The following is a 115,343-nucleotide window of genomic DNA, read 5'->3' as shown; positions in this document are numbered from 1 at the left end:
CTCGCGATGATGCTGATGGAAGCCCAGGATGACAATATCTTGGAATTAGATATGGTGATCCGCCACTTCCAACAGGCGATGATGAAAATCAAATACAGTGCGAAGCCCGTTGTAGCAGCTCCGTTCAACATGGCACTAGGCGGCGGTGCTGAGGTTTGCCTCCCTGCAGCACATATCCAGGCCTCAAGTGAAACTTATATGGGCCTTGTGGAGGTCGGCGTTGGTCTGATTCCTGGCGGCGGCGGGAACAAAGAGCTTTATATCAAGCACTTAAAGAGCCTGCCTAAAGGCGTTGACTTCGACCTGCAAAAGGTTGCCAACAAAGTGTTCGAATCAATTGCGATGGCCAAGGTATCCACATCAGGGGAAGAAGCCAGCGAAAATAATTTCTTGAATTTTGCCGATGGGATCTCAGTGAATCCGGATCACCTTTTATATGATGCAAAACAAGCAGCACTTGCCTTGTATGAACAAGGTTATACAGCCCCGGCGAGAACGAAGGTTCCGGTTGTAGGTGAGCCAGGTTACGCAGCCCTTCTATTAGGTGCAGAATCGATGAGGCTTACAGGCTTTATTTCCGATCATGATATGAAAATTGCCAAGAAATTAGCCTATGTTCTTGCGGGCGGTAAAGTACCGTATGGTACCGAAGTAGATGAGCAATACTTGCTGGATTTAGAAAGGGAGGCTTTCTTAAGCTTAGTCGCTCAGCCAAGGTCACAGCAAAGAATGCAGCATATGCTTGTTAAAGGCAAGCCGCTGCGTAATTAATATCCTTGCAAAGGCGCTTGCGCTTTTCTTGACAAAAAATAGGTAAGGGGGATCTTCATGAGAGAAGCGGTAATTGTTGCCGGGGCACGTACTCCGGTAGGGAAAGCGAAAAAAGGTTCTCTTGCTGCCACACGTCCAGATGATTTAGGAGCTCTTGTAGTTAAAGAAACAGTAAAGCGTGCGGGAAATTATGAAGGAAATATCGATGATTTGATTATTGGCTGTGCAATGCCTGAGGCAGAGCAGGGGTTGAATATGGCCCGGAACATTGGTGCGCTCGCAGGCCTGTCGTACGAAGTTCCAGCCATCACAATCAATCGATACTGCTCAAGCGGTCTGCAAGCAATCGCGTATGGCGCTGAGAGAATCATGCTTGGCCAGAGCGATACAGTCATCGCAGGCGGAGCAGAATCGATGAGCCTTGTACCAATGATGGGCCATACAACCCGTCCGAATGCAAAACTTGCTGAAACAGCTCCTGAATATTACATGGGAATGGGACATACAGCAGAAGAGGTTGCCAAGAAATTCGGAATTTCACGTGAAGATCAGGATGCTTTTGCTGTCCGCAGCCACCAAAAAGCAGCGAAGGCGATTGCAGAAGGAAAATTTGCAGATGAAATTGTACCTGTAGACGTAACCCAACGTTTCGTAGGCGCGGACAATAAGCTTAAAGAAAAAACATTCCAGTTCACTCAGGACGAAGGAGTCCGGGAAGGAACCACCTCCCAAATATTAGGTAAATTGCGACCTGCTTTCTCGATGACAGGATCTGTTACTGCAGGGAATGCTTCGCAAACTAGCGATGGGGCAGCTGCGGTCATGGTAATGGACGGAGAAAAAGCTTCATCCTTTGGCCTTGCGCCGATGGGGAAATTCCGTTCCTTTGCTGTAGCGGGCGTTCCGCCGGAAATCATGGGAATCGGCCCGGTTGCGGCAATTCCTAAAGCGCTTAAACTCGCCGGTCTTGAACTTTCCGACATCGGGTTATTTGAATTAAATGAGGCATTCGCTTCACAATCGATCCAAATCATCCGCGAGCTTGGCCTTGATGAAGAAATAGTGAACGTAAATGGCGGTGCGATTGCACTTGGGCATCCGCTTGGATGTACCGGTGCTAAATTGACGTTATCATTGCTGCATGAAATGAAGCGCAGAAACCAGCAATTCGGTGTTGTTACCATGTGTATTGGCGGCGGAATGGGTGCTGCTGGCGTGTTCGAATTGCTAGCTTAATACGTTTTTGCATTTTTGAAATAGGAGGAAATAATCAATGTCAAATCAAACTGAGTCCTTAATAAAAGGCGGCGGCTTTTTAGTCGAAGACGTCACTCATGATAGAATATTTACACCGGAAGACTATACGGATGAACAAAAAATGATTGCCAAAACAACAGAGGATTACGTAACAAATGAAGTCCTCCCTCAAGTTGAGCATCTTGAAAATCATGAATTTGACCGTTCCGTTAAATTGCTTAAACAAGCTGGAGACCTTGGATTATTAGGGGCAGACGTTCCTGAAGAATATGGCGGCCTAGGTCTTGATAAAGTAAGTTCAGCGCTAATCTCAGAAAAAATGGCCCGAGCAGGCGGCTTCTCGATCACTCACGGCGCACACGTTGGGATTGGTTCGCTTCCAATCGTCCTATTCGGCAACGACGAGCAAAAGAAAAAGTACCTGCCATTGCTTGCAACTGGTGAAAAACTCGCTGCGTACGCGTTGACTGAGCCGGGCTCTGGTTCCGATGCTCTTGGAGCTAAAACGACAGCAAAATTGAACGCTGAAGGAACTCATTATGTATTGAACGGTGAAAAACAGTGGATTACAAACGCCGGTTTTGCCGATGTATTCGTTGTATATGCAAAGATTGACGGCGATAAGTTCTCTGCTTTCATCGTTGAACGTGAATACCCCGGTGTATCTACAGGTGCAGAAGAAAAGAAAATGGGGATCAAGAGCTCATCGACTCGTACACTAATCCTTGAAGATGCCCAGGTTCCTGCCGAAAATCTTCTTGGCGAAGCTGGAAGAGGACACGTAATTGCATTCAACATCTTGAATATTGGACGTTATAAGTTAGGAGTAGGTGCTGTCGGCGCTTCCAAGCATGCACTTGCTATAACTGCTTCTTATACAAACCAGCGCCAGCAATTCAAAACAAAGCTTTCTTCTTTTAATCTGACAAAGGAAAAACTTGCGACAATGGCATCAAAATTATATGCGGCTGAAAGCTCTGTTTACCGCACTGTAGGCCTGTTCGAGGACCGTATGAGCAAGCTTACTGACGAAGAAGTCAGGGATGGAAAAGAGGTTGCAAACTCGATTGCTGAATATGCAATTGAATGCTCACTTAACAAATTCTTCGCTTCCGAAGTTTTAGACTATATCGTTGATGAAGGTGTTCAGCTACATGGCGGTTACGGCTTCATGCAGGAATATGAAATCGAAAGAGCATACCGTGATTCCCGTATTAACCGTATTTTTGAAGGAACAAATGAAATCAACCGCCTTTTAGTTCCTGGAACATTCATCAAGAAAGCAATCAAAGGTGAGCTTCCGCTTTTCCAAAAAGCACAGGCGCTGCAAGAAGAATTGATGATGATGATGCCTGAAGAGCCTGGTGATGAACCGTTGGCACAAGAAAAATTATTAGTGCAAAACGCCAAGAAAATCGGCTTATTGGCTGCCGGCCTCGCTGCGCAAAAATATGGCAATGAATTGGAGCAGGAACAAGAAGTCCTTGTGAACATTGCCGATATTGCTTCCTTCGCTTATGCAATGGAATCTGTCGTCTTGCGCACCGAAAAAGCAATCGCAGCAACAGGACTTGAAAAGAACCAACAAAAAGTTCTTTACACAGAGATTTTCTGCCAGGAAGCTTTCAACCTGATTGAACAACATGCAAAAGAATCGCTTATCGCTGTTGAAAGCGGCGACACTTTGCGCATCATGTTGTCTGCACTTCGTAAATTGACAAGACACAACCCTGTAAATGTTATCGCTAAGAAACGCGAAGCATCCGTTAAACTGATTGAAGCTGAGAAATACGTACTGTAATTTGGCTTTTACAAAGCCTATCGGGAATATCCTTACGAGGGTATTTCCGTTTTTTTCTTACTTTAAAAGTCTTTTTTTAGTCGACGTTCCTTATTTTAAGGCGCTTCCGCTTTTTTTAAATAAATGTCGAAGAAAAATACAGCAAATATTTTGTATTGGGAAGGGAAAACGGGTATTCTATCAGTAGGTGGTGAAGCAATGGCCTTAACATTTTACTGGTACCCAAAATGCGGAACGTGCCGGAAAGCAAAAAAGTGGCTTGACAGTCATGATATTGAATATGATGAAGTTCATATCGCGGAAAAGCCGCCTTCTAGGGATGAAATGGAAGAATTATACCAAAAAAGCGGATTGGAACTGAAGAAATTCTTTAATACAAGCGGACAGAAGTACAGAGAACTTGGTTTGAAGGACAAGCTAAAGAATGCGACGGAAGATGAAATGCTTGACATATTGTCGAGTGACGGCATGCTGATTAAAAGACCCATTGCTTCTGATGGCAATAAGGTAACTATCGGTTTTAAAGAGGAAGAGTATGAGCAAACCTGGCAATCATGATCGTTGCAAAAAATTCAAAATCTATTGAAACCATAATAGATCTAATTTATTACATAGGTATGGAGGGAATTTGACATGACAACACCAAAGGAATTTCATTATTCTGAGGAACATGAGTGGGTAAAAGCAGAAGGGGAAAATGTTCGTGTCGGCATTACACAGTTCGCACAATCCGAACTAGGAGACATCGTTTTCGTTGAACTTCCAGAAGTGGGTGCGAGCGTCACTGCTGACGAGCCATTTGGCAGCGTTGAATCGGTAAAAACTGTTTCTGAGCTTTACGCGCCAGTCAGCGGCAAGGTTGTGGAGGTAAATGAAGACCTCAATGACAACCCTGAATATGTGAACGAATCCCCTTACGAAAAAGCATGGATGATTGTTATCGAGCCTTCCGATAAAGGCGAGCTTGACAACTTGATGACTGCTGAGCAGTATGATGAAATGACGAACGAAGGCTAAGATGTTGGAGGAGGCTGCTTAAGTCTTCTCCGTTTTTATAACACTAACTTCCAAATAAGGCTTGTTCTTACGAAGCCGATCTAACAGGTGATGACAATGGAAAGCAGGCAACTGGATAAAGTTATCATTGTTGAAGGAACTTCTGATAGAAGGAAAGTAAAAAGTGTGCTAAAGGAAGATATTGAAATTATCTGTACAAATGGTACGATTTCGTTAGCCAGATTGGACGAACTTGTTGATGAGTTAGTCAACAGGGATGTCTATATCCTGGTGGACGCTGATGAGTCAGGGGAAAAGCTAAGAAAGCAATTCAAGAAGGAAATCCCTGAGGCCATGCATCTATACATCGACAAAATGTACCGCGAAGTTGCCGCGGCGCCTGCCTATCACATTGCGACGGTACTTTTAAGTGCAAATATTGATGTAAATATGGAATTTGTAGAACAAAGGATGAGTTAGCAGATTATGCAAGAATGGACAGAACAGGAACTGAATACGGCAATACAATGGAAAAGAACATTTTGCTTATATCTATATACGCCAATGTGCGGAACCTGCCAGGTCGCGTCGAGAATGCTGTCAGTCTCACTTGAACTGTTACCCGATGTTACTTGCGGCAAAATGAATATGAACTTTTCAAAAAAGTTGGCGATGCAGTACGAAATAGAAAGCGTTCCCTGCCTGATGATATTCAAAGAAGGCAAACTAAACAGAAAGATATATGCTTTCCAGTCAGTCCCTTATCTGTATGAGGTGCTGAAGGATCTGGCATAAAACTAAATTGGATAGTAAAGTCATTAGTTTGGCTAGTAAACTGGTAGTTTTGGATAGTAAATCTCTAATTTTGGATATAGAAATCTTATACATTGACACTCTATTTGCCAGCGTGATAAAATCACTAACGTACTAATTAATGAATTTACATGTAATGCGTCAATTTCATATAGTTACTGCTCTTATCGAGAGAGGTGGAGGGATGTGCCCGATGAAGCCCGGCAACCGGCAAGGTTCTTCCTTGAAAAGGTGCCAATTCACAAAAAGCCTTGTGCTTTGGGAGATGAGAGAAAGGTCTCGTTTCATCTGCCTTTCTGCTCACGCGGAAGGGCTTTTTTGTTGAATAGGAGTTCATAGTTTTATTGGATAGAGGTGAGTACAGATGATAACACTTTCAAAAGTGAGTAAAATATTCCGCGCATCAGGTGAAGCCATTCAAGCGGTCGATGACGTCAACTTGTCGATCAACCAGGGCGAAATTTTTGGGGTCATAGGATACAGCGGTGCCGGGAAAAGTACGCTTATCCGAATGCTTAACGGCTTGGAAACCCCAACGGAAGGTTCTGTAGTTGTAGCTGAACATAATATTTCCAAAATAAAAGGGGCAATGCTTCGAAAAGCACGCCAGGAAATTTCGATGATTTTCCAGCATTTCAATTTGCTCTGGTCCCGGACGGTACATGAAAATATTTCATTTCCGTTAGAAATTGCCGGAATGCCTAAAAACGAACGTGATGCCCGCGTAAAAGAGCTTATTAATCTCGTCGGCCTTGAAGGAAGAGGCAATGCGTATCCTTCCCAGCTGAGCGGCGGCCAAAAGCAAAGAGTAGGCATAGCGAGAGCCCTTGCAAATGACCCTAAAGTACTACTCTGCGATGAAGCGACATCGGCTTTGGACCCGCAAACTACCGATTCCATATTGGAGCTGCTTGTCGATATAAACAAACGGCTTGGGCTTACGATTGTCCTGATCACTCATGAAATGCATGTCATCCGGAAAATCTGCCATCGTGTCGCAGTAATGGAGAGCGGCCGCATTGTAGAACTCGGGCCAGTATTGGATGTATTCAGAAATCCTGCCCAACAAATTACGAAACGATTTGTAAGGCAGGTCACCGAGCCGGAAGCAACGAAGGAAGCGATCGTCCATTTAGCTGAGCGCTATCCGGAAGGGAAAGTCATTCAATTAACATTTGTTGGGGAAAGTACTGAAAATCCGCTGATAGCCAATTTGATTCGTAACTTTGACCTGGATGTTAACATTGTCCAGGGGAAAATATCACAAACGCAAAATGGATCATACGGGACATTATACATTCATATAGACGGAAAGAATGACGAAATCACCCGCGCGCTGGAATATATCGAGAAACAGCAGGTAGGCGTGGAGGTGATTGACAATGAATGAGGGATTGTTTCCAAACATCGATTGGCAAGATATTATCGAAGCGACCAATGAAACGCTTTATATGACGGGGATTTCAGTTGTAGCTACATTTGTCCTCGGGATTTTGCTAGGATTGGTCTTGTTTTTGACCTCAAAGGATAATGTCTGGGAAAACCGTACTATTAACTTCATCATTAGTGCCTTCGTGAATATTTTCAGATCGATTCCTTTCATTATATTAATCGTGCTGCTCATTCCCTTTACGAAAGCGATCGTCCATACAATGATTGGGGAGAATGCGGCATTGCCCGCGCTCATCATCGGGGCTGCACCATTTTACGCACGTCTAGTGGAAATTGGCCTTCGTGAAATCGACAAGGGAGTAATCGAGGCTGCAAAGTCGATGGGTGCCCGGACAGGGACGATCATCTGGAAAGTACTGTTGCCTGAATCGATGCCGGCACTCGTATCTGGAATTACCGTAACAGCGATAGCCCTCGTAGGTTATACAGCGATGGCTGGTGTAATCGGCGCAGGCGGCCTTGGCAACCTTGCCTACCTTGATGGCTACCAGCGAAACCATAATGATGTGACCTTAGTTGCAACCATTATCATTTTAATTATCGTCTTTATCCTTCAATTTATTGGAGACTTTGTTACTTCTAAGCTGGACAAAAGATAAAAAATCAGGAGATGAAAAAAATGAAGAAACTTGTAAGCTTTGCATTACTTTTAGTAGTATCGATTGTGCTTGCTGCATGCGGCACAGACAACTCCAATTCCAATGGCGCTGGAGACAAAGAGGAACCAAAGAAATTGGTCATCGGTGCCTCTAACGTGCCGCACGCTGAAATTCTTGAAGAAGCCCTTCCTTTGCTTGAGAAAAAAGGGATTGAACTCGAAATCAAGCCGTTCCAGGACTATGTATTGCCAAATAAGGCTTTGGATGAAAAAGAACTGGACGCTAACTACTTCCAGCACATCCCTTATCTAGAATCCCAAAAGAAAGAACATGGCTATGACTTTGTAAATGCTGGCGGCATTCATATCGAACCAATCGGAATCTACTCTAAAAAGCACAAAAAGTTAGAAGAACTTCCAAAAGGTGCTACCATCATCATGAGCAGCTCCGTGGCTGACCATGGCCGTGCTCTATCCATGCTCGAAGCTAATGGATTGATTACGCTAAAAGAAGGCATTGATAAAACAACTGCGACTGTAAAGGATGTTGCAGAAAATAAAAAAAATCTCAAGTTCAAGACAGATATCGAGGCTTCTTTATTAACTCAGGTATATGAAAACAATGAAGGCGATGCAGTCCTGATCAACTCCAATTATGCAATCGATGCTGGCTTAAATCCGGTTAAAGATTCGATTGCTATTGAAGATTCAAACTCACCATACGTCAACGTGATTGCAGTCAGAAAAGGTGATGAAAATAAAGAAGAAATCAAAGCACTTGTAGAAACTTTGCGCTCTAAAGAAATCCAAGATTTCATCAAAAAAGAATATAAAGGTGCGGTAGTGCCTGTAAGTGAATAATAAAAAAACAAATCAAAAAAGGCCTGCGTTATTAGTTAAGCAGTTCCGTTTTTGCGGAGTAACATCGTAAATACCATTCTAATTATCAGACCAAATCGCTTATTGATTTGGTCTTTTCTAATCCCTGTTATATCAAAGATTATTTCACTTTTGGCATTTAAAACAGCATAGTAAATAGCGCACCAAATAATTGTGTGACAATAACTATTGTCATCTTGCTCTTTAGGGTTGATTGTTAATTGCTTTGTTAATTAGACCTTCAATTCAAAAGGATAAAAGGAAAATTGTAATTATATGTAGAAAAGGTATAGATTGTGAAGAGCTGTGCTTAAACTAATACGAACGGTTAGTTTAGTTTAATGAGAAATTTGATTTTTATGGTAAAATAGTTAAAAAGGAGAAGAGAATTAAAGAAACCTTTTATATCAAACTAAATGTTTATTTACTACTTACAATCATACCGTCATCCGCTCTTGGATATTATTTTGCCGTACAGAACGAATCATTGTTTATCTTGGAAATATTTTTATGTCTTATAACTTTATTGATTTTAACACCATATTCTGGCGTATCAGTCAAAGTGAAATTGATTTTATCATATGGGCCATCATGATGCCCTGCATAGTTTAAAGCACTTGCATGAACTATATGCCTTTGCGTATCGCCCTCTATACTTTCGATTTTATCTATCCTTGGACACAGGATGAAATCTGAGTAGGTTTTATCCAGATAGGAAAAATAACGTTTATATAAAGTTTCTTCAAGCAACTCTTTGATATGCGATTTTCACTATGAATTAAAGTGAAATTTGATATGTCTTTTAATGTTTTCTCCACATTATCGGAACTACTTAGTTATTAATGCAGGACTTTTTTTGTGGAATTAGAAAATAACTTTTCAATTCTTTTTCAAAAAAGGAACCTGCTATAATTCGGTATAGAACTTATCCAGCAGCTTATACTACTGAGGAATAAAATCGGAGGAGTTGAATGGAATGGAAAATGAACCGAGAAATGCAACGGAAGCCGCTATCCAGGATTATAAACAGGGGCTTGGAGTCTTTATGCAGAAAATGCCCGATCTGGCCCAGCATTATAATGCCTTTACAGAAGCCTGCTTTAGAGAAGGTGCGTTAGGGCAAAAAGAAAAACAGCTTATCGCACTGGGCATCAGCCTCTACACTCAGGATGAATACTGTATTCTTTATCACGTGAAGGGCTGTCTTGATAACGGGGCGAGCGAGGAAGAAGTCATGGAAGCGATGGGGGTATCTGCAGCTTTTGGCGGGGGAGCCGTCATTAGCCAGGCTGTCACGCTCGTCCAGGATGCCATGCAGGAACTAAAAGAGTTTCATTAAGAAGAAAACCTGAACTGAACGGTTGTAGTCGGCCTTCCTTGTGAGTTTCCTAAAAACCGGACAAAAAAGGTATTGGCAGTTATCTGGAGGAATTGTAAACCTTTATCCATTGAGAGCTGCTTTAAGAGAGTATATCAGGTTTATTCACTAATTATCAGGGTAAATGAGTTTTGAACGTTAAAGTAGTTCAGTGCTAGAATAGAAAAGAAAAGAAAAGAAACTGAAAGGATTGATTCATTATCAACTCTCTAGATTTAAACGTTACAAGCGAAATGGAAAAGGCAATGCAACAGTCACATGGTATTGGCTATAGTGAGTACAGCAGAAAGTTAGATGTCCGGATCCAGGTGGAAAAACGAAGACAAAGAGAGTATGAACAATGCAATCAGATCGTTAATGATCTTCAGCGCAAACTGCATTTATAGGATCACCTAATGAAAGAACTCAGGGGGGCGGGCTTATACAGCTCCATGTAAATGGTAAAGTGAGAGAAGTTTCTGAAGTGCAATCTGCTTGAAAACTTTTTACACTTTACCGTTGATCATGGGTCTATAGGCAGGCTCTTTTTTGTTTTTTAGATTATTTGATATATGATAGGAAAAAGGGATTTTTCAGAATGAGGATACGTGTAATTACAAAACCTAATTACCACTATGCTCAGGAGGGTCGATCCAGTTTTTATTAGTTGCTTACACTTTCTATTTGTTATAAGATTGTAATGAGAATAAAGTGAGAATACATGTAAACAGGAGAGATTGACGGAAAACAATATGGTTTTCCATGCTATAAATTAGGATTTATTCCACGGAGGTATTAATATGGCAGGTTCTACACTAACAATCAAAGATCTTCATGTATCAATTGAAGGAAAAGAAATCTTAAAAGGAGTGAATCTTGAAGTTAAGGGCGGAGAAATCCACGCACTCATGGGACCGAATGGAACAGGTAAATCTACTTTATCTTCGGCGATTATGGGTCATCCAAAATATAAAGTGACTAGCGGAACCATCACATTTGATGGTGAGGACGTTCTTGAAATGGAAGTTGATGAGCGGGCGCGTGTCGGTCTTTTCCTTGCTATGCAGTATCCTAGTGAAATCAACGGTGTGACAAATGCCGATTTTCTTCGTTCAGCTATTAATAGCCGGCGTGAAGAAGGCGAGGAGATTTCTTTAATGAAATTTATCCGCCAAATGGATAAAAAGATGGAGTTACTTGAAATGGACGAAGACATGGCGCAACGCTATCTTAATGAAGGGTTCTCAGGCGGGGAAAAGAAGCGCAATGAGATTCTCCAGCTTATGATGATTGAGCCGAAAATCGCCATTCTTGATGAAATCGATTCCGGATTGGATATCGACGCACTTAAAGTCGTTTCAAAAGGCATCAATGAAATGAGGAGTGAAGAGTTTGGATGCTTAATCATCACTCACTATCAGCGCCTTTTAAATTACATTTCTCCTGACTACGTTCACGTTATGATGCAAGGCCGCGTCGTAAAATCCGGCGGACCTGAGCTTGCACAGCGTCTGGAAGCAGAAGGATACGATTGGATTAAACAAGAATTAGGGATTGAAGACGAAACAGTTGGCCAAGAAGCGTAAGTAGGAGGATTTGCAATGACTACAGAAACAAAACTACCTGTTGAAAAGGAGAATATCCGCTCCTATTCACAACAAAATAATGAACCATCCTGGCTTTCGGAGCTTCGGGTTGAAGCGTTAGCTGAATTTGAAAACCTGCCGATGCCGAAGCCAGATAAAACAAAGATTGATAAGTGGAACTTTACTTCTTTTAAATCTCATACTGTCGAAAGTGAAGCATTCACTTCTTTAGAAGAGCTTCCTGAAGAAGTAAAAACGCTCATCCATATAGAAGAAGCCAATAATCTGTACATCCAACGTAATAATACGGCTGCTTTCGCGATCCTGGATGAAGAATTGAAAAACCAGGGCGTTATCTTCACTGATATTGTAACGGCAGCCCGTGAACATGGTGATTTGGTTCAAAAGTATTTCATGAAGGACGGTGTGAAGGTAAATGAACATCGCCTCACAGCACTTCATGCTGCTTTACTGAATGGCGGAGCATTCCTTTATGTACCAAAAAATGTAGAAATTAAAGAGCCAGTCCAAGCTGTCTTTATTGTAGATAATGCGGATACTGCGCTGTTTAACCATGTTCTTGTTGTTGCCGAAGCGAATAGTTCTGTGACATACGTAGAGAATTACATTTCCACTGTAGAAGCAGAAAATGGTGTCGCAAATATCATCACGGAAGTATTTGCAGGTGACAATGCAAAGGTTGAATACGGTGCGGTTGATACCTTATCCAAAGGCATTACCACTTATGTGAACCGCCGCGGTGTTGCAGGGCGTGACGCCCGGATTGAATGGGCGCTTGGCCTGATGAATGACGGCAATACCATCTCAGATAATACAACATATCTTATGGGAGATGGTTCTTACGGTGACACCAAAACGGTAGTCGTCGGCCGCGGGGAGCAAAAGCAAAACTTCACGACACAGATTATTCACCATGGCAAACGTTCAGAAGGATTTATCCTGAAGCATGGAGTCATGAAAGATAGCGCCTCTTCTATTTTTAACGGTATCGGCAAAATCGAGCATGGCGCTACGAAAGCAAATGCTGAGCAGGAATCCCGTGTTCTTATGTTGAGTGAAAAAGCCCGCGGAGATGCCAACCCAGCCCTGCTTATCGATGAGGATGATGTTACTGCAGGACATGCTGCCTCTGTTGGACGGGTCGATCCGGTTCAGCTTTATTATTTAATGAGCCGCGGGATTACAAAACAAGAGGCAGAAAGACTTGTCATTCACGGTTTCCTTGCGCCGGTTGTTAATCAGCTTCCTATCGAGGGAGTAAGAAAACAGCTGACTGAGGTAATTGAAAGGAAAGTTAAATAATGAACCCATACGGAATTCGTAAGCTTTTCCCAATACTAGATCAGGAAGTGAACGGTCAGCCACTGGTTTATCTGGATAGTGCTGCAACATCGCAAAAGCCCGTTTCAGTTATTAAAGCAGTTGAGGAATATTACAGAGGTTATAACTCAAATGTGCACCGCGGCGTGCATACACTTGGAACGAAAGCAACGGATGCGTATGAAGGGGCACGCGAAAAGGTTCGGAAATTCATTAATGCAGGCTCTGCAGAAGAGATTATTTTTACAAGAGGAACGACAACATCCCTTAATACTGTAGCGAGAAGCTATGGGGGTGCTAATTTATCAGAAGGAGATGAAATCGTTATCTCCTACATGGAGCACCACAGTAACATTATTCCATGGCAGCAGATTGCCAGGGAAACAGGTGCCTCCTTGAAGTATGTACCGCTTCAGAAGGATGGAACCATCTCGCTTGATGATATGCGGGAAACGGTAACTGAACGTACAAGAATTGTTTCGATCATGCAAGTTTCTAATGTCCTTGGTGTAATTAACCCAGTTAAGGAAATTGCCGGAATAGCCCATGAAAATGGAGCAGTGATGGTGGTAGACGGGGCACAAAGTGCACCTCACCTCAAAGTCGATGTTCGTGAATTGGATTGTGATTTCTTTGCTTTTTCCGGCCATAAAATGGTCGGGCCGACAGGTATCGGCGTACTTTATGGAAAGAAAGAACACCTGGAGAAGATGGAGCCGATTGAATTCGGCGGCGAGATGATCGATTTTGTAGGCTTGTATGAATCGACCTGGAAGGAACTTCCATGGAAATTCGAGGGTGGTACCCCGATTATTGCAGGAGCAATTGGACTAGGAGCCGCAATTGACTTTTTGGAAGAAGTGGGGCTGGATAATATTGAAGCCCATGAGCATAAACTAGCAGCATACGCACTGGAAAAAATGTCTGCGGTCGAAGGCATCACGATTTATGGAACGAAGGATGCCAGCAAGCGTGCCGGTGTTGTCACTTTCAATATTGAGGATGTCCATCCTCATGATGTTGCTACTGTATTGGATGCAGAGGGCATTGCAGTCCGTGCGGGCCACCACTGTGCACAGCCGCTCATGAAATGGCTTGATGTTTCGGCCACTGCCAGAGCGAGCTTCTACCTCTATAACACGGAAGAAGACATTGATAAGCTTGTAGCAGGGCTTGTCAAAACAAAGGAGTATTTCAGCAATGTCTTTTAATAACCTAGATGCACTATACCGTCAAGTCATCATGGACCATTATAAGAATCCCCGCAACAAGGGTGCACTGGAAAATGGAAACCTTGTAGTCGATATGAACAATCCGACGTGCGGTGATAGGATCCGGTTAACGATGCAAGTAGAAGACGGGAAAGTGACCGACACCAAATTTGATGGCGAAGGATGTTCTATCTCCATGAGTTCAGCGTCGATGATGACCCAGGCCATCAAAGGAAAAGATGTTGAAACAGCCATGAAGCTTTCCACAACTTTTTCTGATATGATTCAAGGTAAAGAATATGATGACAACGGTTTGGACCTTGGTGATATTGAAGCTCTTCAAGGGGTTTCAAAGTTCCCTGCCCGCATTAAATGTGCGACCCTGTCCTGGAAGGCAATGGAAAAGGGCTTGCAGGAACAATAAAAACAGCAGCTCAGCAGTTTTTCGATTACCTGCGGCTGCCTGAAATGGAGGAAAAGAGCTATGGCAAAGAAAATGCCTGAAATCGGTGATTATAAATATGGCTTTGCAGATAGAGACGTATCCATTTTTCGGTCAAAACGAGGTTTAACAAAAGAAATCGTCGAAGAAATCTCGCGTATGAAAGACGAGCCGCAATGGATGCTTGATTTCCGCTTGAAATCATTGGCGCATTTCTACAAGATGCCAATGCCTCAATGGGGCGGAGATTTGGCCAGCTTAAACTTTGACGAAATCACATATTATGTGAAGCCTTCTGAGAAGTCGGAAAAGTCATGGGATGAAGTTCCAGAAGAAATTAAACAAACATTTGATAAGCTTGGGATTCCAGAGGCTGAGCAAAAGTACCTTGCCGGGGTATCGGCCCAGTATGAATCCGAAGTTGTTTATCATAATATGAAGGAAGACCTTGAAGAAATGGGTATCGTTTTTAAGGATACCGATTCAGCGCTTAAGGAAAATGAAGATCTTTTCCGTGAACATTTCGGGAAAACGATTCCTCCTACAGATAATAAATTTGCTGCATTGAACTCGGCGGTGTGGTCCGGTGGATCTTTCATTTACGTACCAAAAGGCATAAAGGTTGATACACCGCTGCAAGCTTACTTCCGTATCAACTCAGAAAATATGGGCCAGTTTGAGCGTACGCTGATTATTGTCGATGAAGGTGCTCACGTTCATTATGTCGAGGGTTGTACTGCACCGGTATATACAACAAATTCACTTCACAGTGCAGTTGTTGAAATCATCGTCAAAAAAGACGCTTACTGCCGTTACACAACGATTCAAAACTGGGCTAACAATGTATTCAATCTTGTAACAAAGCGTGCCGTTTGTGATGCAAACGCTACAATGGAATGGATTGATGGAAATATCGGCTCCAAGCTGACTATGAAATATCCAGCTGTTATTCTGAAGGGCGAGGGCGCGCGCGGTATGACATTATCGATCGCAATTGCCGGAAAAGGACAGCATCAGGACGCAGGAGCGAAAATGACACACCTTGCACCGAACACATCTTCAACGATCGTGTCTAAATCCATTTCTAAGCACGGCGGTAAAGTAACATATCGCGGTATTGTTCACTTCGGCCGCAAAGCAGATGGTGCACGGTCTAATATTGAGTGCGACACATTAATCATGGATAATCAGTCAACTTCTGATACCATCCCTTACAATGAAATCTTGAACGATAACATTTCACTGGAGCATGAAGCAAAGGTATCCAAGGTATCCGAGGAGCAGCTATTCTACCTCATGAGCCGTGGTATTTCTGAGCAAGAAGCCACTGAAATGATCGTAATGGGCTTCATTGAGCCATTTACTAAAGAACTTCCAATGGAATATGCGGTGGAAATGAACCGTTTGATCAAATTCGAAATGGAAGGCTCTATCGGTTAATATGAAATCACTAAACTACCCGCTGAGGGCTATTCAGCGGGTTTTTACGTTGGAACGCGCTCTTAATCAAACGTTTGATTAAGAAGACTTTTAAGCGGGTAAATGTATACCAACAGTATGTAAAAGCAGATTGTTGTTTTCCTTATGCTAGAATGGTTATATATTTTTCGAAAGTAGATGTGATAAAAGATGATATATATTGGGGTTACAGGATGGGGTGACCATGATCGTTTGTATCCAGGGAAAATCTCACCACGGGATAAATTAAAGGAATACGCTGCCCATTTTCCGACAGTGGAGGTGGATGCTTCGTTCTATGCGGTGCAGTCAAAACGGAATACAGAAAAATGGGTTTCTGAGACACCATCCTCGTTTCAGTTTATCGTCAAGGCCTATCAAGGAATGACAGGGCATCAACGGGGCGAATCCCCTTATGAAAGTAAAAAGGAAATGTTTGCGGCGTTTGATGATTCTCTCCAAGCTTTTAGAGAAACCAACAAGCTATCCATGGTGCTCTTTCAATTTCCACCATGGTTTAATTGCAAAAAGGAAAATGTTGATTACTTACGCTGGTGTAAGCAGGAAATGGGCGATACACCTGTTGCGCTTGAATTCAGGAACCAGACCTGGTATGAATCCAGATATTATGATCAAACGCTGGCATTTATCGAAGAGGAGGGATGGATCCATACAGTCTGTGACGAACCGCAGGCAGGGGAGGGATCTATCCCGATTGTCCTTAAAGCTACTGATCTTGATAAAGCATTAGTCCGCTTTCATGGACGAAACGTGCATGGATGGAAAAAGCAGTCTGGGGGAAATTGGCGGGAAGTTCGCTATTTGTACCGTTATAATCAGCAGGAACTGGAGGAATGGGCTGAAAAGCTGCATATACTTGAAAAGCAATCAAAAAATATATATGTCCTCTTCAACAATAATTCCGGAGGGGATGCTGCTGATAATGCTAAACAAATGATTGATCTTCTTAGTATAAAATACGAAGGGCTTGCTCCAAGGCAGCTCGATTTATTTTAATTCGAAAAGGTCGGATAGAAGGAGTTAAGATGTCAGAAATTATTCATTTATATCATACGAATGACCTTCACAGCCATTTTGAAAATTGGCCGCGGATAAAGGATTTTCTTAACCAGAGATGCGAGTTGCATAAAGAAGTAGGAGAAGAGGCTATAACTCTTGATATTGGCGACCATGTCGACCGCTGGCATCCCTATACGGAAGGAACTCTCGGTAAAGGGAATGTTACACTCCTTAATGAGGCCGGGTTTCAATATGTGACGATCGGAAATAATGAAGGGATTACCCTGCCTCATGAAGCGTTGGATTCTTTATATAAAGAAGCTGATTTTAAAGTTCTTGCCGCGAATATTTTCCAAAGTGACCGACAAAGGCCGGCATGGGCGCTGCCTTATGCGATACATACCACAGAAAAAGGCACCAGGATAGGCATGATTGGCTTAACAGCATACTTTCAGAGCTTTTACACTGCCCTTGGCTGGAAGCTTTCAGATCCATTTCAGGAGTTGTACAAACAGTTGGATATATTGAAGGAACAGAGTGATATCATTGTCATCCTCTCTCATCTCGGTCTATATGAGGATGAAAGAATGGCTGGTGAGTTCCCGGAAATTGACATTATCCTTGGGGCCCATACTCATCATATTTTGCATCAGGGAAAAGTCGTGAATAACACGCTGCTTTGTGCAGGTGGGAAATTTGGCATGTATGTCGGCCATGTAGAAATCGACTTAGATGACACAAGGAAAGTAGTCCGAAAAGAGGCTGCCTTGTACGATACAAATGACTTAAAGGAGCTTCCGAATGAAAGTGAATGGATTGACAGTATTTATAATAAAGGCAGGGAGTATCTGCAGCAAAAATGTGTTGTGCTTCCGAAGGATCTCGATTGTGAATGGTTTGAAGCTTCGGAGCTTCCAAGAATTTTATGCGAGGCGTTAAGGGAATGGAGTAATGCAGATTGCGCCTTTTTGAATGCTGGTCTCCTTTTGCAAGGACTGCAAGCCGGGGAAGTCACAATCGGGGACATCCATCGTATCCTTCCCCACCCCATCAATCCCTGCGTGGTTGAGCTAAACGGCAGTGAATTAAAAGAGATCCTGATACAATCCCTTAATCAGGAATGGCCGCATATTCAGATGAAGGGTTTTGGATTCCGGGGCAAGATTATGGGGATCATCGTCCATGACCGTGTTGATTTTATCAAGGGAAAGAATGATGTTATCCAAAAAGTACTGGTGGACGGCAGAGAGCTGATTGCTGAAAACCGTTATAAACTTGCGCTTCCTGATATGTTTACTTTCGGGCACTTTTTCCCGCAAATTCAGCGTTCTAAAGATAAGCAATATCTGATGCCGGAATTTTTACGAGATGTGATGGTTTGGAAACTAAGAGGAATGTTTTCTTAAAAAGAATAACACGCTTCCCTGCTTTGATTCATAAAGTATGAATAAACAGGGAAGGAGCGGTTGAAATGATAAACGTCACCCCCATCATATTAGACGGTAAGACATTTTTGGGCATTTCCGTTGCATTGCCAAAAACAAACTTGCTGGCAATCACGTCTGAAAAGGGATATATCATGTGCGGTGCATTGGATGTCGGCCTTCTGAATGAGAGACTAAAGGACCGCAACATTATTGCCGGCAGAGCAGTTGGTGTTAAAACGATTGACGAATTGCTGAATGCTCCATTGGAATCGGTCACACTGGCAGCGGAACAAGCAGGAGTTGCCAAAGGGATGATTGGGAAGGATGCCTTATTAAAAATGTACTAAGATTAGATTAGAAATGGAACATCATGGTTTGTAAGTAATAGGATCGGATTTGAAGTACAAACTAACAATCAGCAGTGAATTTAGCGTTTAATATTAGTACCCAATTCACAGGCTAATCATCAAACAATATTAATATAGAAAATGCTGGGAGCTTTTAGTGCTTTGAGCATCTCATTATAGCTTGATTTATACAATAGTAGTTTATGAAGGACTTATCCCCCCTTTATTTCATGGGATTTGTCTTTCATAACTCCTATGAAGGACTTTACATCCTCCTAAATCGTGGATTTTGTCCTTCATAACCCCTATGAAGGACGTTACACTCCCTTAAATCGTGGATTTTGTCCTTCATAACTCCTATGAAGGACTTTGCATCCTCCTAAATCGTGGATTTTGTCCTTCATAACCCCTATGAAGAACGTTACACTCCCTTAAATCGTGGATTTTGTCCTTCATAACTCCTATGAAGGACTTTACATCCTCCTAAATCGTGGATTTTGTCCTTCATAACCCCTATGAAGGACGTTACACTCCCTTAAATCGTGGATTTTGTCCTTCATAACCCCTATGAAGGACGTTACACTCCCTTAAATCGTGGATTTTTTCCTTCATAACTCCTATGAAGGACGTTACACTCCCTTAAATCGTGGATTTTGTCCTTCATAACCCCTATGAAGGACGTTACACTCCCTTGAATCGTGGATTTTGTCCTTCATAACCCCTATGAAGGACGTTACACTCCCCTAAACCGTGGAGTTTTGTCCTTCATAACCCTATCGTCAAATTAGTTAAACAGTTTCATTCCCCAGCTCTTATTTCTGGTTTTCAAAACATAAAGTGACATTTTATTCAGTGTAGATTTTAACATCCTTTTTAATTGTGTGACACCAGTTAAGCCGGTGTTAAATGATTGGCTTGATTATAAGGATAATTTCCTTTCTAAAAGAAACCCTTGATATTCCTGGAAATCATCCGATAAAGGTAATAAAGGTTTTTATTGCTTGCGGGCAAATTATAATAATTTTTATTAAAAAACCCAGAGAAGTTCATTAAAGGCAAATAGGAGAATGATCATGAGATTATTACCTACAGATTCCCTGATTCCTGGTGTGAGGCTTGGAAAAAGCATAAAAAATGAACGAGGGCACATCCTTTTATATGAAGGGGTTAAATTAAGCGAGAGAATGATTCTACGCTTGAAAGAGCTTAATATCCCGTTTGTTTATATACATGACCCAAAAACCAAACACATTAACCCGGGGAAAAGTATATCGGAACGTTTAAGGAAAGAAGCCATCAAGACGATTGAAGATACGTTCAGTGACCTGCAAAACAAGGATTTCTTATCCAATTCGTTGGTCATTGAAAAAGCATCAAGGCGTTTTACAGGATTAATTCGAGATATTTTGATTGAAATACGTGGAAACCAGGAACTGTTGACTTTGCTCGCAGACATTTATACATATGATAATTACATTTTTACCCATTCATTCAATGTTACGCTTTATTCTCTTGCGATTGGCACAGAACTAAAGCTGAAACCCAAGCAGATGGAGACACTAGGACTGGGGGCGATTCTGCATGATGTCGGAAAAATACTTGTTCCCGTTGACATCTTAATGAAACCAGGGAAACTGACCGAAGAAGAGTTTACGGAAATTAAAAAGCATTCAGAGACCGGTTTTCAAATCATTAGAAACGTGCATACAGTACCGCTCCTCGTTGCACACTGTGCTTATCAGCACCATGAAAGGTTGGATGGTTCGGGCTATCCACGCGGCCTTGCCGGGGATGATATCCATTACTTTGGTAAAATCATTGCCGTGGCCGATGTCTTTGATGCCGTTACATCGAATCGGGTATACAGATCTGCGCTGCTTCCTCATGAAGGGCTTGAAATCCTGTACGCTGGCTCAGGGATACAGTTTGACCGAAAAGTAGTGGAAGCTTTCAGACGGGCTGTAGCCATTTACCCAAATGGACTGGGCGTGAAGTTAAACGACGGCCGCAAAGGAATCGTATCGCGCCAGAACCGCGGGTGCAGTGATAGGCCGGTTATTGAGATACTTGAAGAAAATGGGCAGCCAATTGCCGATACATATGAGGTAGATTTAGAAATATATACTCATTTGCTGATTGCCGACTGTGACACTGCCAACAGCAAAATTAACCAGTAAGGCTGTCAAAATTAATGAATGATATCCTCCCATACAAGCATAGATATAGCATGTAAGGGGGGATTTTCTTTGGCTTTCAAACGCAGGCAGAAAGGTCCTTTGCCGCTGCGATATGTATTTTTGCTGACATTCGTTTTCTTTGTTTTTTCAACAGCCGGCGGATTATTCTTTATTAATAAAGGAATCGAGCCGGCGTTAATGAGCTTTGCCGAGGCCCAATCAAGAAAGCTGGCGATTTATGTTATAAATAAAGCAATTAATCAGAAAATCGTGGAAGAAACGGATACAAACGCAATCATTCAAGAAATTCCAACTCAAAATAAAAATGCAGCACCATCATATAGTTGGAACACAGCACTAATCAATCGTATCCAGGGAGAGACACAAAATCTGATCTTAATGAATCTAAAAGAAGCGGAAAAAGGAAACTTTACTGGAATGGAGTCATTGACTGGTATAGACGTCGAGATGGATGAGAAGGCTGAGTCATCCGGGTTAGTCTTTAATGTTCCGCTCGGTCAGGCCACCAATATGGCCTTATTGGGAAATCTTGGACCAAAAATACCGGTCAAATTCGAGGCGCTAGGTGATGCCAAGGCAACGATCAAATGGAATTCCGTTCCATCTGGAATCAACAATACCGTGGTTGACTTCTATATTCATGTTAAAGTAAATGTCCAGATAATCATCCCATTTGCCACAGAGGTGACAACAGTTGAGCATGATATCCCTTTAGGATGGGCACTAATACCTGGGGAGGTTCCACAGTACTTTAATAACGGTGGAACTTCGAATCCGGCCGTGGAACTACCGAAAACAAAAAAGTAAATATAATGAAGGACCCTGCAGTAATCAGCTGTAGGGTCTTTGGTTCCTTCATTTAATCTTTCGACTGTATGATTCATTTAAATCCTTAGCTTCGCCTTTTCGCTAAGTCCTTCCGTTCCCACACGCGTAAATGTGGTGTTGGATCAAAGCTCCACTCAATGAAGCCGTTATCTCTATACATACCATAGTGCAAATGCGGCGGAAACTTTCCTGAGGTTCCCGGAGGTCCATATCCCGAGCTGCCTACACCGCCGATTACGGTGCCTGGCTCTATGACCTGGCCAATCCGAAGATCCTTAGCAAAACCGCTTAAGTGTGCAAAATAATGGTATGTGTTATTGATATCGCGGATGCCGATTCGCCAGCCTCCATACTTATTCCAGCCTTTCATTTCGATAATCCCGTAGCAGGTTGACCTGACAGGCAATCCATAGTCGGCAAAAATATCTGTTCCTTCATGTGAACGCCTTCCGCCCCAGCCTCGGGCAAAGCCCCATGTGCTGCGGTAGCTGTAATGAGTCCTGACTGGAACTGGAAAGGCATTTTCCTGGAGGTCAATACGGCCGAACTTTTTAAAAATACTTGCGTTTCCCATGATAATTCCGACTGCCTTGTCGCGTTTATAATAATTCCATAAGGCGATTCGGAAGTTATCTTCATCTGTTCCAAAGAATAGAATATGGTTGGCAATCGTAAATAAAATATCTTCATCATTGTTCACATCTGCCTTATGATCGCCGTTTCCGTCCATGCCGAGTCCATCAAAAAAACTAATGGTTAAGGGATTGTGGTCATTTTTGTTAGGATTTAACATTCCGCTCCATCTTTCCGGTTCAATATGAATCCCTACAGCACCCTTTGCTTTTTCTAAATCTCTCCGTGAGTTTCTTAGGCTATGTTCATATTGATCAATTGCTGCCATGTAATACCACGGGATCTGCATAGCGGCCTCTATATTTTTATATAACATCATTCTTTCAGCAAGTCGATCCGAAGCAGGCTTTCCCGATTGGTCTGTGCTTGCACCCGCCTGTGTTTGAAACGACCCGCATAGGAAAAAAAACAATATGAATGAAAGGACCTTTTTAGATAACAAACTGATTCTCCTTTCTTAAAAAAAAATGACATAGCGTCTAGCGCAAGCAGCCTAGCCCCTCGAGGTCATAAGCCAATCATCTGATAGGGAGAAAATCGCTCCCCATACAGCTGCTTGTCTTACGCTTGTCGGGGCTGAACAAGGCGCTTGCGCTTTTCTCTTATAAATTTAGTTTGCTGAGTTATAATAAAAATAATGAAATCAAATAATGGTAATAAGCCATGAAACTTGTTTGTATGTATTTTATTATGATAAAGTGACTAAAGAAGAAAAATCACGCTTTCACTTGAAAATACAGAAATGGAGTGACATCTTCATGAGTACAAAAGAAGAGCATTTGCGTAAACCGGAATGGTTGAAAATAAAACTAAATACGAATGAAAATTATACAGGCTTGAAGAAAATGATGCGTGAGAAGAATTTACATACAGTGTGCGAAGAAGCAAAGTGTCCGAATATTCATGAATGCTGGGCGGTAAGGCGCACAGCTACTTTTATGATTCTCGGTGATGTCTGTACGAGAGCGTGCCGCTTCTGTGCCGTAAAAACAGGCCTTCCTACTGAATTGGATTTGGCAGAGCCGGAACGCGTGGCTGATTCTGTATTTACGATGAACCTGAAGCATGCCGTGATTACAGCTGTTGCACGTGACGACTTGAAGGACGGCGGGTCTGCTGTATTTGCTGAAACTGTTAGGGCAATCCGGAGGAAAAATCCGTTTACTTCGATTGAAGTCTTGCCTTCCGATATGGGCGGCGTCTATGAAAACCTGAAAACGCTGATGGACGCAAAGCCGGACATCCTTAACCATAATATCGAAACAGTAAGACGGTTGTCTGATCGTGTACGCGCAAGAGCAAAATACAACCGTTCCCTGGAATTACTATTGAGAGCAAAGGAAATGTATCCTGAAATCCCGACTAAATCCAGTCTGATGATCGGTCTAGGTGAAACGAAAGAAGAAATCATTGAAACAATGGTTGATCTTCGCGCAAACAAGGTAGATATCATGACAATCGGACAGTACTTGCAGCCGACCAAGAAGCACTTGAAGGTTCAGAAATATTACAGCCCTGAGGAATTTGCCGAGCTAAAGGAAATTGCCCTTTCAAAAGGCTTCAGCCACTGTGAGGCGGGCCCGATGGTTCGTTCCTCTTACCATGCAGATGAGCAGGTAAATGCTGCGGCGAAACAAATGCACCAGCAAGGGGAGAAAGTATCGGAAGCAAATTAAATTAGGCTTGATGACCAAATAAAAGAAAGTGCCGCATTCACGGCACTTTCTTTGTCTATTTCTTAACTATCGTCAAAAATTATTATATGTTGTCTAGTTCCAGCGCCTAGCCCCGACGCACATGACGTACTAGTGCTGAAGTGGCGATCTTAGTCGGCCTCGAGGTCATAAGCCATCTCCCTTCAGAAGGCAAACAGCGCCTTATGCAGGGATCTATCTACTTGCACAGGATATGCTGACGTCGACGTTCCTTTTACAAGGCGCTTGCACTTTTCTTAATGTCGGCTGATATCGTCTTTGTCCAGCTGACCATTGCGTTCGCCTATGCTTTCTCCATTGGCGTTTTCGCCATTGCTGACTTTATTACCCTGCGGAGATTTAAGCATTTGTTTTATAGTTTGATCAATCGAGTTTTCGATGCCGCGGCTGTCTGTATCCTGCGTCGCATAATTTTCAACGTTTTGTCTAAGCGACTCATTGTCACTTACATAAACGTGATAGAAACGAGGCACAACAGATAAAGCAGTCCTTTTTACCTGGTCGGCAGTCGCATTGCGGTTCTTAGAATCGGAACCGCCGTATACGATCAAGACCTCTTCATCTGTAACGAGTGTAGACACATCATCCACGTTCGGGATTTGATTGCCTAGCCGTGAAATCATATGGGCAAGTTGCTCCCTGTCAATCGTTGGCGTATCGCCGCTGTTATCATTTCTGGCGTTGGTATTATTGTTTACGCGGGTGTAACCGAAGTCCTCTGACCTATTATTCGTTCCGCGAAAATCTTCATCATAATATTGGGCTGGTGTATTGACTCTAGTTGGATTTGTCGTATCGAGCATACCCGTGCGCTGGTCATCATTGCCGTTATCTGCATTACAGCCAGTAAGAGCTATTAATGAGCCCAATCCTATTGTCATTATTGTTTTTTTCAAGTAAAGCACCCCCTCAAACACTTAGGGTGAACAATTTATCTAATTTTAGCTTAGAAATTCATGGGGAATCAGTTATAATTTAAAATAGCCGGTTTTATGTGAGGTGAAAAGATGATCAGTATCAATAACATGACATATGAAGTAGCAGAGAATTACAGGGAAGGCTTTAACGAAGAGGCTTTTCGTTCACGTTATAGCGAGATTTTAACGAAATATGACTATATAGTCGGCGATTGGGGCTACGGACAGTTAAGGCTTCGCGGTTTTTTTGACGACCAGAACCAAAAGGCTACCTTTGATACAAAAATCAGCATCCTTAGTGAATATTTATATGAATACTGCAATTTTGGCTGTCCATATTTTGTAGTCAAAAAAATAAAAAAATAACTGAAAAGGCCGGGATTCCCCGGCCTTTCGTTTTAGCTTTCATTATCTGTATTCGTGTAAGGAGGCTGCTCTTCGGAATCAGGATCGTCATGCATCGGATGGGCTCCATCATACTGACGGGGCAAGTTTTCATGCAGCGATTTATTTTCATAAGTAAAAGCGCTGTAATATCTTTGCCCTTCTTCCCATGGTGTGCTTTTATTTTCCACAGGGTCACTTTTCCCTCTTGCAGCACCGTATGATCCTTCCGGAAACTCTTCAGCCGTTAAATAATCTCTTTGCTTTTCTACATTCGCAAAGTCATGGTGTGCTTCTTCTTTATCCACAGTTACCACCCCTTATAGAATCAAACGTGAGTACTCCAAGTGTTTTTGGATGAACTCCGTTTATTAAGGGTTCCCTACTGCAAATTAAATCATGAGTTTTTAGACGACCTCGTATAAAAAGTCCCGAAGTTCCGAGGCTTCGTCCTCTGCGATTTGAAAAGCGTGTTCGATGTACCCTTCCTCCTCGAGATCATCCTGTCCGATTATCGCAAAACGGGTGCTTTGCATGTCAAGCACTAGCTTTTTACCATAAAAGCGGTCAGTGGTAATCACAGCCAGATCGAATCTTGACTGATCTCCCATAAAGCTGACAAAGCGTGTTTTCGAATCCACGATGTCGTTATATAAGAAAAAACGTTCTCCCATAGTACTATCCCCCCTTTAACAAACTGTCTATTTTTAATGATAACAAATAAAGGATTGGCACAGTAAAAGAAAATGGAATTTGAAAAGGATATTGAATATTTTTCGATTTTGCTATGGCAGCCGAAGGAATTGAGCGAGTGGGGAAAGCTATGGTATGATCAAGAAATAAGGTTGATTAGAAAGGATCTGGGAACAATGTATTTTGTGGACAGACAAAAGATTGAACAAATTTTGAATTACCTGGAGCAGCAGATCAAACGTTTTGAAAACAATTCCGCATGGGAAACTGATATTGCCGGACTTGCCCTGGAGAGAATCATCCAGACTTCGCTTGATTCCGTGCTTGATGCAGGGAACGCCGTGATTGATGGCTTTATTATGCGTGATCCCGGGAGCTTTGAAGATATTATCGATATTCTGCTTGATGAAAAAGTCATTGATGAGAATATTGCCGATCAGTTTAAACAAGTTTTGCCGCTTCGGAAAATGCTTGTTCAGGAATACATCAGCATACCCCATGACAAATTGCTGAAAATATTTACTGAAAATATCGGAGCGTTTAAAGCTTTTCCGAACCTGGTACGTGACTACTTAACAAATGCCTTAGGGCCGGTTTCGGCATTCAAGAACTAACAATCGGTGCCTGTCATCCAATTAATGCAGGATGACACGATCGATACAATATTTGCAAGTCGCAATTGCCTTAGGAGTGAGAAAGTGAAGCAATATAAAGGATATTTAATCGATTTAGATGGAACGATGTATCGTGGAACAGAAAAGATAGAAGAAGCCGGTGACTTTATTCATGAATTGATGGATAGAGGAATTCCCTATTTGTTCGTTACAAACAATTCTTCAAGAACACCCGCACAGGTTGCTGATAAGCTTCGTGGCTTTGATATCCCAGCCGAGGAAAGCCAGGTGTTTACAACAAGCATGGCTACTGCCAATTATATTGCAGAGCAAAAGAAGAATGCTTCGGTTTATGTGATTGGAGAAGAAGGGATCATCACCGCATTAGAGGAAAAAGGCATGACCTTTAATGATGAAAATCCAGAATTTGTCGTCATGGGAATTGATCGTGACATAAATTATGAAAAACTCGCGAAAGCAGCCCTTGCCGTCCGAAAAGGGGCAGCCTTTATTTCAACAAACGGGGATATTGCCCTCCCAACCGAGAGAGGATTGCTTCCGGGAAATGGTTCGTTAACTTCGGTGGTGGCTGTTTCTACACAAGTGCAGCCGATCTTTATCGGTAAACCGGAATCAATTATCGTGAAACAGGCCTTAAAAGTTCTGGGCGTGCCGAAAGAAGATACAATTATGGTCGGCGATAATTATGATACCGATATTCTTGCAGGCATCAATGCTGGAATGGATACACTGCTAGTCCATACAGGTGTTACCACGAGCGTACTGTTGCGGAATTATAAGGAACAGCCTACATATACGATTGACTCCTTAGAATTATGGAGATTTGAATAAGAAGAGAAAAGGACTGTTTTCCTGTGGAAAATGGTCATTTCTTAAAAGATAAGAAAGGATAACTTTTTGAACTTAGGCTGGTGTCTAACCTTACATCGGTCCTTGGCTAATCAATGCTCTAACTGGAGAACTATTGCTTTGTAAGCCAAGGACCGGTGACGGTTTTTTTTATTATTCCGTATGCTCTGCACGATGGGCAAGCCTGCTTGAAGCAGCTGCAGCAATCGCACCCACGATATCGTCCAAAAATGTATGAACCATTCCGGTACTTTTGTCATTTAAATATTTTAATATTCCCGGTTTCAACTTATCGATGTAGCCGTAATTTGTAAAACCGATGGAACCATATACATTCACAATGGAAAATGCCAGTATTTCATCGACTCCGTATAATCCTTCATCGACTTCGATAATCGACTGCAGCGGCTGTTCAAGCATCTTCTTTTCCGTTAGCATATCAAGCTGAATGCCTGTGAGGATTGCATTCTGGACTTCGCGCTTTGATAAGACCTTTTCAACATTTTCAATACAAGCTTCCATTTGCAAATTTTTATGGTAGCTTTTTTGAAGGTACATGACCAAATCTGCAATGTCCTGTATGGTTACCCCTCTTTCCGCTAACCATTTTCTTGCTGTCTGTTCGGTCAGATTCACGCCTTTTTCTGCCATTTTATCACCCGTTCCTGAATATTTCGATTGGTTTTAAGCTATATCCGCAAATAGTATCGTTGTGAAACTTGGTAATGAAATTTATTCAAAGAAGCATTATTCATTCAGAAATCTGTAATTTCCTCATATATATAAGAGATAGAGTGTCCTATTGTACTGACTTTAGACTGTGAAAGGCAGGTGTTTCCCCTATGATAGAAGAAATCATATACAAAAATTACGGAATCCATGTCGAGAAGGAGGAATCTCTTGGACAGTTTCCTTCTTTTCGCTCAGAGAATGTATTATATAGTATTATTCCACTTGAAAAATTGGAACAGGAAGAATTAGTGGAAAGGCAAAAAATGTCTGAGCATCTGTCGCAGCAGGGGGATCGTTATGTATCCTCCTTTGTCATGGCTAACCATCAAAGCTATATTTCTGAAGCTGACGGCCACATGTTCCTGCTGCTTGCAAACAATGTTCTGGCAGAAGGCCGGGATTTGCGGCTGGGCAGGAAGTTAGCATTATTTCATGCGCGGGCCCGTTCGATCACCTACCCAATAAAAAAATGTTCACGGCTTGGAAATTGGAAGATCCTTTGGGAGCAAAGGATCGATCAACTCGAAAAAATGTGGAAGGATAAACTCCATGCACACCCCAATAACCAATTTGAAAAACTATTTGTAGAAACTTTTCCGTATTATATGGCTCTTGGAGAAAATGCGATTCAGTATTTAGCTGATACCGAAATCGATGATAACCCAAGCGCTATGGACGCAGGAACGATATGTTATGATCGATTTGCGAACGATACATGGAGTGGGAAATACTGCATTAAAAATCCATTTGATTGGATATTTGACAATGGAAGCAGGGATATTTCCGAGTGGATTAGACAGCATTATTTTAAAAACCAACAAACGTACCAGCCAGGCCTGCAACAGTTTCTACATGACTATCAAAGCGTCCAGCCGCTTACCTCCTTTTCCTCCAGGCTGCTATATGCCCGGCTGATTTTCCCGATTCACTATTTTGAAACAATTGAAGGATATTACAGCAATCCAGCGGAAGCGAGATCCTTGCAGCTGGAGGATGAAATAACCGTTTATACCGAAAAATCGGTTTATTATGAAGAGTTTTTGCGGAGCTTTTATGATATGGCCGGCATACCGGTAAAGCAGATGAACATACCTTTATTGAGCTGGCTCTAAGGAAAGCGGCCAGTAAGTGTCTCTTCAGTGTATTCAGAATTGTTTCATCCTCAATATTACTATGTTATGATAACAAAAACAATAAGTGATATATAGGGAGGAATAATACAAGTAACAGCTTCAGAAAAAAATTAGTAAAGAAAAAATATTCTCAATCGTCATAAGCAGTTAAACGCTTCCATAAGCTTCTTTCCCTGTTCGGACTATTGAAAAAAACCAAAGTTAACATTATAATGTCTACTATGAAAAAACAAATGTTTTTACTAGGAAAACAGTAAAGAGGGGGAGCCATATGAAAGCTATCTCAATCGGATTATTGGGATTAGGTACAGTCGGATCGGGAGTAGTGAAGATCGTTGAAAGCCATCAAGACTAGCTGATGCACCAGATCGGATGTCCAGTATCCATAAAGAAAATACTTGTAAAAAATATGTCGAAAGAACGTCAAGTGCCAGTAGACGACCGTTTGCTTACAACTAACCCGAACGATATTTTTGATGACCCGGACATTGATGTGGTGATCGAAGTGATGGGCGGCATCGAAGAAACCCGAAGCTTGCTTGTAAAAGCACTAAGAAATAAGAAACACATCGTCACAGCAAATAAGGACCTGATGGCACTGCACGGTCCGGAATTATTATTAGAAGCAACAGCCAATCAATGCGATTTGTTTTACGAAGCAAGTGTGGCAGGCGGGATTCCGATTTTAAGAGGTCTGGTGGATGGTCTTGCCTCAGACCGGATTACAAAAATGATGGGAATCGTAAATGGCACAACTAACTTCATTCTAACGAAAATGAGCAAAAACGGGAGTGCCTATGAGGACGTGTTGAAGGAGGCGCAGGAACTGGGCTATGCAGAAGCTGATCCTACTTCTGACGTCAGCGGATTGGATGCGGCCCGCAAGATGGCAATATTGTCGACTTTAGGTTTTTCAATGACGATTGATTTGGATGATGTTAAGGTTCAGGGAATCACAGAAATCAGCAAGGATGATTTAGAGTATAGCCAGAAGCTTGGCTATACGATGAAATTGATTGGAATTGCATCACGCTATGGCGAGAAGGTCGAGGTAAGCGTCCAGCCAACTCTGCTTCCGGAAACCCATCCGCTTGCTTCTGTTAATGATGAATACAATGCAGTCTATGTGTACGGGGAAGCGGTGGGTGAGACGATGTTCTACGGGCCCGGAGCCGGGAGCCTGCCTACCGCTACAGCGGTCGTTTCCGATTTAGTCAACGTGTTAAAGAATATGAGACTGGGAGTGAACGGCAGGAGTGCCGTGTCACCGCAGTATCCAAAAGCGTTGAAGGGTCCCGAGGACGTGTATGCCAAGTTCTTTATCAGGCTCCATGTCAGCGATGAAGTTGGGGTACTGGCGAACATTACATCTATTTTCTCAGAGTATGGGGTAAGCTTTGATAAAATCCTTCAGCTTCCTTTGAAGCAGAAGGAATCGTCTGAAATTGTCCTTATAACGCACCGTGCTTCTCTATTTAACCTTGACCGGATTAAGCAGGAATTAAGTAATTATGAAATGATTAAAGAAATAAAAAGTGCATACCGTGTGGAAGGAGAAGAATTACTATGAGCTGGAAAGGACTTTTACAAGAATACGCATCATTCCTGCCTGTGACGGAAAAAACACCGGCACTGTCGCTGTTGGAAGGCAATACACCGCTGCTTCCATGTCGGCGTCTTTCGGAGGAATGGGAGGTCGACCTTTACGTAAAATACGAAGGAGCCAATCCGACAGGCTCTTTCAAGGACCGCGGGATGGTGATGGCTGTAGCCAAAGCGGTAGAAGAGGGAAGCGACGCCATCATTTGTGCCTCAACGGGCAACACATCAGCTGCGGCGGCAGCTTATGCTGCACGGGCCGGGTTGCGTTGTATCGTTGTCATTCCGGAAGGGAAAATTGCCATGGGCAAGCTAGCACAGGCTGTCATGTATGGTGCTGAAATCATCTCGATTGAGGGGAATTTTGATAATGCCCTGCAAATTGTCCGGAATATCAGTGAAGAAGCGCCTTTTACGCTTGTAAACTCTGTAAATCCGTATCGGATCGAAGGACAAAAAACGGCCGCGTTCGAAATCTGCGACATACTTGGCGGTGCACCGGATGTGCTTGCACTGCCGGTAGGGAATGCTGGCAATATTACAGCCTATTGGAAAGGCTTTAAAGAGTATCATGAACAAAGAAATACTGGGCTGCCGCAGATGAGGGGCTTTGAAGCGGAAGGTGCAGCGGCAATTGTTCATGATCGCATTTTCGAAAACCCGGAAACCATCGCTACTGCCATCCGGATTGGAAACCCAGCGAGCTGGAGGTTTGCAGTCGAAGCAGCATCGGAATCACAGGGCAAAATTGACGAAGTGTCAGATGAAGAGATTTTACATGCCTACCGTTTATTGGCCAGCAAAGAAGGGATCTTTGCCGAGCCGGCTTCCTGTGCATCTATTGCGGGAATTCAAAAGCAGCTAAACAGCGGTGAAATAAAAAAGGGCAGCAAGATTGTTGCCGTCCTGACAGGCAATGGATTAAAGGATCCGACAACTGCGGTGGAAACAAGCCTGATCCAGCCCGTTTTGCTGCCGATGGATGAAAGAATCATCGTGGAACACTTACAGGTCCTGGTTCAGTCATGATAAAGGAAGGTGAGATGTATTCGATCACCGTACCGGCCAGCACGGCCAATTTAGGGCCAGGCTTTGACTCGATCGGTCTGGCACTTGGACTTTATCTGAATTTGCAGGTTCAACTTGCAAAAGAGTGGGAGATCATTCCGCTTTCAAAAGAACTGGCCGTGTTTCCTTCCAATGAGGACAACTATATTATTTCAATAGCCAATAAAGTTGCAGCCTATTACGGAAAAGCACTTCAACCATGCCGCGTTTATATATCGAGTGATATTCCGCTGACGAGAGGGCTTGGCAGCAGTGCCTCGGCTATTGTGGCCGGAATAGAGCTAGCAGATGCAGCCGGGGGATTGAAATTATCGAAGGAAGAAAAAAACCGTCATGCTTCTTCTCTGGAAGGCCATCCTGACAATGCCGGTGCGTCCGTGTATGGAGGACTTGTGGTTGGCAGACATTTTGCGGATAAAACCGATGTCCTGTCTTTCCCGCTTGATGAAGTGAAGGTGGTTGCGGTCATCCCGGATTACGAACTACCGACCGAGGGTTCAAGGAATGTCCTGCCCGACCATCTTTCATTTAGCCGCGCTGTGCAGGCAGGCGCTGTCGGTAATGTAATGGTTGCAGCCTTGCTGTCAAAACAGTGGCAGCTAGCCGGTGAAATGATGAAGAATGATGAATTTCATCAGCCGTATCGGTCTCATCTCGTCCCGCATTCAGCCAAGGTTGAAGAAGTTGCCTTGAAAGCTGGCGCATTCGGGACTGCATTGAGCGGGGCAGGCCCGACGGTGGTATCCTTTGTCTTAAGGGATAAGGCAGATAGAGTAAAGAATAGCCTGGCTGAAGCATTCCCTGAATTTCTTGTTAAGGAGCTCGAAATTGATAATCAGGGAAGCAGGGTGGAACTGCTTGAAGAGAGCAATCGTAAGTCGAAAGAAATCAGTATGGGACATGAATAATAACAAAAAAGCTGACTCTTATGGTGACAGAGTCAGCTTTATTTATAAGATTAGAACACTTGTTCAACTTCTTCTATACCTGGAACTTCCTCAAGAAGAGCGCGTTCAATTCCTGCTTTTAGCGTGATCGTAGAACTCGGGCAGCTGCCGCATGCGCCAAGCAAACGAAGCTTTACAATTCCGTCATCTACATCTACAAGTTCGCAGTCACCGCCGTCACGAAGAAGAAACGGACGAAGTTTATCCAGAACTTCTTGAACTTGATCTAACATTGCCTGATCATTCATTGCAATCGACTCCTTTCCTAGTTATATTATAATGCGATAACTGAAAAAAATCCAATTCAAAATTCGTATTATACTAGATATTCCTTTAACCAATAGATAAAAGTCAGTTACAATGAAAGCAAAAGAACCGGGGGAGAAACCATGGTACAAAAAGAAATTGAAATACAAGTTTATGGAGCTGAACAAATTTGTGCAAGCTGTGTAAATCTGCCTTCATCAAAGGAAACATATGAGTGGCTTGAGGCAGCGCTTTCCAGGAAGTTCCCAGACCAACAGTTTACCGTTGCCTATATTGATATATTCAATCCCCAGGATGAGCAAAAGAAAAAGGACTTTTCCAAAAAAGTTATAGAAGAAGACCTATTCTATCCAGTAGTCGTGATTGAGGATGAAATCGTCGGGGAAGGAAACCCGCAGTTGAAGAAAATCGTAAAGGAAATGGAGAAACTGGGGTATAAAAGTGGAAGGTAAAAAAAGTTTTGAAGAGCAGGGCTCTTCAAAACTTTTTTACCCCCTGTGATACTTGTACATCCACAGTATTCCCGATTTTAATAATCGGGCCACTCTTCCGGTAATGGCGTGGTCCGCGACTAGACCGAACCCATGTTTTTTGCCGAGCGACCCTAATACACCTTTAAGCTTAATCGTTGGAAAGCTTTCTGGAAGCGGTTCATTGGCCCATTTTTTCAAAAGGACGGTCACAATCTGCTCAGCTTGGCCTTCAGCGAGCTGGGCACTTGGAGCATGGGGAAGGCTGGCGCAGTCTCCTACGACAAAGACGCTGTCGTCGGTCGGAAGAAAATGCTGCGGCGTTAAAACAGCACGGCCTTGCTTATCTTTCTCGATATCTAAATCTCTGATCACTTTATTGGGCCGGATGCCGGCAGTCCAAACAATGACGTCACTTGACACTGATTCGTCATGGTTATATAGCAGGTTTTCTTCAACTCGGGTAATGTCTGACTTGGAGACGATATCCACGTCATGCTTATGGAACCATGATTCGACATAAGTGCTTAATCGCTTCGGAAAGGCCGATAGTATATGCTCGCCGCGGTCGAATAATTTAATTTTTAAATCAGGGCGGCTTTCAATCAGTTCACTTGCCAGTTCAACACCGCTCAAGCCTGCACCGACAATCGAGACGGTTGCTCCTCCGCCAAGATTGTTCAAAGCCTGATAGGTGCGTCTTGATTTATCAATCGTCTGGATGCTATACGTAAACGTATCAGCGCCGGGAACGTTATGATACTTATCTTCACAGCCGAGGCCGATGACTAAATCATCATAGGGGACAGGCTCCTTCCCCGTTAGGATGATTTTTTTCTCCTCTAAATCGACGGTGCTGATTTCCCCGTAAACGATTTTCAAGCGCGGGTGCTCTGGAAAAGTGACCCGGATATGCTGGTCAGATATGGTTCCAGCTGCCAGAGCATAGTATTCAGTTTTTAAACAATGGTATGGGTTACGATCGACTAGTGTGATGGAAACATCGTCAGGAAGCTGTCCAGGCAGTAATTCCTCAAGGATTCTCATTCCCCCGTAACCGCCGCCAAGTATGACTAAATTCTTCATTATGAATTTCCCCTTTGTATGTTTTGCTAAAATGACTTGTTACTTCTTTCACTTACCCCATTACTAAGACACAACCGCATAAGATTAGATTCGCAAAGATCTTCAGGTGATGCCGAATTGGCTAATTGGATACAAATAATTATCTATAATGGCCCACTTTTTTAATCCATAAAAAGTATAACGAAATTGTGATCAAACCACAATAATATTATCAAAATTAAGCATTCGCAGGGGATGGAATCATTGACTGTTTCTAAGAAAAGGGGTAGGATAATCTGTTAGTGATAGAGAGGTGAGACCATGAACCCGATCATAGAGTTTTGTATTAGCAATCTTGCCAGTGGAGCCCAAAAGGCTTTGGAGCAATTAGAGCGGGATCCTAATTTCGATATTGTCGAATATGGCTGTCTTGGTTATTGTGGAAAATGCGCGGCAAGCTTATACGCCCTTGTTAACGGTGAACCGGTTACAGGGGATACTCCTGAAGAACTTGTCGAAAATATATATCAATATCTCGAAGAAAACCCAATGTTTTAGCATAGTTAATATGGTAAACTATAACCCATTATAGTGAGCATACAGAATAATTTGTACAAAAAGTATGTAAGCACGAGTGTTGGAAAGTTGAGCGCGGTAATTTTTTTGGTATATAATAATAGTCGTAAGCACCTTAAGCCGAATAACATGCTCGGTCGGGGTATAAACAAGTTTCTCGGGTCATGTGTGATCCTGTTCCTGCCAGCTCAGGGTCGGTTTGATATTTTCTCAAACACAATCAAGGGAGGTTTTTATATGAGTGAAGTGGTAAATATAACGGAAGCAGCAGCTTTTCAAATAAAAGAAATGATGAAACATAATGATGAAGAAGGATCTTTTTTAAGGGTTGCCATAAAAGGCGGGGGCTGCAGCGGCCTTTCGTATGGAATGGGTTTTGAAAAGGAATCCGGTGAACAAGATCAACTGCTTGAACAGTTTGGGATCGGGATCCTGGTAAATAAACAGGATGCCCCGATTTTAAACGGGATTAATATTGATTATAAGCAATCGATGATGGGCGGCGGATTCACCATTGACAATCCGAACGCGATTGCTTCATGTGGCTGCGGCTCGTCTTTCCGTACCGCAGTGAATGCAGGTACACCGGAGAATTGCTAAGAATTTTAATAAATGTTAAGGGTTATGAATTACAGGGTGATTTTGAGTGTACTCAAGTCTGAAAATGTATAATAACAACCCTAAAAGAGTCAAATAAAGGTTGTGAATTACATGCCTTCTCGGTAGTTAATGTTCAAAAACATAACTATTTGAGGAGGCTTTTTTATGTCTTTAAACAAGAGAGTAAAACGTTATTTAATACAAGTAAACCTTTATTGATTCTAATTGGCGTTGACATGTTCCTTACATTTAAAAACCGACCATTTTAATGAAGAAAGGTCGGTTTGTAAATGAAGTTCAATTATGATGTTTAAGAGATACCTTTAACGATTTGAGTTAACCCCTCACTACTTGGTGTAGCTGGACGCCCAAGTAGTTTTTCGAAATCATTGCTCTCGATTTCCAGTGTGCCTTCTCGAATGCCTTTCTGGATATCAACAAGCATAGGAATGAGGAAATCTGGTACGCCAGCACCTTTCATAATACCAGCATAAGTAGTGTCATCAACCTGCTGTACAGGTACTACTTTACCCAATACAGTGCCAAGAGCAGAGGCAAGTTCTTCCTGAGTCAATAACTTGCCAGAAAGCTCGTAGATTGTGTTTTCGTGCCCGTTACCAGATAGTACCGCTGCTGCAGCTTCTGCATAATCTTGTTGTAATGCCCAGCCTATCTTGCCATTTCCTGCTGATGTCACCCAAGGAGCTCCCGCTATGACTCCTTGAATACTTGAGCTTTCATTTTCCAAGTACCAATTGTTGCGTAAAAAAGAATAAGGAATGCCTGTTTTTACGATAGCGTCTTCTGTTGCCTTATGCGTGGGAGCAAGGAAGTTTTTACTTTCCTTTGCTTTCGTTATGCTAGTGTAAGCAATAAATGTAACTCCAGCACGCTCTGCCGCAGCTACCGCATTAGTATGCTGTCTAATTCTTGTTTCATTGTCTCCATCCGCAGAAATAATTAAAAGCCTGTTAATACCTGCAAAAGCAGAATCCAATGTTTCTGGACGGTCAAAATCTCCTTGGCGAACTTCTACTCCGCGAGTCCGTAATCCTTCTGCTTTCTCTGGGTTACGAACACTTACAGCCAGCTGATTTGCTGGTACAGTTTTCAATAAGGTTTCTACAACTTTCGTTCCCAATTTTCCTGTTGCTCCGGTTACTAACATTTTCATTTGTCTATTCCTCCAATTATATTTTTTTATATCTTTGAATAAAACATTCATATTTGTCCTGTATTCAAATTAAATACCTGTATTAATAATAGATACTTCCTTTTGTTTTGTCAATTAAACCTTTTTTATTTTTTGCGAATTTTAGGGTATAATACGTTGTATTCAAATTAAATACATGATTATACTGTGTAATAAATTTTATAATTAAATATAAGGTAGGTGAATGATATGTCCATCAGCAGCCGATTTACAGTTGGTATTCATATATTAGTTCTTATTGAATTAAATAAAAAAGGGATAAGCTCATCGGAATTTTTAGCAGGGAGCGTAAACACGAACCCAACCTTGATAAGAAAAATTATGGGTATGCTAAAAAAAGCAGGGTTAATCGAAGTACAACCAGGTATTGCAGGGGCAAAACTAGCCAAGGAACCATTCTTTATAACATTACTTGACGTTTATAAGGCGGTCGATGTTGTGAAGGAAAAAGAATTGTTTAGTGTGCATGAAAATCCGCATCCTGATTGCCTTGTGGGCAGGAACATTCAAGATTCTATCACTCCCGTATTGTCAGCAGCTCAATTAGCTTTGGAAAAGGTACTAGGAAATGTAACTATTAAAGATATTGTTAAGGATATTGTTGAAAAAGAGAAATGTAAAATAAAAATAAATTAATAAAATACATCCTTGATAACAGAATGTCTTTTTTCGTCGATGATGGACATTGGATTCACCATGACAACCCGAACGCAATCGCTTCATGCGGCTGTGGTTCATCATTCCGTACTGCAGTAAATGCAGGTACACCGGTGAATTGCTAAGATAAACAAAAAAGCACCTTGCGACAGGTGCTTTTTTGTTATTGATCATAAATGATTTAAAGCTTCGTCAATTGGAACATTCCCGTTCAGAATTTCAAAGATTTGATTTTGCGTCGATTCCCGGGAAAGGGATTCAGCAAGGACCACGGCGACGTCTCCTCTGGTGATTGCGCCTTTTCTATTTTCCAGTTTTGTCTGGGCGATGATTTCACCCGTCGGCTCATCATCTGTCAAAAGTCCGGGGCGGACGATGGTATAAGATAGGCCGCTGTTCAGTAAATGCTCATCTGCGTCATGCTTTGCCCGGTAATAGTGCTGCATTTCCTTAACTCCCTGTTCGGGATGGTCGGCACCCATTGAACTAAGCATGACAAAATGATTGATTCCGTGCTTTTTCGCAGTGTCAATCAGTGCGATGGCCCCGTTTCTGTCAACATCCGTTGTCTTATCCGGACCAGTCTTGGAACCGGAACCGGCAGCGAAAATGACTGCATCTATATCATTGAAAGCATGGTCAGTGTTTTTTTCGAGATCGGCTACTATCGGTTCTGCTCCAAGTTCTTTCATTGTTGCGGTTTGCTCTTCTTTTCGGATCATTGCTTTTGCGTTGTGCCCTTTTTGTGTAAGGTGCCTGATAAGAATTCTTCCCGTTTTTCCGTTTGCTCCTGCTATTAAAATGTTCAAGCTTGATCATCCTTTCACGTTACTTTACATTGCCAAAAACAGTATCAAGTTTCCTATAGTGTTTGTACCCTGTGGAATTTTTACTAAACAAAAGGCAGAAAAAAAAGACCAAAGTAAAAGCTTCTTTATAAGAGCTGACACTTTGGTCTTTTACCTTTTTCAATATGCAATTGCAGCTTCAGATGTACAGGGAACAGCGGCCAACGAGGCTGCTGCTTCTTAAAACATAGAGGTACTGTGCAATGGTTGAACACGCGCTTTCGGATCGATATACTGTTTTGCGTTATTGACAGCAGTAGGTGCTTCGCCGAAACCGGTTGCGATCAGCTTGGCTTTTCCATCGTAGGTACAAATATCGCCCGCAGCATAAATGCCTGGAATATTTGTTTCCATTTTAGAGTTAACGACAATAGAGTTCTTTTGGATGTCAAGATCCCATTCTTTAATAGGTCCAAGGGAGGAGACAAACCCATAGTTACAAATTACAGCATCGATATCAAGTACTTCTTTGTCTTCGCCATTGGTACCTTCCAGAACAACCTCTTTCACTTTATCTTCATCTCCAATAAGTTCAACAGGAACAAAAGGAGTTATAATGTCCACTTTGGAATTCTTGAGGTTTTCGACACTATGTTCATGTGCACGGAATTTATCACGGCGATGTACTATCGATACTTTCTCAGCAATTGGTTCAAGCATCAAAGCCCAGTCAACCGCCGAGTCCCCGCCGCCAAAGACGACGATCTTTTGGTTTGCGAATCGGTTTAAATCATCAATGAAGTAGTGCAGGTTCTTCCCTTCATATTGTCTTGCATTTTCCAGTTCCATGCGTCGCGGCTGGAACGCACCGTTGCCGGCAGTAATGATGATCGTTTTAGAGTAATGGATTTCTTTATCGGTAGTCAGCTTAAAAACACCATCAGCCTGTTTTTCTAATTTATCAACCGCTTGTTCAAGCGCTACGGTTGGTTCAAATTTTGCCATTTGTTCTACAAGGTTGTTCACGAGTTCCTGCGCCCTCACTTTCGGGAATCCGGCTACATCATAGATATATTTTTCCGGATAGAGTGCAGTCAATTGTCCGCCAAGTTGAGGAAGGCTTTCAATGATCTTGACCGATGCCTGTCTCATCCCGCCGTAAAAGGCTGTAAACAAACCAGTAGGGCCTCCGCCAATGATTGTTATATCATACACCTGTTCATTTTCCTTCAAATCTGATCCCCCCAATGGAATAGTAAAATCCAATAATTTATATTTTAGCATAAATTGCTTTAATCAAAAGTGAAAAGGTGAACAAAAAGTTATCAAGTTAAAAGAATCTTATGAAATATTTCCCTTATTAGGATACCTTTCAAGCCTAAACTGTGCCATAATCGAGTTACTGGTAAGATTGTTAATACAAGTTAGCAAGCACCGATTTCTACAGAATGCTGTTTCCAGCTATTTTTGTTGAAAAAAATCGATTTATTGTTGAAAAAAAAGATAAAAAGGCATACTATTTATTTAGACATTATTTTATTAAGATTTTATGACAATTTTCTAAACATTTTTTTGCATTTATACGTGAACTAATTCACAAATGGACTTTTAGCTTTTTATAATGAAGGTAGTCTAGTTGTGAAAACCTACTGTTATGGAAAGCATACTCAAGAAAACATTGTAAAGGTGGAAGTGATACCGTGAGGAAGCCGAAAATTGTAATTTTAGGAGCAGGTTACGGTGGTCTTATGACTACAGTACGTCTTCAAAAGTCTTTAGGAGTAAACGAGGCTGACGTCGTGTTAGTGAACAAGAATGGCTACCATTATGAAACAACCTGGCTGCACGAAGCCTCTGCAGGCACTTTGCAACCAGACCGGGTACGTTATGAAATCAGCAGTGTAGTTGACAAAAATAAAGTGGATTTCATTCAAGATACAGCCGTTGAGATTAAAACAGCTGAAAAGGTAGTAAAGCTTGAAAATGGTGAAGTATCCTATGACTACCTGGTTGTAGCTCTAGGGGCTGAATCTGAAACATTTGGAATTCAAGGTTTAAAAGAGCATGCATTCTCCATTTCCAATTTAAACTCCGCACGCCAAATCCGTGAGCATATTGAATATCAATTTGCCACTTATAATACGGAAGAAGAAAAGAAGGATGAACGATTATCAATTGTAGTCGGCGGAGCTGGCTTCACTGGAATTGAATTCCTTGGAGAATTAGCAAATCGCATTCCTGAGCTTTGCAAAGAATATGATGTTGATTTTCATAAAGTACGGGTCATGTGTGTGGAAGCAGCTCCAACTGTACTGCCTGGCTTCGATCCTGAGCTTGTTAATTATGCGGTTTCCTATCTTGAGAAAAAAGGCGTTGAATTCAAAATCGGTACTGCTATCAAAGGCTGCACACCTGAAGGAATCATCGTAGCAAAAGGTGAAAATGAAGTCGAAGAGATCAAGGCTGCAACGGTAATATGGGCGGCAGGTGTCCGTGGAAGCTCGATCATTGAAGCTTCAGGCATTGAAGCAATGCGCGGCCGTGTGAAAGTAAACCCTGACCTTCGTGCTCCGGACCATGATGATATTTTCATACTTGGTGACTGCTGCTTAATCATTAATGAAGAAATCAACCGTCCATATCCGCCAACTGCACAAATTGCGATGCAGGAAGGCGAAGTTTGTGCGAAGAACCTTACCGCTCTAATCCGTAATGAAGAAAAGCTGGAAGCATTCACCCCCGATATCAAAGGAACCGTATGTTCTCTTGGCGAAGATGATGCAATCGGTGTAGCATTCGGCCGGAAAATGGTCGGGAAGAAAGCTTCCTTCATGAAGAAAATGATCGATAACCGCGCTCTGTATATGATTGGCGGACCATCAATGGTTGTGAAAAAAGGGAAGTTCAATATCTTATAATAAATAATGATTGTTGCTGCCAGGGGATATTCTCTGGCGGTTTTTTACTTTAACTATTTTTACGCCATTTATTGCTTAATGAATCACATGTTACCTGTTTTTAAAACTTTCAGTATCTTTAACGTAAGGAAAGATAAAAAGAGGAAAACCGAGGTGTATGCGCTTACATAAACCATTTTCGACTATTTTGAGATTTAACATTTTCAATTATCTTTGATATATTATCAGAAAATTGAAACTTTAATAGGGAGGGTGATTTTATGCAAGTAAAACATAATGAATGCGAATATTGTTCTGGAAAAGGATATTTTCAGTTACTTCTCGGAGGGTCAGAAACTTGTTCTTGCTGTGGAGGGAGCGGGGAAAAAAAGGATAACTGACTTAACGGTATCTTGTTAATAAGTTATGGAAAGGTCTACAATATTGACGAGTCCCCCCTCATTAAGTAAACTAGAAATGACGCTTCTTGGGAGGGGCTTGTTAGAAATGCAGATGTCTATACCTATTCTAATCATATCAGTATTTTTATTTTTTATTTTGTTCTTCGGGATCGGCTTTTTGTTGAATATGCTTTTCCGATCTTCCTGGGTTATGGTCATATTTTTCCCTTTAATTGCTATTTCAATTGTTAATGAAGTGAAATTAATTGAGTATTTCAGAAATCCAGGAAACTCCTTTGGGCAGCTTGGCGGAAGGTTTGCCGCTTTGCATACTGCCGATATTACCATTTTGTTAAGCGGGCTTGCCGGTGCAATCTTAGCCGGGGTTATCATAAAAACGCTTCGGAAAAAAGGATACAGGATGTTTTGAAAAAACAGGCTGGCACACTATGTGTAGCCTGTTTTTTTGGTTTTTTATCGTTATCATGAATAAATAATCTGCTCTTCAAGGAATACTTACCTGTTTTTTGGGAAAATAATATTCAAGTGAGAGGAGTGGGAAATTTTTCAGATGAAAACAATAAAAGGCATATGTAAAAAGGTGACTATTATTTTTTTATTTATATTGGCACTCTATACTACTTTCGTTCACATTACCGGAGTAGAGGCCAGTATGCCAACATTGGAAAGTGAGTATTCTTTTAAGCAGAAAGCTAGTGAAAGTGAATTTCGTTCCACTAGTCTCGGGCTTAAGGCGTTGAATGTTGCCGATAATAATGAAATGATTTCAGCGGTCGTTGCACCAAAGACAGTAGAGGAAGCCGCTAACATTACCCAATATCCAAAGCAAAAGGTTGTCGCGACCGGTTATACGGCCGGGTATGAATCAACGGGCAAAAATCCTAATAGCCCCGCATACGGAATTACCTACTCGGGCGTAAAAGTGAAGCGGGATTTGTATTCAACTGTAGCTGCCGATTTAAGCGTATTTCCAGTTGGAACCATTCTGTTCATTCCCGAATACGGATATGGAGTCGTGGCCGATAAAGGCGGGGCCATAACAGGAAACGAATTGGACCTTTATTTTGATACCGTGGATGAGGTATATAATCTTTGGGGAAAAAAGACAGTGGAAGTATACATAGTGAAAAAAGGAAACGGTACATTATCTGAGGAAAAATTAACTGCCTTAAATGAAAAGGAAGACATGCAGGTTTTCCGCCAGCAATTTACCGGGAAAGAGAAAAAGTAATCCAGATTCATAACATAGTTCGTCAAAAATCCTTGCTCCAGTTTGGGGCAAGGATTTTTGTGCTATTTCTAGATCTTCAATGACAGATATTCCTCTGGATGAAGAATCCGGGCCAGTTTTGTTAAGCCCTCGATCAGGCGAGGGGATGGCCGGCAATACAAAGGTTCCTCCAGGATAAGGATGTTGTCGTTTTTAACGGCATCCATCGCACTCCAACCCTCGCGTTTTTTTACAAGAGCGGGCCTGACTTTTTCCTCGGGCACACCAACCCATGCCAGACAGATGAAATCAGGGTTGCGTTTAATCACCTCTTCAGGGGCGACCTGGACGCTTGCAAGCTCTATATCTTCTAAAAGATTATAAGCTCCTGCAAGGCGGCTAATTTCCGATAGCCAGTTAACGCCCCCCGGGCTGAATAGAGGTTTGGGCCACCATTCCCAATAGAGAGACGGCTTATTTGCAATCGTAGCGGAGACTTTATTAAACTGTTCGATGATGTGCAAAAACTCTTCAGCCTTTTCTGCAGCCAGTTGTGTTTCCCCGACTGCTGCTCCCACAATCCTTAAATCATCGGCTATATCCTCTAGAGACTGCGGATTCAGCACGATATGGGGAATGCTTCTTTCTTCAAGCCCCCGGACATTTTTCTCCATTCCCGGTACGCTTAAAGAGGCTAACACCAGGTCAGGCTGCAGCTCTTCAACCCGGTCTATGTCAATCGATAAATCAGGGCCGAGTCTTGGCAGTCCTGCGATCGACTCTGGCCAATCAGAATAATCATCCACCGCAATCAGCTGGTTTTCAATGCCCAGATAGGCACAAAGCTCGGTATTGCTGGGACATATAGAGATGATCTTCACATACATTCACCTAACCTTTAAAAATAAAAAAATGAAGAAAAAGTGCAATGAAAATTCCGGTCAGCCCGCCGAAGAAAACTTCAATTGGCTTATGGCCGAGCAGTTCCTTTAGTTTTCTTTGCTTTTGACTGTTTTCTTTATTTTGCCACTGTTTCGCTTCAGAAACAAATATATTGAAGTCTGCGACAAGTTTATTCAAAACCGCAGCCTGCTCTCCAGCCTGCCTTCTTACCCCTGTGGCATCGAACATCGTGATAATGGCAAAAACCAAAGCAACCGCAAATACGGGCGAGGTCATCCCTGCTTCGATGCCTACTCCCGTTGCCAGTGCGGTAACTGCTGCTGAATGGGAGCTCGGCATTCCTCCTGTTGAAGTGAGCAGTGACCAATCCAGCTTTTTCAGGGCAATATATTGAATCGGCACCTTAACAAATTGAGCGAAAAAAATCGCCGTCAAGGATGCAACTAATGAAAAGTTAAAAACCATTTCCATGCAACAAACCTTCTTTCTCTTCCGGGTTATTTTTCTATAAAAGCGGGCAGGTTTATTCCAATAGTTTTTCCAATATTGTCCCACATACGCTCCTGTAATATAGATATATGTCTTTAAACTATTTAGAAGCCGGTTAAACTTATATACGGGAAATTCTTTTTTCTTGCATGACTTTTTGGATAAAATTCGAAAAGCATTGGTAACTTCGATATAATGTATGAATGAAAAATTTGGAGGTAGAACCATGTTTACTGTTTTGAAAAACATCAACCTGGACGAAAAACATGAATGCCTGCTAATGGGCGTTTTTGAAAAGCCGGTAAAGTTAGAAGGAGCTTCAAAGGCAGCCGATGACAAGTTAGCGGGCCAGTTAACGGAATTGGTAAAGGAAGGAGAGATTTCTTCCAAAAGAAAAACGATATCGAAAGTACATACACTTGGACGCCTTGGTGTGAAAAGACTCATTTTCGTGGGACTCGGGAAGGAAAAAGAACTAACATTTGAAACGCTTAGAGAAGCTTTTGGCAAGGCATTTAAATCCTTGAAGGATTCCAAATTGACAGCCGTCGCTCTAGGACTGGATACATTCACAACCGAGAAGATGGATGTTTTTGATGCAGCCCATGCTTTCAGCGAAGCCTTTGCCCTTTCGACCTATGAATTTTCGGGTTATAAGCAAAAGTCAAATCAGGTAGACAAGACGATTGAAACGATCACGGTCTACAGTGAAACAGATAAAGAGGAGGTTTCTGCTTCCCTAAAGGTAGGCCATGTATTTGGGAAAGCTGTAAATTCAGCAAGAGATCTTGTCAATACCCCGGCGAATCTGCTTACTGCAACTGATCTCGCTCACTATGCAACGCAATTAGCGGACCGCTTTGGCTTTGAAGCGGAAATCCTTGAGAAGGAAGAGATGCTTAAGCTCGGCATGGGCGCGATGCTTGCGGTTAACCAGGGATCAACCGAAGCGCCGAGAATGATTGTCTTGAAGTATCAGGGCAAAGAAGAGTGGAAAGATGTAATCGGTCTTGTCGGCAAAGGGGTAACCTTTGATACGGGCGGCTATTCGATTAAAACCAAATCAGGCATCGTCGGCATGAAAACGGATATGGGAGGTGCAGCAGCCGTGTTAGGGGCAATGGAAATCATCGGTGAATTACGGCCGGAGCAGAATGTCGTCGCCGTTATCTCTTCCACAGATAATATGATTAGCGGGAGTGCGTTCAAACCGGATGATGTGTTTACCTCGATGAGCGGCAAAACGATTGAAGTGCTGAATACTGATGCAGAAGGACACCTTGTGCTTGCAGATGCGGTTACGTACGCCAAACAACATGGAGCTGACTACTTAGTGGACGTTGCCACATTGACAGGCGGTGTCATCACAGCGTTGGGAAATGATATGACAGGCGCAATGACAAACAATGAGGAGTTTTTTGAGAGTGTACTGGAAGCTTCCTATGAAGCCGGAGAGCCAATGTGGCGCCTGCCGATTACAGAGAAAGACAAAGAACAGGTACGTGGCTCTAAGATAGCCGATTTGAACAACTCACCGGGAAGCGCCGGCCATGCCATCATGGGAGGAGCCTTCATCGGCGAATTTGCCGAAAATACGCCATGGGTCCACCTGGACATTGCCGGCACCGCGACAACAAGCAGCGCTTCCGAACTAGGTACAGCAGGGGGCACAGGTGTCATGACAAGAACCCTCGCGCTTTTGGTGGAACGATTCGGAGTGGAGAAGGAGTAATTTCAGCGATAGCCGAGGCTTTTTATGCTTCGGTTATTTACTATTAATAATGTGAGAGGAAATTGGAAAATAGAAACCAAATCAAGGAAAAAAACTTAATATCGAAGTGGGAATTTGGAAACTAAAAACCAATTCAAACGAAAAAACCGTGATTCGAGCGAAAATTCCTATGATTCAAGCGAAAAAAGCGATAATTAAGCGAAAACACCTTTTAATTAAGCGAAACCTCTGATGCTTGGCCTAAGCCAGTGCTAATCCTATTTATAGTATAGGGAAATTCCATAGAAAAGAAGGATTTTTGCTGAAGTGTGGAGAAAAATACTTTAAACAGAAGATAGGAGAATTGCTATGGACTTGGAAAAGACATTGTTGAATTCATTGGGAATCGAAATTACCGAGCTTGGAAAAGGCAGGGTTATTGCAACAATGCCAGTGGATGAAAGAACCTGGCAACCTTATGGCCTGCTTCACGGCGGAGCTTCGGTTGCTCTGGCAGAGACCGTGGCAAGCGTGGGTGGTTTCGAATTAGTAGATCAAAAGAACGAAGCCGTGGTCGGCCTCGAAATAAACGCCAACCATGTCCGCGGCAAGCGAAATGGCTACGTGACAGCTGAAGCGAATATCCTCCACAAAGGACGAACAACGATGGTGTGGGACATAAAAATAAGAGATGAAGAAGACAAGCTGATTTCCGTAGCGCGCTGTACTCTCGCTGTTATTAAAGTTAAAAAAGATGCAGATGCTTAAGATCTTGCATCTTTTTTTGCATATTCGGTCCAATATAATGTGGAATTACTGGGGATAAAAATAAATTAAAATTATCATAAAAATAGATGCAGACCTTTTTAAAGCAATAGACTATAATAATCAATGGTGATTTATAGTAAAATCATTTAAGGAATCTTGAAGCAATTAATGGGAGAGGGCAAGTCATGGTTTTAATATATACATTAGGCATAGCTTGAGGCTTGAAAAGAAATATTCTCATTTATTGATTTCGTAAAAACAAAAAGAGGAACTAAAAGTCCCCGTTTAAAAACAATTGCTCAATTAGCTCATTTTTCATCCGATGAATGGGAAGCCTCTCGGTTGCGGCTCTCCTCCAAATCATCTTCCCCGTTTTTACCCCAGACCTTGACCCCGGTATTATAGGCTGCCCGGCTGATCAAATGCCCGGCCACAGGGGCTGTCATGAAGATGAAAACGATCCCCAGCAATATTCTCGAATTGAAATAGCCATGTTCGATATAGACATAGATGAATGTGCCGAGCAACAGCGACATGATGCCTAGTGTTAAGCTTTTCGAGGCAGCATGGTTTCTCGTATACACATCGGGAAGCCTGATGATTCCGAGCGCCGATACAAGTGATAAGAAGGCCCCCAGTAAAATAAGCGCCCCGGAGGTGAATTTAAAGATCTCGGTCATTTTCGATGATTTCTCCTTTCTCAAGGAACTTAGAAAATGCAACGGTGCCGATAAAGGAAAGGATACCGAGCAAAAGGATGGCGTCCAGGTAAGCTGGTGTATTAAGGAGCATGGATACAAGGGCAATGATCGCAATTAAATTGATGCCCATTGCGTCCAAGGCAACAACCCTGTCAGGGGCGGATGGACCCTTTATTACCCTGTAAACCAGGCCGAGCATTGAGATGGACACGCATAGCAGGGAAATTTGTAAAATAGCATGGAACATTATCTGCTCACCTCCATAATCGCTTTTTCAAACGTACCTTTAATGTTTCGGATCGCTTCCTCTTTATCTGAAATATCCATTGCATGAATGTAGAGAGTTTTATTATCAGGAGAAACATCGACTACCAGTGTACCAGGAGTTAACGTGATCAAATTAGCCAAAATCGTGATTTCCCAGTCTTTCTCCAGCTCCGTTTCCAGAGCGAAAATGCCGGGTTTGATATCAAGCCTTGGTTTTAGAATTACCTTTAAAACCGCGATATTGGAAAGAATCATCTCTTTTATGAAAATAAAAATCAAATTTACTGCAGCGAAGACGCGCAGCAAGTAAAACCTGCTGTGAAAAAACCTTCTGAATCCAAAAACGATCCACAGTCCCAAAAAATAGCCGATCACAAATGCACTGCCGGTATACTCACCCTCCAAAAACATCCATACAAACGCAAGTAATACATTTAGCAATAGTTGAAAAGCCATAAAGCGTCACTCCTTTAAAACCGCGTTAATGTATATTCCGGGATCGATGAGCGGTTCCGTGGCCTGGGAAATGAATGGATACATCGCTTCTGTGCCGAATCCATATACAATAGATACACCAACTAGAAGAACTGCCGGAAGCAGGAGCATTTTGACTGGAACACGATCGGCATCCGGATAGGCTCGCGGTATCCCCCAGAAACCATTAATGAATATTTTCATCAAAGAATATAACACCATTAAGCTGGAAAGCAGAATAACAGCCATTCCGATGTATGACCCGGCTTTTACTGCTCCCTGAAGGATTAATAACTTTCCGGCAAAGCCCGAGAAAGGCGGGATGCCGACGAGCGAGATCGCGGCAATAAAAAACGTCCAGCCAACATATGGATAGGCTTTGATTAATCCGCTGATTTCACGCAGATTGTTGGTGCCGGTTATCTTAATAATGATGCCAATCAGAAGAAACAAAGCAGCTTTAATGATCATATCGTGGATGATATAAAAGATGGAACCCGATAAGCTCTGTTGATTCATTAAGGAAATTCCAAAGATAATCACTCCTATTGCTATCACTATATTATAGATAATGATTTTTTTCATATCCCAATAGCCGACCGCACCAATGACACCTACAATGATTGTTAGTAACGCAAGGATTCCAAGGAGCTGGTGCGTATATCCCTGGTCATGATAAAAAAGTAATGTGTAGGTACGGAGAATGGAGTAAATGCCAACCTTTGTCAGCAATGCCCCAAACAGGGCGATGATTGGAATTGGTGGAGCGTAATAGGAGCCCGGCAGCCAAAAAAATAACGGGAATATTGCTCCTTTCAATCCGAATACAATTAAGAAGGAAACAGCGATAACCGTAACGATTCCCGGCTGGTCAATTTTGGCTATTTTTCTGCTGATATCAGCCATATTCAATGTCCCGACGACCGAGTAGAGATAGGCTACAGTAATCACAAACAGCGCAGAAGATATGACATTGACAAGAATGTACTTCAACGATTCCCGAAGCTGCGGTTTCGTTCCCCCAAGTGCTAACAGCACATAGGAAGCCATCAACATTACTTCAAAAAATACAAACAGATTAAAGATATCCCCGGTTAAAAAAGCCCCATTCACACCTACAAGCAAAAATTGAAAGATTGCATAATAATAAAACCTTTCCCGCTCCTTACCGATTGAGTAAAAGGAGTAGACGATAATCGCAAATCCGATCAAATTGGTAGTAAGAACAAGCAAACTGGCTAGCATATCCGCGACAATGACGATCCCAAAGGGTGCTTCCCAGCTCCCTACTTGTAGGGTAAGAATACCTTGGCCATGGACCTTTCCAACTAACATGACAGCCAACAGAATTCCCGCCAATACCGAAAGTACAGAAAAAACTCTTTGAAATTTGATAGATTTTGAAAAGAAAAGTAAGACAATGCCTGTTAGAAGCGGAAGCAATACAGGCAAAAAAACGATGTTATTCATTGGCTTCTTTTCCTCTCAATCTGTCCATATTATCGGTTCCAAATTCCTGATATGTCCTGTATGCCAGCACCAGGAAGAAGGAGGTTACCCCGAAGCTGATGACGATTGCCGTCAGGATCAGCGCCTGCGGCAAAGGATCGACATAGGAATTCGCCTGTTCGCTGAGCAATGGGACAGATCCCCGCTTTAAACCGCCCATCGTCAAAATCAGCAAATGGGCACCATGGCTCAACAATCCGGTCCCAATGATAATACGCAAAATGCTTTTGGACAGCATTAAATAGGTAGCGCTCATAAACAAAATCCCAATTACAACGGCCATTAAAATCTCCATTATTCACTCTCCCCTATTGTTTGAATAATGGTCATCGTTACGCCAACAACCACAAGATATACACCTAAATCGAACAGTACAGCCGTATGTAAAGCCGTGTGCCCTAAAAGCGGCACATCAAAATAGCTAAATGTGTGTGTCATAAATGGAGCATCGAATAACAAGGCCCCGGCACCTGTTAAAACTGCGATAAGGAGGCCCGCAGCAATAAGCAGCTTGTAATCAATCGGTAAAATAGCTGCCACCGTTTTTAGATCATAAGCTAGAAGCAGTAAAACAATCGCGCCCGAGGCCAATAACCCCCCTACAAACCCACCGCCGGGGGAATAATGGCCCCCGAAAAAAATATAGATGGAGAAAAGTAGAATCACAAGGGATGCCAGTTTCGCAACGGTTTGCAGAATGATATCGTTTGTTTTCATCCTTCTTCTTTCCCCCTGGTCAGCCGCAGTTTGATTATGGCAAAGATCCCAATAGCCGCGATCCCTAAAACAGTGATTTCGAACATCGTATCAAGACCGCGGAAGTCTACAAGAATGACATTTACTATATTTTCGCCGCCGGCCTCTTTATAAGCGTTCTCCACATAGTATTTAGAAATGGCATCAAAATATTTGCTGCTATGTGAAGACAGAGCAATTAATGCAACAATCACGCCAACACCGATCGAAATCAGCGCGTTATTCAGTTTGAAGGCCAGACGCTCTTCCTTTCTTGAAATCTTTGGCAAATGATAGAAGCAAAGCAGGAACAGGGCAACAGAGATGGTTTCAATGACCAGTTGGGTAAGCGCAAGATCGGGGGCCCGGAATAAAACAAAGAAGATGGACACCGTATAGCCGACCGCTCCCAAAAGGATAATCGAAGTCAATCTGGACTTTGCAAACAGAATGGCAATCGCTGCAATAGTGATGATGCCAGCAAGAACTAATTCATAAATACCGATGGGAGCTGTATTTTTCATGTCGATAGTAAGGGCATTCTTTCGAAATAACGTGTACCCCAGTGAAATGATAAAAAACAGAAAGATATAAACTAGATAGGTACGGATAAAACCGCTCATAAACAACCTAGTGACAGCAAGAGATATCCGTTCCATTCCCGTGAGAAGAGCATCGTATAACCGGTTGAATGACAATTTCGCAGGGAAAAGCTGATATATATTCTGCCATTTAGCCAATGTGAGATAAAAGAGGACGCCCAATATAATAACACCTATGGTCATACCTAACTCAACCCTAAAACCATGCCAGTGGGCAATATCGACATGAACCGCCCCGGGTTGTATCGCGGCCACCGCCGGTTCAATGATAGTAGAGGACAGGAGATTCGGGAATAGCCCAAAAATGATAACCAGTGAAGCAAGGATAACCGGTGGAATCAGCATGCCAATTGGGGCTTCGTGCGGCTTTTTTTTCAGCTTTTCAGGCTGATATTTGCCCGTGAACGTTTTGAAGACAATGATCATGCTGTAAACAAACGTGAAGATACTGCCCACCCATGCCAGCACTGGAAATAATACTCCCCAGTTCTCCATGTTGAAAAGGTCCATCTCCGTGACACTCACCATACTGGCTAAGAACATTTCCTTGCTTAGAAACCCATTAAAGGGCGGCAGACCGGCCATCGAAAAAGCACCGATGATGGTAATCGTGAAAGTAATCGGCATGAGATTCATCAATCCGCCCAGTTTATGGATATCGCGGGTACCAGTTTCATGATCGATTATTCCGGCGGCCATGAACAAACTTCCCTTAAAGGTAGCATGGTTAATCAGATGAAAAACGGCGGCAACCGTTGCTGCCACATAGATATCCTCATCCATGGATTCATAATGGATCGCAGCAGCCCCAAGTCCCAAAAGTGACATAATCATTCCGAGTTGGCTGATCGTTGAGAAAGCAAGAATTCCCTTTAGATCAGTCTGTTTTACCGCTGAAAATGAACCCCAGAATAGTGTAACAATTCCAACAGAGGCAATAAGCCAGAGCCACAGTGCGGACTCGGCGAATACTGGGCTCAACCTTGCCACAAGATAGATTCCTGCTTTAACCATAGTTGCTGAATGTAGATAGGCACTGACAGGGGTGGGCGCTTCCATGGCATCGGGAAGCCAGATATGAAACGGGAATTGCGCAGATTTGGTGAACGCCCCGAGTAAAACGAGCAGTAAAGCGGGAGTGAATAATGGGTGGGTTATCAATTCTCCATTCTGGCTAACGAGCTCACGAATGCTAAAGGTATCGCCGATATAGGATAACAGCACAAAGCCTCCAAGCATGCTCAGTCCGCCAAAAACTGTGATCAGCATTGATTTTTGTGCTCCATAGCGAGACCGTTCCCGTTGATACCAATACCCAATCAAAAGGAACGAGGAGAAGCTGGTAAATTCCCAGAACATGTACAAAACAATCAAATTATCAGATAAGACGATACCAAGCATAGAACCCATAAACAACAAAAGATACACATAAAAGTTATTTAGTTTTTCTTTATCCTTATTCAGATAAAAAATAGAATACAAAACGACAAGTGCCCCGATTCCTGTGATCAGAAGAGAGAATAACAAACCGAGTCCATCGATATATACTTCAAAATTGATATCTAATGAAGGCATCCAGGCTAAACTCTCAGAGACATTTCTTCCATCGCGTGTCTGTGATAGGAACATGAAAAAGTATATGAATAGCAGGATGGACAAAACAAGCACAAACCATCCAGTGTGGATCTTTCTGAACCGCTTGTATAGCATCGGTATAAAGAGCGCAGCTATAAAAGGCGATAAAATAGCCCAGTGAAGCAAAGACACGAGATCAACCTCCTATATGGATACGCAAAAGTAACGGGTTCGAATTTCCTTTATGTTATGTTGAGGTACAACTGTTTATTTATTTGTAGAAAATGGCCGACAGGGTAAGGCGCTTTAACATATGATCATAAAGGAAAAAGTTATTAGCCACTCAATTATAAACTAATGTTTAAGTCGGTGCATGCTCAAGAAACCCGCTTTGCAGGAAAGTAATTTGTGTTATTAAATAGGTAGAAACATAAGGAAATTGACAAAAAAGTTTTTTCAGGGAACAAAATAAGCTACTCTTTATAGGTACTCCTAAAAGAATTTTTTTTATAATTCTTTCCCCCAATCAAAGAGACAAGCTCGTGCGTATGATGCTGTATAACTACTGCTGCATCTTCATAGAGAAAGATGATAAACCGTTTTGAACAGTGTGTTCAACCAGCTATGTATCCAGGTTTCGAATGTGTTGGATGGGAACACTCGCTTTCACCCCCTTGTTAGTTTGGTTTGTGGAAAGATTCCTTTCCGTGGGCATAGGCCAACTTCTTTTCTAATATATATTTTTGTATAGTGGTATAAACTTCCGGCATAGCAGTTGTGGTTCTCTTGAAGGGTCAAAAAGGGAAAACACAGAAGGAAATCTAAAAAAAGATAAAAATAATTCAGAAGTTTCTGCTATAATATTTGAATATAGATTGGTATTGAATGGCGGTTTATTACTTAGCAGAAAGTGTTTTAAAAAATTCATTGAAAAAGGAGGCGTAAATATGGAAGGTGAACAACAATATTTATTTATCGATTTTGAATTCACCATGCCTGAGGGAAAAATGAAGCCTGAAGGTTTTTATCCCGAAATCATCGAAGTTGGATTTGCGGCAGTGATCAATGAAAAAATTATCGATCAATTTTCATCCTTTGTCCTTCCCGTTACATTTTCCGAGCTAACAGGCCGCTGTAAGAATTTCCTGAACATTTCCCAGGAACAGGTTAACAGTGGGATGCCATTCAAAGAGCTTGTTGGCCTATTGGAAAAGTATGATCAAAAACAGCCGACAACTATCGTTACTTGGGGGAACATGGATATGAAAGTGTTGCGCCAAAACTGCAAGGGAGCAGGAATTGAGTTTCCTTTCCGGGGAAAGCAAATTGATTTATCGATGGAGTACAAACGCTTCTTTGGCGATCAAAATCAGACGGGTCTGTGGAAAGCTGTTCAGGCATACGGCAAGGAAGGCACCGGAAAACACCACCGTGCCTTGGACGACGCTCTGACCACTTTTAACATTTTCAAATTGGTGGAAAAGGATAAAAGCTACATGAAAAACCACCAGCCGACCACCATTGGCGACCGCATCGATTTATCAAAAGTATTGGACAACTTTGCCTTATAAAAGCCAAATCACTTATAACTGATTTGGCTTTCGTGCATTTTTACGATTTATTTAAAATAATCAGCTTCCAGTCCCTCAACCATTTCCAGACTTTTTGCATTCCATTCCTTACTATCCTCGGCAAGCTGGCGTTTCATTTTGTCCACGGACTCTTTTAAAGAAGCCTTATATTCAGGAATTTCATCCTCATAGTGCTTGACCATATTCTTTGGTACATTGGCCTGTTCCCTAAAAGCGAGTGCACGCCTTTGGTGAAACATCGTCACATCTGTCTGCTTAGGATTATGAAGATCCCCTTGCATCGGATGTTTTGCCACAGCAAGCACCCTAACGAGATAAGCGTTCGGACGGATGTCTGTCAGCTCCCCGATATATTTTCCGGTTTTATAAATCGCTGTTACTCTGTCCCCGACTTTAAAATTCTCTTCCGTCATGGTTTAACCGCCTTTCTAATACTTTCCTAATCTCCATGATACATAAGATCCATGCGATTTTACAATCGAACAGTTATTGAAATTTTACTCGAAGAGGATGACCTTAAAAAAAGCGCTCTAAGAGCAAGACATGTAACGAAGTAACTGCGCATAAAATGAACAAGATATTAATTTTGGACAAGAGAGGGGAGAAATAGGATTTGAAAAGTAAACTAAATATTTTTCCTTTATTTTTTCTTGGAATGATTTTGGTTCTTGTTTCATCTATTGAAGCTTCTACTTTGCAGGAAGACACAGAACCTTACGTGATCGGACAAGTGAAAACCCTTGAAATTGAATCGACAATTGCCGAACCGAAAAAACAAAAAGACTTATCCGAGGAGAACCTGAAGTTTCAACTAGATCAAAGACTGATTAAACAGGAAAATGTAGACGGTTATCATGTGGAAACTTATCGTGAATATGAAATCTACAAGGACCGAAAAGGAGATGTTAAAGAAGTTGTTCCTACTTCAAACTATGAATACATACGCTATAAGATATATGAGTAACATCAGCATAGGAGTTTCTAATCAACGGTTAAGCAATTACTTTTAAAAGATGATTTTTTGAGAAAAGTCGTGTAAAGTGGACAATTGAAGGCAAGTATTAGAGAAGACGCATATGCCAAGTTATAAAGGTGCTACATAAAGAAAGTAAACGAAAGAAGGGTGAATATGACAAACTATCCTCAATTAACGACAGAGGTGCTTGAAAATGAAAAGGCAGTTGTGATGGAAACAAACCAGGGGGATATCAAGATTAAATTATTCCCTGAATTGGCTCCCAAGACAGTGGAGAATTTTGTAACCCATGCTGAAAACGGCTATTATGAAGGCGTTATTTTCCACCGCATCATTAAAGACTTTATGATTCAAGGCGGAGATCCAGAGGGAACAGGCATGGGCGGCGAGAGCATTTGGGGCTCTACATTCGAAGATGAATTTTCTATGCAGGCGTTCAACCTCCGTGGCGCTTTGTCGATGGCGAATGCAGGACCCGGAACGAACGGCAGCCAATTCTTCATCGTTCAGGCGCAGCACGTGGACAGCAGAATGGGCGAGCAAATGAAACAAGCAGGATACCCAGAAGAAATCATCAGCGCTTATATGGAAAAAGGCGGCACTCCCTGGCTTGACCATAAGCATACTGTTTTCGGACAAGTTGTCGAAGGTATGGATATCGTCGACAAAATTATCGGATTAGAAACGGGCCCTGGCGACAAACCAATCGAAGATGTTGTGATTAAGTCCATTAAAGTTTTATAATAGGTGAAAAAGAAATGGAGGCATATGCTTTCGTTTCTTTTTTATAAATCTTATTGATAAGCCATCGTATATTGATCTTTTTTTCTGTAAAATTGAGTAGAAGGCATGATAAATACCTTAACCGAAGTAATATGAACCTTTCCTTTCACCCTTTTAAACAAGTCAATTTATGTTGAAGAGCGGTTATCGAAATTTAAGAGCGATTATCGAAATTTAAGAGCGATTGGCTAAGTTTATGGTCGATGACAGTTTTTTTATAGAAAAATGAACTATTTAAGGAGAGGTTTCAGTATGGTTCTGGAAGAAACCTTGCCAGATTACCACCATTTTTGTTTTTAAGAGCTTTTATCGAAATATAAGAGCGATTATTTTGAATTTAAGAGCTATTAATAAAATTTATGAGCGGAGAACCGAACTTAAGAGCGATACTGAAATAACGCTTGATTTACTAAAGTTTACTTCAACTTTAATTAAAAGATAAGACGAGGATTCTATCATGGACCTTACTCAATTTATCAGGAAAATAGAATTAAAAAGAAAAGATGTACCTTCATTTAATAGGTATCCCTTTGACTTGCCAGTCATCCGCACGTTATTGGATATAGCCATGCATCCCAATGTCGCTTACTTAATCGGTGAGAATGGCATGGGAAAGTCCACTCTGCTTGAGGCGATTGCCGTTGCGGCTGGGTTTAATCCAGAGGGAGGCAGTGCCAATTTCACCTTCAGTACCTATAATACCCATTCTGAACTAGAGAGGTATATAAGGGTTATAAAAGGAGTGAAAAAGCCAAAAGATGGATTTTATTTACGGGCTATAATCTAGCGACGAATATACTAGAATTAGATGAAGGGAGCGGCTCACCGAAGATTATTGATTCCTTCGGCGGGACTTCCCTGCATGAACAGTCACATGGCGATCGTTCTTTTCGATATTTTCCCACCGATTTAGAGGGAACGGCCTTTACATACTCGATGAACCGGAGACAGCATTATCCCCGCTGCGTCAGCTCTCTGTTTTATCAAGAATAGATGAACTGGTTAGAGAAAACTCGCAGTTTATCATCGCTACTCACTCACCCATTTTAATGGCGTATCCACAGGCGAAAATTTTAGAGCTAACAGAAGAAGGAATCAGAGAAACAGAACTTGAGGAGACAAACCATTACAAATTAATGAAACAGTTTTTTGAAGACAAGGAAGGGCTGCTTCACCATTTGTTTAGAAAATAAATGATAGGCTGGAGGGGAGCTTCGATAATTGATATAATAAATTGTAGTTAATGTGCCATATATCAAGAAAGGATGTAAGAGATGGACTTTCTTTACAACACCGTGTTTGCACTCTTCCTCTATTTTCCGGAAGATAAAAGCGAATATATCCCTGCTGCGATAACCTCTGTAATCTTCATTATTGGTGCTGTTCTTACAATGAGATTCATCATCGCTTACTCCCACAAGGAAGCACTAAAAACAAAGGAACTAGAAGAAGAAATCACGAGAAGAAACCAGCGGAACCATGATTCTGTGAAATAAAAAGCTGTGAATTTCGATTAGAAATTCACAGCTTTTCTTATTGGAGAAATTATGATCTGACTGCGGTCACATTTTTTTGGCTTATCGAAAGCCGGAAAAAGTTCCATGTAAAAGATTTTGGATATGTGTTTGTAAGATATAACAATAATTAATGCGAAGAGGTTTTGCTGAATGATGGCAAAGCTCTTTATTATAAAAAAGACATCCTGACGGGAAGAAAATACATAAATAAAGAAGGAAAAACAGAAAATACTACAAATGCGAACTACAGGGAAAGGAATGGCGAATATGCTTTCAAACCACGAGTTAACAAAGCTGAAAACTCAATTGCACGTATCAAGGGACGATTTGAAAAATAGATTGCGCGATAATGGCGACCTGGATTTAAGGAGGAGTCATTACCATGACTCAACCGGAGAATTATCCAGCTACGATAACCACCCAGGTGATGGCGCGACGGAATTATACGAAAGAGAAAAAGATCTTGCCCTTTATCAGCATTACCAAAATGAAGTACAGGATATCGATAACGCCCTGCAAGCTATAAAGGACGGATCGTACGGAAAGTGTCGGGAATGTGGTAAGGAAATTCCTTTTGAACGCTTAGAGGCCCTTCCCACCACGCTCTTTTGTGTAGAGCATACACCGTCCCAGGAAACCTCCCATAATCGGCCGGTTGAGGAGGAAGTTCTTATGCCTCCTTTTGGCCAATTCGATTTAGATGAGAAGAATGAAAATGTTGCCTATGACGCCGAAGATTCTTGGCAGGATGTAGCAAGCTACGGAACATCCGAGACTCCTTCTGATTTAACGGTTCCAACAGGCCATTACAATGATATGTATGAGGAATCGGAGGAAAATGTCGGCTACGTCGAGGATTATGAGAACTTTGTCGGCGTAGATATCGAAGGAAAGAATATTACGGTTTATCCAAATTCTCAGCATGAGAAATATGAAAAGGAACTGGATGAAGAAGGGATTATGACGACATTCGGCGATCTGCCTGCTAACGAACATGATCCTTATGTGGAAGAAGACTAATTGTGAGCATCTATTCAAAAAGGTATATCATCTCCCACAATAGATAAAAATGATACAAGTTGTACTTTTTTGGGAGGGACGAACCGATGATGAAGTGGTTATTGGCTGGCTTTATCTTGCTGCTGGGCGGATGTGCCCAGCAAGGGAATCCAAAGGAAGTCAACGTGAAAATGTATAACCCTGACGGCGATTCTCTTGGAACGATCAAGGTTCAAGAGCAATCAAAGGGGGTCGCGTTTGACATAAAATTATCAGGAATCGAGTCTGGAGAGCATGCGATCCATATACACGAAAAAGGAAAATGCGCTGCCCCAGACTTTAAGTCTGCAGGAGACCATTACAATCCCGATGATAAAAAGCATGGACTGTTGCATCCAGAGGGAGCGCACGCAGGAGACTTGCCGAATCTGATCGTATCCGATGATGGGAGCACAAAGGCGAAGCTCACAGCCCCGCAGGTAACATTAAAAGAGGGGAAAACTTCATTATTTACGATGGCTGGGACCTCCCTTGTCATCCATGAACGAAAGGATGACGGAATGACCCAGCCGGCGGGCGATTCAGGGCAGCGGATAGCCTGCGGGGAGATTAGCGGCAAAAATAAAACGAAACGATGAATAATAGTGCGGGGTCAATTTCAAAAGCCGGCAGTTTAAAAGCTTGGATAGTAAAATCATTATTTTGAATTAGTAAATAAGAAACAGGTGATCATCGTTGTGATGATCACCTGTTTTTTCGTGCATTTTTCAAATTTATGAAAAAGATTTCTTCAATCTTTGTAAGCCGTCCAGCAAAATTTCCCGCGGGCAGCCTATATTCATTCTTACAAAACCTTCCCCGCCAGGTCCGTACTTGGTGCCTGGTTCAAGAGCCAGCTTCCCTTTTTCGATTAGGCACTTCTTTAAATCCTCGTCTGTCAGGCCCAGATTACGGCAGTCTAGCCATACCAGGTAAGACGCCTCCGGACGCATACATACGATTTCCGGTAATTCACGGCTTATAAAGTCGGTGGTAATCTCAATATTGCTTTTTAGATAGTCCACCAATTCGTTCAGCCACTCTTCGCCTTCGCGGTAAGCTGCCTCCATTGCAGTCAATCCGAAAAGGTTCAATCCATGAAAAGCATTCCGGTCCTGGACGGTTTTTAGCTTTTTCTGGAACTCCGGATTTTCGGTGATTAATAACGCGGATTGCAATCCGGCGACATTGAATGTTTTGCTTGGAGCCATGAGAGTGACTGTAAGGCTTGCAAATCGTTCATCGATGGATGCAATCGGGACGTGCTTAAAAGGAGGCAGATAAAGATCGCCATGGATTTCATCCGAAATGATCGGAACTCCGTATTTATGGCAAAGCTCACCGATTTGAGTCAGCTCATTCTTAGTCCAGATCCTTCCACCGGGATTTTGCGGATTGCACAATAAGAACAACTTCACTCCGCTCTTCAGTTTTTCCTCAAAATCGGTAAAATCGATCGAAAAACGGTTTTCGGCAATATGCAATTGGTTATTGACCACTTCCCGCTCATTTTTTGTGACCATATCAAAGAAGGGAGTATATACTGGTGATTGCAGCATCACTTTATCACCCGGGCGGGTAAATGCCTGGATTGCGACTGCAAGCGCCGAAACGACTCCCGGGCTGAACATTATCCATTCTTTTTTAATGTCCCAATCATGTCTTTTTTTCATCCATGTCTGGATGGCATCGTTAATGGCCGCAGGCGGTGCCGTATAACCGAAAACAGGATGCTGAATCCTGTCAATTAACGCTTTTTGGACTGGTTCAGGAGAAGGGAAATCCATATCCGCCACCCACATCGGTAAAAGATCCTTTGCCCCGTAAAGTTCTCCGGTATAGTCCCACTTAATTGAACCGGTATTTTTCCTTTCTATCAGTGTTTCAAATAATTTGCTGTCCACAAAGATCACCGCCGTTTTCTTTTTTTCATATTGATACTATAATTATGATAACACGTTTACGTAAAATAATAAGTGCAGGTGATCATTTATGGATAGGCAGCAAATGAATATGGAGCTTAAGAAGTTTTACAGGAGTGGGATCCCTTCGGATGGGGCAGAGAAGCTTATGAAACTGAAGTAGCAGATTGTTTGATGGCAGTGAGCGATATGGATGATCGCCATCAACTGGCCGCTAAAGTTCAAGATATCTATGAGTTTTCCTTTGAAATGAAGATTGAAAGGGAGGAATGTCTGGCGATATCCCAAAAGCTTTTGCATATTAAACATAATGCGAGCTGTTCATTATGACGTGAAGACTGGAAAGGGAGAACAATAAAAATGAATAGAAATCATACGATGATACAATTTTTTGAGTGGCATGTAGAATCAGACGGATCGCACTGGAACCGTCTGAAAAAGCTGGCACCAGAGTTAAAAAAAAGAGGGATTGATTCTGTGTGGATTCCGCCGGTCACAAAAGGGACAACAGGGAAAGATACAGGATATAGTGTTTATGATTTATATGACCTCGGCGAATTTGACCAAAAAGGAACCGTACGCACGAAATACGGTACGAAGCAGGAATTGCTGGATGCGATTGCAGTGTGTCATGACCACGGTATAAATGTTTATGTTGATATAGTTATGAACCATAAAGCGGGTGCTGACGAAACGGAAGTATTTCAAGTGATTGAAGTCGATCCGAAAGACCGTTCAAAGGAGATTTCAAAGCCATTTGAGATTGAAGGTTGGACCAAATTCACCTTTCCGGGCCGTGGCGATCAGTATTCCTCTTTCAAATGGGGCGTTAAATATTTTAACGGGGTAGACTATGACGCGAAAAATGATAAAACCGGGATTTATCGAATTGTTGGAGAAAATAAAACATGGAATGAGAATGTAGACGATGAATTCGGAAATTATGATTATTTGATGTTTGCTGATATCGACTATAAACATCCGGACGTGCAGAAAGAGATGATCTCGTGGGGGAAATGGCTTGCCGATACCTTGCAGTGCAACGGCTACCGCCTGGATGCCATTAAACATATTGATCATAACTTTGTTAAGGAATTTATAACAGAATTATCACAGGATCGGGGTAAAGACTTTTATTTTGTGGGCGAGTATTGGAGCACTGATTTAGCTGCGTGTCAGGAATATTTAGATAACATCGATCATAAGATTGACTTATTTGATGTTTCCCTTCATTACAAATTGCATAAAGCGTCCATAGACGGAGCTAATTTTGATCTCACCACCATTTTTAATGATACACTCGTACAAACACATCCGCTAAACGCGGTAACATTTGTCGATAATCATGATTCACAACCAAATGAATCGCTTGAATCGTGGATAGACGATTGGTTTAAACAAATTGCCTATTCCCTTATTCTGCTTCGTGAGGATGGGTACCCATGCGTTTTTTATGGCGATTATTTTGGCATTGGAGGGGAAAATCCGATCGAGGGAAAGAAAGAATCAATTGATCCTCTCCTTTATGCCCGTTACCATAAAGCATACGGAGAACAAAACGATTATTTAGATGACCCAAATATTATTGGCTGGTTCCGCGGCGGTACAGAGGAAATAGAGCGTTCAGGCTGTGCCGTGATTATCTCCAATGACGAAAAAGGAGAAAAAAGGATGTTTGTCGGAGAAGACCGTGCAGGAGAAGTATGGGTTGACCTGACTGGAACAATAGGAGATTTTATTACGATCGAAGAAGATGGTTTCGCGACATTTCTTGTTAAGGGAGGAAGTGTGTCTGTTTGGGCACAGCCTGAACAGGATGTAAAATAAGGCTTTTTTACCTAGGAATAATGATATCCAACAGTTTTTTGGCTGTATATTCGGTTCATGGAAAGGAAGTAACTTGCGATGGGCAGACAACATCCGTTTGTGAAAGAAGATACTTTTGGAAGAAAAGTGAACCGGATTAAAGGTAGGGCAAAGCCATGGGTACTGCGCTTTGCGCGTTTTGGGCATATGGCTAAAGGAGTCGTATACCTGGTTATCGGACTTCTTGCCCTTCAGTCAGCGTTTGGTCTGGGTGGGAAATTGATTTCGTCCAAGGGGGCATTATATGTGATTGCCCAACAGCCATTCGGCTTACTATTGTTGATTATTTTAGCAGCAGGTCTTAGTGGATATGCCTGTTGGCAAATCGTTATGGCATTGTTCGATCCGGAAAACAAAGGAAGCGACTTGAAGGGAATTGTTGCCCGGATAGGGTATGTTGTTATTGCCGGTATCTACACTGGGACGTGTTACAGTGCAATAAAGATTTTGTTCCATGCAAGAGTGGATACCTCAAACGAACATTATCAAACATTATCGGCTAAAATGCTTGCCCAACCCTTCGGCCAAACTGCTATCGGTTTATTAGGCGCGGTTATTTTAATTGTTGGCATCATTCAGGTTAGCAAGGCACTATCCGGCCGGTTCCAGAAAAAATTCAAAAAGAATGAGATGACCCGAAAAGAATGGAAATGGAGCGGCCATATTGGGAAAGTCGGGATTTCTGCCCGTGGATTAGTATTCAGTATTATCGGGATTTTTCTCATTCGCACGGCTATCCAGGCTGATCCTGACGAAACAAAAGGGCTAGACGGGGCACTTGCCGAAGTGGCTCAGCAGCCGTTTGGGCCTGTGTTGCTCACGATTGTTTCCATGGGGTTAATTGCATACGGTGTGTACATGTTTGCCGAAGCCCGTTATAAAAGACTTAATCCATAATAGCTTAATAAATTTGTCTAGTACAGAATGATATGATTAAATATCTGTGATGTAGGGTATAAATATCCAGTAATCCTAGTAATTTTATAATAAATCGGGCGGTGAGACTTATGCCTCAGTCAAAGGCATTTCGTTATGGTTATGGGTTTTTGCTTATTTTTCTCCTTATTTTAGTTGGTACAAAGATTGATTTTGTCTTTCAACCGATTGTAGCACTTGTACAAACGCTTTTTTTCCCTTTTCTGATAGCAGGGGTGCTTTACTATTTATTTCGCCCTGTTGTGAATTTTCTCCATGCAAGGCGTGTGCCTAAAATTCTGTCGATATTACTTATCTATTTAGTTGCTATTGGAATTTGTACCTTGCTGGTTTACCTGGTAGGGCCGATCTTACAGGAACAGGTGAATAACTTAATTAAGAACACGCCTGCGCTGGCAGAAACAATCCAAGCAAAGGTAATTGAATTACAGCAAAGCGAATGGGTAAATCGCTTCCAGCAAAACGATCAATTTAACCTGGAAGAAATTTCGGATAAAGTTACGGGGTATTTATCGGAAAGTTTGGCTTCCATTGGAACCAATATTGCTAATTTTATAGGTATCATTACTAGCGTTGTCACCATATTTGTTACAGTTCCATTTATTTTATACTATATGTTAAAAGAGGGAGAAAAAGCGCCTGAACAGGTTCTCCGTTTGCTGCCCTCTACTCAACAGGCAAACGGAAATAAGATATTAGCCGATTTAGATGAAGCACTAAGTTCTTTTATTCAAGGACAAGTGTTTGTTAGTTTCTGTGTGGGGGTCATGCTTTACATTGGGTACTTAATTATTGGGATTGAATATTCACTTATTCTTGCAATTGTTGCGATGCTAACAAATGTCATTCCGTATCTTGGGCCAATAATCGCGGTCATTCCAGCCATCTTTGTTGCGATGATTGATTCACCGGGCATGATCATTAAGGTCCTGATTGTCATGGTTATCGCCCAGCAGATTGAAGGGAATGTTATTTCTCCGCAATTGATGGGAAGACAGCTTGATATTCATCCGCTTACGATTATTTCATTATTGCTGGTTGCCGGAAGTATAGGAGGACTGCTTGGCTTGATTTTAGCGGTGCCTGTATATGCTGTCTTAAAAGTTATTGTCCTCCATACGTATCGATTGTTTAGGCTTAGAAAAGAGCAAAAGTTGGAAAAAAACATTATTCAGTGAAATCCATTGTTACTTTGAGTCTATCAAAAGTGGTTAAATATTTTTTTTCGCCGTTCGAATATTCGAACGGTTTTTTGGTGATGGTTCAGAGATGTTGTTCTCGGAAAAGGTATGTTAATCGTTAGAGGGGGGCAAAGAAGTCACGTTTGTAACATTAAATAAATGAATAGTTCTAACAGAATCTAGGCATAGTGAATCTCCTCCTTTTCTCATAATTATAGAACATATGTTCCAAATCTTCAAATAATATGTATCGTCTTCATGGCTCTACTCCCTTTTCCAAAGAAAAAATCGCTTTTTTGTTGGGAGTGCTTATGGCATTTGTTATAATTATTGAAGTTTATCTTTATTTATTCAAATAATATAGGGAGTGATACATATGCATTTAAATGAAAAAGAACTGGAAATACTGAGCATTATTGAAACGAACAGCCGGATCGATCATGGCGATCTTGGAAAGATGACCGATCAGTCAACAGATGAAATTGAAACAGCACTTAAAAAGATGGAAGACATGAGGGTGATTGTCCGCTATGCAACGGTCATTAACTGGGCAAAGGTCGATGAATATGAAGGTGTCACTGCGATGATTGATGTGAAGGTGACTCCGAAACGTGGCGTGGGTTTCGATGATGTCGCCCAAAGAATTTATCGATTTAAAGAAGTGGAGTCTGTTTACCTGATGTCTGGGGTATACGATCTATCTGTCGTCGTTAGGGGGCGTTCGATGAATGAGGTGGCAAGGTTTGTTTCTGAAAAGCTGTCCACCCTGGATTCCGTGATTTCAACAACTACACACTTTATTCTGAAAAAATACAAACATGACGGCACCATTTTTGATCAAGTGGAAGAAGACAAGCGAATTGTGGTGTCTCCATGATAAAAACCGGCTACATTTCAAAAACAATAACAGACCTTAAACCATCGGGAATTCGGCGTTTTTTTGATCTCGCTGCGAATATGGAAGGGGTTGTATCCCTTGGCGTGGGGGAACCGGACTTTGTGACATCCTGGTCGATAAGGGAAGCCGCCATCGCATCTTTGGAGGAAGGACGTACCTCCTATACGGCAAACGCTGGATTGTTGGAACTGCGGGAGGAAATTTCCCGATACATGGACAAGGAATTTCGTGTTCCCTATCATCCCGAAAACCAGATTATTGTGACAGTCGGGGCCAGCCAGGCACTTGATATTGCTTTGAGGGCGATTGTAAATCCCGGAGAAGAAGTCCTTGTCGTTGAGCCATGCTTTGTATCGTATGCTCCACTCGTGAGCATGGCCGGCGGGGTCCCAAAAACGATTCATACATTAAAAGAAAATGACTTTAAATTAATGCCGGAAGAGCTTGAGGCGGCTATAACTGCACAAACGAAAGCGATTATGATTTGTTCGCCTAATAATCCGACAGGAACCCAACTAGGAAAAGAAGAATTGATTCACATTGCGGAAGTTATCAAGAAACATGATTTGCTTGTGATTGCCGATGAAATATATGCAGAGCTGGCATATGATGAAGAATTTACTTCGATTGCGGCCATCGATGGCATGATCGACAGAACGATATTGATCAACGGCTTTTCAAAAGGTTTTGCAATGACCGGATGGCGCCTTGGTTTTGTCTGCGCACCAAAGGAAATCTCAGAGGCAATGCTGAAAATACATCAATATACAATGATGTGTGCTTCGACGATAGCTCAATATGCCGCGCTGGAAGCATTAAAAAATGGAATGCCAGATGTTGAAGAAATGAGAAGGAGCTACCTGCGAAGAAGAAATTATATCGTTAAGTCATTTAATGAAATTGGCCTCGAATGCCATAATCCAGGCGGCGCTTTCTATGCTTTTCCTTCGATAGCCAAAACCGGTTTAACCTCACAGCAATTTGCAGAGCAATTGTTGCTTGAGGAACGGGTCGCTGTTGTTCCTGGTGACGTATTCGGAGACAGCGGCGAAGGGCACATTCGCTGTTCCTATGCATCGTCCCTGGAACAGCTGCAGGAAGCAATCAAGAGGATCGAACGTTTTTTGATTAAAAAGAAATAAAAAAAACAGAATTCCGCTTTGTATAGGCTTAATCCATGATTAAGCTTTTTCTGTTTTTTTGATGTATTTTTGAGATAGAGGAATGAAAAGATAGGACGAGGACTGGAAAGTGTAATTGGCAAAAAATCAATTTTGATAAATATTGATATGTATGATATAATTTTATATTGCGTGAAAAAGAGGAAAAATATAATTTATTTAGGAGTGTTACCATGTCTGAAAAATTTGAAGTTGGAACTGTAGTTACTGGTAAAGTAACAGGCATTCAGCCGTACGGTGCGTTTGTTGCTCTTGATGATTCGACACAAGGTTTAGTGCATATTTCCGAAATTACCCATGGTTATGTGAAGGATATCAATGATCACTTAAAGGTAGGAGATGAAGTACAGGTTAAGGTTCTTTCCGTGGATGAAGCGGCAGGGAAAATCGGGTTATCCATCCGGGCTACTGAAGAAGCTCCGGAGCGCCCGGCAGCTCCAGCGAAAAAAGCGCCTAAGAAACGCCAGGCGGCTGTAAAAGCTGGAACAAATGATTCCTCTGAAGGATTTAACACATTAAAAGACAAACTTCAAGAGTGGATTGATCAATCCCAGCGTGAAGATTTAATAAAAAAGTAACTAAGAAAGCCGGCTGAAATGGGCATGGGGTAGGTTCACCATATACGATTGCATGATAATCGTTTACGGATGGCCTAGTCAGACCGTTTTAAGCCGGCTGTTTTATTATTGTAGCGGCTATTAATTATTTTACAAATCAGGTACAGAACAAAAAAGGAGCCAGAGATAATCGTAAGCTGAGGTAATCAAGCGAAAAAAACTTGAATTCAAGCGAAAAAACAGTTAATCGAGCGAAAACAATGTGGATTCAAGCGAAAAAACTGATAATCAAGCGAAAACAGCACTGAATCAAGCGAAAAGATAGATATTCAAGCTGAGACCAACTTGAATTCAGCTATACGAGCTGTAAAAAAGGATCAGGCATAACTTATGGACTGCCTGAACTTGCAGCCCATAAAAAATAGCCGGCGGGTTACCGGCTATTTTTTCTTATCGGCTTGTTTTGGCTTCTGGTTCTTTTGAAAATTCCTGGTTCGGTTTAAATAGAATGCCCAAGTTAATCAATCCGGCAATACCGACCAGACCGTAAATGATCCGGGATAGTCCTGAAGCTTGCCCGCCAAAAATGGCAGCGACTAAATCGAACTGGAAAAAACCGATAAGCCCCCAGTTAATGGCTCCGATAATCGTAAGCACAAGTGCAGTTCTTTGAATGCCACTCATTTGTATGTCCTCCTTAATAGCAGTTTCATTTAATAGGGTGCTTTTCTTGTTCTAAAAATATGCAGAACCTTGGGCTTTTTCTTTGCTGACTAAAAAAGGCAGTCTTTTGTAAAATGACTGGCTTCAACAAGGTGCTTCAGCTTTTCTTAAAAGATAAGAAAGTATAACTTTTTGAACTTAGACTGGTGTCTAACCTTACACCTGCCACCCTCGGGTCATAAGCCAATCAGCTGATGGGGAGAAAACCGCTCCCCATGCATCTGCTTGTCTTATGCCTGTCGGGTGTCTCCTTGGCTAATCAATGCTTTAACTGGAGAACAATTGCTTTGTAAGCCAAGGACCGGTGACGGTATTTCTTTAGTACAATCACATTCTTTGAAATTTAATGTTGAAATAGGCCATAATGAATAAAAAGGAGGTAGCAATATGCAAAACTTTATATATAAAAATCCTACAAAATTAATTTTTGGCAAAGGGCAGGTAGAGCAGCTGAAGGCGGAAATACCACAGTACGGAAAAAGGATCTTGCTTGTCTATGGAGGAGGCAGCATTAAAAAAAACGGCCTTTATGATCAAGTCATTAATCAGTTACAGGAAATAGAAGCAGAAATTCATGAGTTGCCAGGCGTCGAACCGAATCCACGGCTTTCAACAGTTCGAAAAGGCGTTGAAATCTGTAAGGCACAGAATATTGACTTTATCCTTGCTGTCGGCGGGGGAAGTGTCATCGACTGTACCAAGGCTATTGCTGCAGGCGCGAAATTTGAAGGCGATGTATGGGATCTAGTGATCAAAAAGGCACCGGTAAAGGAAGCTTTGCCGTTTGGAACTGTCTTGACGTTGGCAGCCACTGGCTCTGAAATGAACTCCGGTTCGGTGATAACCAATTGGGAAACAAAAGAAAAATACGGCTGGGGCAGCCCACTGGTATTTCCGCAGTTTTCCATCCTGGATCCGGTTAATACGTTTACCGTCCCAAAAAATCAAACAGTCTATGGCATGGTTGATATGATGAGCCATGTGTTTGAACAATATTTTCATCCGAGCACACATGCGCCTTTACAGGATCGTTTCTGTGAATCGCTGTTACGGACTGTAATCGAAACAGCGCCTCAACTCCTGGAAGACCTTGAAAGCTACGAACATCGGGAAACGATTCTTTATTCCGGAACGATTGCGTTAAATGGCTATCTACAGGTAGGCTATCATGGAGACTGGGCAACTCATAACATCGAACATGCTGTTTCGGCTGTTTATGATATCCCGCATGCAGGAGGGCTCGCGATTTTGTTCCCGAACTGGATGAAGCATGTTTTGAACGAAAATGTCGAACGATTTAAACAAATGGCAGTACGGGTATTCAATGTAAATCCGGAAGGCAAGACCGATGAAGAAACAGCCCTTGAAGGCATTGAAAAGCTTCGCGGGTTCTGGAGCAGCCTTGGCGCCCCAACAAAACTTGCCGATTATGAAATTGATGATTCACAAATGGAAACAATGGCTGACAAAGCAATGGTGAACGGTGAATTTGGCAACTTTAAAAAATTGAATCGTGCAGATGTGGTTGCCATTTTACAGGCGTCACTTTGATTATCAGGCCGACTTTCGTTTAAGTGGAAGGGTACTCTTTTAGAAGATGGAGGAACTAATAGATCATGACACATATTCGTTTCGATTACTCAAAGGCGTTGTCTTTTTTCAGGGAGCATGAAATTACATATCTGCAGGATGCAGTTAAAGTGGCTCATCACTCCCTGCACGGACAAAGTGGGGCTGGAAGTAGCTTCCTTGGGTGGATCGACCTGCCTGTTGATTATAATAAAGTAGAGTTTTCCCGTATTCAAAAAGCGGCTGCCAAAATTCAAGCGGACTCGGATGTTTTATTGGTCATTGGCATCGGGGGCTCTTATTTAGGTGCACGCGCAGCTGTTGAGGCTTTGCAGCATAGCTTCTATAATGTTTTGCAAAAGGATAAAAGAAAAATGCCGCAAGTATTGTTTGCAGGAAATAATATTAGCTCGACTTATATGACAGATCTTATCGATTTACTTGAAGGTAAAGACTTTTCGATTAATGTCATTTCGAAATCAGGGACAACGACGGAACCAGCTCTTGCTTTCCGGATTTTTCGCAAACTTCTTGAAGAAAAATATGGCACGGAAGAAGCGCGCAAACGCATTTATGCAACGACTGATAAAGCAAGGGGCGCATTAAAAACGCTTGCTGTTGAAGAAGGGTATGAAACGTTTGTAATTCCGGATGACGTCGGCGGACGCTATTCCGTATTGACTGCTGTAGGGCTGCTGCCGATAGCGGCCAGCGGGGCGGATATTGAGGCAATGATGAAGGGAGCCGCTGCGGCGAGAGAGGATTTCAACAAATCCGAGCTAGCCGAAAACCCGGCTTACCAGTATGCTGTTGTCCGTAACCTTCTTTACAATAAAGGAAAAACAATTGAAATGCTGATTAACTATGAGCCGGGGCTGCAATACTTTGCCGAGTGGTGGAAGCAGCTCTTCGGCGAAAGTGAAGGCAAAGACCAAAAAGGAATCTTTCCTTCATCCGCAAACTTTTCAACGGACCTGCATTCATTGGGACAATACGTTCAGGAAGGCCGTCGTGACCTATTTGAAACCGTAATCAAGGTAGAAAAGGCACGTCATGAATTAACGATTGAAGAAGATGGCAGTGACTTGGACGGTTTGAATTACCTGGCCGGTGAAACAGTGGATTTTGTGAATAATAAAGCATTCGAAGGCACATTACTTGCCCATACCGACGGAGGCGTGCCTAACCTTATTGTCAGCATTCCTTCACTTGATGCCTATACATTTGGCTATCTTGTCTATTTCTTCGAGAAAGCGTGCGCGATGAGCGGCTACTTACTGGGAGTGAATCCTTTCGACCAGCCTGGTGTGGAGGCCTACAAAGTAAATATGTTTGCCCTGTTAGGGAAACCGGGATTCGAAGAGAAGAAAGCAGAGCTGGAAAAGCGCTTGGAGAAATAAGGAATGGATAAAGATTGAAAACCTTGCCGGATATGGCAAGGTTTTTCTCGTTTTTGATATCCTGTTATTTTTTTTTGTTCTCTGGTTAAGCTAAAAAAAAGAGAACAAAGGAGTTTTTAGAATGATTGAGCTTTCTTCCCGACTTGAGGGAAAAACTTTCGTATTGTATGAACTTGAATCCGAGATGAAACCGCTGGGCTATGATATATCTGGGAACTGGGAATATGACCATGGCTATTTTGATTATAAAATTGATGACTCAGACGGTTATCAATTCCTGCGTATCCCATTCCGTGCCGTGGATGGCCAATTGGATTCAAATGGGACGACAGTCGAGTTACAAAAGCCATTCCTGCTTTCGCACCAATATCAGGATGCAATTGATGATGAGGGTAACATCGGCAATATTTCTGCAGCCTTCAATCAATTCCAGGAACCAAAGAACCCGGATGCCGAGTTTCCGGAAAACTACATCGGATTGGGCAAGTCCTTGGTCCATGATCTGGAAAAGCAGCTTCTGGATCAATCTTGAGTATGGATGATTAGCACGCTGTCACCATGATGAACCCTGTAATCAGGAGGAGGCTGGATTACATTCTGGCCTTCCCTCTCTATGCCTACTGCTAGCCTGTTTTGGTCCAGCAAAAAGGGGATCAATTCCTTGAAAGTGAGCCCCTGCCATTCCTGAAGAATAGGAATCGGCCTAAACCTGATTTTACTGTCCTGTTCTTCGGCATCTTCCTCATTAAACTCGGGCACGATTTTATCCAACAAACTTTTTACCATTACTTCACTTGCAAACCGATTGGTTTCAATAATGCCATCAGCACCTGCCCTGAAGGCATTTGCGATCTGTTCCCTTGTCAGTATCTCCGCAAGGCAGAATATGTCTGCCTTTGCCCCCTTTACAGCAAGCAATGTTAAAATCGTGAACATATCAGCCTGAAATTCATCTTGCCTTAAATCGGCAGTGATTAGTACTTTTTCAGCTTTCTTTATGTTTGCTTTGGACAGAACACCATCGTGAGTCGCTTTGCCATGGATAAAATGGACATTCTCTCTTGGAAGGGGATGCTTTTGCAAGGAATCATCAATCAAGACGATAGGGATAATGGGTTCAAGGATTTTCATTTCTCTAATAATTTCTTTGGAACGTTCATTCCAGCCGACAATGATGATATGGCTTTCTCTGGTGAAATCCTTTTTTCCTTCCATATAAAGATGCTCCGATGAAACAGCAACCGCCGCTATCGTAGCAAAATAAGAAGAAACCAGTCCGGCACCGGATAAAATTAAGATAATGCCAATCATTTTCCCTGCAACGGTTGAAGGGGCGAAATCTCCGTAGCCGACTGTAGCTATCGTCACAATCGTCCACCAAATTCCATCGAAAACAGTTCCAAATGTTTCGGGCTCTACTAAATGAATAAGCATCCCAAAACAACACAACACAACAATTATTAATAATAATAACCTAGTCAATCTCGGTAAACGCGGGAAGTTTCCCATATACCTCACTCGTAACATCTCTCATCTCTCCTATCCACTATCATTATGGACAAAAAGAAGCCGTCCCATATCAACAGGATGAGGAAAGCGGGGCAGAGTCAGGTTACATGTTGCTGCTATAAAAAAAAGGCATGACCCAAGCGGAGTCAGCCTCCTGTCTTATGTTCGTTTTCTGACATTGAAGTTATCTCTAATAAGCAGCCAATTCTGCGGGAAAGATAAACCCAGTTTCCAATAGCTCATTCCGCGCAGATTCAATTCCTTGATCAAATCAAATTTAGCCTGGATGGAACGCGCATCCTCGAACCATACCTCATGCCTTCTTCCTTCTTGATCGGTATAGTTAAAGTGAGGTGCCTGGGCATTGTAGTCGTATAGAATAGGTACATTATTGCGGGCGGCGAGTTGTATGGCCTGCTGCGGACTTACGGCTCTCGCTGTCGACCCCTGGACAAAGGGGAGCGTCCAATCATATCCATATAAATTCTGTCCCATCATGATTTTTGAGGAAGGCATTTCGGTAATTGCGTATTCTAACACTCTTCTGACAGGGCCAATAGGAGATACAGCCATCGCCGGGCCGCCGCTGTAGCCCCACTCATAGGTCATGATGACGACGAAATCAACTATTTCTCCATGAGCTTGATAGTCATGGGCTTCATACCAGCGGCCTTGCTGGGTGGCACTTGTTTTCGGTGCGAGGGCGGTTGACAAGAGCCAGCCTTCCTGATTGAACCGGGCCTTTGCCCGCCGCAAAAATTGGTTATATGCCTCCTGGTCCTGGGGCCGTAGATATTCAAAATCAAAATGAATATCCTCAAACCCGTATCTTTGCGCAGTTCTTACAATATTGTCTAGAAACCTGTTTTGGATTTCCATATTATTGAGCAAAATCTGCCCAAGTTCATCGTTAAACTGGTCATTCTCCTGATTAGTGATGACCATCATCAAAACCACATTATTTTCTCTTGCAATTGCCGGAAAATTGTTTAGAAGCGGTTCTCTTAATGTACCATCACGCAAGGCCTGAAAACTGAAAGGAGCTAAATAAGTCAGATTCGGAGCCGCTTGCCTGGAGCTGCTTTCAAGATTAGGGCTGACTGTCGTGCCCCGAGGCTCCACATATGCATTGAATTCTGCATTGGTTTTTGCCTGCGGAGGAATATAAAGCCGGTAGCCAACGCTTAGGCTTTGATTAACCGAGATGCCGTTTATCCTTGCCAGCGCCTCGTAGGGAACACCCACTCTCTGGGAGATCGACCAAAGGCTGTCTCCGGGCTGGACATAGTAATAGCTGCCGGTGATTGGAATTACAAGAGCCTGACCGACAACAAGGTCGTTCGGATTAGGGATTTCATTCGATCTGATCAGCTCGTCAACGTTTACATTAAAAGCCTGTGCGATACTGATAAGAGTCTGATTTTCTCTAACGACATGGATTTGCAAGCGCCTTTCCTCCTTATTAGGGTTATAAAGTGAATGCTACAACCATTGTATGTTCACTAAAAGAGATACATGATATGAAAAAAAACAGTTTAAACGTGACCTTTTCACTTTGTATAAAATGCTACAGAAATTACCATTAATAATTTATTGTAAAAAAACAAATCATTAAAGTAGGAGGTGATAAACATGGCAAGTAACAACAGCAATCAACTACTAGTAAACGGTGCTGAACAAGCACTACAACAAATGAAGACTGAAATCGCTTCTGAATTCGGAGTAAACCTTGGAGCAGAAACTACTTCACGTGCAAACGGTTCAGTAGGTGGAGAAATCACTAAACGTTTGGTACAAATGGCTGAACAACAAATGGGTGGCTCTCGTTAATTAACAACTTAATATTTGAATGGATTGAAAAAGAAGGAGCGGAAGCTCCTTCTTTTTATTGCACATTTTTTTCTGGATCGTGCTGGAATTGAAACCATTTTATTTCATATCCGTATTATAGTAATAGATGAAAAACACTTTGGTAAATTTTAATTGTGTATATATTGAACTGAATTTGGTCATTATAAATGTATCGAGTACGTAACGGTTGAGCCCAAAATTATATATATCCTGAAGGATATATATAATTCAGCCAAAGATTGCAAACCAGATAGATCATTTAGAAATAAATACTCTATCTGTATTCGATCAGAAGGAAGATTTTATATGGTAAAGAAAGGTTTTATGACAGTCGTTTCTCTAGAAGATATTATTGTTATAAGGTCCCAACTTATCATATAGGGTCGAGCGAAGATCATATCGAGTGCCGCAGACTTCATTGAGCAAACGATTCAATTAAAGTTAACGTTCATATACAGCCGAAAGGTTGTATACGGGTGTACAGGTATTTTATATGGTCGAACGAACCATTATTATGAGTGGTGAACTGTTTATTTATGGTCGAAAGATCAAAAATAGGTAATCAACTATTCATAATAGTGCAAGGAAGATCGTTACGTACTCGTGTTCGATACATATTTAATTAAGGATCAGTGAGTAAGCTTACTGATCCTTAATTTTTTTACTACTGAATTAGTAATATCAAATGGTGTTATATACTCAGTTCCTTCCAACCCCTGAATCCACGTCTTTTGCTTTTCTTGATCCTCTAAATATGAAAAAACTATATCAATTAAGAATTAAATTAGTGAAATATTACTGCTCTCTACATAAGCAAAATCATAATATTTAATAGACAATTTTCAATAGGCAGGGTACAATCGATTTTGTGAATAAAGGAATAAATGAGGTGGCACTATTACTATCTGGGAGATTTTTGTTGCAATTGTTCTTGGGCTGGTGGAAGGGCTGACAGAGTTCGCACCTGTTTCATCCACCGGGCATATGATTATTGTTGATGATCTTTGGTTTAAATCAAACCAAATTTTTGGTGATGAAGTGGCGAATGCCTTTAAGGTAGTGATCCAGCTCGGTTCTATATTAGCTGTGGTGGTAATCTTCTGGGACCGTTTCATGGATTTGCTTGGCATAAAAAAAATCAAATCTACGTCGGGTGAATCTGGAAAGAAATTAAATCTGCTGCAAGTTATTGTCGGTCTTTTGCCGGCTGGGGTTTTAGGTGTTTTATTCGAAGACTATATCGATGAATATCTGTTTTCCATCAATACGGTCGCCGTCGGTTTATTGCTTGGCGCTTTTTTAATGCTTGCGGCCGATAAATTTGAATCTAAGGTAAAGGTCCATAAAGCGGATACAGTTGACCAGATTACATACAAACAGGCTTTAGGTGTCGGCTTGATTCAATGCTTGGCACTGTGGCCCGGCTTTTCGCGTTCAGGCTCGACGATTTCCGGCGGTGTTTTACTTGGAATGAGCCACCGTGCAGCATCTGACTTTACGTTTATTATGGCCGTGCCGATCATGGCCGGAGCAAGTCTGTTAAAGGTTGTAAAATATTGGGAGGATTTCACTCCTGATGTTCTTCCGTTTTTTATCGCCGGGTTTATCAGTGCATTCGTTTTTGCATTATTTTTCATTCGCTTTTTCTTGAAGCTTATCAATAAAATCAAGTTAAAACCGTTTGCGATCTATCGAATTGTATTAGCGATTATTTTGTTTATGATAGCTATATAATTACTGTGAGCATTACCGCTATTTTGCGGTAGTGCCTTTTTCTGGTTAAAGGAGAACGTGCTTTTTAAAATACCGAATAAATTATTTTAGTAAAACTTTTAAAGTTTTGTGAACAAGTGGGGAATGATAATAAATATAAAACGCTTACTTGCTTATTTGGTAAGGGTTTAGTAAAAATATTATTTTACCCAATTTTTTTCTGTGAATGTTTGCTGAGAAAAAAAACTTGACTTCAACATTAATCGACAATATACTACAAAACATGAATATTTAGATAACTTCTTTCTTTGATAGACAACTGGGGGATACACATGAATGATATTTTTCGTAAGAAAACCATGAGTGATTTATTGGCGAATAGCCAGAAAAAGGAACTTAACCGTTCATTAAGTTTGCTGGATTTAATTTTTCTTGGAGTTGGCTGTGTCATCGGTACGGGAATTTTCGTAGTTACCGGCGTGGTAGCAGCCGAGAGTGCAGGACCGGCTATCAGTATTTCATTTGTTATTGCCGGAATTGCCTGTGCATTGGCTGCGTTTTGTTATGCTGAGTTTTCTTCAGCAGTTCCTGTCTCCGGAAGTGTTTACACTTATACGTATGCTACTCTTGGCGAGGTTTTTGCCTTTTTAATCGGCTGGGACCTGATGCTTGAGTACGTACTGGCAATATCGGCTGTTTCAACCGGATGGTCTGCTTATTTCCGGTCATTGATAGCTGGTTTCGGGCTGCATGTTCCGGAAATCGTTTCTTCAGCACCAGGGACTGGCAAAGGCGGAATTGTCGACCTGCCTGCGATGCTGATCATCCTTTTGATTACGGCTCTTGTCAGCCGCGGAGTTAAGGAGAGTACACGTTTTAATAACGTAATGGTGCTCATCAAGCTTGCCATTATTTTGATCTTTATCGTAGTGGGCGTAGGATATGTAAAGCCTGAAAACTGGACGCCTTTTGCTCCATTTGGCTTTGATGGAATCATAACAAGCGCTGCCACCGTATTTTTTGCTTACATTGGCTTTGATGTGATTGCGACTGCTTCTGAAGAAGTGAAATCACCGAAAAGAAATATGCCAATCGGGATCATTGCTTCTCTTGCTATTTGTACGATTCTATATATCGGTGTGTCTCTCATTTTAACAGGTATGGTTCCGTATCAACAGTTAAATGTAGCAGATCCGGTTGCAATGGCACTTAGAATTGTCGGGCAGGATTCTGCTGCAGGCATCATTTCTGTGGGGGCAGTAGCAGGGATTACTACCGTTCTTCTTGCTTTGATTTATGCACAGGTCCGCTTAACTTACGCCATGAGCCGCGATGGATTATTGCCTAAAAAAATGGGTGTTGTCCATAAAAAATATAAAACGCCTTTATTTAATACATGGTTAACAGGCTTTGTTGCAGCAGGAATTGCCGGTTTCGTGGACTTAACTACATTGGCACACCTTGTAAATATCGGAACGCTTGCAGCCTTTACATTGGTTTCGCTGGCGATTATTGTCCTGCGCAAGAAGCATCCTGAAATACAGGCATCCTTCCGGGTACCGTTTGTTCCGGTCCTGCCGGTAATTAGCGCCCTTCTATGCCTTTATTTATCTTTAAGCCTGCCGTCCATTACGTGGATTGCATTCTTGATTTGGCTCTCAGTCGGTTTTATAGTTTATATGTTTTATTCGCGAAAACACAGCAATTTGAATTAACAGAATATGTTACTTCAGGGTAGTACCTTAGGACCACCCCTTTTGCATGATGGCAGGTGAAATGAAAAATCCTGCAAAAACCTTGTCGCAGGCGATCATTACAGGAATTTTGGTTGTTACATCGCTTACATGTCGGTTAACATTGCGATGCTGCACGTGCTTCCTGCAGATAGAATCGTTAAATTAGGACCGATTGTAGCAGCAACGATACTACGTATTGAATCGCAACTAGAAAGGTCTGAAGGGAAATGGAATATATTGAGCCGGCGGGTAAATCATTCAGAAGAACGATTATTGCCTTGTTTTTAGGCAGTTTTGTCACTTTTGCTGATTTATACAGCACACAGCCTGTCATCCCGGTCATATCAGAACAATTCGATGTTTCACCGGCGACAGCAAGCCTGACCCTGTCCGTTGCCACGGGAACTTTGGCTGTTTTTTTGCTCGTTCTTTCACTTTTATCCGACAACATGGACAGGAAGCGGCTCATGGGTGGAGCTTTAGCGCTTTCAGCTATTTTATCTATTTGTGTCGGATTTACACATGAGTTACATCTGCTTATTATTTTAAGGGCTCTGCAGGGAGCGGCATTGGCAGGGTTTCCTTCGATTGCGATGGCTTATATTAATGAAGAATTCCACCCGAAAAGTTTGGGATATGTGATTGGCATTTATGTGAGTGGCTCAAGCATTGGCGGCCTGGCAGGAAGGCTGATGGTTGGAACCATTTCAGATTATTTTAACTGGAATGCCGCAATAGCCTGCCTGGGTATTCTAAGTTTAGCAATTAGCGTTTTGTTTTGGTTTATACTGCCGGAATCGAAACATCATAATCGTCAAAGCAATGTATCCTTTCAGAGATTGATCACTTCTATCGTTCATAATTTCAAAAACCGCAAGCTTGTTTTGCTGTATCTGCTAGGGTTTTTGCTGATGGGAGCCTTTGTCACGATTTATAACTATATCGGGATTCCTTTAATGCAGGAGCCGTACAATTTATCACAAACGTTATTGAGCTTTATCTTTATCATTTATCTTGTCGGGACATTCAGTTCGGCATGGATGGGAGGGCTTGCAGACCGCATGAACCGGGCAAAGGTTATTTTGTCAGGAATCCTTCTGATGGGAATCGGGGCGATTTTAACGTTGTGCGATCCCCTGGTACTGAAAATCGTCGGGTTGGCCATGTTTACGTTTGGGTTCTTTGGTGCCCATTCGATTGCAAGCAGCTGGGTCGGACTGCTTGCCCATAAAAGTGAAAAGGCCCAGGCTTCGTCGTTTTACTTATTATTCTATTATGCGGGCTCAAGCCTGATTGGAGCAATCGGGGGGGTATTCTTGCACCATTATGGCTGGTATGGTGTAATCGGGTTGATCAGCGGGTTACTGATAGTAGCGATCGTATTTTCCTTGCTAATCGGGGCCGGACATGCCGGAATGAAAGGAATGCTTGATACACCAGACGATAAAAACCAATAACCTATTAAAGAAGACAATACTTTCCGAAATGCAGTTACAGTGACTGAAAGTATTAACGGAACGAAAATGGCTGTAAGCGCAATGGATACCATCTCACATGTAGCAGCTGAATCGGCAGCCTCCACGCAGAGCGTGTTGGCTGCAACAGAGGAGCAAGTTGCTTCAATGCAGGAAATCAGCGCATTTTCCAGCTCGCTAACAAAATTAGCTGGTGAAATGAAATCACTTACTCATACTTTTAAAATATAGTGGCTGTGTAGAAGCGGATCTTACAAGTACCGGCGTGATTTAGTAAATGAGAAATTGCCATAACCAACAAAAGAGATACGGTACTCCCCGTATCTCATTAAATATGGAAGGCTTAAGGATCTTTCCTATAATACATCGCCCATGAGATCTGCCATTTCGAAACGCAGTTTTTCTGTTTCGTCCTCGACTACCGTAATCATCGTACCGTCAATTTCCACGACATCCCCTGGTTTTGACTCGAGTGGGAAAAGATTGATCGGAAACCCCTCAGTCTCGTCATTAATCGTTACAATTCCATAATCTCCTTCAAAGCGGTCGATGATTCCTTTCTTATTTTCATTCATATTATCCGCTCCAATATTAATAGTTTTTTATTCGTTTAGCCATGATATTCCCGTTTTTATTTCCATTAAACAATCAATTGACAACTTTCAACTTCCAAATAAAGGGATTTTCATTTTACGGCACTATATCTGCTATTTTCAAGGGAAAATACCTCTGCATCAGGCTGTGCCGGTTTCCCATATATGTCGTCAGATCGATATGCATGAACGTTCTTGTATACCTCTTGCATTTTTTCTGCTATCCACGTGTCGCATTTTCGGGACGAGGACCAATAAAATATATCCATTTCATTGAGCTCGGTTGTGATGGGATGGCGCCTTTGATAAATAATGGAAGAAGCTTTTACAAAGTTATTCTTCTCGTCTTCAAGTTTTCTAGAATCTGCACTTTTTACATACCAAAAAAACGATAGAAATAAACCAATTTTTCAAAAAGATGTTTGAAAAATTAAAAAAAAGGAAATATGTATTTCGTTATCATTCTTATAAATTAGCAAAGGCAGGGGAACGAGATGGGAAATACTCAGACAGAACAAATGAACGTAACAGCATTGCTCGGGTGGAGCTTGCAGGCTATTGAAGCAATAGATAAGCTAAACAGGCCTTATGTCGTTGTAGGTCCGCCTGAATTTCAGGATTTTGCCGATAAGAATGAAATACAGTTCGTGGCATGGCAATTCGAACGGTTAAATGAACGCTCCAACGAACTTTATGAGAAACTTTCGGCATTGAATACGAAACTCGCTGTCCCGGTTTATGAGGAGACAGTCGAATGGGCAGGGGCGCTAAATGCAAGGTTCAGTGATGATCCGCGTATTTTTAACCGTTCGCTTCTCTTGCGTGATAAAGGACTGATGAAACGAAAAGCACAAATGTCGGGAATTAAGGTCGGGGTATTTGAGGAAGCGTACTCAAAAGACGATGTCTATCGTTTCCTGAAGAGAGTGAATGAAGCACTGATAAAGATAGACGGAGATCCTAATGACCCCATTCACGTTAAACCATTGAATAAAGCAGGTACGGTTGGACATCGCCTGATTCGTGATGCCCAGGATATTGATTTAATGAATGAACAGGAATTTCCATGTCTGATGGAAAGCCACCTTGATGGACAGGAGTTTTCCTGTGAGGCCTTCGTCCATAATGGCGAGGTGCGGTTCTTGAACATCACCGAGTATGTGCAGCTTGGCCACTCTAATTTTGTCCCAGCCTCTCCGTCTCTTGAAGAATGGAGGCCGCAAATAAAAAAAGAAATCCAGAAGCTGGTTGATGCTTTTGAAATTAAATATGGCGTCATCCATCCCGAATATTTCATCTCGCCGGACGGCACGCTTAACTTCGGGGAAGTGGCAGCCCGTGTACCAGGAGGTCATATCTTCGAGCTTATTGAACGAGCTTATGGTTTTAGTGCGTTCCAGGCGCAGATTTTATGCAGCGACCCGGACACGACGGATGAGGAACTTGAAGCATTTTTCCCCGAAGAAGTGACATCGGCTAAGGGCTATGCCGGAAGTCTGATGGTATACCCGCGGGTTAAATTGATTGAAAAGTTGAACTTTCCTGAAGGATTGAAAAAGAATCCTTATTTTGAAAAGCATGATATGTTCATTCCAGTAACCTCGAAGGTTGCTGAACGGGTTGGGTTTGGAAACCATTATGGAACCATCTTCTTCTTCGGTAAAGACAGTGAACATATGTCAAGCATTATGAAACAATATCAGGAATATGATTTCTATTTATAAGAAGTGGGGGAAGAGAAAAAATGGGAGTCGAAACAGTTTCAGCGAAAGAGAAGTTTAAACAAGGCCTACAGGTGTTAAGTGATGCAAAGCCTTTCGCCAAAAGCATGTATCAAACGAACGTTTTCCAATTGGGCATTGAGCTTGCGGAGAGTAAGGAAGGGATGCAGGCGATTTATGAGAATGCATCAAAATTCGACGAGGCAGGCGTTTTTTTTGGCGGACCCTGGGAAGATGCTTCCAAGCTTCAGCCTCCGCTTGTCGGAGGATCACTCAAATTAAAAGGCGTAAACTCTATCATCGAGCTTTTCAGTGAAATGAGGATGCTCGCGATTGCCAAGGGTGATTACCATCATGAAAAGGTGAGTGAAAAAGAAGCCCGCTCTTTTCTAAATGAAGTGCTTGCCTTGAATCTCGATTTGTTGTTCCCGCCGGAAACGGAAGCGGCGAGGGTAGAATCCGGTGAGCATATCGAACGGGCCGAAAGACTGTTTCAATATTTGGGCGATGAGCTTTCTTTCAATGCGATTGCCGGCAAAATTGTTGGTGAAATAGAAAGATTGACCGTCCAGCGCCCAATCATGGTAGAACGGATTATGAAAATGATTCATATGGCAAAGCGGATGCTGGAAGCTGAAATTGATCAAAAATCAAAGAAATCTTTGTCTGCTTTCGATAAGGCAATCACTTTTCCTACACCTGTCAGTAAAAAGTATAAAGATTTGCGTAAGTACCAGAGCCATTTGAAGGAAATGGATGAACCGGAATTGATAGAGGAAGCGAATGCCTTTGCCAAATCGGTAAATGCTACAGGCCTGGTATCTCCGCATCATGCGACATTTACCCGCTTTTTGAATCGGGCTAATGGTGATTTGCTCCCGCTTGCCTTTGATTTATCGGAAACAGGAACAGCGAGCTTTAACGTCAATAAAGAGCTGATCCATGACATCATTCAGCTGGCGATTCATCCTGAGACGAGCCAATCGATTTATGGGCTTGGAAGAATGCTTGACCGCGGTGTTTTGACACAGGATCCGATTTTACCGGCGATCCGCCGCCTGCTTGAGCTGGATATTCATTCAAAAGTAAAAAGATCCTTGCTTAAGCCTGAGTACAAGCGAGGCGCCATTACGGCAAACGGGGTTTTAGTAGCCGGGACTGTCAGTGTGTTAGGCCAGCCTCTGGGCGTCGGTCAGGGACTGAATCCGACATGCCAATCAGCAAGGGCCATCAGCCTCTGGGCGCAGCATGGCATTGGCCAGTTGCTGGAATACATTGCCCGCGGTGCCAGAGATAACGATATAGATGTAACATTTGAAGGAGAGGTCATCCACGCAAGCGGGCTGGAAGAGGGTGTGGCAGGCGGGGAAATCCACCAGGAGCTCGATCCGGTCTCGATTGTTCTCGTCCCTCATTTAGACAAGATATATAATGAGATGATGAAAAGGACACTTCTGCGTGGAGAAGACGGACACAAATGGGCCAATCCTGAATTTTACGGCGAATGGATTCCACGGGGCTTTATTAACTTTGTCGATCCGCTGACCGGATTCGTTGTCGATTATCCGGCCTTTGTCCGCTTGTTTTACGCGACCCATCACCCTGAATATAATGAAGGCTATGAAATGATTTACCCGAATCCGGTCGGGATATTTATTACAAATGTCCATGGAAAATTGCTTGGGCTTCATGCGGTATCGATCCAGCGGATTGCCGAGGATGAAAACGGAGAATACAGGCTCTATTTCTATAATCCCAACAATGACAGCGGTCAGAATTGGGGCCAGGGCATCGAACCAAGCGTTTCCGGAAACGGCGAACTGGAAGGGGAAGCGTCCCTCCCATTCCATGAATTCGTATCCCGTATGTATGCCTTCCACTACAATCCTTATGAACAAGGCGATACCTATATGGTCGAAGATGAATTGGTGCAGAAAGTAGAGGACATTGCCAGGGAAAGCTGGGGAGAAGCTTATACATGGGCGGAATAAGACCAACAAATCGTTAATTCAAAGCAGCGTGATCACTCAGGCCAGTGATCACGCTGCTTTTTATATATAATGGAAGAGTATAAAGCGGTCTGGAAAGAACCTTTTTTCACAAAAGAAAATTTCGTTTCCGGGCAGAATTTAACAAAACAAGAGTTAGGAAAATAATTCAACCAAACTCCGGATCAATTCAACCGTTTTAATGTTAATTCAACCAAACTCCCCGTTTGTAGTCAATCATAATATTCACTAAGTCTGAAAATGCATACAAAGTTAAAGAATGAGTTCTTCTTTTAAGGATTTATCCCTGATGTATACAAAGATAGCACTATTATGAAAACTGTTTCAGTTTCTATTCAGGTTTTTAACATTTCTTTGAGTGGATTTCTCCGGTTGAAGTTGTGGCAGAGTATTTATAGGGGCACTTACGTTGTTGCTGATTAATTAATCACCCAATTCCCAAAAAGGAAGTAGACATCTTCCATTTACTGTCTATAATATAATAAACCTTTTGATTGAAGGGGCAGGGATAAATGGGCCTTTTATGGCATGTAGGTGAAAATCAGTTTCCGTATCTTGTTGGGTTATATGGCCAGAATGGGAAAAACGATAAGCAAATGATCAAAGAAAGTCTGCTCCAGGAAGCTCAAGAATTGATGAATGACCGAATCGGAATAGAGTGCTTGTTTAAATATGCGCCATCGCTGGATCAATATGGTTTTTTTTCAGGAGGGCCATGGGAGAACGCCAGCAAGCTCCAGCCCCAACTGGTTCGCGGGACGCTTGCAGCTGGCGGAAAGCTTGCTGCAGCGGAGACAATCAGCAATTTACGAATGCTCGCTGTAGCTACTGGATTATATATTTCCCCTTACATTCCTAGGGAGGATGCCAAAAGCTATCTGGATAAAGTCCTCACTCATAACCTGGATATTTTATACCAGCCTGAAACAGAAGAAATGAGAATTAAAGGCACCCAGGAAACATTACAAATCAGGCAGCTGTTTGAATTTATTTTCACACAGCATTCTTTCCCGGGGATACTCACTTTTTTGACCGAAGAAATTAAAAAGCTTTCCATCCAGAGGCCGATCATTACGAGTAATATCGAAAAGTTAATTGCTTCAGGCATTAATTGCACAATGGAGGATCAAAGGATAAATACGGAGTTTCACCGTTTTGAAAGTGCAGTGACCCTCCCCTCTGAATTATCGAGGCAATATAAGGGGAATTATGTTGAAGACCTTGCTCACAGCACTGAAACTATACTCGCAAAAGAAGCGGAACAATTGAGCAGGTCCATGCATGACACCGGGCTAGTTTCCAAGGTTCATGTGCACTTTATAACCTTTGCTGTAAAACATCATTTCCACTTAGTGGGAAAAATGTTAGGGTTAAGCTCGGATGGTTTCAGAAGGCTGAATGCAAATGCTGATTTAGTAAAAAAGTTGATTGAAATAGCGATAAAGCCACACACAAAACAGTCTGTATACGGGTTGTCACGACTGCTGGAGCGGGATATTTTTACCGCTGATTTTACAAACAGGTTAGAAGTATTTATCCGTACAGTCCCGGTCCCGGAAGCGGAAAATAAACTAAAAGCCCTCTATTACGATAACGAACTCGAAGCATCGGTTTCTCTGCTTGCAGGGATAGTCAGCGTACTTGGCCAGCCATTGGGAATCGGCCAGGGATTTAATCCATGCTGCCAGTCGACAAGGGCACTCAGCTACTGGGCGCAAAAAGATCCGGTCTTCCTGCTTGACCTTCTAGCAGAGGCAGTGACAAACGGGAATATTACTTGTTTCTTCGAAGGAATAACGATCGATTCTTGCGCTCTTACAGTAAAAGATCTTGATTACACAATACCAATGGATTCTGTTTCAGTGGTGTTAGTTCCGCCTCTGCATGCAATTTACGAAGATATGATAAAGCGGATAGGATTCAGGGGAGAAGATATCCATAAAGTGATTAATCCTGCTTTCCATCGAAGTGGAGTGCTATCCGGCTTTGCTGATAAATATCATCATGACGATTTTTCCGACCAGTTTCAAAACTATTATCATCCGGCTTATTCCAATACCATCAACAGTTACCTTCCTCAGCCGGCAGGGATTGTCATTTATGACCAAAACGATCAAGCTTTAGGAGCACATGCTATCTTGATTCAGCGGATAGGAGAAGACCCTGAGGGCAACAATCGTGTCTATTTTTACAATCCGAACAACGACAGCAGCCAGACATGGGGAAGCAATATCAAAACGAGCGTCACAGAGAATGGTGAATTAGAGGGGGAAAGTTCGCTGCTTTTTGCTGATTTCTTAACGTGCTTATATGCGTTTCACTATCCAGAGTAACATGAAAAAAGTTCTTGATAAGAACAAATAGCACCTTGATGATAGAACAAAAAAGCGATGGAACCCATTCTATCGCTTTTTTGTTTTTAGTTTGAGCTTTATTAGAAAAAAGGAAATTTATGAAACCATATCCCCAAATAGACGTATTAAATGGTAATATAAGGGTAGATAAAAAAGAAAAAATCTAGTTAAAAGGACTGAGCATGATGGAGCTATTCGGGGCCCCGCTGGAACAAATTTATTTATATGGATTGATCATTGCCGGTGTGTTGACGTTTGTGTTTATTCTGTTAAATGATATTTTTGCTGGATTACATCTTCCAGATGTATTGAACCCTGCTTTAATTTTGTCATTTCTCACTATTTTCAGCGCTTGCGGCTATCTTTTAGAGCATTTGACTTCCTTGTCCAGCATCTTTGTCTCAGTTATCGCAGCGGTAACCGCAGTACTTTTAGTCAGTTTGCTTAATGTACTTATCCTAATCCCGTTATCCTCCGCGGAAGAATCACTGGTCATCTTAGAAGCAGATTTAAAGGGACGTGTAGGAACGGTGATTACATCCGTTCCGGTAGATGGTTTTGGCGAAGTGCTTATTGAAAGCAAAAGCGGTTCCTTTGCAAAACCTGCAGTCAGTTTTCATGCAGAAAATATCCCCTCACAAACAAAGGTATTGATTATTGATGTTCAAAATGGAATTTTGCACGTTGCTCCGCGTGAGCAGATCTTAGATATTGGATAGGAGGGTTTCCTTATGTTTAATGTAGTATGGATTGTAGTTGCAGTGGTGGCTTTTTTGTTAATTGCCCTTTTGGGGATCTTTATTACAAAATATCGAACAGCTGGGCCTGATGAAGCGTTGATCGTTACAGGGAGCTATCTTGGAAACAAAAACGTACACGTCGATGAATCAGGAAACAAAATCAAGATTGTTCGCGGAGGAGGAACCTTTGTATTTCCAGTCTTCCAACAGTCAGAGCCATTAAGCTTGTTATCCAGCAAGCTTGAAGTGTCAACCCCGGAAGTATACACCGAACAAGGCGTGCCGGTTATGGCGGACGGAGTATCGATTATTAAAATTGGCAATACCATTTCAGAAATTGCCACCGCTGCTGAGCAATTCCTTGGAAAAGCAAAACAGGACAGGGAACAGGAGGCACGTGAGGTTCTCGAAGGCCATCTCCGCTCCATTCTAGGTTCGATGACGGTCGAAGAAATTTATAAAAACCGAGAAAAGTTTTCCCAGGAAGTCCAGCGAGTGGCCTCTCAGGATCTGGCTAAGATGGGATTAATCATCGTTTCGTTTACGATTAAAGATGTTAGGGACAAAAACGGCTATTTGGATTCGCTTGGTAAACCGAGGATTGCACAGGTAAAGAGGGACGCGGATATCGCTACTGCTGAAGCCGACAAGGAAACCCGTATTAAAAGGGCTGCCGCCGCAAAGGAGGCCCAAAAGGCCGAGCTTGAAAGGGCCACTGAAATTGCCGAGGCAGAAAAGATCAATAAATTGAAAATTGCTGAATACCGCCGAGAGCAGGATATTGCCAAAGCCAAAGCTGACCAGGCTTATGATTTAGAAACGGCCCGCTCCAAACAAGAAGTGACCGAACAAGAAATGCAAATCAAAATTGTCGAACGCCAAAAGCAAATTGAACTTGAGGAAAAAGAAATTCTCAGACGTGAAAAGCAATATGATTCGGAAGTAAAGAAAAAAGCCGATGCTGACCGCTATGCCGTTGAACAGGCGGCTTCAGCAGACAAGATGAAGCAAATCACGGAAGCGGACGCGAATCAATATCGAATCGAAGCGATGGCAAAAGCAGAAGCGGAGCGAGTGCGCATGGACGGACTTGCAAAAGCAGAAGCGCAACGGGCGCAAGGTACCACTGAAGCAGAAATCATCCGCTTAAAAGGGGTTGCCGAAGCAGAAGCAAAACAAAAAATTGCCGAAGCATTCGAGCAGTTCGGCCAGGCTGCCGTCATGGATATGATCTTAAAAATGCTGCCTGAATACGCGAAAGAAGTGGCTAAGCCGCTTGGAAGCATCGATAAAATCACAGTGGTTGATACCGGAAGCAGCGGACCAAACAGCGGCGCCAATAAAGTGACAGGATATGCAACGAATCTAATGGCCACTCTGCAAGAATCATTAAAGGCTTCTTCTGGAATAGATGTGAAGGAGCTGATTGAGAACTTCTCAGGCAAGCGTGATATGTACCCATCAAGACAAGCAATTGAAAAAGAACTAGTAGAAACAAGCATGACTACGGCTGCAAGTAAAGAAAAAGCTTAAGGAAGGAATAGTATGTGTTCAAAATGAAAAGAGGCTCAATTTTCTATTAAAGGGAATAGATCCTCTTTTTTTCGGGGATTAAAAGGAGGGCACTAAACTAAAGATTACTGGGGAAAAGGGATAGCTAGTGAAGCATTGGTAGCTGTTGTTAAGTATGGTTATCACCACTTTCAATTAGAAAGAATTGAGGCTTTGATTGAACCTGCTAATCTTCCATCACAAAAACTTGTAGAAAAGCAAGGCTTTAAGAGAGAGGGATTGCTGAGACACTATGAATTTACTTGTGGCAAACTCGATGATTTATATATGTACTCCATCATAAAAGAAGATCTCTAAAGAAAAATGTTGTTGTTCCGGAAAAGGGGCGATTGCAGCATAGTGTGATTGCTTTTTGCTTATTGTTGAATTGGAGGTTTGTGGAATGAGGATTTGTATTAGGGCTGAATTGATAATGATTAATTTCTTTTTGTGGGGAACTGGGAATTGGGTAGGGATCCTGTCTGCTATTTTAATTGTACAAGTGGCCCCTCAATCTGTGAATCGTTTCCGTATCCCCTTCTTATTATGAAGAAAAAATAGGTATAATCAGCTATTAAACAGACAGTTGTTTGCCTTTGAAGATCAATAGAATAGATCTTAATAACTGTAGTTTGGTAAGTTAACAAAATCTTCATCCTACTCCTATATCCTCGTGGTATATTTATCTAGGATTTCAAATTCTTTGAGAGGAATGTGAGTACTATGTCGATTAAGCACAATTTGAAAAAGTGGCTTGCCTCTTCCGTTGCCATTGGACTCGTAACAACACAATTTGCAGTTCCATCTCTTGCTCATGGGCATGATCACGGGCACCATAAACAAAAGCATCAGAACCGTTCGGAGTTTTCGCTGCGCATTATGGAGACGACTGACATCCATACCAATCTATTAGGCTATGATTATTACAAAAATGCACCTTCTGATTCAGTTGGGTTTTCACGGACTGCGACTCTGATCAAGCAGGCAAGAAAAGAAGTGAAAAACAGTGTCTTAGTTGATAATGGCGACTTGATTCAAGGTACACCGCTGGGAACATATAAAGCCAAAGTGGATCCTCTTGAAAAACGAGAAGTCCATCCCGCATATAAAGCCATGAACCAAATGGGCTACGATATCGCTACATTTGGAAACCATGAGTTTAACTATGGATTGGATTATCTAAATGAAGCGATTAATGATGCGAAATTTTCCTATGTAAATGCCAATATCTATAAAGATGACCATGATAACAATCCCCGTAATGATAAGAATGCCTTTAAACCTTATAAAATTGTCGAGAAAGTTGTAACTGATAAAAGAGGAAAAAAAGCCAAAGTAAAAATCGGTTATATCGGTTTTGTTCCGCCGCAAATTATGGATTGGGACAAAGCTAACCTGGAAGGCAAAGTAACCACAAAAGGAATTGTGGAAACAGCGAAAAAGTATATTCCGGAAATGAAGCGAAAAGGTGCGGATGTTGTTATTGCGCTGACCCATTCCGGTTTTAGTGGAGATATTAAAAACACCGAAGACGTGATTTATTCACTCAGTAAGGTTCCCGGAATCAATGCAATCACATTCTCGCATACTCATAAAGTATTTCCAGCAGCAGACGAAAAAACGTTGGACATCCTCTTCAAAGACGCAAGTGGCAATGTTCTTCCTGGAGTAGACAACAAAAAAGGTACGATTAATGGAGTCCCTGCTGTCCAGGCCGGCTATGGCGGCGGAAACTTGGGAATTATCGACCTTGATATCAAACGTGTGAAAGGAAAGTGGAAGGTCTACAATTCCCAGGCTTCTACACGAGCGATTATTGATAAAGCAACCGGTAAGAAGGTAGAAGAAAATAAAGCCGTCGCTGCTGCGGTAAAAGCAGATCACGATGCTACAATTAAATATGTGAACACACCGATTGGAAAAACCACGGCACCAATTCACAGCTATTTCGCACTGGTGAAGGATGATCCATCCGTACAAGTGGTAACGAACGCCCAAAAGTGGTATGTGGAAAAATATATTGCCAATAACAAACCACAATATAAAGATCTTCCTATTCTTTCTGTTGGGGCACCTTTCAAAGCAGGACGCAATGGTGTGGAGGAATACACGGAAATTCAACCAGGCGATTTAACGATCAGAAGCGCCGGAGATCTATATCTGTATGACAACACGTTAAAAGCAATTAAAGTAAAAGGATCTGTGGTAAAAGAATGGCTTGAGATGTCGGCAGGCAAATTCAATACAATTGACCCGGCGAAAACAGAAGAACAAAAACTGCTAAATGATAAGTTTGCTGTTTATAACTTTGATGTTATCGACGGGGTAACGTATCAAATCGATGTCACAAAGCCATCCCGTTATGATGAAAAAGGTACAAAGTTATCCGATTCCAGCCGTATCACGAATCTAAAGTATAACGACAAAGCAGTAGACCCTGAACAAGAATTTATTGTGGCTACAAATAACTACCGTGCAGGCGGCGGCGGAAACTTCCCTGGCGTGAAGGGCAGCGAGTATGTTGTTGACTCAGCTGATGAAAACCGCCAGATCTTAATGGATTACATTTCAGAAGTCAAAGAAATCAATCCAACAGCTGATGACAACTGGTCGATCGCACCTATCTTTGGCGATGTGAATGTAACCTTTACTTCATCTCCAAAAGGTGCTGAGTATTTAACAGCTGACAGCAAAATCTCTTATACCGGCAAAACCGATGACAATGGCTTTGGCATTTTCAAATTTAACTTAAAAGGCGAGAAGCCTGCCAATGTAAAGGTTCAATTGCTTGGAATCAACGACCTTCACGGACAGCTGGATACGACGTCCGAATTTGGTGGTATAAAACAAGGACGTATTGATTATTTAGCTGCATACCTAAAGAAGCGGGAAGCGGAAAATCCGGCAAATACCCTACTGCTTACTGCCGGGGATGCTGTGGGCGCAAGTGCACCCGTTTCCTCTAAGCTGCAGGATAAACCGACCCTGGAGTTCCTGAATAATATGGGCTTTGATGTTGGAACGGTCGGTAACCATGAGTTTGATAAAGGTGTAGATACGCTAATGGCGCAAATCAACGGCGGGAAATCGCCTACTTCCGATGTGGAATTTGAAGGATTAGATTTTCCCTATGTTGTTGCTAACGTAATCTATAAAGATACTAAAAAGCCAATTCTTGATCCGTATGTGATCAAAAAGGTCGGCGGGGTAGATATTGGATTTATCGGTGTTGTGACCAACGCAACGCCTTCCAAGGTAACTCCGGCCGGAATTGAAAAGATAGAATTTATTGAACAGGCTCCCGCTGTTAACAGTGCGGTGGCAGAATTAAAGAAAAACGGCGTCGAGTCGATTGTTGTCATTTCCCATGATCCCGGCAGCGATAGAAATGGTATTGTGTCGGGTGAAGCTATCGATCTGGCAAACGCAGTAGATGATGAAGTAGACGTTATCCTTGCTGGTGACAACCATGCGAAGCTGAATAATGTTGTTGATAACAAACTAGTGGTCCAGGCATTCTCATACGGAACAGCCTTCGAGGATGTTGATCTTGAAATCGACCCAATTACAAATGAAATCGTGAAAAAGTCAGCTGAAATCGTAACGGTCGCTCAACAAGGCATCACTCCTGATGCGGAAACGACGACTTTCATTAACAAGTATCTTGATATGTTCCCTGAATTAAAAGAACCACTTGGTACAGCAGATACACCGATTGTAAGAACAAATGCCTATACAGAAGAAACAGCACTTGGGAACCTGATTGCAGACGCCATGAGGGATGACTTGAAATCAGACTTTGCCTTCATGAACCCAGGTGGCATTCGTGCAGATATTCCTCAAGGAACGATTACGTATGCTGACCTTGCGAAAATTCAGCCTTTCGGTAACACGCTTGTAAAGCTGACACTAACAGGTGCAGAAATCAAAACATTACTGCAGCAGCAATGGGCCATTGAAGGCTCTCCAAAAACACTGCAAATCTCCGGTCTGAAGTATAAAGCTGACTTCAGCAAGCCTGTCACGGAACGGGTTGTCGAGTTGACTAAAGCAGACGGCACACCAATTGAGGATACAAAAGAGTATACTGCAACCGTCAATGACTTCATGGCTGGCGGCGGAGATAACTATCTTGTCCTGAAAGGAAAAGAAAGAACGTACGGTTCTCCCGATCTGGATGCTTTCGTAAATTACGTGAAAAAGACATTCAACGGCGGCAAAATCACCGCTTCTGTTGAAGGGCGGATTACAAACCTAAATAAATAATATTTGTGCGAAACTCTTACAGCTATGCTGTAGGGGTTTCTTTTTGTAAGTTTGGAAAAACCCTTGGTTTCGCTTGATTCAAAATATATATATGCCCTTTATAAAAGAAAAAGTAGTTTCGAAAACTTATTCCACTCATCTAGAAATTGTAACTTTTTCCCTCATCTCTCGTCTCTTCATACAGAGGGGGAATAAAGAATGAAATGGAAAAGGTCCGCTGCTTTATGTATTTTGCTTTTAACTTTCCTGGCATCAGGCTGTTCAGAAAATAAAGAATCAAGTATTGACGATAAGGTTTCATCGGGAGCCAAAAGTGAAAGCTCTCAGAATTCGGAAGAGAACCCGGAGACCTTTGCAAAGGAAGACGGCAAAGAAAAGACATCCGAAGTGGACAGTAAGAACGTTGTAAACGACAGAATGGTTATCCATAACGCGGAACTGCGGCTGGAAGTGAAAAATCTAGAAAAGAATCACTTGAAACTCGAGGATAAAGTGAAACGATATGGAGGATACATTGTAGAATCGAATGTATTCATCGAAGAAGAAGGGCACATAAACGGAACGTTAATTGCCAGAGTGCCTGAAAAAAACTTTCAGCAATTCTTGAATGATGCGGAAGGAACAGCTGCAAAAGTGGTGGAACGAACGGTAAACGGTCAGGATGTCACGGAGGAATATGTCGACCTCCAATCGCGTCTGAAAGCTAAAAAAACAGTGGAAGCAAGGCTACTTGATTTCATGAAAAAAGCCGAAAAAACAGAAAATCTCCTCAGGATTTCAACGGATCTGGCAGGCGTGCAGGAGGAAATCGAATCTATCATGGGAAGGATAAAATTCCTCGATAACCAGGTGGCATACTCAACTGTGACAATAAACACGTTTGAGGAAAAAGTGATTGTCCCTGCTATCGATGAAGAAGAGTTAAATACATGGGAAAAAACGAAAAAACAATTCGCGGGCAGCATCAACTTCTTGATGGCAACACTTTCAGCAATCACCGTTATTACTGTTGGTAATCTTCCGGTTCTTGTCATTCTTATCGCAATCGGAGTTTTAATTTATCTGGCTATAAGGAAAAGAAAAAAATAAAGCACAATGAAACGGGTTACCAGACATACCCGAAAAGGCGCCTTCTGATATAATCAAGGAAAAAGGAGAAACTTACACCCGTGATAAAGAAACTAAAGGCCTGGGCAAGGGAACTGAAAAGAAACATATATACCCTCTATTTTGCCTATAGAGACAAGCGAGCTCCTTGGTATGCTAAAGTATTCACGGCCTTCATCGTGGCATATGCCTTCAGCCCGATTGACTTAATCCCCGACTTTATCCCCATTCTCGGTTATCTTGATGATATCATCATCGTTCCAGCAGGGGTATGGATTGCATTGAAGCTATTGCCGGATGAGGTGATAAAAAATGCGAAAATGAAGGCTGAAGGTAAAATGGGCAAAAAACCGGTAAATTGGGTAATGGGCACACTTATTCTTACCGTATGGCTGCTTTTACTGGCCTGGCTTATCTACTTTTTATTCGAATAAGGATCATTTCACGCCGAAGATACAGTAAAAAAGCATAAAGAACATGCCTTCCGGTGTTATAATAAAAGCAGCAATAGTATAGGAAATCAAGGGTGGTCGGCACGCTTCCCCATTTAATATGGGAGGGAGGTGATGCCGTATGACAGTATTTGAATCGCTTGTTACTATGATCTCGTTCGCGAGTTTGATTGTGACGATCCTGTCATTTCACAAAAAAAACTAAAACCGCCCTTGAGTTTAGCAGGCTCCGGCGGTTTTAGTCGGTGAAGTTGTTGATCCCCCTTGAAGGGAACGTTCTATAGCGAGGCCGTTTGGTGTTCCAGCACCAACGGTCTTTTTAATATATGCAATGCTTTTGTTTTATTATACACTGCATTTCAGGAAAAAGAAAACAAGCTATCCTTGGTAAGCTGGAGAAAAAACTGTAGGCTTTAGTCAAAGCTAAATACGAGAGGCCCATTCCTGAAAACGATTTTCCTTTTCGGAAATTGTGTATTCAATGTCTATAAATTACATTTGCCTTTATTTTCCTTTCTATAAAGTTTTCATATACAGACTTTTTGAACTCCTTTACTCTGGCATTTAGTTTAATAATAACTAAGGCAGGAAAAACCCCTTCCAATCATCCAGATTGGAAGAGGTTGGACTGAACTATTTCTTCCTATTCAAACCAAATCCGTAATAGCAAGCCACAAGCAGGATGATCCAGACCGGTCCAACGATAAGGGCGACAATCGTCTTTTCAGAGAAACCCATCACGATAATGACCAGTACTAAAAAGGCCAATGAAAAATAAGAACTGAATGGATACCATGGCATCTTGTATTTTAGATTTTTTTTCTGTTCATTCGTCATTTTTTTTCTGTACAAAATCTGTGAAACGAGGATTGTTCCCCATGTCCAGATGGCTCCGAAAGTAGCGATGCTTGTTACCCAGCCAAACACCTTTTCAGAAACGATATAATTCAAATAGACACCTATCAATAAAGCAACACTTGAGACGATAATCGCGACTCCAGGTACTCCGCCTTTGGTTGTCCGCTCGAATCTTTTTGGCGCTTCGTTTTGTTGAGCCAGATTAAACAGCATTCTTCCGGTACTAAAAATCCCGCTGTTGCAGGAAGACAGAGCGGCGGTAAGAACGACAAAGTTAATGATCCCGGCTGCACTCCTGATTCCGAGCTGTTCAAATGTCATAACGAACGGGCTTTGCTGGGGAGTGATTTCATTCCATGGATAAATGGACATAATTACTGTCAAAGAAAGAACATAAAAAATCAGAATGCGCCAGAAGACGGAGTCAATGGCACGAGCTAACGTCTTTTCGGGATTTTTGACTTCCCCAGCGGTTACTCCAAGCATCTCTACACCTAGATAAGCGAACATAACCATCTGCAAGGACATCAGCACACCGTTGAACCCATTCGGGAAAAACCCGCCATGTTTCCAAAGATTGCTGAAACCGGTGGCGACTCCGCCATTACCGAGTCCAAAAAGGATAATTCCCAATCCCATTACAATCATTAATACAATCGTAACGATTTTAATGAGGGCAAACCAAAACTCTACTTCCCCATAAGCCTTAACCGCCATGAAATTAATGGTGGTCATAATGATCAATGCTCCAAGAGCCCAGATCCATTGTGGTGTACCGGGGAACCAGAACTGCATGTAAATCCCCACAGCGGTAATTTCCGCCATACAGGTAACAATCCACAAAAACCAATAATTCCAGCCGGTAATATATCCAGCTAACGACCCTATATAATCCCTGGCATAGCGGCTGAATGAGCCTGCAACCGGATTTGTAATCGCCATTTCACCAAGGGCTCTCATAATAAAGAAAATCACCAGGCCTCCTAAAGCATAAGCTAGCAAAATCCCAGGCCCGGCAAGTCTGATCGCATCAGCAGAGCCTAGAAATAGGCCGACGCCAATCGCTGCACCCAAAGACATTAGGGTAATATGTCTTTGCTCCAATCCTCTATGTAACTGTGATTCTTTTTTGTTGTTTGACATACGATTCTCCTTTTGCTTAATTTTTGTGAGTGCGGTGATGTAAAAAAACGAACATGTAACGGAAAACGCTTCAACCACTAAATGATACCAGAAAAATCGACATTTCTTAACTATTGATCATAAAAAATAATAGTAATAAAACTTTAGCTTGTAAAGGATAGAGGGAAGAAATAGGCAGGATGTACTTTCATCTTGAAAATATTTCAAGTCCTTCATGCTTGTTATAGAGCATTCGGACGATAGAAATTATATGAAAATAAAATTTTTATTTCTAATTAGGGGTCATCAATCAGGCGGGATGGAATATGATAAAGGGAATATTTTGCGGAGGTGAAGGAATGGCAGTTGTAAACGCCAGGCAGTCAGATATCGATTTATTGGCAAGATTGCTAAGGGCAGAAGGTGAAGGAGAGGGAGTCCTTGGGATGCTGCTCATCGGGAATGTAGGGATAAACCGGGTAAGAGCGAATTGTTCCGAATTCAAGGGGCTGCGGACGATTCCTCAAATGATTTATCAGGAACATGCCTTCGAAGCAGTCCAAAAAGGATATTTTTATCAAAGAGCGAGGGAAAGTGAAAGAAGGCTGGCACGTCGTACGGTGAATGGAGAGAGGTTCTGGCCGGCAAAATATAGTTTATGGTATTTCCGGCCGCCGGGTGATTGTCCTCCGACCTGGTACGATCAGCCCTTTGTCGGCCGCTACAAGCTCCATTGCTTTTATGAACCGACGTCCGCCGTATGTGAAAATGTGTATAATACTTTCTAACGATTGGGATATCTCAATACAAGAATTAGGTTAGGAGCTGTGCGGACAGCTCCTTTTAAATTGAAAGCACAGGCAGAGGTAATTCTTTATCCTTATGTATCATTTATTGTTGTGGCATATTCAAATATTGAAGCTGTGTTTGGTTGAATTAACTTCAAAATTGGTTGAATTCAAAGTGTGTTTAGTTGTGCGGTTCTGCTGCTTACGGTCTATTGGCATTTACATATGGTTTTATGGCCAATCCTTATCTTGGATTACTTTTGGTACTCTTCATGGGACCTTCCTAACAAGTAAGGGACCTGGCTTCTATTGATTGTTAGCCAAAAAAGTACTTCTTTGGAAACTAAAAGGTAAATTAAGGTACAGAAAATTGTTGCAATTTGCATACAACTCTTATAACATATAGTTAAATTAATTTTAATCGTGTAATAAATTATTTATGGAGATGATTTTTTGAAACCGATGCTCACTTTAACAGAGTTTAGCCAGATAAAGGCACTTTCTGATCCTTTTCGTGCTGAAATGATGATGCGTTTGTTAGAGAAACCCTATACCGGGCAGCAATTATCGGAGTATTTTAATATGTCACGGGCTAAGATTCATTACCATTTAAAAGATCTTGAGAAAAACGGCCTAATTGAAATTGTCTATACCGAAGAGAAGAATGGAATCATCCAAAAGTTTTACCAATCTGTAGCAAGAGGCTTTACTCCAGCAGCAGAACTGCTTCCGCATATTGGAGATGTGAGTGAAACATCCAGGCAATTAATACTGCAAATGGCAGAACGGACAAAAAGACATATTCTTGCAGCCCCGGAAGAAGCTTTTAAACTGGATAAAGCTACTGAAGATCCATCTCAATGGAATTATGTTGGATCACTCTGGGAGTTTTCTGCTACGGAGGAACAATTCAAAGCCTGGATCAAAAAATACTTTGATCTAATGGAAGAAATCACAGGAATGGCAAAAGATGCGGAAAGTAATCCAAACAGCAAAGTGTACTTTGTTTCCACCACTGCTTTACAAATTGATGAACCTTCCATGAAGCGATTTAATAAAGAAAACTAGCAAATTGGCAAGCCTGTTAAGGCGAAGACAGCCCACTTTTTAGACTAACTATAATAACAACATGGAATTAAGCGAAAATTCATAGAATTAAGCGAAAACACCCGGGAATTAAGCGAAAAAGATGATAATTAAGCGAAAACTTCCATTAATCAAGCGAATAGCAATAAGCTCGTACTAATCCGGCATTTCCACGCCTTCCACAGAGACGGGGAGCCGTTTATTTCATCAGCTTATCGATAATGGACTTGAGGAGTGGAAGAATGGAACTGCTGTTGAAGAATAAAAACTTTTTGTTTATGTTTTTAGGAAGAATGATTACCAATATTGGAGATAGCATTTATTATGTCGCGGCCATGTGGCTTGTTTATGATCTGGGGGGAAGTGCTTTTTACTCCGGTCTTGCGGGATTTTTGACTATGCTTCCGACAGCTTTACAATTCCTTGTTGGGCCTTTCGTTGACAAATGGCAGATTAAAAGGACTTTAGTTCTCACACAGATTCTTCAGTGTGTCTTAATCCTGATTATTCCTATTTCTTACAGGTTTGATTTTTTGACCGTCCAGCTTATTTTGATTGTTATGCCTCTAGTCGCTTTTATTGAACAGTTTGCTTATCCGGCCCAAACCAAAGCCCTTCCTTTATTGCTTGGAAAATCCGAACTAATGAAAGGCAATTCCCTCTTCTCTTTTGCTTATCAAGGTATTGATTTAGTGTTTAATGCGGCAGCCGGAATCCTCGTGGCAATGGTCGGTGCTGTGACACTTTACATTGTAGATTCCGTTACGTTTGCTATTGCCGCGATATCCTTCAGCCTAGTTAAATTACCCCTTCGAAACAACAAAGAATACATCCAAGAAAACAAAACAAACGGACGTCATGCTATTAAAAAATACCTTATCGATTTAAAGGAAGGATTTATCATCGTTTTCCATTCCTTACTGGGATCTTTCCTAATTGGTTCTGTTATCGCTAACTTTGCTATTGGGATTACCTTTGCTATTTTACCATCGTTTGCTGATTCCAGGGGAGGCTCGGAAGTTTACGGATTATTCCTTACAGGTTTATCCGCAGGTTCTTTAATAGGAGCTTTGCTCGCATCCTGGTTAGGGAAATTCAAAACCGGATACTTATCAATCATTAGCTTCGCAATAGCTGCTTGTTGTTGGACTTTAGCTGCGCTAATTCCTTTTACAACTATTGCAATTATACTGTTTGGTCTAGCATGGGTACCCATAGGCGGAACCAATGTCATATTTGGGACCATCAGTCAAATGGTAATTCCAAATGAGGTGCTGGGAAGAGTTAATTCAGTCTCCCGAAGCATGAGCGCAATAGCCATGCCATTCGGCTCGTTACTTGGGGGGTATTTAGCTACTGTCTTTAATAGCCAATTCCTATTTGCACTCACAGGAGCAGGAATCCTGTTTATCTCTATTGTCTGGCTTTTTCATCCTAAATTAAGAGCACTCCCGCAGGCAACCGAATTAAGTGCAGAGACATTTGGATTGAAGTTTGGAGAAGAGTATGAAAAGGGGAGCCCATATAGTGATATGATAAATTGATTTGAAGCCTGTGTAAGAGTATATAGAGAATTTTACGTTTGCCTTTAATAAAGAACGAGTAGGTTAAACTAAATATTGGGTTCAGTGCCATTTAACAGCATTAAAAACGTTCAGAGGTTATTGCATCTGCTTTTGGAAGCTTGACCGCGCTATCCTGTAATTTCGTGCAAAAGATAATCCACCATTGAGCTCAGCCGTTAATGGTGGATTATCTTCCTCATTATGCTAATTCCCTTCAATGGGAACGTCAGTTGCAAGACCGTTTGGTGTTACCGTAACAGCGGTCTTTTTTATGTATAAAAATATCCAGGATTCCAGAAAAAGCAAACAATGTTGTAGTTATTCACTTGAATTTTAATTTGTTAAGATCGGTTAGTACCATAAATTATCAATTTTATATCATATATTCTTTGAATGAAAAGCAAAAGAGTTTACGTTCAATTCTTCCTTTTTCACCGATTAACTTGTACCAGCCCTGGCCAATATAAAAAGGATTTGAAAGGATCTTTTCTAAAATGTGCGAAATACGGTCATTTGCTTCCTCATTTTCAATTTTACTTTTACAGGAGAGAGCCAAAACAAAATAAGAATTGTCACTTTCAAGCTCAAGTATTTGAAGGTTATAAATCCCTCGCTGTTTTCTATTAAATTCCTCTAGTACTGTTTCAATACTTTTTTCCACTTCTATCTCATATTTATTTGCTTCTCTCCAGTTCGTTAAAAGAGAATCATAAAGTGAAAGGGTGACGATATAAAATGTGGCATAATTTTGTGGATCAAATTCTTCTTTACTAACTTCTTCCTCAGGCAAAACAATAAATTTTTTATAATCAGCAAAAAAACTCCCACTCATATTATGTACCTTCTTTCTTTAGATTTGACAAAGTTTTAAACCGGGAGACTAAATGAATTAATGGTCCTATCTAGAAAGAAAAATAGCTTTATATTAAATATATTGAATTTTCTTAAAAACATAAAGAGGTTTTGGGTTTTTCACAGAATTACCATTTTGTGTATAGCTTTTTAGACTTTCGCTTTTACTGATTTTCATTGCAAGTTATTATCATTATAACTTGGAAAAGGGAAGAGTGGGAAAACTTGTTGCATTTTTGGCAAATGGATATTAAAATACTTTGGCAATCATATATATGTTTAAAATGGCGATACAGATGGAAACTAGAAAGGTCAACTGACATATAAACAATGATTTCTCAGGAGGACAAACAGTGGATTTCTTAGGAATGGATATGGCAACACTTCTAAAAGTTATTGGTGTTGACCTTGTATTAAGTGGAGATAATGCTATCGTTATTGCATTAGCCGCGAGAAATGTACCGGCAGAACATCGAAGAAAAGCAATCTTTTGGGGAACTTTAGGGGCGATTGTTTTACGATTACTATTCGCGGCCATTATTGTATGGTTATTGAAAATACCGTTGATTTCAGCTCTTGGCGGAATTCTGCTCATCCAAATTGCTTATAGCTTACTTGCAGGAAAAGAAAAAGAACACAAAGCCGGTGGTGAGACAGTGGCATCTGCCGTTAGAACAATTATTATCGCAGATGCTGTAATGTCACTGGATAACGTTTTAGCTTTAGCGGGTGTTGCACACGGGTTCGTACCAATCTTGATTGGAATTCTAATTTCAATTCCAATCATTGTTTGGGGCAGTCAACTAATATTAAAGGTTATGGAAAGATTTCCAGTTATTGTTTATGCGGGTGCTGGTCTTTTGGCTTATACATCTGGTGAAATGATTGTTGGAGATCAAATGGTTGATGAATTTTTACATTCATCTATGCCAAACTTAGTGGAAGCAATCCATGTCGGTTTACCGATTTTATTAGTAATCCTTGTAGTGGGTATTGGCTACTTAAGAAGAAAGCAAAATAAAAAGGATACTTCTAACGCTGTGTAATTTTTGCTAAATAGAATAATTTTATCAAACCGTCTCTGATCAAGAGATGGTTTTTTTGCACTTTTTCACAAAAAAGGGTTTACCTTTTGACAATAAATAGCATATAATCTAACTGTATTAACAATAGTAGTACACTTGGTACAGATTGGGGGTCGCTATGTTTGAGCTAGACATGAGGAGCCGGAAACCCATTTATGAGCAGCTTGTCGATAAATTGAAAGAGCTGATTATCAATGAGGTGCTCAAGCCTGATGAACAACTGCCGTCGGTTCGGACACTGGCACAGCAACTTACGATAAATCCAAATACGATACAAAAAGCGTACCGGGAACTTGAAAACCAGAGTTACATTTACTCACTGCCGGGGAAGGGAAGCTTTGTTAATTCCTTCAATCTCGTAAAGGACTCTGAGAAATTGACGAATATCAAAAAGGAACTCGAAAAAAACATATTGGAAGCTTTATACCTCGGTGTGACAGCAAAAGAGTTAATACATCTAATCGAGGAATTAGATGCTTCAAAAGAGGGAGGCGATAAAGATGATAGAAATGAAAAACGTTAGCAAGACATTTGATCGGTATCAGGCTGTTGAAAACGTAAATCTTTCGATTGAAAAAGGTTCGATATACGGCTTAATCGGTTCAAACGGGGCCGGGAAAACGACACTGCTAAAACTGTTGGCCGGAATTTACCGCCAGGACAGGGGTGAGGTCAGCATAAACGAGCAGGCGGTATATGAAAACCTGGACCAGAAGCAGAAACTCTTTTTCATCCCGGATCAGCCGTATTTTCTTCCACATTACACGATCAAACAAATGGCGCAATTTTATAAAAGCATTTATCCGTCATGGAGTGATGAACGTTTTCAAAAACTTGCTAAGTGGTTTGATATCGATCTGAAGAAAAGAATTCATACATTCTCAAAAGGATGGCAAAGGCAGGCGGCTTTCATCCTCGCATTTTCAACACTACCGCAAATCCTGATTTTGGACGAGCCGATGGACGGGCTTGATCCGGTGGTCAGGAAAAAAGTGAAGAATCTGATGATCCAGGATGTTGCCGACCGAGAGATGACGATTTTGATTTCTTCGCATAACCTCAGGGAGATTGAGGATATATGCGACCATATTGGAATCATCCATAGGGGTTCACTTCTGCTGGAAAAGGAGCTTGATGACTTGAAATCAGATATACATAAAATACAAGTTGCCTATAAAGAAGGGATGCCTGAGGATTCATTGGAAGGCCTTTATATGCTTCATAGAGAAAAACGAGGAAGCGTATTTATATGCATTGTGAGAGGGAAGGAAGAGAAGATCGCTGAACAAATCAGAAAGACAAAACCGGTCATTTTTGATTTATTGCCACTTACACTGGAGGAAATCTTTATTTACGAAATGGGGGATATCGGCTATGCCATCAAAAATGTCATTGTTTAATAAAGAAGCCATCCTGCGTATCGTCCGAAGCGTAGGATGGATCCCGATTTTCTATTTTTTTGGCCTGCTGTTTGCGCTGCCGATAAGAATTCTGATGACGTACTCAAATGAAAATACCAGAAAATACATGAAGGTTGCCAGCCTGTTTCAATATGATTTCGGTATTCAGCTTGTCTTTCTCATCATTGTTCCTGTACTTCTCGCTATTTTTTTGTTCCGATTTTTACATCTCAAGCAAGCTGCTGACCTCATGCACAGCCTTCCATTGAAAAGAGAGACGATTTATCATCAATACTCAGTAACGGGCATGGCGTTGCTTGTTCTTCCAATCATCCTGATAGCAATTGTCATTCTTTTCATCCATATTGGCCTGGATCTCGAAGCTTATTTTGAAATAAGCGACATCTTTTACTGGGCCGGCATTACGATTCTTTTTAATTTGCTGTTATTTACAGCCAGTGTCTTTGTCGGAATGATGACAGGGATTTCCGTAGTTCAAGGAGTCTTATCGTATATTTTTCTTCTTTTCCCTGTTGGTATCGTCTCATTGTTGTTTTTAAATTTAAAAACTTTGCTCTATGGTTTTCCGGCTGATTACTATCTCAACAGAGAATTGGACAAAATGTCGCCGCTTACCTACGCGGCCGTTCTGGAAAACAAGCCGTTCCAATCGATTCAAATTATCCTTTATCTCGTATTAATAATTGTTCTTTATGCTTTGTCGTTGTTTTTCTATCAAAGAAGAAAAGTGGAAACTGCCTCCGAAGCGATTGCTTTTTCCAATTTACGGGCCATCTTCAAGTACGGGGTCACTTTTTGCACAATGCTTCTGGGCGGGGCGTATTTCAGTTTGGTGCAGGCTCCTTTTGGCTGGGTGATCTTCGGCTATGCCATTGGTGCTGTAATTGGCTACATTGCAGCAGAAATGGTGTTGCGAAAAACATGGCGGGTTTTTGGAAGGATTAAAGGGCTTGCTGTTTATGTAGCAGTCATGGTCGTTTTGATAACAGGTACCCAGGCGCTTAGCAGATATGAAGATCATTTGCCGGAACAAAGTGATATCAAAAGTGTGTTTCTTACTGATGATCCGTCTCTTTACCTGAATAAAGATGAAGCGTACTATCATAATTTCGTTGCCTCTCCGTTGAAAGAAGAAAAAAATATTGAGGCCGTCCTGAAGCTTCATAGACAAATCATTGAGAAACAAAGCATCAGCGATAAGCAAAATTTATATTTCGAGACGAGCTACTTTGTATATAAATTGAAAAATGGCAAAAAAGTGATCCGCGAATATGCGATCAATAAAGAACAACATAAAGATTTATATCGTCCGATTTTTGAATCCAGGGAGTTTAAGCTGTCCACAAATGAAATTTTCAAACTTAACGAAAACGAGGCGGATCGAATCACGATGACTCCCAACGGCCCATTCAATAGACAGGCAATGATAACAGAGCCGGTCGACCTGAAAGAAGCTGTTTCCATCTTGAAAGAAGAAGTATTGAACGAGACATATAATGATTCCGTTTATTATCGTGACAATTTCTCGAACACTGAGATTTTTGGAGATAAAGATAAGTCGGTCCATCTTGAAATCAAGCCTTCCTACAAAAAGTTTAATCATTGGCTCAAGAAAAAGAATATGCTCGCCCAGGCTAAAGTGACAGCTGACGATATTTCCTATGTTCTTGTTGCCAGGAATAATTCATCTGAATTTGAAGATAATCCAGGATCAGCTATAGAGTGGTTCAAAGAACATGAAAAGGATAGAGGAATCATCAAAGTAACCGATAAAGACAAAATTGAATTGTGTCTGGACCAGGCAAGCCAGGTTTCTCAAAATGGCTACATAGCTGCTTTTTATTACAAAGGGCAAATTGACCAGGAAATCAAGTGGTTTGACGAGGAGCACGTGCCTGATTTCATAAAAGATCACGACCAGTGATTATATCTTTCCACAGCTGCACTCGAGGCGAATTCAACGAAGTTAGGCGGGAATTCAACAAAAGAATGGATGTATAATAACACGGTATTCATTTCCGAAAATGTATTAAGAGATATCGAAAAATTCACTGGGACGCCAAGAGGAGCGTTAAAGGATTCGAATGTTGAGAATTCTGGTACAGGTTCTGACACTTATGATGAAGTGAAGATTTATGCGAAAAATGTAGAGGCTGTTGAAGGGATTGTAAAGCAATTAAAGGATAATAAATACGCAACTTATTCAGTATTGGACGAATTAAAAGAAGTCAATATCATCTTTACGATTGTTAAAGCTGGGCTCATTTTCATTGGTACGATTGCTATCCTGATTGCTTCAATTGGAATTTATAACACGATGACAATGGCAGTGACAGAGCGGGCGCCCGATATTGGTATCATGAAAGCAATCGGGGCTAATCCGCGTACGATTAAAAACATCTTTTTACTGGAAAGCAGCTATATTGGATTAATTGGGGCGGTAATCGGTACGGTTGTATCATACGGCATCAGTCATGCCGTCAATCTGGGAATTCCGCTAATTATCCAGCAGGCTTTTGGAGAAGAGCCGCCCCAAAATCTAATGTTCAGCGATATTCCGCTAATGCTTCCATTGATATGCGTTGTCATTTGCTATGGCGTAACGATCCTGTCCGGATTTAGGCCGGCAAAGAGAGCAACTCAAGTTGACGTGCTCCGGGCGATGAAAAGAGAAATCTAGAAAAGCGGAGCTCTGAGGGGCGTGGCTGTTTGCGCTGGATCCAGTACTCATTGAAAAAGTTATACTTTCTGTCAGAAACCAGGCATCCGCTTGTAGGGATGCCTGTCCTCATTTTAAAACTTCAAAGTCAGCGTATTTATTTCGCAGCCCTTTTCCGTTTATTCAAGATCTTTTTCACAATTGGATAAATGGCTGGTCCCCATTTCATGGCGGTTTTTATTAGTTTCTTCATTGGAATATCCCTCCTGTAATAGTTATAAAGTTCCCCTGTTAGCGGCCAGGCAAACATCCAGTATCATCTATATGAAAAAATAGATAATGGCTAATAGCTTGAATGAAATGCCGAAGTTCTATATTTTCCTGTAAAATAATACTAATGTAAAATTAGTAAATATCGAGAGGATAAAGGGGAAATATCAAATGAATTTCTTGACTAAATTCAGCTTAAAGAATGCTGCAGCGGTTTTTATCATTTCTTTTTTATTTATTTTGGGAGGCGTTTATTCTTTCACGCAGTTAAAAGTCGCGCAGTTTCCGGATATTGAGTTTCCACAAATTTCAGTTGAAGCCGTTTACCCGGGGGCTTCTCCGGAAGATGTTAGCACTCAAGTCACCTCGAGGCTGGAAAATCAATTTAAATCAATTGAAGGAACCACAAAGCTAACAAGCTCCTCATTTGAAAGTGTTGGAATGATCAATTTGGAATTCCCTTTTGACACGGACATGGATCAGGTTGAACAGCAAATCAACACGTTTGTTAAAGACGCCTCCTTGCCTGATGAAGTTGAAGTGAATGTAAGCCGGTTTTCATTTGGTTCCTTTCCGATTTATAACATCTCCTTATTCGGTAAGGAAGACAACAATATTGACAAGTTGTTAAAAGAAGATGTCATCCCGGAGTTAAACAAAATCCAGGGAATCAACAGTGTGTCGGTCGGCGGTTTTACTGACAATCTGGTGCAAATTACCGTCAATAAGAAAAAGGCTGCTGAAGCAGGTCTGAGCTTACAGACAATTAAAGAACAAATCAACGGAAAATTTCTCTCATTTCCAGCTGGCCAATTGAGCGAATCTGATTTGCAAATCCCAATTCGTGTAGAAGAGAAACTAGATACCGTGAAAAAACTCGAAAGCTTACAACTGACTGCTTCTGCTCAAGCTGCTCCTGGACCCTCACAGTCAGCCAGCGGTCCACGGTCGGGGAGCCAGGCTGGTCCCTCATCTGCAGGTACAGAAGTATCGACTCCAAAACTTATCTTGTTAAAGGATATCGCGAAGGTAGAAACGGTTTCTGAGCAAAGTGAAAAGGCGAGATTTGATGAAAAAGATGCTTTATCGATGGCAATCACGAAAAAACAGGATGCCAACACGGTCGATGTAGCCGACGATGTGATCAAAGTATTGGATAAGTATAAAAATGAGCTTGATTATTCGATTGGACTAGACTCAGCAACTGATGTGAAAAAATCGGTATCATCACTCGTGAAAGAAGGATTGCTTGGTGCCCTGTTTGCTTCCATTGCGGTGCTCTTGTTTTTGCGAAATATACGTGCAACGCTGATTGCGATTGTTTCGATCCCGTTATCGTTACTAGTTTCAGCTATCTTTTTAAAGCAGCTTGATGTATCACTTAATATTATGACGCTGGGCGGAATGGCCGTTGCCGTTGGCCGGGTCGTTGATGATAGTATCGTCGTCATCGAAAATATTTTCCGGCGTGTTCGAAAATCAACAGACGGGATGACAAACACGATCATTTTGGATTCGACTAAAGAGATACTAAAAGCGATTACGTCTTCTACAATCACAACGGTCGTTGTCTTTTTACCTCTTGCATTTATCGGCGGAATTACTGGGGAATTCTTTTTACCGTTTGCATTGACTATCGTTTTCTCGCTATTGGCTTCCTTGTTTGTGGCAGTCACCATTGTTCCGATTATGGCAAAACTCGCCTTTAAGAAAGTCCCTAAAGAAGAAAAAGAAGGTCATTTACAGCGTGCCTATGGAAAAATGATTGAGTACTCTTTAAATCATAAAACGAGCATTTTGACTGTTTCTGCGCTGCTGTTAGCTGGCTCGCTTGCGATAGTGCCAACTTTGGGTTTTACGTTCATACCAAACGAAGACCAAAGAACGCTAACCGCCTCGATCGAGTTGCCGGCAGCGTCTGCACTTGAGAAAACAGATGAACTGTCGATAAAGATTGAAAAGATGCTGGATCAACAAGATGATGTGGAGCATGTTACCGCAAGTATTGGCAGCCGGGATTTCCTTACTGGTTTGAAACTAGAAAATAAGGCAAGCTACTTTGTCAATCTAACTGACCAAGCAGATGTTCAAGCTTCTATCGCAAGGCTGCAAAACAAGATGGAAAAGCTCGTAAAAGAAGATGAAGCCAACACAAAAGTAACGATCGAAGAGCTGAACACGAGCGGGCCACCCACGAACAACAACGTAGACATCGACCTGTTTTCAAATGACTTGGAGGCCTTGGAAAAGGCAGCAAAGCAAGTAGAGAACTACATGAAAGACAACGAGGATTTAAAATATGTATCAAGTAATTTCACCGATAAGCAAAAACAATATCTCGTGCAAATTGATTCGGAAAAATCATCATTGCTCGGGTTAAGCGGATATCAAATTCTCGGCACGATCAACGACCAAACGAGCCCAGTAAGTGCAGGAGAACTTACACTCAATGGAAAAGAACAAGAAGTTCAGTTAACTTATGATAAAGACTTGAAAACAGAGGATGACCTAAAAGGTGTCTTCTTATTCACACCACAGGGACCAGTGCCATTGTCAGAAGCAGCGCGCGTGAAGCAAGTAGAGAGTTTCACTTCGATACAGCGTTTGGACGGAAAAGTGTACGCCCGCGTGAGTGCACAAGTTAAAGGGAATGATGTGCGAACCGTTTCCCAGGAAGTGACGAGCGGAATAAAGACGGATATTACCTTGCCAGTAGGGGTGTCACTGGAGAGCGGAGGTGGAAGTTATGACACCGTTGAAATCTTCCAAAGCATTGGCGTCGCTATTATCGTGGCGATAGGTCTTGTGTATTTGACAATGCTTATTACGTTTGGGAAAGCGCGCATTCCGTTTGTTATTTTATCTTCTCTCTTATTTATCCCGGTTGGTTCATTAATCGCATTGTATCTGATGCAAGAACCGCTGTCTGTCAGTGTGATGATCGGCTTCCTTATGCTGATTGGGATTGTCACAACGAATGCAATTGTCCTTGTTGATCGAGTAGGCCAAAATAGGGAAGAACGAGGAATGCCAATACGTGAGTCGTTAATGGAAGCCGGAAAAACAAGGCTTCGCCCCATATTAATGACGGCATTCGCAACAATTACCGCTTTATTGCCCTTAGCCTTGACAACATCTTCGGGTACACTGATTTCCAAAGGTCTGGCCATTACAGTGATTGGAGGGCTTACCTCATCTACACTATTAACTTTAATTATTGTACCAGTGGTATATGAGCTATTTTTTATCAATAAAGCCAAAAAAGAAAGTGGATAACACTACAAAAAAGGTTGCTGAACTACAGCAACCTTTTCTATAGTAGGCTGGGTATTTTACTTTCCTGTCAAATCGGTATATGGTGTATTAAGATAAAAACCGACTAAATCTATAAGATAAGGAGTGAATAAAATGGCGCAAACTACTTTAAATACAGCAACACAATGGAATCAAAAATCAACAACCGTTGTCACAGAGCTCAGCCCAATGCAAAAACCTTTAGTAACGGTTGGAATTCTTGCCGCAATTATTCTCTTTATTGTTATTGGCAATGTTGCCAACTGGACACAAGGTGTGCTGTTCATTATTGGACTTGCACTTGGCGCAACCTTACTTCATGCCCGTTTTGGGTTTACGTCTGCGTTTCGCCGGCTGATGTCGGTTGGAAATGTCCAGGGACTTCAAGCACATATGCTTATGCTTGCGATAGCCACTACCTTATTTGCACTTATATTAAGTTCAGGTTTCAGCTTTACCGGAATTAAACCAGCTGGTTATGTATCGCCTGTCGGGGTAAGTGTCTTGTTTGGTGCCTTTATTTTTGGGATTGGAATGCAGCTCGGAAATGGCTGTGCTTCCGGAACATTGTATTCGGTTGGAGGCGGCTCGTCTTCGATGATTTTAACGCTTCTTGCCTTTATTGCAGGCTCCGTTCTTGGAGCTAAGCATTTCACATTCTGGATGGAAGACACTCCAACCCTTCCGCCGATTTCCCTGGCTGAATCAACTGGCCTCGGTTACTTTGGAGCCTGGTTGGTTCAAATGGCCGTGTTTGCGGCTATTTATTGGATTACCGTTCAGATCGCAAAAAAGAAAAATCCTCCGATGATGAAACCACTTCCGACAACTAGAGGCTGGAAAAAGGTCATTCGCGGTTCCTGGCCGCTGTTTGCAGCGGCGATCATTCTCGCTATTTTGAACGCGTTAACCTTAACAATCAGGGGAAATCCATGGGGAATCACTTCTGCATTTTCTCTTTGGGGAGGAAAGGCACTCATGGCAATGGGCGTTGATGTTTCAAGCTGGGGCTACTTCTCAGGAGCTAACGGAGCGGCCCTTACACAAACCGTTTTAGCGGACTCCACAAGCGTAATGAACTTTGGGATTATCCTGGGTGCTTTTATTTCTGCAGCTGCTCAAGGAACATTCAAGCCTAAAAGAATCAAACCAGGAGTTGCGGGAGCATCGATCATCGGTGGAATTTTGATGGGATATGGAGCCCGCCTTGCATTCGGCTGTAACATCGGCGCTTACTTCGGTGGCATTGCATCCTTCAGTCTCCACGGCTGGGTATGGATGGTCATGGCGATGCTCGGGACTCTCTTAGCCTTATTTATCCGCCCGCTCTTCGGACTGAAAAATCCTAAACCAACAGATTCTATTTGTTGATCAAATGAACAAGGGACTTTTTGGATCCTATAAACAACAGGTCTAAAATAATTACTTGGTCCATCATGGGTCATTCATTAACAACCGTGTCCGAAGTTATAATAGAAAACCCAATCCCTTATTTAAACGAGGGATTGGGCTTTTTTTAATACGGAGCACATTGGACCTTGGTAAATTTATTTTTGGCACACTGAAAGATGTGAATGAACGTTTTGTCGCTGCTTATTCGCAACTGATGCAACCTATGATAGGCTAAGATTATCAAGATTTACCATTTAGCAAATATCTTATTGAACAAACGTGGACAGGTTATTTGATGGGAGCAGAAATTATAATATTACAACGCTTTCCCTTGTTTTATTTTTCTAAATCAACTTACTATGAATGGAGTATATCATGATACTAAACAAACAAGAATTTTATGTTAATGGGGTAAATTATACTGTTAGATCTGCAATCGATAAAGATGCAAAAGATTTGTCTGAAATAAGATTACAGATTGATGGAGAGACCGAAAATTTGGACCGAGAAAAAGGGGAGGCGTTCATAGATATACCAGGATTTGAACAGATTATAAAAACGGACACTGAGAATCCAAGAAACTTATTTTTAGTTGCTGTAGTTCGTGATCGGATCGTCGGGTTTTCAAGATGCGAAGGAATTTATTTAAATAGATTCGCTCATAAAGTGGAATTTGGAGTATGCGTATTAAAAGATTTTTGGGGATATGGTATTGGGAAAAATCTTTTAAAAGAATCTGTTTCTTGGGCTGACTCCAACCGCATTAAAAAAATTACTTTGAATGTTTTAGAAACAAACGATAAAGCCATTACACTTTATAGAAAGCTTGGCTTTGAAATAGAAGGAATATTAAAAAAGGACAAAATCCTTTCTGACGGTAAATACTATAACACCATTATTATGGGAAGATACAAGTGAAAAAATCATTCAATACTTCGCCAATATAATAATTATAAAATTAACGAGCGCGCTGTCAGCTTAGTAATACGCAGGAACCGGCCCTTCCTCGTTTTTGTAACTTCAGGCCTAAGTGTAATCGTTAAGTTCGGCAGGTCTAAGTCGCTAACCTTCAGCGAAAGTATTTCATTTATCCGTGCCATTGTATCGGTCAGAACGTGCATGACTACCGCATCCCTAAACGAAGAATAGTCGCGCTGATCCGGTGTATTTAATAGCGCCTTTAACTCCTCGACCGTTAATATTTCGATTACCTTTTCGGGCTGCTTAATGGTTTTTACGGAATCAAACGGGTTGTCCATGGCTAATTCCTCCGAAACTAAGAAGCGAAAGGATGTCCGCAGTAACTTAACGATGTCATTCGCTGTCCTGGGCGATAACCCTTTCGTTTTGTCTTCTTCCTTCTTATATTTATGTCCGTCGAATTTAACACGGTCATTAAGTAACCATGCGGCAAACTCCCGGCTTTTTTCAACGTCCAGCACCCGCACATCATCACCGCCTAAGAATTCCGTTAATAAATTAAAGGCATGCCGGTATCGCCATAATGTAGTATCGGCTAATCCCTCCGCGCGCTTTACGTTGTATACTTTATCCGATAATAACTCGAGCGAATATGGCTTCCGCTTAGTTGATACTGTGCGCGTGCCTTTTACCCGTTTACCTCGCCGATTTTCCGAATGCATAACAAAAACGCCTCCTCATTCCGATTAAGTCACCGTAAAGTGATCGGAAATAAGGAAGCGTTACGCTGTGCGATATAAGAGCGATATTAACCGCCTACAAACGCTGTTAAACCGCGATGATGGAGAATAGGGGGCTCGAACCCCTGACCTCAACGCTGCCAGCGTTGCGCTCTCCCAGCTGAGCTAATCCCCCGTATAAGTCACAAGATTTATTTTAGCTTTTTTTGAAAAAATGTCAATAAGGTTTTGAAAAAAATAAAATCCGTTGATTAGATTCAACCGGATTTTATTGTTTACAAATTTTCAATTTCCATTTTTGCAATTTCCTGAAAATTGGAGATCGTATAATAGACATCGGTCGTCTTGCGTTTTTGGTCGACTGTTATTCTGAGGTAAATAGAATGCCGGTTTTCCTCAAGATCCTTGATCCGGATATTTTTCACTAGAATTTTTTCTTCGTCAATTTTATTCATGACTTTCGCAATGTCCTCTTTTTTGTCAATTATCAACTTCAACGCGATTTCCTTTTGGCGCAATTGTTTCGGTCCAATTTGTTTCAACGTGTAAGGAATGAATTCGACGCTAATGATTAGCAGGAAAACCCCGACGATTGCTTCGAGATAAAAACCTGCGCCAACTGCAATTCCGATTCCCGCCGCACCCCAAATGATAGCTGCAGTTGTTAATCCGGAAATTCTGTTATTGTCACGGCGTAAAATGACACCCGCTCCCAGAAAACCGATTCCGGAGACAATTTGGGCAGCAAGACGTAATGGGTCCATCGTAACATTTAGATGGTCGCTTCCCGGAAACATATAAGCCGATTCTATTGAAACAATTGTTAATAAGCAACTAACAATTGAAATGACCAATGTTGTTTTCAAACCCACCGGCTTTCCTTTCATCTCTCTTTCAATGCCGATAATCAAACCTAAAATGGCAGAGATACCAAGCTTAATTAGAATTTGTGTTTCTAATTCAGGGTTAAAAATCCAATCCGTCACTATAACAACCACCTTCCATCTGTATTGTTGACTATTCTTGCTGTCCACTCATTTTTTAATACCCTAAAGAGAATTTACTAAATCTATAAAAATATTGGCCGGTAAGCTACATTTTTGCATCACTTATTGTACAATTATAGATAAACTTTACATACTAGTGGAAAGGATTGTTTATGCAAGAGCCAAAGTTTAATCCATATGCAGCATTAGCAATAGGGGTCGCATCTGTCTCTGCTTCAGCGATCCTGGTTAAAGTTTCGTCGGCTTCTTCAGGAGTGATTGCATTTTATCGCTTATTATTTACCATGTTACTTATGCTGCCATTTTTCTTATTGAAAAATCTCCCGGAATTAAAAGTAATCAATAAAAAGGATTTATTTCTATCCATTTTTGCAGGTATTTTTTTAGCTTTTCATTTTATTTTATGGTTCGAATCATTAGATTACACATCTGTTGCCAGTTCAACTGTCCTGGTTACCCTGCAGCCGCTGTTTGCCTTTGCCGGCGCCTTTTTGTTTTTTAAAGAACGTTTTTCGATTCGGGCTATCATAAGCGGGATCGTTGCTGTAGCTGGCAGTCTCGTTATTAGCTGGGGGGATTTTCAAATCAGTGGGCTCGCACTTTGGGGAGATATTCTTTCCTTAATAGCGTGTGCACTGATTACTGCTTACCTATTACTTGGCCAATCAGTCAGAAAAAGGATTTCATCAACGACCTATACCTTCATGGTATATGGAATAAGTACGGTTACTTTATTTCTTTATGTAACTATAGCAGGAGAGTCGCTCGGACCATACCCTACTGAAGACTGGATCTATTTCATTTTGCTTGCAGTGTTTCCGAATTTATTAGGTCATTCACTGTTTAATTGGTCACTGAAATGGTTGAACACGACTACGATTTCTATGGCAATCTTGATGGAGCCGGTAGGAGCATCCATATTAGCATTCTTTATATTAGATGAAAAGATTCTCTGGACCCAGGTAGTCGGTGGTGTTGTAATCATCGCCAGTTTAATCATATTTCTTAAAGATGAAAAGAAAACAAAAGCGGCTGAGAATGTAATGGAAAAAGCTGCATCTTCAAGGTAAGGGGGCATATAATGAAATTCAACTGCGATGATTCTTTTCCCATCCTCAAGACAGAGAGGCTGACACTCAGGGAAATCGTAAATGTAGATAATCAAACCATTTTTGCCATTTTTTCATACCCAATATTTAATGATATATTATGTCACCTCTCCAGACAATGGAACAGGCCGAAGCTTTTTTTAAAAGATTCAAAGATAATTTTTCTAAAAGGATCCATATCCGTAAGGCAATGATAGAAGACAACAGGGTTATTACTGAACTGAATATTTGTTAATACGATTCTTTCTTCGATTTAAGGGAAAGGCAGTAAGCCTAAAAATGGCTTACTGCCTTTAGTTATAGAAAGTATGGGAAAAATGGGTAAAGATGAACCCCATCGACACACTCATTATCAATGTTGTTCCTTTTACTTTTCCTTCTTGATTGCTGATTTTAATAGCCTCTATAAAGGCCACACTGAACAAATATAAAGCCATAAAAAAAGAAACCAATAGTCCGACTAGCGCTATATCCATTGCTTCACCTCAGAATAGGAGTTTATAAAAAATGTTATTCAGTATTTGTGGAAAATATGCTGAAATTCTTTTATGATGTTTCTTCGTTTACGTTATATTCTTATTGATATATGTGTTGAATTTTTGCGACTATCTATTTTAGAAAAAAAGTATATTGCAAACGTAATTTTTTTATGATATATTATTTTTTGTCGCTAAATAAGCAGATTACTTCCTTGAATATTTGTTTAAAAAACTATTTTAAACAAGTTATTGACAGAGTAGGAAGAAGATGTTATGATAATAAAGTCGCTTCCAAGAGAAGCTGCAAGAATTTGCTCTTTGAAAACTGAACAAAACAAAGCGCCAACGTTAATTTTTAAAAGTGAGCAAACACTTAAAAAATGCAAGAGTTAAGGATCATCGGCTAAGTTCGTCACGTCCTGTGACAACGCCGATGTTAGCACATCCGTGTGCATCAAAACATTTCTTCGGAGAGTTTGATCCTGGCTCAGGA

The 115,343-nt window shown here is 41.7% G+C and carries 112 protein-coding genes, 1 tRNA gene, 7 pseudogenes and 1 riboswitch (1 of these 121 running past the window's edge); of the genes and pseudogenes, 87 read left to right on the top strand and 33 right to left on the bottom strand.

What is annotated here, in order from left to right; genetic code table 11:
• The 10 genes from ELQ35_RS19340 to ELQ35_RS19295 form a co-directional block, all read left to right on the top strand.
• On the top strand, positions 1-771 hold the end of the coding sequence (locus ELQ35_RS19340; protein WP_126866821.1) for a 3-hydroxyacyl-CoA dehydrogenase/enoyl-CoA hydratase family protein. It extends 1,617 nt beyond the left edge of the window; 771 of the gene's 2,388 nt are visible here — the last part of the coding sequence; its start codon lies off the left edge, out of view; its stop codon occupies positions 769-771.
• 57 nt (positions 772-828) lie between these two features.
• Positions 829-2,007: an acetyl-CoA C-acetyltransferase gene (locus ELQ35_RS19335; protein WP_126866820.1), complete on the top strand. Its 1,179-nt coding sequence runs from the start codon at positions 829-831 to the stop codon at positions 2,005-2,007.
• A gap of 37 nt (positions 2,008-2,044) precedes the next feature.
• Positions 2,045-3,829 carry an acyl-CoA dehydrogenase family protein gene (locus ELQ35_RS19330; RefSeq protein WP_126866819.1) on the top strand — a complete coding sequence of 595 codons (1,785 nt, stop codon included), beginning with the start codon at positions 2,045-2,047 and terminating at the stop codon, positions 3,827-3,829.
• 198 nt (positions 3,830-4,027) lie between these two features.
• On the top strand, positions 4,028-4,387 hold the full coding sequence (locus ELQ35_RS19325; protein ID WP_126866818.1) for an arsenate reductase family protein: 360 nt from the start codon (positions 4,028-4,030) through the stop codon (positions 4,385-4,387).
• 75 nt (positions 4,388-4,462) lie between these two features.
• A complete protein-coding gene (gcvH, locus tag ELQ35_RS19320) occupies positions 4,463-4,846 on the top strand; it encodes a glycine cleavage system protein GcvH (protein WP_126866817.1) in 384 nt (127 codons plus the stop codon).
• 96 nt (positions 4,847-4,942) lie between these two features.
• The gene (locus ELQ35_RS19315; protein WP_126866816.1) at positions 4,943-5,305 is read left to right on the top strand and encodes a toprim domain-containing protein; all 363 of its coding nucleotides are present in this window, start codon (positions 4,943-4,945) and stop codon (positions 5,303-5,305) included.
• A gap of 6 nt (positions 5,306-5,311) precedes the next feature.
• Complete coding sequence (locus ELQ35_RS19310) at positions 5,312-5,620, top strand: thioredoxin family protein (RefSeq protein WP_126866815.1); 309 nt, start codon at positions 5,312-5,314, stop codon at positions 5,618-5,620.
• Positions 5,621-5,799: 179 nt separating this feature from the next.
• Positions 5,800-5,910, top strand: a riboswitch (SAM riboswitch).
• Between the two features lie 92 nt (positions 5,911-6,002).
• Complete coding sequence (locus ELQ35_RS19305; RefSeq protein WP_126866814.1) at positions 6,003-7,028, top strand: methionine ABC transporter ATP-binding protein; 1,026 nt, start codon at positions 6,003-6,005, stop codon at positions 7,026-7,028.
• Positions 7,021-7,689, top strand: a complete 669-nt coding sequence (locus ELQ35_RS19300; protein WP_126866813.1) for a methionine ABC transporter permease — start codon at positions 7,021-7,023, stop codon at positions 7,687-7,689. Before ELQ35_RS19305 ends, ELQ35_RS19300 begins: the two co-directional genes overlap by 8 nt.
• Before the next feature lie 20 nt (positions 7,690-7,709).
• Positions 7,710-8,549 carry a MetQ/NlpA family ABC transporter substrate-binding protein gene (locus tag ELQ35_RS19295; RefSeq protein WP_126866812.1) on the top strand — a complete coding sequence of 280 codons (840 nt, stop codon included), beginning with the start codon at positions 7,710-7,712 and terminating at the stop codon, positions 8,547-8,549.
• Positions 8,550-9,029: 480 nt separating this feature from the next.
• Here the strand turns inward: ELQ35_RS19295 and ELQ35_RS19290 are convergent, their stop codons facing one another.
• Positions 9,030-9,317 (bottom strand): hypothetical protein, encoded by a 288-nt coding sequence (locus ELQ35_RS19290; protein WP_126866811.1) that lies wholly within the window; start codon positions 9,315-9,317, stop codon positions 9,030-9,032.
• Positions 9,318-9,543: 226 nt separating this feature from the next.
• On the opposite strand from ELQ35_RS19290, the gene ELQ35_RS19285 reads away from it, so the two are divergent.
• From ELQ35_RS19285 to yunB, 12 genes are all read left to right on the top strand, one after another.
• Positions 9,544-9,906, top strand: coding sequence for a carboxymuconolactone decarboxylase family protein (locus tag ELQ35_RS19285; RefSeq protein ID WP_126866810.1), 363 nt, complete (start codon positions 9,544-9,546; stop codon positions 9,904-9,906).
• Between the two features lie 284 nt (positions 9,907-10,190).
• On the top strand, positions 10,191-10,331 hold the full coding sequence (locus ELQ35_RS22735; RefSeq protein ID WP_185861832.1) for a YuzK family famiily protein: 141 nt from the start codon (positions 10,191-10,193) through the stop codon (positions 10,329-10,331).
• Positions 10,332-10,724: 393 nt separating this feature from the next.
• Complete coding sequence (gene sufC, locus ELQ35_RS19280; protein WP_126866809.1) at positions 10,725-11,510, top strand: Fe-S cluster assembly ATPase SufC; 786 nt, start codon at positions 10,725-10,727, stop codon at positions 11,508-11,510.
• A gap of 15 nt (positions 11,511-11,525) precedes the next feature.
• Complete coding sequence (gene sufD, locus ELQ35_RS19275; protein WP_126866808.1) at positions 11,526-12,833, top strand: Fe-S cluster assembly protein SufD; 1,308 nt, start codon at positions 11,526-11,528, stop codon at positions 12,831-12,833.
• A complete protein-coding gene (locus tag ELQ35_RS19270; protein WP_126866807.1) occupies positions 12,833-14,062 on the top strand; it encodes a cysteine desulfurase in 1,230 nt (409 codons plus the stop codon). Before sufD ends, ELQ35_RS19270 begins: the two co-directional genes overlap by 1 nt.
• Complete coding sequence (gene sufU / locus ELQ35_RS19265; RefSeq protein ID WP_126866806.1) at positions 14,052-14,486, top strand: Fe-S cluster assembly sulfur transfer protein SufU; 435 nt, start codon at positions 14,052-14,054, stop codon at positions 14,484-14,486. The genes ELQ35_RS19270 and sufU overlap by 11 nt, the downstream gene beginning before the upstream one ends.
• A 60-nt stretch (positions 14,487-14,546) precedes the next feature.
• Positions 14,547-15,944: a Fe-S cluster assembly protein SufB gene (sufB, locus tag ELQ35_RS19260; RefSeq protein ID WP_126866805.1), complete on the top strand. Its 1,398-nt coding sequence runs from the start codon at positions 14,547-14,549 to the stop codon at positions 15,942-15,944.
• Positions 15,945-16,133: 189 nt separating this feature from the next.
• The gene (locus ELQ35_RS19255; protein ID WP_126866804.1) at positions 16,134-16,979 is read left to right on the top strand and encodes a DUF72 domain-containing protein; all 846 of its coding nucleotides are present in this window, start codon (positions 16,134-16,136) and stop codon (positions 16,977-16,979) included.
• A 29-nt stretch (positions 16,980-17,008) separates the two neighbouring features.
• Positions 17,009-18,388: a bifunctional metallophosphatase/5'-nucleotidase gene (locus ELQ35_RS19250; RefSeq protein WP_126866803.1), complete on the top strand. Its 1,380-nt coding sequence runs from the start codon at positions 17,009-17,011 to the stop codon at positions 18,386-18,388.
• 65 nt (positions 18,389-18,453) lie between these two features.
• Positions 18,454-18,756: a YunC family protein gene (locus ELQ35_RS19245; protein ID WP_126866802.1), complete on the top strand. Its 303-nt coding sequence runs from the start codon at positions 18,454-18,456 to the stop codon at positions 18,754-18,756.
• 1,073 nt (positions 18,757-19,829) lie between these two features.
• On the top strand, positions 19,830-20,933 hold the full coding sequence (locus tag ELQ35_RS19235) for an HD-GYP domain-containing protein (protein WP_126866801.1): 1,104 nt from the start codon (positions 19,830-19,832) through the stop codon (positions 20,931-20,933).
• A 69-nt stretch (positions 20,934-21,002) separates the two neighbouring features.
• Positions 21,003-21,761 (top strand): sporulation protein YunB, encoded by a 759-nt coding sequence (yunB, locus tag ELQ35_RS19230; protein WP_246026139.1) that lies wholly within the window; start codon positions 21,003-21,005, stop codon positions 21,759-21,761.
• Between the two features lie 85 nt (positions 21,762-21,846).
• On the opposite strand, the gene ELQ35_RS19225 is transcribed toward yunB, so the two are convergent.
• Positions 21,847-22,857: a M23 family metallopeptidase gene (locus ELQ35_RS19225; protein WP_281278139.1), complete on the bottom strand. Its 1,011-nt coding sequence runs from the start codon at positions 22,855-22,857 to the stop codon at positions 21,847-21,849.
• 208 nt (positions 22,858-23,065) lie between these two features.
• Between ELQ35_RS19225 and lipA the strand changes: the two genes are divergently transcribed.
• Entirely contained in the window at positions 23,066-24,091 is a 1,026-nt protein-coding gene (gene lipA, locus ELQ35_RS19220; protein WP_342773317.1) for a lipoyl synthase, read from the top strand.
• A gap of 275 nt (positions 24,092-24,366) precedes the next feature.
• Here lipA and ELQ35_RS19215 read toward each other — a convergent pair whose 3' ends face one another.
• Positions 24,367-25,026, bottom strand: coding sequence for a YhcN/YlaJ family sporulation lipoprotein (locus tag ELQ35_RS19215; protein ID WP_126866798.1), 660 nt, complete (start codon positions 25,024-25,026; stop codon positions 24,367-24,369).
• Positions 25,027-25,137: 111 nt separating this feature from the next.
• Here ELQ35_RS19215 and ELQ35_RS19210 point away from each other — a divergent pair, with 111 nt between their 5' ends.
• Complete coding sequence (locus ELQ35_RS19210) at positions 25,138-25,413, top strand: YutD family protein (RefSeq protein ID WP_126866797.1); 276 nt, start codon at positions 25,138-25,140, stop codon at positions 25,411-25,413.
• 32 nt (positions 25,414-25,445) lie between these two features.
• Here ELQ35_RS19210 and ELQ35_RS19205 read toward each other — a convergent pair whose 3' ends face one another.
• A complete protein-coding gene (locus ELQ35_RS19205; protein WP_126866796.1) occupies positions 25,446-25,739 on the bottom strand; it encodes a cytosolic protein in 294 nt (97 codons plus the stop codon).
• Positions 25,740-25,838: 99 nt separating this feature from the next.
• Positions 25,839-26,105: a DUF3055 domain-containing protein gene (locus tag ELQ35_RS19200; protein ID WP_126866795.1), complete on the bottom strand. Its 267-nt coding sequence runs from the start codon at positions 26,103-26,105 to the stop codon at positions 25,839-25,841.
• 72 nt (positions 26,106-26,177) lie between these two features.
• On the opposite strand from ELQ35_RS19200, the gene ELQ35_RS19195 reads away from it, so the two are divergent.
• Together ELQ35_RS19195 and ELQ35_RS19190 are read left to right on the top strand one after the other, a co-directional pair.
• A complete protein-coding gene (locus tag ELQ35_RS19195; RefSeq protein ID WP_307365605.1) occupies positions 26,178-26,738 on the top strand; it encodes a DUF86 domain-containing protein in 561 nt (186 codons plus the stop codon).
• 84 nt (positions 26,739-26,822) lie between these two features.
• Positions 26,823-27,590 (top strand): TIGR01457 family HAD-type hydrolase, encoded by a 768-nt coding sequence (locus ELQ35_RS19190; protein WP_126866794.1) that lies wholly within the window; start codon positions 26,823-26,825, stop codon positions 27,588-27,590.
• A 171-nt stretch (positions 27,591-27,761) separates the two neighbouring features.
• On the opposite strand, the gene ELQ35_RS19185 is transcribed toward ELQ35_RS19190, so the two are convergent.
• Positions 27,762-28,259, bottom strand: a complete 498-nt coding sequence (locus tag ELQ35_RS19185) for a phosphatidylglycerophosphatase A family protein (protein ID WP_126866793.1) — start codon at positions 28,257-28,259, stop codon at positions 27,762-27,764.
• 191 nt (positions 28,260-28,450) lie between these two features.
• Here ELQ35_RS19185 and yutH point away from each other — a divergent pair, with 191 nt between their 5' ends.
• From yutH to thrB, 4 genes and pseudogenes are all read left to right on the top strand, one after another.
• Positions 28,451-29,452, top strand: coding sequence for a spore coat putative kinase YutH (gene yutH / locus ELQ35_RS19180; RefSeq protein ID WP_126866792.1), 1,002 nt, complete (start codon positions 28,451-28,453; stop codon positions 29,450-29,452).
• 292 nt (positions 29,453-29,744) lie between these two features.
• Positions 29,745-31,043: pseudogene (locus ELQ35_RS19175) on the top strand (homoserine dehydrogenase).
• Positions 31,040-32,101, top strand: a complete 1,062-nt coding sequence (thrC, locus tag ELQ35_RS19170) for a threonine synthase (protein WP_126866791.1) — start codon at positions 31,040-31,042, stop codon at positions 32,099-32,101. The pseudogene ELQ35_RS19175 and the gene thrC overlap by 4 nt, the downstream one beginning before the upstream one ends.
• Positions 32,101-33,048 carry a homoserine kinase gene (gene thrB / locus ELQ35_RS19165; RefSeq protein ID WP_126866858.1) on the top strand — a complete coding sequence of 316 codons (948 nt, stop codon included), beginning with the start codon at positions 32,101-32,103 and terminating at the stop codon, positions 33,046-33,048. Before thrC ends, thrB begins: the two co-directional genes overlap by 1 nt.
• Before the next feature lie 50 nt (positions 33,049-33,098).
• Here the strand turns inward: thrB and ELQ35_RS19160 are convergent.
• Positions 33,099-33,390: pseudogene (locus ELQ35_RS19160) on the bottom strand (NifU family protein).
• A gap of 86 nt (positions 33,391-33,476) precedes the next feature.
• Between ELQ35_RS19160 and ELQ35_RS19155 the strand changes: the two are divergent.
• On the top strand, positions 33,477-33,806 hold the full coding sequence (locus ELQ35_RS19155; protein ID WP_126866789.1) for a YuzD family protein: 330 nt from the start codon (positions 33,477-33,479) through the stop codon (positions 33,804-33,806).
• Between the two features lie 36 nt (positions 33,807-33,842).
• On the opposite strand, the gene ELQ35_RS19150 is transcribed toward ELQ35_RS19155, so the two are convergent.
• On the bottom strand, positions 33,843-34,910 hold the full coding sequence (locus ELQ35_RS19150) for an NAD(P)/FAD-dependent oxidoreductase (protein ID WP_126866788.1): 1,068 nt from the start codon (positions 34,908-34,910) through the stop codon (positions 33,843-33,845).
• 300 nt (positions 34,911-35,210) lie between these two features.
• Here ELQ35_RS19150 and ELQ35_RS19145 point away from each other — a divergent pair, with 300 nt between their 5' ends.
• Both ELQ35_RS19145 and ELQ35_RS19140 read left to right on the top strand, forming a co-directional pair.
• Positions 35,211-35,447 (top strand): YuzB family protein, encoded by a 237-nt coding sequence (locus tag ELQ35_RS19145; protein ID WP_126866787.1) that lies wholly within the window; start codon positions 35,211-35,213, stop codon positions 35,445-35,447.
• Between the two features lie 255 nt (positions 35,448-35,702).
• Complete coding sequence (locus tag ELQ35_RS19140) at positions 35,703-36,065, top strand: HesB/IscA family protein (protein WP_126866786.1); 363 nt, start codon at positions 35,703-35,705, stop codon at positions 36,063-36,065.
• Positions 36,066-36,375: 310 nt separating this feature from the next.
• Here ELQ35_RS19140 and ELQ35_RS19135 read toward each other — a convergent pair whose 3' ends face one another.
• The gene (locus tag ELQ35_RS19135) at positions 36,376-37,239 is read right to left on the bottom strand and encodes an SDR family oxidoreductase (RefSeq protein ID WP_126866785.1); all 864 of its coding nucleotides are present in this window, start codon (positions 37,237-37,239) and stop codon (positions 36,376-36,378) included.
• 228 nt (positions 37,240-37,467) lie between these two features.
• Here ELQ35_RS19135 and ELQ35_RS19130 point away from each other — a divergent pair, with 228 nt between their 5' ends.
• Together ELQ35_RS19130 and ELQ35_RS19125 are read left to right on the top strand one after the other, a co-directional pair.
• Entirely contained in the window at positions 37,468-37,914 is a 447-nt protein-coding gene (locus tag ELQ35_RS19130; protein WP_126866784.1) for an Rrf2 family transcriptional regulator, read from the top strand.
• Between the two features lie 36 nt (positions 37,915-37,950).
• A pseudogene (locus tag ELQ35_RS19125) lies at positions 37,951-38,060 on the top strand (iron-sulfur cluster assembly accessory protein); the annotation flags it as partial.
• Positions 38,061-38,105: 45 nt separating this feature from the next.
• Here the strand turns inward: ELQ35_RS19125 and ELQ35_RS19120 are convergent.
• Together ELQ35_RS19120 and ELQ35_RS19115 are read right to left on the bottom strand one after the other, a co-directional pair.
• A complete protein-coding gene (locus ELQ35_RS19120) occupies positions 38,106-38,744 on the bottom strand; it encodes an SDR family oxidoreductase (protein WP_126866783.1) in 639 nt (212 codons plus the stop codon).
• Between the two features lie 219 nt (positions 38,745-38,963).
• A complete protein-coding gene (locus tag ELQ35_RS19115; RefSeq protein WP_126866782.1) occupies positions 38,964-39,956 on the bottom strand; it encodes an NAD(P)/FAD-dependent oxidoreductase in 993 nt (330 codons plus the stop codon).
• Positions 39,957-40,423: 467 nt separating this feature from the next.
• On the opposite strand from ELQ35_RS19115, the gene ELQ35_RS19110 reads away from it, so the two are divergent.
• The 4 genes from ELQ35_RS19110 to ELQ35_RS19100 all read left to right on the top strand — a co-directional run bounded on the left by ELQ35_RS19110 (position 40,424) and on the right by ELQ35_RS19100 (position 43,273).
• The gene (locus ELQ35_RS19110) at positions 40,424-41,641 is read left to right on the top strand and encodes an NAD(P)/FAD-dependent oxidoreductase (protein WP_126866781.1); all 1,218 of its coding nucleotides are present in this window, start codon (positions 40,424-40,426) and stop codon (positions 41,639-41,641) included.
• Between the two features lie 260 nt (positions 41,642-41,901).
• The gene (locus ELQ35_RS22730; protein WP_185861830.1) at positions 41,902-42,021 is read left to right on the top strand and encodes a YuiA family protein; all 120 of its coding nucleotides are present in this window, start codon (positions 41,902-41,904) and stop codon (positions 42,019-42,021) included.
• A 106-nt stretch (positions 42,022-42,127) separates the two neighbouring features.
• The gene (locus ELQ35_RS19105; protein ID WP_126866780.1) at positions 42,128-42,451 is read left to right on the top strand and encodes a YuiB family protein; all 324 of its coding nucleotides are present in this window, start codon (positions 42,128-42,130) and stop codon (positions 42,449-42,451) included.
• Positions 42,452-42,592: 141 nt separating this feature from the next.
• A complete protein-coding gene (locus tag ELQ35_RS19100) occupies positions 42,593-43,273 on the top strand; it encodes a 3D domain-containing protein (protein WP_126866779.1) in 681 nt (226 codons plus the stop codon).
• A gap of 68 nt (positions 43,274-43,341) precedes the next feature.
• Here the strand turns inward: ELQ35_RS19100 and ELQ35_RS19095 are convergent, their stop codons facing one another.
• Both ELQ35_RS19095 and ELQ35_RS19090 read right to left on the bottom strand, forming a co-directional pair.
• Positions 43,342-44,133 (bottom strand): cobalamin-binding protein, encoded by a 792-nt coding sequence (locus ELQ35_RS19095; protein ID WP_126866778.1) that lies wholly within the window; start codon positions 44,131-44,133, stop codon positions 43,342-43,344.
• Between the two features lie 10 nt (positions 44,134-44,143).
• Positions 44,144-44,626 carry a divergent PAP2 family protein gene (locus tag ELQ35_RS19090; RefSeq protein WP_126866777.1) on the bottom strand — a complete coding sequence of 161 codons (483 nt, stop codon included), beginning with the start codon at positions 44,624-44,626 and terminating at the stop codon, positions 44,144-44,146.
• A gap of 244 nt (positions 44,627-44,870) precedes the next feature.
• Between ELQ35_RS19090 and ELQ35_RS19085 the strand changes: the two genes are divergently transcribed.
• Complete coding sequence (locus tag ELQ35_RS19085; protein ID WP_126866776.1) at positions 44,871-46,376, top strand: leucyl aminopeptidase; 1,506 nt, start codon at positions 44,871-44,873, stop codon at positions 46,374-46,376.
• Positions 46,377-46,724: 348 nt separating this feature from the next.
• Positions 46,725-47,123, top strand: coding sequence for a hotdog fold thioesterase (locus tag ELQ35_RS19080; RefSeq protein ID WP_126866775.1), 399 nt, complete (start codon positions 46,725-46,727; stop codon positions 47,121-47,123).
• Between the two features lie 308 nt (positions 47,124-47,431).
• Here ELQ35_RS19080 and mnhG read toward each other — a convergent pair whose 3' ends face one another.
• The 7 genes from mnhG to ELQ35_RS19045 are packed head-to-tail and all read right to left on the bottom strand — an operon-like array spanning position 47,432 to position 53,178.
• The gene (gene mnhG / locus ELQ35_RS19075; RefSeq protein ID WP_126866774.1) at positions 47,432-47,803 is read right to left on the bottom strand and encodes a monovalent cation/H(+) antiporter subunit G; all 372 of its coding nucleotides are present in this window, start codon (positions 47,801-47,803) and stop codon (positions 47,432-47,434) included.
• Positions 47,787-48,071, bottom strand: a complete 285-nt coding sequence (locus ELQ35_RS19070; protein WP_126866773.1) for a Na(+)/H(+) antiporter subunit F1 — start codon at positions 48,069-48,071, stop codon at positions 47,787-47,789. Before ELQ35_RS19070 ends, mnhG begins: the two co-directional genes overlap by 17 nt.
• Entirely contained in the window at positions 48,071-48,547 is a 477-nt protein-coding gene (locus ELQ35_RS19065) for a Na+/H+ antiporter subunit E (protein WP_126866772.1), read from the bottom strand. Before ELQ35_RS19065 ends, ELQ35_RS19070 begins: the two co-directional genes overlap by 1 nt.
• A 6-nt stretch (positions 48,548-48,553) precedes the next feature.
• Complete coding sequence (locus ELQ35_RS19060; RefSeq protein ID WP_126866771.1) at positions 48,554-50,035, bottom strand: Na+/H+ antiporter subunit D; 1,482 nt, start codon at positions 50,033-50,035, stop codon at positions 48,554-48,556.
• On the bottom strand, positions 50,028-50,369 hold the full coding sequence (locus ELQ35_RS19055; RefSeq protein WP_126866770.1) for a Na(+)/H(+) antiporter subunit C: 342 nt from the start codon (positions 50,367-50,369) through the stop codon (positions 50,028-50,030). Before ELQ35_RS19055 ends, ELQ35_RS19060 begins: the two co-directional genes overlap by 8 nt.
• Positions 50,369-50,791 (bottom strand): Na(+)/H(+) antiporter subunit B, encoded by a 423-nt coding sequence (locus tag ELQ35_RS19050; protein ID WP_126866769.1) that lies wholly within the window; start codon positions 50,789-50,791, stop codon positions 50,369-50,371. Before ELQ35_RS19050 ends, ELQ35_RS19055 begins: the two co-directional genes overlap by 1 nt.
• Positions 50,788-53,178, bottom strand: coding sequence for a Na+/H+ antiporter subunit A (locus tag ELQ35_RS19045; protein WP_126866768.1), 2,391 nt, complete (start codon positions 53,176-53,178; stop codon positions 50,788-50,790). Before ELQ35_RS19045 ends, ELQ35_RS19050 begins: the two co-directional genes overlap by 4 nt.
• 755 nt (positions 53,179-53,933) lie before the next feature.
• On the opposite strand from ELQ35_RS19045, the gene kapD reads away from it, so the two are divergent.
• Complete coding sequence (gene kapD, locus ELQ35_RS19040; RefSeq protein ID WP_126866767.1) at positions 53,934-54,557, top strand: 3'-5' exonuclease KapD; 624 nt, start codon at positions 53,934-53,936, stop codon at positions 54,555-54,557.
• Positions 54,558-54,604: 47 nt separating this feature from the next.
• Here kapD and kapB read toward each other — a convergent pair whose 3' ends face one another.
• The gene (gene kapB / locus ELQ35_RS19035) at positions 54,605-54,991 is read right to left on the bottom strand and encodes a kinase-associated lipoprotein KapB (RefSeq protein WP_126866766.1); all 387 of its coding nucleotides are present in this window, start codon (positions 54,989-54,991) and stop codon (positions 54,605-54,607) included.
• 200 nt (positions 54,992-55,191) lie between these two features.
• Here kapB and ELQ35_RS19030 point away from each other — a divergent pair, with 200 nt between their 5' ends.
• The 7 genes and pseudogenes from ELQ35_RS19030 (at position 55,192) to ELQ35_RS19000 (ending at position 59,491) form a co-directional block, all read left to right on the top strand.
• Complete coding sequence (locus ELQ35_RS19030) at positions 55,192-55,542, top strand: hypothetical protein (protein ID WP_126866765.1); 351 nt, start codon at positions 55,192-55,194, stop codon at positions 55,540-55,542.
• Positions 55,543-55,707: 165 nt separating this feature from the next.
• Positions 55,708-56,298 (top strand): peptidylprolyl isomerase, encoded by a 591-nt coding sequence (locus ELQ35_RS19025; protein WP_126866764.1) that lies wholly within the window; start codon positions 55,708-55,710, stop codon positions 56,296-56,298.
• Between the two features lie 496 nt (positions 56,299-56,794).
• Positions 56,795-57,530: pseudogene (locus ELQ35_RS19020) on the top strand (AAA family ATPase).
• Positions 57,531-57,611: 81 nt separating this feature from the next.
• Positions 57,612-57,833 (top strand): hypothetical protein, encoded by a 222-nt coding sequence (locus ELQ35_RS19015; protein WP_126866763.1) that lies wholly within the window; start codon positions 57,612-57,614, stop codon positions 57,831-57,833.
• Entirely contained in the window at positions 57,830-57,985 is a 156-nt protein-coding gene (locus ELQ35_RS23590) for a YvbH-like oligomerization domain-containing protein (RefSeq protein ID WP_126866857.1), read from the top strand. The genes ELQ35_RS19015 and ELQ35_RS23590 overlap by 4 nt, the downstream gene beginning before the upstream one ends.
• Before the next feature lie 136 nt (positions 57,986-58,121).
• Entirely contained in the window at positions 58,122-58,874 is a 753-nt protein-coding gene (locus ELQ35_RS19005) for a TraR/DksA C4-type zinc finger protein (RefSeq protein ID WP_126866762.1), read from the top strand.
• Positions 58,875-58,960: 86 nt separating this feature from the next.
• Positions 58,961-59,491 carry a superoxide dismutase family protein gene (locus ELQ35_RS19000; protein WP_126866761.1) on the top strand — a complete coding sequence of 177 codons (531 nt, stop codon included), beginning with the start codon at positions 58,961-58,963 and terminating at the stop codon, positions 59,489-59,491.
• Positions 59,492-59,626: 135 nt separating this feature from the next.
• Here the strand turns inward: ELQ35_RS19000 and ELQ35_RS18995 are convergent, their stop codons facing one another.
• Positions 59,627-60,796: a MalY/PatB family protein gene (locus ELQ35_RS18995; RefSeq protein WP_126866760.1), complete on the bottom strand. Its 1,170-nt coding sequence runs from the start codon at positions 60,794-60,796 to the stop codon at positions 59,627-59,629.
• 132 nt (positions 60,797-60,928) lie between these two features.
• Here ELQ35_RS18995 and ELQ35_RS23265 point away from each other — a divergent pair.
• From ELQ35_RS23265 to yugI, 7 genes and pseudogenes are all read left to right on the top strand, one after another.
• Positions 60,929-61,144: pseudogene (locus tag ELQ35_RS23265) on the top strand (DUF1871 family protein); the annotation flags it as partial.
• A gap of 30 nt (positions 61,145-61,174) precedes the next feature.
• A complete protein-coding gene (locus ELQ35_RS18985) occupies positions 61,175-62,641 on the top strand; it encodes an alpha-amylase (RefSeq protein WP_126866759.1) in 1,467 nt (488 codons plus the stop codon).
• A gap of 78 nt (positions 62,642-62,719) precedes the next feature.
• On the top strand, positions 62,720-63,577 hold the full coding sequence (locus tag ELQ35_RS18980; RefSeq protein ID WP_126866758.1) for a DUF1206 domain-containing protein: 858 nt from the start codon (positions 62,720-62,722) through the stop codon (positions 63,575-63,577).
• A 110-nt stretch (positions 63,578-63,687) separates the two neighbouring features.
• Positions 63,688-64,794 (top strand): AI-2E family transporter, encoded by a 1,107-nt coding sequence (locus ELQ35_RS18975; protein WP_126866757.1) that lies wholly within the window; start codon positions 63,688-63,690, stop codon positions 64,792-64,794.
• A gap of 379 nt (positions 64,795-65,173) precedes the next feature.
• Complete coding sequence (locus tag ELQ35_RS18970) at positions 65,174-65,674, top strand: Lrp/AsnC family transcriptional regulator (RefSeq protein WP_126866756.1); 501 nt, start codon at positions 65,174-65,176, stop codon at positions 65,672-65,674.
• The gene (locus ELQ35_RS18965; RefSeq protein ID WP_126866755.1) at positions 65,671-66,837 is read left to right on the top strand and encodes an aminotransferase; all 1,167 of its coding nucleotides are present in this window, start codon (positions 65,671-65,673) and stop codon (positions 66,835-66,837) included. Before ELQ35_RS18970 ends, ELQ35_RS18965 begins: the two co-directional genes overlap by 4 nt.
• Positions 66,838-67,049: 212 nt before the next feature.
• A complete protein-coding gene (gene yugI, locus ELQ35_RS18960) occupies positions 67,050-67,454 on the top strand; it encodes a S1 domain-containing post-transcriptional regulator GSP13 (RefSeq protein ID WP_126866754.1) in 405 nt (134 codons plus the stop codon).
• A 429-nt stretch (positions 67,455-67,883) separates the two neighbouring features.
• On the opposite strand, the gene ELQ35_RS18955 is transcribed toward yugI, so the two are convergent.
• Entirely contained in the window at positions 67,884-68,117 is a 234-nt protein-coding gene (locus ELQ35_RS18955; protein WP_126866753.1) for a DUF378 domain-containing protein, read from the bottom strand.
• A 426-nt stretch (positions 68,118-68,543) separates the two neighbouring features.
• Between ELQ35_RS18955 and ELQ35_RS18950 the strand changes: the two genes are divergently transcribed.
• The 3 genes from ELQ35_RS18950 to ELQ35_RS18940 all read left to right on the top strand — a co-directional run bounded on the left by ELQ35_RS18950 (position 68,544) and on the right by ELQ35_RS18940 (position 71,657).
• Positions 68,544-69,707, top strand: a complete 1,164-nt coding sequence (locus tag ELQ35_RS18950; protein WP_126866752.1) for an iron-containing alcohol dehydrogenase — start codon at positions 68,544-68,546, stop codon at positions 69,705-69,707.
• A gap of 65 nt (positions 69,708-69,772) precedes the next feature.
• The gene (locus ELQ35_RS18945) at positions 69,773-71,125 is read left to right on the top strand and encodes a glucose-6-phosphate isomerase (protein WP_126866751.1); all 1,353 of its coding nucleotides are present in this window, start codon (positions 69,773-69,775) and stop codon (positions 71,123-71,125) included.
• 121 nt (positions 71,126-71,246) lie between these two features.
• Complete coding sequence (locus tag ELQ35_RS18940) at positions 71,247-71,657, top strand: YugN-like family protein (RefSeq protein ID WP_126866750.1); 411 nt, start codon at positions 71,247-71,249, stop codon at positions 71,655-71,657.
• On the opposite strand, the gene ELQ35_RS18935 is transcribed toward ELQ35_RS18940, so the two are convergent.
• On the bottom strand, positions 71,648-72,652 hold the full coding sequence (locus ELQ35_RS18935) for a potassium channel family protein (protein ID WP_126866749.1): 1,005 nt from the start codon (positions 72,650-72,652) through the stop codon (positions 71,648-71,650). The genes ELQ35_RS18940 and ELQ35_RS18935 overlap by 10 nt on opposite strands.
• Before the next feature lie 141 nt (positions 72,653-72,793).
• Entirely contained in the window at positions 72,794-74,080 is a 1,287-nt protein-coding gene (locus ELQ35_RS18930; RefSeq protein WP_126866748.1) for a glycoside hydrolase family 18 protein, read from the bottom strand.
• 186 nt (positions 74,081-74,266) lie between these two features.
• Here ELQ35_RS18930 and ELQ35_RS18925 point away from each other — a divergent pair, with 186 nt between their 5' ends.
• The 6 genes and pseudogenes from ELQ35_RS18925 to ELQ35_RS18895 all read left to right on the top strand — a co-directional run bounded on the left by ELQ35_RS18925 (position 74,267) and on the right by ELQ35_RS18895 (position 79,640).
• A complete protein-coding gene (locus tag ELQ35_RS18925) occupies positions 74,267-74,464 on the top strand; it encodes an alpha/beta-type small acid-soluble spore protein (RefSeq protein ID WP_126866747.1) in 198 nt (65 codons plus the stop codon).
• A 918-nt stretch (positions 74,465-75,382) separates the two neighbouring features.
• On the top strand, positions 75,383-76,219 hold the full coding sequence (locus ELQ35_RS18915) for an undecaprenyl-diphosphate phosphatase (RefSeq protein ID WP_281278140.1): 837 nt from the start codon (positions 75,383-75,385) through the stop codon (positions 76,217-76,219).
• Positions 76,220-76,530: 311 nt separating this feature from the next.
• The gene (gene bcaP / locus ELQ35_RS18910; protein WP_126866745.1) at positions 76,531-77,913 is read left to right on the top strand and encodes a branched-chain amino acid transporter BcaP; all 1,383 of its coding nucleotides are present in this window, start codon (positions 76,531-76,533) and stop codon (positions 77,911-77,913) included.
• Positions 77,914-77,962: 49 nt separating this feature from the next.
• A pseudogene (locus ELQ35_RS23260) lies at positions 77,963-78,126 on the top strand (serine/threonine protein kinase); the annotation flags it as partial.
• Positions 78,127-78,161: 35 nt separating this feature from the next.
• Positions 78,162-79,391, top strand: coding sequence for an MFS transporter (locus tag ELQ35_RS18900; RefSeq protein WP_126866744.1), 1,230 nt, complete (start codon positions 78,162-78,164; stop codon positions 79,389-79,391).
• 39 nt (positions 79,392-79,430) lie between these two features.
• Positions 79,431-79,640, top strand: coding sequence for a hypothetical protein (locus ELQ35_RS18895; protein WP_126866743.1), 210 nt, complete (start codon positions 79,431-79,433; stop codon positions 79,638-79,640).
• Between the two features lie 125 nt (positions 79,641-79,765).
• On the opposite strand, the gene ELQ35_RS18890 is transcribed toward ELQ35_RS18895, so the two are convergent.
• Positions 79,766-79,984 carry a DUF3006 domain-containing protein gene (locus ELQ35_RS18890; protein ID WP_126866742.1) on the bottom strand — a complete coding sequence of 73 codons (219 nt, stop codon included), beginning with the start codon at positions 79,982-79,984 and terminating at the stop codon, positions 79,766-79,768.
• Positions 79,985-80,496: 512 nt separating this feature from the next.
• On the opposite strand from ELQ35_RS18890, the gene ELQ35_RS18885 reads away from it, so the two are divergent.
• The 10 genes and pseudogenes from ELQ35_RS18885 to ELQ35_RS23840 all read left to right on the top strand — a co-directional run bounded on the left by ELQ35_RS18885 (position 80,497) and on the right by ELQ35_RS23840 (position 94,407).
• The gene (locus ELQ35_RS18885) at positions 80,497-81,726 is read left to right on the top strand and encodes an ATP-grasp domain-containing protein (RefSeq protein ID WP_126866741.1); all 1,230 of its coding nucleotides are present in this window, start codon (positions 80,497-80,499) and stop codon (positions 81,724-81,726) included.
• Positions 81,727-81,746: 20 nt separating this feature from the next.
• Positions 81,747-83,714, top strand: coding sequence for a hypothetical protein (locus ELQ35_RS18880; protein WP_126866740.1), 1,968 nt, complete (start codon positions 81,747-81,749; stop codon positions 83,712-83,714).
• A gap of 530 nt (positions 83,715-84,244) precedes the next feature.
• Positions 84,245-86,065 carry a hypothetical protein gene (locus tag ELQ35_RS18875; protein ID WP_126866739.1) on the top strand — a complete coding sequence of 607 codons (1,821 nt, stop codon included), beginning with the start codon at positions 84,245-84,247 and terminating at the stop codon, positions 86,063-86,065.
• Between the two features lie 206 nt (positions 86,066-86,271).
• A complete protein-coding gene (locus ELQ35_RS18870; RefSeq protein WP_126866856.1) occupies positions 86,272-86,805 on the top strand; it encodes an NfeD family membrane protein in 534 nt (177 codons plus the stop codon).
• A gap of 12 nt (positions 86,806-86,817) precedes the next feature.
• Positions 86,818-88,359 (top strand): flotillin lipid rafts scaffold protein FloT, encoded by a 1,542-nt coding sequence (locus ELQ35_RS18865; protein WP_126866738.1) that lies wholly within the window; start codon positions 86,818-86,820, stop codon positions 88,357-88,359.
• Between the two features lie 99 nt (positions 88,360-88,458).
• Positions 88,459-88,695: pseudogene (locus ELQ35_RS18860) on the top strand (GNAT family N-acetyltransferase); the annotation flags it as partial.
• Between the two features lie 405 nt (positions 88,696-89,100).
• Entirely contained in the window at positions 89,101-92,643 is a 3,543-nt protein-coding gene (locus tag ELQ35_RS18855) for a bifunctional 2',3'-cyclic-nucleotide 2'-phosphodiesterase/3'-nucleotidase (RefSeq protein WP_126866737.1), read from the top strand.
• Between the two features lie 198 nt (positions 92,644-92,841).
• On the top strand, positions 92,842-93,732 hold the full coding sequence (locus ELQ35_RS18850) for a DUF4349 domain-containing protein (RefSeq protein WP_126866736.1): 891 nt from the start codon (positions 92,842-92,844) through the stop codon (positions 93,730-93,732).
• An 80-nt stretch (positions 93,733-93,812) separates the two neighbouring features.
• A complete protein-coding gene (locus ELQ35_RS18845; RefSeq protein ID WP_126866735.1) occupies positions 93,813-94,184 on the top strand; it encodes a YkvA family protein in 372 nt (123 codons plus the stop codon).
• 139 nt (positions 94,185-94,323) lie between these two features.
• On the top strand, positions 94,324-94,407 hold the full coding sequence (locus ELQ35_RS23840) for a putative holin-like toxin (protein WP_221884988.1): 84 nt from the start codon (positions 94,324-94,326) through the stop codon (positions 94,405-94,407).
• A 428-nt stretch (positions 94,408-94,835) separates the two neighbouring features.
• Here the strand turns inward: ELQ35_RS23840 and ELQ35_RS18840 are convergent, their stop codons facing one another.
• Entirely contained in the window at positions 94,836-96,203 is a 1,368-nt protein-coding gene (locus tag ELQ35_RS18840) for an amino acid permease (RefSeq protein ID WP_126866734.1), read from the bottom strand.
• Between the two features lie 338 nt (positions 96,204-96,541).
• Between ELQ35_RS18840 and ELQ35_RS18835 the strand changes: the two genes are divergently transcribed.
• The 3 genes from ELQ35_RS18835 (at position 96,542) to ELQ35_RS18825 (ending at position 99,600) form a co-directional block, all read left to right on the top strand.
• Complete coding sequence (locus ELQ35_RS18835; protein WP_126866733.1) at positions 96,542-96,970, top strand: cell wall hydrolase; 429 nt, start codon at positions 96,542-96,544, stop codon at positions 96,968-96,970.
• A 453-nt stretch (positions 96,971-97,423) separates the two neighbouring features.
• A complete protein-coding gene (locus ELQ35_RS18830) occupies positions 97,424-98,038 on the top strand; it encodes an ArsR/SmtB family transcription factor (protein ID WP_126866732.1) in 615 nt (204 codons plus the stop codon).
• Positions 98,039-98,298: 260 nt separating this feature from the next.
• On the top strand, positions 98,299-99,600 hold the full coding sequence (locus ELQ35_RS18825) for an MFS transporter (protein ID WP_126866731.1): 1,302 nt from the start codon (positions 98,299-98,301) through the stop codon (positions 99,598-99,600).
• A gap of 394 nt (positions 99,601-99,994) precedes the next feature.
• Here ELQ35_RS18825 and ELQ35_RS18820 read toward each other — a convergent pair whose 3' ends face one another.
• A complete protein-coding gene (locus tag ELQ35_RS18820; protein WP_126866730.1) occupies positions 99,995-100,453 on the bottom strand; it encodes a hypothetical protein in 459 nt (152 codons plus the stop codon).
• A gap of 388 nt (positions 100,454-100,841) precedes the next feature.
• Between ELQ35_RS18820 and ELQ35_RS18815 the strand changes: the two genes are divergently transcribed.
• The 5 genes from ELQ35_RS18815 (at position 100,842) to ELQ35_RS18795 (ending at position 105,659) form a co-directional block, all read left to right on the top strand.
• A complete protein-coding gene (locus ELQ35_RS18815; RefSeq protein ID WP_126866855.1) occupies positions 100,842-101,519 on the top strand; it encodes a TerC family protein in 678 nt (225 codons plus the stop codon).
• 157 nt (positions 101,520-101,676) lie between these two features.
• Positions 101,677-102,081: a GntR family transcriptional regulator gene (locus ELQ35_RS18810; protein ID WP_126866729.1), complete on the top strand. Its 405-nt coding sequence runs from the start codon at positions 101,677-101,679 to the stop codon at positions 102,079-102,081.
• Positions 102,059-102,958: an ABC transporter ATP-binding protein gene (locus ELQ35_RS18805; protein WP_126866728.1), complete on the top strand. Its 900-nt coding sequence runs from the start codon at positions 102,059-102,061 to the stop codon at positions 102,956-102,958. Before ELQ35_RS18810 ends, ELQ35_RS18805 begins: the two co-directional genes overlap by 23 nt.
• The gene (locus ELQ35_RS18800; RefSeq protein WP_126866727.1) at positions 102,933-104,903 is read left to right on the top strand and encodes a DUF6449 domain-containing protein; all 1,971 of its coding nucleotides are present in this window, start codon (positions 102,933-102,935) and stop codon (positions 104,901-104,903) included. Before ELQ35_RS18805 ends, ELQ35_RS18800 begins: the two co-directional genes overlap by 26 nt.
• Before the next feature lie 69 nt (positions 104,904-104,972).
• Complete coding sequence (locus tag ELQ35_RS18795) at positions 104,973-105,659, top strand: ABC transporter permease (protein WP_126866726.1); 687 nt, start codon at positions 104,973-104,975, stop codon at positions 105,657-105,659.
• Between the two features lie 136 nt (positions 105,660-105,795).
• Here ELQ35_RS18795 and ELQ35_RS23255 read toward each other — a convergent pair whose 3' ends face one another.
• The gene (locus ELQ35_RS23255; protein ID WP_246026138.1) at positions 105,796-105,891 is read right to left on the bottom strand and encodes a hypothetical protein; all 96 of its coding nucleotides are present in this window, start codon (positions 105,889-105,891) and stop codon (positions 105,796-105,798) included.
• 188 nt (positions 105,892-106,079) lie between these two features.
• Between ELQ35_RS23255 and ELQ35_RS18790 the strand changes: the two genes are divergently transcribed.
• From ELQ35_RS18790 to ELQ35_RS18780, 3 genes are all read left to right on the top strand, one after another.
• Positions 106,080-109,184, top strand: a complete 3,105-nt coding sequence (locus ELQ35_RS18790) for an efflux RND transporter permease subunit (RefSeq protein WP_126866725.1) — start codon at positions 106,080-106,082, stop codon at positions 109,182-109,184.
• A 132-nt stretch (positions 109,185-109,316) separates the two neighbouring features.
• Positions 109,317-110,573 (top strand): YeeE/YedE family protein, encoded by a 1,257-nt coding sequence (locus tag ELQ35_RS18785; RefSeq protein ID WP_126866724.1) that lies wholly within the window; start codon positions 109,317-109,319, stop codon positions 110,571-110,573.
• A 396-nt stretch (positions 110,574-110,969) separates the two neighbouring features.
• On the top strand, positions 110,970-111,512 hold the full coding sequence (locus ELQ35_RS18780; RefSeq protein WP_126866723.1) for a GNAT family N-acetyltransferase: 543 nt from the start codon (positions 110,970-110,972) through the stop codon (positions 111,510-111,512).
• Positions 111,513-111,544: 32 nt separating this feature from the next.
• Here ELQ35_RS18780 and ELQ35_RS18775 read toward each other — a convergent pair whose 3' ends face one another.
• The 3 genes from ELQ35_RS18775 to ELQ35_RS18765 all read right to left on the bottom strand — a co-directional run bounded on the left by ELQ35_RS18775 (position 111,545) and on the right by ELQ35_RS18765 (position 113,241).
• Entirely contained in the window at positions 111,545-112,237 is a 693-nt protein-coding gene (locus ELQ35_RS18775) for a tyrosine-type recombinase/integrase (protein ID WP_126866722.1), read from the bottom strand.
• 120 nt (positions 112,238-112,357) lie between these two features.
• Positions 112,358-112,430 (bottom strand) — tRNA-Ala (locus ELQ35_RS18770).
• 100 nt (positions 112,431-112,530) lie between these two features.
• The gene (locus tag ELQ35_RS18765) at positions 112,531-113,241 is read right to left on the bottom strand and encodes an MgtC/SapB family protein (protein ID WP_246026137.1); all 711 of its coding nucleotides are present in this window, start codon (positions 113,239-113,241) and stop codon (positions 112,531-112,533) included.
• Positions 113,242-113,414: 173 nt separating this feature from the next.
• On the opposite strand from ELQ35_RS18765, the gene ELQ35_RS18760 reads away from it, so the two are divergent.
• Complete coding sequence (locus tag ELQ35_RS18760) at positions 113,415-114,332, top strand: DMT family transporter (RefSeq protein ID WP_126866721.1); 918 nt, start codon at positions 113,415-113,417, stop codon at positions 114,330-114,332.
• Between the two features lie 332 nt (positions 114,333-114,664).
• Here the strand turns inward: ELQ35_RS18760 and ELQ35_RS18755 are convergent, their stop codons facing one another.
• The gene (locus ELQ35_RS18755; RefSeq protein WP_126866720.1) at positions 114,665-114,847 is read right to left on the bottom strand and encodes a hypothetical protein; all 183 of its coding nucleotides are present in this window, start codon (positions 114,845-114,847) and stop codon (positions 114,665-114,667) included.
• Between the last annotated feature and the right edge of the window lie 496 nt (positions 114,848-115,343).

This window comes from Peribacillus cavernae, from assembly GCF_003989135.1.
Classification (GTDB): Bacteria; Bacillota; Bacilli; order Bacillales; family DSM-1321; genus Peribacillus; species Peribacillus cavernae.
This window is presented reverse-complemented; position numbering and strand designations above follow the sequence as displayed.

Bases quoted from the DNA above. Each gene is read 5' to 3' on its own strand.
- ELQ35_RS19335 (WP_126866820.1), top strand. From the start codon at position 829: ATGAGAGAAGCGGTAATTGTTGCCGGGGCACGTACTCCGGTAGGGAAA.
- ELQ35_RS19330 (WP_126866819.1), top strand. From the start codon at position 2,045: ATGTCAAATCAAACTGAGTCCTTAATAAAAGGCGGCGGCTTTTTAGTC.
- ELQ35_RS19325 (WP_126866818.1), top strand. From the start codon at position 4,028: ATGGCCTTAACATTTTACTGGTACCCAAAATGCGGAACGTGCCGGAAA.
- gcvH (WP_126866817.1), top strand. From the start codon at position 4,463: ATGACAACACCAAAGGAATTTCATTATTCTGAGGAACATGAGTGGGTA.
- ELQ35_RS19315 (WP_126866816.1), top strand. From the start codon at position 4,943: ATGGAAAGCAGGCAACTGGATAAAGTTATCATTGTTGAAGGAACTTCT.
- ELQ35_RS19310 (WP_126866815.1), top strand. From the start codon at position 5,312: ATGCAAGAATGGACAGAACAGGAACTGAATACGGCAATACAATGGAAA.
- ELQ35_RS19305 (WP_126866814.1), top strand. From the start codon at position 6,003: ATGATAACACTTTCAAAAGTGAGTAAAATATTCCGCGCATCAGGTGAA.
- ELQ35_RS19300 (WP_126866813.1), top strand. From the start codon at position 7,021: ATGAATGAGGGATTGTTTCCAAACATCGATTGGCAAGATATTATCGAA.
- ELQ35_RS19295 (WP_126866812.1), top strand. From the start codon at position 7,710: ATGAAGAAACTTGTAAGCTTTGCATTACTTTTAGTAGTATCGATTGTG.
- ELQ35_RS19285 (WP_126866810.1), top strand. From the start codon at position 9,544: ATGGAAAATGAACCGAGAAATGCAACGGAAGCCGCTATCCAGGATTAT.
- ELQ35_RS22735 (WP_185861832.1), top strand. From the start codon at position 10,191: ATGCAACAGTCACATGGTATTGGCTATAGTGAGTACAGCAGAAAGTTA.
- sufC (WP_126866809.1), top strand. From the start codon at position 10,725: ATGGCAGGTTCTACACTAACAATCAAAGATCTTCATGTATCAATTGAA.
- sufD (WP_126866808.1), top strand. From the start codon at position 11,526: ATGACTACAGAAACAAAACTACCTGTTGAAAAGGAGAATATCCGCTCC.
- ELQ35_RS19270 (WP_126866807.1), top strand. From the start codon at position 12,833: ATGAACCCATACGGAATTCGTAAGCTTTTCCCAATACTAGATCAGGAA.
- sufU (WP_126866806.1), top strand. From the start codon at position 14,052: ATGTCTTTTAATAACCTAGATGCACTATACCGTCAAGTCATCATGGAC.
- sufB (WP_126866805.1), top strand. From the start codon at position 14,547: ATGGCAAAGAAAATGCCTGAAATCGGTGATTATAAATATGGCTTTGCA.
- ELQ35_RS19255 (WP_126866804.1), top strand. From the start codon at position 16,134: ATGATATATATTGGGGTTACAGGATGGGGTGACCATGATCGTTTGTAT.
- ELQ35_RS19250 (WP_126866803.1), top strand. From the start codon at position 17,009: ATGTCAGAAATTATTCATTTATATCATACGAATGACCTTCACAGCCAT.
- ELQ35_RS19245 (WP_126866802.1), top strand. From the start codon at position 18,454: ATGATAAACGTCACCCCCATCATATTAGACGGTAAGACATTTTTGGGC.
- ELQ35_RS19235 (WP_126866801.1), top strand. From the start codon at position 19,830: ATGAGATTATTACCTACAGATTCCCTGATTCCTGGTGTGAGGCTTGGA.
- lipA (WP_342773317.1), top strand. From the start codon at position 23,066: ATGGTAATAAGCCATGAAACTTGTTTGTATGTATTTTATTATGATAAA.
- ELQ35_RS19210 (WP_126866797.1), top strand. From the start codon at position 25,138: ATGATCAGTATCAATAACATGACATATGAAGTAGCAGAGAATTACAGG.
- ELQ35_RS19200 (WP_126866795.1), bottom strand. From the start codon at position 26,105: ATGGGAGAACGTTTTTTCTTATATAACGACATCGTGGATTCGAAAACA.
- ELQ35_RS19195 (WP_307365605.1), top strand. From the start codon at position 26,178: ATGGAATTTGAAAAGGATATTGAATATTTTTCGATTTTGCTATGGCAG.
- ELQ35_RS19185 (WP_126866793.1), bottom strand. From the start codon at position 28,259: ATGGCAGAAAAAGGCGTGAATCTGACCGAACAGACAGCAAGAAAATGG.
- yutH (WP_126866792.1), top strand. From the start codon at position 28,451: ATGATAGAAGAAATCATATACAAAAATTACGGAATCCATGTCGAGAAG.
- thrC (WP_126866791.1), top strand. From the start codon at position 31,040: ATGAGCTGGAAAGGACTTTTACAAGAATACGCATCATTCCTGCCTGTG.
- ELQ35_RS19155 (WP_126866789.1), top strand. From the start codon at position 33,477: ATGGTACAAAAAGAAATTGAAATACAAGTTTATGGAGCTGAACAAATT.
- ELQ35_RS19150 (WP_126866788.1), bottom strand. From the start codon at position 34,910: ATGAAGAATTTAGTCATACTTGGCGGCGGTTACGGGGGAATGAGAATC.
- ELQ35_RS19145 (WP_126866787.1), top strand. From the start codon at position 35,211: ATGAACCCGATCATAGAGTTTTGTATTAGCAATCTTGCCAGTGGAGCC.
- ELQ35_RS19140 (WP_126866786.1), top strand. From the start codon at position 35,703: ATGAGTGAAGTGGTAAATATAACGGAAGCAGCAGCTTTTCAAATAAAA.
- ELQ35_RS19135 (WP_126866785.1), bottom strand. From the start codon at position 37,239: ATGAAAATGTTAGTAACCGGAGCAACAGGAAAATTGGGAACGAAAGTT.
- ELQ35_RS19130 (WP_126866784.1), top strand. From the start codon at position 37,468: ATGTCCATCAGCAGCCGATTTACAGTTGGTATTCATATATTAGTTCTT.
- ELQ35_RS22730 (WP_185861830.1), top strand. From the start codon at position 41,902: ATGCAAGTAAAACATAATGAATGCGAATATTGTTCTGGAAAAGGATAT.
- ELQ35_RS19105 (WP_126866780.1), top strand. From the start codon at position 42,128: ATGCAGATGTCTATACCTATTCTAATCATATCAGTATTTTTATTTTTT.
- ELQ35_RS19100 (WP_126866779.1), top strand. From the start codon at position 42,593: ATGAAAACAATAAAAGGCATATGTAAAAAGGTGACTATTATTTTTTTA.
- ELQ35_RS19090 (WP_126866777.1), bottom strand. From the start codon at position 44,626: ATGGAAATGGTTTTTAACTTTTCATTAGTTGCATCCTTGACGGCGATT.
- ELQ35_RS19085 (WP_126866776.1), top strand. From the start codon at position 44,871: ATGTTTACTGTTTTGAAAAACATCAACCTGGACGAAAAACATGAATGC.
- ELQ35_RS19080 (WP_126866775.1), top strand. From the start codon at position 46,725: ATGGACTTGGAAAAGACATTGTTGAATTCATTGGGAATCGAAATTACC.
- mnhG (WP_126866774.1), bottom strand. From the start codon at position 47,803: ATGACCGAGATCTTTAAATTCACCTCCGGGGCGCTTATTTTACTGGGG.
- ELQ35_RS19070 (WP_126866773.1), bottom strand. From the start codon at position 48,071: ATGTTCCATGCTATTTTACAAATTTCCCTGCTATGCGTGTCCATCTCA.
- ELQ35_RS19065 (WP_126866772.1), bottom strand. From the start codon at position 48,547: ATGGCTTTTCAACTATTGCTAAATGTATTACTTGCGTTTGTATGGATG.
- ELQ35_RS19060 (WP_126866771.1), bottom strand. From the start codon at position 50,035: ATGAATAACATCGTTTTTTTGCCTGTATTGCTTCCGCTTCTAACAGGC.
- ELQ35_RS19055 (WP_126866770.1), bottom strand. From the start codon at position 50,369: ATGGAGATTTTAATGGCCGTTGTAATTGGGATTTTGTTTATGAGCGCT.
- ELQ35_RS19050 (WP_126866769.1), bottom strand. From the start codon at position 50,791: ATGAAAACAAACGATATCATTCTGCAAACCGTTGCGAAACTGGCATCC.
- kapD (WP_126866767.1), top strand. From the start codon at position 53,934: ATGGAAGGTGAACAACAATATTTATTTATCGATTTTGAATTCACCATG.
- kapB (WP_126866766.1), bottom strand. From the start codon at position 54,991: ATGACGGAAGAGAATTTTAAAGTCGGGGACAGAGTAACAGCGATTTAT.
- ELQ35_RS19025 (WP_126866764.1), top strand. From the start codon at position 55,708: ATGACAAACTATCCTCAATTAACGACAGAGGTGCTTGAAAATGAAAAG.
- ELQ35_RS19015 (WP_126866763.1), top strand. From the start codon at position 57,612: ATGGACTTTCTTTACAACACCGTGTTTGCACTCTTCCTCTATTTTCCG.
- ELQ35_RS19005 (WP_126866762.1), top strand. From the start codon at position 58,122: ATGCTTTCAAACCACGAGTTAACAAAGCTGAAAACTCAATTGCACGTA.
- ELQ35_RS19000 (WP_126866761.1), top strand. From the start codon at position 58,961: ATGATGAAGTGGTTATTGGCTGGCTTTATCTTGCTGCTGGGCGGATGT.
- ELQ35_RS18985 (WP_126866759.1), top strand. From the start codon at position 61,175: ATGAATAGAAATCATACGATGATACAATTTTTTGAGTGGCATGTAGAA.
- ELQ35_RS18980 (WP_126866758.1), top strand. From the start codon at position 62,720: ATGGGCAGACAACATCCGTTTGTGAAAGAAGATACTTTTGGAAGAAAA.
- ELQ35_RS18975 (WP_126866757.1), top strand. From the start codon at position 63,688: ATGCCTCAGTCAAAGGCATTTCGTTATGGTTATGGGTTTTTGCTTATT.
- ELQ35_RS18970 (WP_126866756.1), top strand. From the start codon at position 65,174: ATGCATTTAAATGAAAAAGAACTGGAAATACTGAGCATTATTGAAACG.
- ELQ35_RS18965 (WP_126866755.1), top strand. From the start codon at position 65,671: ATGATAAAAACCGGCTACATTTCAAAAACAATAACAGACCTTAAACCA.
- yugI (WP_126866754.1), top strand. From the start codon at position 67,050: ATGTCTGAAAAATTTGAAGTTGGAACTGTAGTTACTGGTAAAGTAACA.
- ELQ35_RS18955 (WP_126866753.1), bottom strand. From the start codon at position 68,117: ATGAGTGGCATTCAAAGAACTGCACTTGTGCTTACGATTATCGGAGCC.
- ELQ35_RS18950 (WP_126866752.1), top strand. From the start codon at position 68,544: ATGCAAAACTTTATATATAAAAATCCTACAAAATTAATTTTTGGCAAA.
- ELQ35_RS18945 (WP_126866751.1), top strand. From the start codon at position 69,773: ATGACACATATTCGTTTCGATTACTCAAAGGCGTTGTCTTTTTTCAGG.
- ELQ35_RS18940 (WP_126866750.1), top strand. From the start codon at position 71,247: ATGATTGAGCTTTCTTCCCGACTTGAGGGAAAAACTTTCGTATTGTAT.
- ELQ35_RS18935 (WP_126866749.1), bottom strand. From the start codon at position 72,652: ATGTTACGAGTGAGGTATATGGGAAACTTCCCGCGTTTACCGAGATTG.
- ELQ35_RS18925 (WP_126866747.1), top strand. From the start codon at position 74,267: ATGGCAAGTAACAACAGCAATCAACTACTAGTAAACGGTGCTGAACAA.
- bcaP (WP_126866745.1), top strand. From the start codon at position 76,531: ATGAATGATATTTTTCGTAAGAAAACCATGAGTGATTTATTGGCGAAT.
- ELQ35_RS18900 (WP_126866744.1), top strand. From the start codon at position 78,162: ATGGAATATATTGAGCCGGCGGGTAAATCATTCAGAAGAACGATTATT.
- ELQ35_RS18890 (WP_126866742.1), bottom strand. From the start codon at position 79,984: ATGAATGAAAATAAGAAAGGAATCATCGACCGCTTTGAAGGAGATTAT.
- ELQ35_RS18885 (WP_126866741.1), top strand. From the start codon at position 80,497: ATGGGAAATACTCAGACAGAACAAATGAACGTAACAGCATTGCTCGGG.
- ELQ35_RS18880 (WP_126866740.1), top strand. From the start codon at position 81,747: ATGGGAGTCGAAACAGTTTCAGCGAAAGAGAAGTTTAAACAAGGCCTA.
- ELQ35_RS18875 (WP_126866739.1), top strand. From the start codon at position 84,245: ATGGGCCTTTTATGGCATGTAGGTGAAAATCAGTTTCCGTATCTTGTT.
- ELQ35_RS18870 (WP_126866856.1), top strand. From the start codon at position 86,272: ATGGAGCTATTCGGGGCCCCGCTGGAACAAATTTATTTATATGGATTG.
- ELQ35_RS18865 (WP_126866738.1), top strand. From the start codon at position 86,818: ATGTTTAATGTAGTATGGATTGTAGTTGCAGTGGTGGCTTTTTTGTTA.
- ELQ35_RS18855 (WP_126866737.1), top strand. From the start codon at position 89,101: ATGTCGATTAAGCACAATTTGAAAAAGTGGCTTGCCTCTTCCGTTGCC.
- ELQ35_RS18850 (WP_126866736.1), top strand. From the start codon at position 92,842: ATGAAATGGAAAAGGTCCGCTGCTTTATGTATTTTGCTTTTAACTTTC.
- ELQ35_RS23840 (WP_221884988.1), top strand. From the start codon at position 94,324: ATGACAGTATTTGAATCGCTTGTTACTATGATCTCGTTCGCGAGTTTG.
- ELQ35_RS18840 (WP_126866734.1), bottom strand. From the start codon at position 96,203: ATGTCAAACAACAAAAAAGAATCACAGTTACATAGAGGATTGGAGCAA.
- ELQ35_RS18835 (WP_126866733.1), top strand. From the start codon at position 96,542: ATGGCAGTTGTAAACGCCAGGCAGTCAGATATCGATTTATTGGCAAGA.
- ELQ35_RS18825 (WP_126866731.1), top strand. From the start codon at position 98,299: ATGGAACTGCTGTTGAAGAATAAAAACTTTTTGTTTATGTTTTTAGGA.
- ELQ35_RS18820 (WP_126866730.1), bottom strand. From the start codon at position 100,453: ATGAGTGGGAGTTTTTTTGCTGATTATAAAAAATTTATTGTTTTGCCT.
- ELQ35_RS18815 (WP_126866855.1), top strand. From the start codon at position 100,842: ATGGATATGGCAACACTTCTAAAAGTTATTGGTGTTGACCTTGTATTA.
- ELQ35_RS18810 (WP_126866729.1), top strand. From the start codon at position 101,677: ATGTTTGAGCTAGACATGAGGAGCCGGAAACCCATTTATGAGCAGCTT.
- ELQ35_RS18805 (WP_126866728.1), top strand. From the start codon at position 102,059: ATGATAGAAATGAAAAACGTTAGCAAGACATTTGATCGGTATCAGGCT.
- ELQ35_RS18800 (WP_126866727.1), top strand. From the start codon at position 102,933: ATGCCATCAAAAATGTCATTGTTTAATAAAGAAGCCATCCTGCGTATC.
- ELQ35_RS18795 (WP_126866726.1), top strand. From the start codon at position 104,973: ATGTATAATAACACGGTATTCATTTCCGAAAATGTATTAAGAGATATC.
- ELQ35_RS23255 (WP_246026138.1), bottom strand. From the start codon at position 105,891: ATGAAGAAACTAATAAAAACCGCCATGAAATGGGGACCAGCCATTTAT.
- ELQ35_RS18790 (WP_126866725.1), top strand. From the start codon at position 106,080: ATGAATTTCTTGACTAAATTCAGCTTAAAGAATGCTGCAGCGGTTTTT.
- ELQ35_RS18785 (WP_126866724.1), top strand. From the start codon at position 109,317: ATGGCGCAAACTACTTTAAATACAGCAACACAATGGAATCAAAAATCA.
- ELQ35_RS18780 (WP_126866723.1), top strand. From the start codon at position 110,970: ATGATACTAAACAAACAAGAATTTTATGTTAATGGGGTAAATTATACT.
- ELQ35_RS18775 (WP_126866722.1), bottom strand. From the start codon at position 112,237: ATGCATTCGGAAAATCGGCGAGGTAAACGGGTAAAAGGCACGCGCACA.
- ELQ35_RS18760 (WP_126866721.1), top strand. From the start codon at position 113,415: ATGCAAGAGCCAAAGTTTAATCCATATGCAGCATTAGCAATAGGGGTC.
- ELQ35_RS18755 (WP_126866720.1), bottom strand. From the start codon at position 114,847: ATGGATATAGCGCTAGTCGGACTATTGGTTTCTTTTTTTATGGCTTTA.